The organism is Streptomyces sp. NPDC029044, assembly GCF_040637495.1.
In the GTDB taxonomy this organism is placed as follows: domain Bacteria; phylum Actinomycetota; class Actinomycetes; order Streptomycetales; family Streptomycetaceae; genus Streptomyces.
In genome coordinates this window covers 1-110759 of record NZ_JBEZWN010000021.1, presented here as the reverse complement: position 1 = coordinate 110759, position 110759 = coordinate 1, and the positions used below count along the sequence as shown (strand labels likewise).

The 110759-nt window shown below is 71.4% G+C and carries 97 protein-coding genes, 1 tRNA gene and 2 pseudogenes; 56 read left to right on the top strand and 44 right to left on the bottom strand.

What is annotated here, in order from left to right; translation table 11 throughout:
• Positions 1-656: 656 nt before the first annotated feature.
• Positions 657-2057 (top strand): aminotransferase class V-fold PLP-dependent enzyme, encoded by a 1401-nt coding sequence (locus AB0E85_RS19320; RefSeq protein WP_361928416.1) that lies wholly within the window; start codon positions 657-659, stop codon positions 2055-2057.
• A complete protein-coding gene (locus AB0E85_RS19315; RefSeq protein ID WP_361928413.1) occupies positions 2054-3466 on the top strand; it encodes a SidA/IucD/PvdA family monooxygenase in 1413 nt (470 codons plus the stop codon). The genes AB0E85_RS19320 and AB0E85_RS19315 overlap by 4 nt, the downstream gene beginning before the upstream one ends.
• A gap of 13 nt (positions 3467-3479) precedes the next feature.
• Here AB0E85_RS19315 and AB0E85_RS19310 read toward each other — a convergent pair whose 3' ends face one another.
• Positions 3480-5276 carry a 5'-nucleotidase C-terminal domain-containing protein gene (locus tag AB0E85_RS19310; protein ID WP_361928410.1) on the bottom strand — a complete coding sequence of 599 codons (1797 nt, stop codon included), beginning with the start codon at positions 5274-5276 and terminating at the stop codon, positions 3480-3482.
• A 162-nt stretch (positions 5277-5438) separates the two neighbouring features.
• On the opposite strand from AB0E85_RS19310, the gene AB0E85_RS19305 reads away from it, so the two are divergent.
• Both AB0E85_RS19305 and pyk read left to right on the top strand, forming a co-directional pair.
• A complete protein-coding gene (locus tag AB0E85_RS19305; RefSeq protein WP_361928408.1) occupies positions 5439-6155 on the top strand; it encodes an SIMPL domain-containing protein in 717 nt (238 codons plus the stop codon).
• Positions 6156-6332: 177 nt separating this feature from the next.
• Positions 6333-7754 carry a pyruvate kinase gene (gene pyk, locus AB0E85_RS19300; RefSeq protein ID WP_361928405.1) on the top strand — a complete coding sequence of 474 codons (1422 nt, stop codon included), beginning with the start codon at positions 6333-6335 and terminating at the stop codon, positions 7752-7754.
• A 4-nt stretch (positions 7755-7758) separates the two neighbouring features.
• Here pyk and AB0E85_RS19295 read toward each other — a convergent pair whose 3' ends face one another.
• Entirely contained in the window at positions 7759-8547 is a 789-nt protein-coding gene (locus AB0E85_RS19295; RefSeq protein WP_361928402.1) for a helix-turn-helix domain-containing protein, read from the bottom strand.
• 87 nt (positions 8548-8634) lie between these two features.
• Positions 8635-8718 (bottom strand) — tRNA-Leu (locus AB0E85_RS19290).
• A gap of 97 nt (positions 8719-8815) precedes the next feature.
• Here AB0E85_RS19290 and AB0E85_RS19285 point away from each other — a divergent pair.
• Positions 8816-9472: a response regulator gene (locus tag AB0E85_RS19285; protein ID WP_107458554.1), complete on the top strand. Its 657-nt coding sequence runs from the start codon at positions 8816-8818 to the stop codon at positions 9470-9472.
• 57 nt (positions 9473-9529) lie between these two features.
• Here AB0E85_RS19285 and AB0E85_RS19280 read toward each other — a convergent pair whose 3' ends face one another.
• The 8 genes from AB0E85_RS19280 to AB0E85_RS19245 form a co-directional block, all read right to left on the bottom strand.
• Positions 9530-10246, bottom strand: a complete 717-nt coding sequence (locus AB0E85_RS19280; RefSeq protein ID WP_161366577.1) for an ABC transporter ATP-binding protein — start codon at positions 10244-10246, stop codon at positions 9530-9532.
• Entirely contained in the window at positions 10243-11115 is an 873-nt protein-coding gene (locus AB0E85_RS19275; protein ID WP_033310609.1) for an ABC transporter ATP-binding protein, read from the bottom strand. The genes AB0E85_RS19280 and AB0E85_RS19275 overlap by 4 nt, the downstream gene beginning before the upstream one ends.
• Before the next feature lie 5 nt (positions 11116-11120).
• Positions 11121-12935 (bottom strand): branched-chain amino acid ABC transporter permease, encoded by a 1815-nt coding sequence (locus AB0E85_RS19270; protein WP_361928397.1) that lies wholly within the window; start codon positions 12933-12935, stop codon positions 11121-11123.
• A gap of 4 nt (positions 12936-12939) precedes the next feature.
• Positions 12940-13869 (bottom strand): branched-chain amino acid ABC transporter permease, encoded by a 930-nt coding sequence (locus AB0E85_RS19265; protein ID WP_033310613.1) that lies wholly within the window; start codon positions 13867-13869, stop codon positions 12940-12942.
• Positions 13870-14012: 143 nt separating this feature from the next.
• Positions 14013-15242 carry a branched-chain amino acid ABC transporter substrate-binding protein gene (locus tag AB0E85_RS19260; RefSeq protein ID WP_361928431.1) on the bottom strand — a complete coding sequence of 410 codons (1230 nt, stop codon included), beginning with the start codon at positions 15240-15242 and terminating at the stop codon, positions 14013-14015.
• 792 nt (positions 15243-16034) lie between these two features.
• Positions 16035-16907, bottom strand: a complete 873-nt coding sequence (locus AB0E85_RS19255) for a trypsin-like serine protease (RefSeq protein WP_361928394.1) — start codon at positions 16905-16907, stop codon at positions 16035-16037.
• A 119-nt stretch (positions 16908-17026) separates the two neighbouring features.
• Positions 17027-17515: a hotdog fold thioesterase gene (locus tag AB0E85_RS19250; RefSeq protein WP_361928391.1), complete on the bottom strand. Its 489-nt coding sequence runs from the start codon at positions 17513-17515 to the stop codon at positions 17027-17029.
• Positions 17516-17571: 56 nt separating this feature from the next.
• A complete protein-coding gene (locus tag AB0E85_RS19245) occupies positions 17572-19851 on the bottom strand; it encodes an FdhF/YdeP family oxidoreductase (RefSeq protein ID WP_361928388.1) in 2280 nt (759 codons plus the stop codon).
• Between the two features lie 185 nt (positions 19852-20036).
• On the opposite strand from AB0E85_RS19245, the gene polA reads away from it, so the two are divergent.
• Together polA and AB0E85_RS19235 are read left to right on the top strand one after the other, a co-directional pair.
• Positions 20037-22763 (top strand): DNA polymerase I, encoded by a 2727-nt coding sequence (polA, locus tag AB0E85_RS19240; RefSeq protein WP_361928386.1) that lies wholly within the window; start codon positions 20037-20039, stop codon positions 22761-22763.
• 732 nt (positions 22764-23495) lie between these two features.
• Entirely contained in the window at positions 23496-24113 is a 618-nt protein-coding gene (locus AB0E85_RS19235) for a hypothetical protein (protein ID WP_361928383.1), read from the top strand.
• Here AB0E85_RS19235 and AB0E85_RS19230 read toward each other — a convergent pair.
• Positions 24031-24888, bottom strand: coding sequence for a DUF4184 family protein (locus tag AB0E85_RS19230; RefSeq protein ID WP_361928380.1), 858 nt, complete (start codon positions 24886-24888; stop codon positions 24031-24033). The two genes, AB0E85_RS19235 and AB0E85_RS19230, sit on opposite strands and share 83 nt — an antisense overlap.
• Before the next feature lie 342 nt (positions 24889-25230).
• On the opposite strand from AB0E85_RS19230, the gene AB0E85_RS19225 reads away from it, so the two are divergent.
• From AB0E85_RS19225 to AB0E85_RS19215, 3 genes are all read left to right on the top strand, one after another.
• Positions 25231-26988: a lytic transglycosylase domain-containing protein gene (locus AB0E85_RS19225; protein ID WP_361928377.1), complete on the top strand. Its 1758-nt coding sequence runs from the start codon at positions 25231-25233 to the stop codon at positions 26986-26988.
• 150 nt (positions 26989-27138) lie between these two features.
• Positions 27139-27273: an SPW_0924 family protein gene (locus AB0E85_RS19220; protein ID WP_107308296.1), complete on the top strand. Its 135-nt coding sequence runs from the start codon at positions 27139-27141 to the stop codon at positions 27271-27273.
• Between the two features lie 25 nt (positions 27274-27298).
• Positions 27299-28291, top strand: coding sequence for a DUF3068 domain-containing protein (locus tag AB0E85_RS19215; RefSeq protein WP_361928374.1), 993 nt, complete (start codon positions 27299-27301; stop codon positions 28289-28291).
• On the opposite strand, the gene hrpB is transcribed toward AB0E85_RS19215, so the two are convergent.
• Positions 28281-30821: an ATP-dependent helicase HrpB gene (hrpB, locus tag AB0E85_RS19210; protein WP_361928371.1), complete on the bottom strand. Its 2541-nt coding sequence runs from the start codon at positions 30819-30821 to the stop codon at positions 28281-28283. The genes AB0E85_RS19215 and hrpB overlap by 11 nt on opposite strands.
• Before the next feature lie 44 nt (positions 30822-30865).
• Positions 30866-31717: a class I SAM-dependent methyltransferase gene (locus AB0E85_RS19205; RefSeq protein ID WP_361928428.1), complete on the bottom strand. Its 852-nt coding sequence runs from the start codon at positions 31715-31717 to the stop codon at positions 30866-30868.
• A gap of 362 nt (positions 31718-32079) precedes the next feature.
• On the opposite strand from AB0E85_RS19205, the gene rpsA reads away from it, so the two are divergent.
• From rpsA to AB0E85_RS19185, 4 genes are all read left to right on the top strand, one after another.
• A complete protein-coding gene (rpsA, locus tag AB0E85_RS19200; RefSeq protein ID WP_361928368.1) occupies positions 32080-33576 on the top strand; it encodes a 30S ribosomal protein S1 in 1497 nt (498 codons plus the stop codon).
• Positions 33577-33808: 232 nt separating this feature from the next.
• Positions 33809-34747, top strand: a complete 939-nt coding sequence (locus AB0E85_RS19195; RefSeq protein ID WP_361928365.1) for a PAC2 family protein — start codon at positions 33809-33811, stop codon at positions 34745-34747.
• A gap of 55 nt (positions 34748-34802) precedes the next feature.
• Positions 34803-35423: a dephospho-CoA kinase gene (coaE, locus tag AB0E85_RS19190; protein WP_361928363.1), complete on the top strand. Its 621-nt coding sequence runs from the start codon at positions 34803-34805 to the stop codon at positions 35421-35423.
• Between the two features lie 50 nt (positions 35424-35473).
• Positions 35474-35854 carry a tetratricopeptide repeat protein gene (locus AB0E85_RS19185; protein WP_033310634.1) on the top strand — a complete coding sequence of 127 codons (381 nt, stop codon included), beginning with the start codon at positions 35474-35476 and terminating at the stop codon, positions 35852-35854.
• Positions 35855-35870: 16 nt separating this feature from the next.
• On the opposite strand, the gene AB0E85_RS19180 is transcribed toward AB0E85_RS19185, so the two are convergent.
• Positions 35871-36134 carry a DUF6343 family protein gene (locus AB0E85_RS19180; protein WP_361928360.1) on the bottom strand — a complete coding sequence of 88 codons (264 nt, stop codon included), beginning with the start codon at positions 36132-36134 and terminating at the stop codon, positions 35871-35873.
• A 333-nt stretch (positions 36135-36467) separates the two neighbouring features.
• On the opposite strand from AB0E85_RS19180, the gene AB0E85_RS19175 reads away from it, so the two are divergent.
• Together AB0E85_RS19175 and AB0E85_RS19170 are read left to right on the top strand one after the other, a co-directional pair.
• Positions 36468-37148 (top strand): class I SAM-dependent methyltransferase, encoded by a 681-nt coding sequence (locus tag AB0E85_RS19175; protein WP_361928357.1) that lies wholly within the window; start codon positions 36468-36470, stop codon positions 37146-37148.
• 242 nt (positions 37149-37390) lie between these two features.
• Positions 37391-37852 (top strand): DoxX family protein, encoded by a 462-nt coding sequence (locus AB0E85_RS19170; protein WP_361928354.1) that lies wholly within the window; start codon positions 37391-37393, stop codon positions 37850-37852.
• 102 nt (positions 37853-37954) lie between these two features.
• On the opposite strand, the gene AB0E85_RS19165 is transcribed toward AB0E85_RS19170, so the two are convergent.
• Positions 37955-38569, bottom strand: coding sequence for an RNA-binding S4 domain-containing protein (locus tag AB0E85_RS19165; protein WP_361928351.1), 615 nt, complete (start codon positions 38567-38569; stop codon positions 37955-37957).
• A 122-nt stretch (positions 38570-38691) separates the two neighbouring features.
• On the opposite strand from AB0E85_RS19165, the pseudogene AB0E85_RS19160 reads away from it, so the two are divergent.
• From AB0E85_RS19160 to AB0E85_RS19145, 4 genes and pseudogenes are all read left to right on the top strand, one after another.
• Positions 38692-39267: pseudogene (locus AB0E85_RS19160) on the top strand (helix-turn-helix domain-containing protein); the annotation flags it as partial.
• Positions 39268-39560: 293 nt separating this feature from the next.
• Positions 39561-40862: an MFS transporter gene (locus AB0E85_RS19155; RefSeq protein WP_361928425.1), complete on the top strand. Its 1302-nt coding sequence runs from the start codon at positions 39561-39563 to the stop codon at positions 40860-40862.
• Positions 40863-40948: 86 nt separating this feature from the next.
• The gene (locus tag AB0E85_RS19150; protein WP_361928348.1) at positions 40949-41653 is read left to right on the top strand and encodes a uracil-DNA glycosylase; all 705 of its coding nucleotides are present in this window, start codon (positions 40949-40951) and stop codon (positions 41651-41653) included.
• An 82-nt stretch (positions 41654-41735) separates the two neighbouring features.
• Positions 41736-41921 (top strand): annotated as a pseudogene (locus AB0E85_RS19145) (IS630 family transposase); the annotation flags it as partial.
• Between the two features lie 192 nt (positions 41922-42113).
• Here AB0E85_RS19145 and AB0E85_RS19140 read toward each other — a convergent pair.
• Together AB0E85_RS19140 and AB0E85_RS19135 are read right to left on the bottom strand one after the other, a co-directional pair.
• Positions 42114-42626: a hypothetical protein gene (locus AB0E85_RS19140; protein WP_361928422.1), complete on the bottom strand. Its 513-nt coding sequence runs from the start codon at positions 42624-42626 to the stop codon at positions 42114-42116.
• A gap of 183 nt (positions 42627-42809) precedes the next feature.
• Entirely contained in the window at positions 42810-43463 is a 654-nt protein-coding gene (locus AB0E85_RS19135; RefSeq protein ID WP_107458578.1) for a GntR family transcriptional regulator, read from the bottom strand.
• 175 nt (positions 43464-43638) lie between these two features.
• Between AB0E85_RS19135 and AB0E85_RS19130 the strand changes: the two genes are divergently transcribed.
• The gene (locus AB0E85_RS19130; protein WP_361928344.1) at positions 43639-45090 is read left to right on the top strand and encodes an NCS1 family nucleobase:cation symporter-1; all 1452 of its coding nucleotides are present in this window, start codon (positions 43639-43641) and stop codon (positions 45088-45090) included.
• Positions 45091-45095: 5 nt separating this feature from the next.
• Complete coding sequence (locus AB0E85_RS19125; RefSeq protein ID WP_361928341.1) at positions 45096-45818, top strand: aspartate/glutamate racemase family protein; 723 nt, start codon at positions 45096-45098, stop codon at positions 45816-45818.
• A 1-nt stretch (position 45819) separates the two neighbouring features.
• On the opposite strand, the gene AB0E85_RS19120 is transcribed toward AB0E85_RS19125, so the two are convergent.
• Both AB0E85_RS19120 and AB0E85_RS19115 read right to left on the bottom strand, forming a co-directional pair.
• Positions 45820-46425, bottom strand: coding sequence for a gamma carbonic anhydrase family protein (locus AB0E85_RS19120; RefSeq protein ID WP_361928338.1), 606 nt, complete (start codon positions 46423-46425; stop codon positions 45820-45822).
• A gap of 12 nt (positions 46426-46437) precedes the next feature.
• Positions 46438-46839 (bottom strand): RidA family protein, encoded by a 402-nt coding sequence (locus tag AB0E85_RS19115; protein ID WP_361928335.1) that lies wholly within the window; start codon positions 46837-46839, stop codon positions 46438-46440.
• 237 nt (positions 46840-47076) lie between these two features.
• On the opposite strand from AB0E85_RS19115, the gene AB0E85_RS19110 reads away from it, so the two are divergent.
• A complete protein-coding gene (locus AB0E85_RS19110; protein ID WP_361928331.1) occupies positions 47077-47856 on the top strand; it encodes a nucleotidyltransferase domain-containing protein in 780 nt (259 codons plus the stop codon).
• Here AB0E85_RS19110 and AB0E85_RS19105 read toward each other — a convergent pair.
• Positions 47843-48799 carry an expansin EXLX1 family cellulose-binding protein gene (locus AB0E85_RS19105; protein ID WP_361928328.1) on the bottom strand — a complete coding sequence of 319 codons (957 nt, stop codon included), beginning with the start codon at positions 48797-48799 and terminating at the stop codon, positions 47843-47845. The genes AB0E85_RS19110 and AB0E85_RS19105 overlap by 14 nt on opposite strands.
• A gap of 268 nt (positions 48800-49067) precedes the next feature.
• On the opposite strand from AB0E85_RS19105, the gene AB0E85_RS19100 reads away from it, so the two are divergent.
• The gene (locus AB0E85_RS19100) at positions 49068-50969 is read left to right on the top strand and encodes an FUSC family protein (RefSeq protein WP_361928325.1); all 1902 of its coding nucleotides are present in this window, start codon (positions 49068-49070) and stop codon (positions 50967-50969) included.
• A 372-nt stretch (positions 50970-51341) separates the two neighbouring features.
• Here AB0E85_RS19100 and AB0E85_RS19095 read toward each other — a convergent pair whose 3' ends face one another.
• Complete coding sequence (locus tag AB0E85_RS19095) at positions 51342-52295, bottom strand: endonuclease/exonuclease/phosphatase family protein (RefSeq protein ID WP_361928323.1); 954 nt, start codon at positions 52293-52295, stop codon at positions 51342-51344.
• A gap of 134 nt (positions 52296-52429) precedes the next feature.
• Here AB0E85_RS19095 and AB0E85_RS19090 point away from each other — a divergent pair, with 134 nt between their 5' ends.
• Together AB0E85_RS19090 and AB0E85_RS19085 are read left to right on the top strand one after the other, a co-directional pair.
• Positions 52430-53794, top strand: a complete 1365-nt coding sequence (locus tag AB0E85_RS19090; RefSeq protein ID WP_361928320.1) for an amidohydrolase — start codon at positions 52430-52432, stop codon at positions 53792-53794.
• A gap of 232 nt (positions 53795-54026) precedes the next feature.
• Positions 54027-54209 (top strand): hypothetical protein, encoded by a 183-nt coding sequence (locus AB0E85_RS19085; protein WP_010039591.1) that lies wholly within the window; start codon positions 54027-54029, stop codon positions 54207-54209.
• A gap of 9 nt (positions 54210-54218) precedes the next feature.
• Here the strand turns inward: AB0E85_RS19085 and AB0E85_RS19080 are convergent, their stop codons facing one another.
• From AB0E85_RS19080 to AB0E85_RS19070, 3 genes are all read right to left on the bottom strand, one after another.
• On the bottom strand, positions 54219-56174 hold the full coding sequence (locus tag AB0E85_RS19080; protein WP_361928316.1) for an ABC transporter ATP-binding protein: 1956 nt from the start codon (positions 56172-56174) through the stop codon (positions 54219-54221).
• 234 nt (positions 56175-56408) lie between these two features.
• On the bottom strand, positions 56409-56843 hold the full coding sequence (locus AB0E85_RS19075) for a hypothetical protein (RefSeq protein ID WP_361928313.1): 435 nt from the start codon (positions 56841-56843) through the stop codon (positions 56409-56411).
• On the bottom strand, positions 56840-57499 hold the full coding sequence (locus AB0E85_RS19070; RefSeq protein ID WP_361928310.1) for an ATP-binding protein: 660 nt from the start codon (positions 57497-57499) through the stop codon (positions 56840-56842). The genes AB0E85_RS19075 and AB0E85_RS19070 overlap by 4 nt, the downstream gene beginning before the upstream one ends.
• 240 nt (positions 57500-57739) lie before the next feature.
• Here AB0E85_RS19070 and AB0E85_RS19065 point away from each other — a divergent pair, with 240 nt between their 5' ends.
• The 3 genes from AB0E85_RS19065 to AB0E85_RS19055 all read left to right on the top strand — a co-directional run bounded on the left by AB0E85_RS19065 (position 57740) and on the right by AB0E85_RS19055 (position 59751).
• Complete coding sequence (locus AB0E85_RS19065; protein WP_107458593.1) at positions 57740-58600, top strand: helix-turn-helix transcriptional regulator; 861 nt, start codon at positions 57740-57742, stop codon at positions 58598-58600.
• Positions 58601-58855, top strand: a complete 255-nt coding sequence (locus AB0E85_RS19060) for a DUF397 domain-containing protein (protein WP_033310663.1) — start codon at positions 58601-58603, stop codon at positions 58853-58855.
• 80 nt (positions 58856-58935) lie between these two features.
• The gene (locus tag AB0E85_RS19055; RefSeq protein WP_361928306.1) at positions 58936-59751 is read left to right on the top strand and encodes an SAM-dependent methyltransferase; all 816 of its coding nucleotides are present in this window, start codon (positions 58936-58938) and stop codon (positions 59749-59751) included.
• Positions 59752-59774: 23 nt separating this feature from the next.
• Here AB0E85_RS19055 and AB0E85_RS19050 read toward each other — a convergent pair whose 3' ends face one another.
• On the bottom strand, positions 59775-61187 hold the full coding sequence (locus AB0E85_RS19050; protein WP_361928303.1) for a PLP-dependent aminotransferase family protein: 1413 nt from the start codon (positions 61185-61187) through the stop codon (positions 59775-59777).
• Between the two features lie 47 nt (positions 61188-61234).
• Between AB0E85_RS19050 and AB0E85_RS19045 the strand changes: the two genes are divergently transcribed.
• On the top strand, positions 61235-61720 hold the full coding sequence (locus tag AB0E85_RS19045) for a carboxymuconolactone decarboxylase family protein (RefSeq protein WP_361928300.1): 486 nt from the start codon (positions 61235-61237) through the stop codon (positions 61718-61720).
• A 99-nt stretch (positions 61721-61819) separates the two neighbouring features.
• Here AB0E85_RS19045 and AB0E85_RS19040 read toward each other — a convergent pair whose 3' ends face one another.
• The 3 genes from AB0E85_RS19040 to AB0E85_RS19030 form a co-directional block, all read right to left on the bottom strand.
• Positions 61820-63310, bottom strand: a complete 1491-nt coding sequence (locus AB0E85_RS19040; protein WP_361928299.1) for a glutamate synthase subunit beta — start codon at positions 63308-63310, stop codon at positions 61820-61822.
• A 134-nt stretch (positions 63311-63444) separates the two neighbouring features.
• Positions 63445-63924: an anthrone oxygenase family protein gene (locus tag AB0E85_RS19035; RefSeq protein ID WP_361928297.1), complete on the bottom strand. Its 480-nt coding sequence runs from the start codon at positions 63922-63924 to the stop codon at positions 63445-63447.
• A gap of 176 nt (positions 63925-64100) precedes the next feature.
• Positions 64101-64799: a DUF2293 domain-containing protein gene (locus AB0E85_RS19030; protein WP_361928294.1), complete on the bottom strand. Its 699-nt coding sequence runs from the start codon at positions 64797-64799 to the stop codon at positions 64101-64103.
• A gap of 171 nt (positions 64800-64970) precedes the next feature.
• On the opposite strand from AB0E85_RS19030, the gene AB0E85_RS19025 reads away from it, so the two are divergent.
• Both AB0E85_RS19025 and AB0E85_RS19020 read left to right on the top strand, forming a co-directional pair.
• Positions 64971-65612, top strand: a complete 642-nt coding sequence (locus AB0E85_RS19025; RefSeq protein WP_361928291.1) for a uridine kinase — start codon at positions 64971-64973, stop codon at positions 65610-65612.
• 170 nt (positions 65613-65782) lie between these two features.
• Positions 65783-66211, top strand: coding sequence for a CBS domain-containing protein (locus tag AB0E85_RS19020; protein WP_361928288.1), 429 nt, complete (start codon positions 65783-65785; stop codon positions 66209-66211).
• A 53-nt stretch (positions 66212-66264) separates the two neighbouring features.
• Here AB0E85_RS19020 and AB0E85_RS19015 read toward each other — a convergent pair whose 3' ends face one another.
• Entirely contained in the window at positions 66265-67392 is a 1128-nt protein-coding gene (locus AB0E85_RS19015; protein ID WP_361928285.1) for a magnesium and cobalt transport protein CorA, read from the bottom strand.
• Positions 67393-67621: 229 nt separating this feature from the next.
• On the opposite strand from AB0E85_RS19015, the gene AB0E85_RS19010 reads away from it, so the two are divergent.
• Positions 67622-68413: a methyltransferase gene (locus tag AB0E85_RS19010; RefSeq protein WP_361928282.1), complete on the top strand. Its 792-nt coding sequence runs from the start codon at positions 67622-67624 to the stop codon at positions 68411-68413.
• A gap of 20 nt (positions 68414-68433) precedes the next feature.
• On the opposite strand, the gene AB0E85_RS19005 is transcribed toward AB0E85_RS19010, so the two are convergent.
• Both AB0E85_RS19005 and AB0E85_RS19000 read right to left on the bottom strand, forming a co-directional pair.
• Positions 68434-69369 carry a sugar kinase gene (locus tag AB0E85_RS19005; protein WP_361928419.1) on the bottom strand — a complete coding sequence of 312 codons (936 nt, stop codon included), beginning with the start codon at positions 69367-69369 and terminating at the stop codon, positions 68434-68436.
• A 221-nt stretch (positions 69370-69590) separates the two neighbouring features.
• The gene (locus AB0E85_RS19000; protein WP_361928279.1) at positions 69591-70499 is read right to left on the bottom strand and encodes a pseudouridine-5'-phosphate glycosidase; all 909 of its coding nucleotides are present in this window, start codon (positions 70497-70499) and stop codon (positions 69591-69593) included.
• Positions 70500-70608: 109 nt separating this feature from the next.
• Between AB0E85_RS19000 and AB0E85_RS18995 the strand changes: the two genes are divergently transcribed.
• Positions 70609-71037 carry a VOC family protein gene (locus AB0E85_RS18995; protein ID WP_361928276.1) on the top strand — a complete coding sequence of 143 codons (429 nt, stop codon included), beginning with the start codon at positions 70609-70611 and terminating at the stop codon, positions 71035-71037.
• 139 nt (positions 71038-71176) lie between these two features.
• Here the strand turns inward: AB0E85_RS18995 and AB0E85_RS18990 are convergent, their stop codons facing one another.
• Complete coding sequence (locus AB0E85_RS18990) at positions 71177-71731, bottom strand: methylated-DNA--[protein]-cysteine S-methyltransferase (RefSeq protein ID WP_361928273.1); 555 nt, start codon at positions 71729-71731, stop codon at positions 71177-71179.
• A 54-nt stretch (positions 71732-71785) separates the two neighbouring features.
• The gene (locus AB0E85_RS18985; protein WP_361928270.1) at positions 71786-72658 is read right to left on the bottom strand and encodes a glycerophosphodiester phosphodiesterase family protein; all 873 of its coding nucleotides are present in this window, start codon (positions 72656-72658) and stop codon (positions 71786-71788) included.
• Between the two features lie 289 nt (positions 72659-72947).
• Here AB0E85_RS18985 and AB0E85_RS18980 point away from each other — a divergent pair, with 289 nt between their 5' ends.
• From AB0E85_RS18980 to AB0E85_RS18950, 7 genes are all read left to right on the top strand, one after another.
• Positions 72948-73814 carry an MHYT domain-containing protein gene (locus tag AB0E85_RS18980; protein ID WP_361928267.1) on the top strand — a complete coding sequence of 289 codons (867 nt, stop codon included), beginning with the start codon at positions 72948-72950 and terminating at the stop codon, positions 73812-73814.
• 40 nt (positions 73815-73854) lie between these two features.
• Entirely contained in the window at positions 73855-76005 is a 2151-nt protein-coding gene (gene uvrB / locus AB0E85_RS18975; RefSeq protein WP_361928264.1) for an excinuclease ABC subunit UvrB, read from the top strand.
• A gap of 139 nt (positions 76006-76144) precedes the next feature.
• Positions 76145-76723, top strand: coding sequence for a TerD family protein (locus AB0E85_RS18970; protein WP_107458608.1), 579 nt, complete (start codon positions 76145-76147; stop codon positions 76721-76723).
• Between the two features lie 76 nt (positions 76724-76799).
• The gene (locus tag AB0E85_RS18965) at positions 76800-78818 is read left to right on the top strand and encodes a TerD family protein (protein WP_361928260.1); all 2019 of its coding nucleotides are present in this window, start codon (positions 76800-76802) and stop codon (positions 78816-78818) included.
• A 223-nt stretch (positions 78819-79041) separates the two neighbouring features.
• Positions 79042-80043, top strand: a complete 1002-nt coding sequence (locus AB0E85_RS18960) for a TerC family protein (protein WP_361928257.1) — start codon at positions 79042-79044, stop codon at positions 80041-80043.
• Between the two features lie 147 nt (positions 80044-80190).
• Complete coding sequence (locus AB0E85_RS18955; protein ID WP_361928254.1) at positions 80191-80484, top strand: hypothetical protein; 294 nt, start codon at positions 80191-80193, stop codon at positions 80482-80484.
• A gap of 72 nt (positions 80485-80556) precedes the next feature.
• Positions 80557-81657, top strand: coding sequence for an ionic transporter y4hA (locus tag AB0E85_RS18950; protein WP_361928251.1), 1101 nt, complete (start codon positions 80557-80559; stop codon positions 81655-81657).
• An 87-nt stretch (positions 81658-81744) separates the two neighbouring features.
• Here the strand turns inward: AB0E85_RS18950 and AB0E85_RS18945 are convergent, their stop codons facing one another.
• Both AB0E85_RS18945 and AB0E85_RS18940 read right to left on the bottom strand, forming a co-directional pair.
• Complete coding sequence (locus AB0E85_RS18945; protein WP_361928248.1) at positions 81745-83019, bottom strand: MFS transporter; 1275 nt, start codon at positions 83017-83019, stop codon at positions 81745-81747.
• A 94-nt stretch (positions 83020-83113) separates the two neighbouring features.
• A complete protein-coding gene (locus AB0E85_RS18940; protein ID WP_361928245.1) occupies positions 83114-84169 on the bottom strand; it encodes a S66 peptidase family protein in 1056 nt (351 codons plus the stop codon).
• 190 nt (positions 84170-84359) lie between these two features.
• On the opposite strand from AB0E85_RS18940, the gene aroQ reads away from it, so the two are divergent.
• Positions 84360-84833: a type II 3-dehydroquinate dehydratase gene (gene aroQ / locus AB0E85_RS18935; RefSeq protein WP_361928242.1), complete on the top strand. Its 474-nt coding sequence runs from the start codon at positions 84360-84362 to the stop codon at positions 84831-84833.
• Positions 84834-84944: 111 nt separating this feature from the next.
• On the opposite strand, the gene AB0E85_RS18930 is transcribed toward aroQ, so the two are convergent.
• The 3 genes from AB0E85_RS18930 to AB0E85_RS18920 all read right to left on the bottom strand — a co-directional run bounded on the left by AB0E85_RS18930 (position 84945) and on the right by AB0E85_RS18920 (position 87191).
• Positions 84945-85598, bottom strand: a complete 654-nt coding sequence (locus AB0E85_RS18930; protein WP_361928239.1) for an ATP-binding cassette domain-containing protein — start codon at positions 85596-85598, stop codon at positions 84945-84947.
• A 234-nt stretch (positions 85599-85832) separates the two neighbouring features.
• Entirely contained in the window at positions 85833-86489 is a 657-nt protein-coding gene (locus AB0E85_RS18925; RefSeq protein ID WP_361928236.1) for an MBL fold metallo-hydrolase, read from the bottom strand.
• Positions 86490-86498: 9 nt separating this feature from the next.
• The gene (locus AB0E85_RS18920; RefSeq protein ID WP_361928233.1) at positions 86499-87191 is read right to left on the bottom strand and encodes a maleylpyruvate isomerase family mycothiol-dependent enzyme; all 693 of its coding nucleotides are present in this window, start codon (positions 87189-87191) and stop codon (positions 86499-86501) included.
• Between the two features lie 222 nt (positions 87192-87413).
• Between AB0E85_RS18920 and uvrA the strand changes: the two genes are divergently transcribed.
• Positions 87414-90458, top strand: coding sequence for an excinuclease ABC subunit UvrA (gene uvrA, locus AB0E85_RS18915; protein ID WP_361928230.1), 3045 nt, complete (start codon positions 87414-87416; stop codon positions 90456-90458).
• A gap of 68 nt (positions 90459-90526) precedes the next feature.
• On the opposite strand, the gene AB0E85_RS18910 is transcribed toward uvrA, so the two are convergent.
• Complete coding sequence (locus AB0E85_RS18910) at positions 90527-91078, bottom strand: YceI family protein (protein ID WP_361928228.1); 552 nt, start codon at positions 91076-91078, stop codon at positions 90527-90529.
• Positions 91079-91180: 102 nt separating this feature from the next.
• On the opposite strand from AB0E85_RS18910, the gene AB0E85_RS18905 reads away from it, so the two are divergent.
• Positions 91181-92050: a helix-turn-helix domain-containing protein gene (locus tag AB0E85_RS18905; protein ID WP_361928226.1), complete on the top strand. Its 870-nt coding sequence runs from the start codon at positions 91181-91183 to the stop codon at positions 92048-92050.
• Positions 92051-92096: 46 nt separating this feature from the next.
• Here AB0E85_RS18905 and AB0E85_RS18900 read toward each other — a convergent pair whose 3' ends face one another.
• The 4 genes from AB0E85_RS18900 to AB0E85_RS18885 form a co-directional block, all read right to left on the bottom strand.
• Positions 92097-93005: a carbohydrate kinase gene (locus tag AB0E85_RS18900; RefSeq protein ID WP_361928223.1), complete on the bottom strand. Its 909-nt coding sequence runs from the start codon at positions 93003-93005 to the stop codon at positions 92097-92099.
• On the bottom strand, positions 93002-94045 hold the full coding sequence (locus AB0E85_RS18895; RefSeq protein WP_361928220.1) for a LacI family DNA-binding transcriptional regulator: 1044 nt from the start codon (positions 94043-94045) through the stop codon (positions 93002-93004). The genes AB0E85_RS18900 and AB0E85_RS18895 overlap by 4 nt, the downstream gene beginning before the upstream one ends.
• Positions 94046-94169: 124 nt before the next feature.
• On the bottom strand, positions 94170-95117 hold the full coding sequence (locus tag AB0E85_RS18890; RefSeq protein ID WP_361928217.1) for a hypothetical protein: 948 nt from the start codon (positions 95115-95117) through the stop codon (positions 94170-94172).
• A 260-nt stretch (positions 95118-95377) separates the two neighbouring features.
• Complete coding sequence (locus AB0E85_RS18885) at positions 95378-95539, bottom strand: hypothetical protein (RefSeq protein ID WP_167345916.1); 162 nt, start codon at positions 95537-95539, stop codon at positions 95378-95380.
• Positions 95540-95793: 254 nt separating this feature from the next.
• On the opposite strand from AB0E85_RS18885, the gene uvrC reads away from it, so the two are divergent.
• From uvrC to pgi, 12 genes are all read left to right on the top strand, one after another.
• On the top strand, positions 95794-97869 hold the full coding sequence (gene uvrC, locus AB0E85_RS18880) for an excinuclease ABC subunit UvrC (RefSeq protein ID WP_361928214.1): 2076 nt from the start codon (positions 95794-95796) through the stop codon (positions 97867-97869).
• On the top strand, positions 97866-98825 hold the full coding sequence (rapZ, locus tag AB0E85_RS18875) for an RNase adapter RapZ (RefSeq protein WP_184845048.1): 960 nt from the start codon (positions 97866-97868) through the stop codon (positions 98823-98825). Before uvrC ends, rapZ begins: the two co-directional genes overlap by 4 nt.
• The gene (gene yvcK / locus AB0E85_RS18870; protein ID WP_361928211.1) at positions 98822-99898 is read left to right on the top strand and encodes a uridine diphosphate-N-acetylglucosamine-binding protein YvcK; all 1077 of its coding nucleotides are present in this window, start codon (positions 98822-98824) and stop codon (positions 99896-99898) included. The genes rapZ and yvcK overlap by 4 nt, the downstream gene beginning before the upstream one ends.
• On the top strand, positions 99889-100878 hold the full coding sequence (gene whiA, locus AB0E85_RS18865; RefSeq protein ID WP_361928208.1) for a DNA-binding protein WhiA: 990 nt from the start codon (positions 99889-99891) through the stop codon (positions 100876-100878). Before yvcK ends, whiA begins: the two co-directional genes overlap by 10 nt.
• 151 nt (positions 100879-101029) lie before the next feature.
• Positions 101030-103981: a M14 family zinc carboxypeptidase gene (locus AB0E85_RS18860; protein WP_361928205.1), complete on the top strand. Its 2952-nt coding sequence runs from the start codon at positions 101030-101032 to the stop codon at positions 103979-103981.
• 227 nt (positions 103982-104208) lie between these two features.
• The gene (gene gap, locus AB0E85_RS18855; RefSeq protein ID WP_053671195.1) at positions 104209-105216 is read left to right on the top strand and encodes a type I glyceraldehyde-3-phosphate dehydrogenase; all 1008 of its coding nucleotides are present in this window, start codon (positions 104209-104211) and stop codon (positions 105214-105216) included.
• Between the two features lie 143 nt (positions 105217-105359).
• On the top strand, positions 105360-106571 hold the full coding sequence (locus AB0E85_RS18850) for a phosphoglycerate kinase (RefSeq protein ID WP_361928202.1): 1212 nt from the start codon (positions 105360-105362) through the stop codon (positions 106569-106571).
• Between the two features lie 6 nt (positions 106572-106577).
• Positions 106578-107354 carry a triose-phosphate isomerase gene (tpiA, locus tag AB0E85_RS18845; protein ID WP_033310745.1) on the top strand — a complete coding sequence of 259 codons (777 nt, stop codon included), beginning with the start codon at positions 106578-106580 and terminating at the stop codon, positions 107352-107354.
• Positions 107355-107448: 94 nt separating this feature from the next.
• Positions 107449-107685, top strand: coding sequence for a preprotein translocase subunit SecG (secG, locus tag AB0E85_RS18840; protein ID WP_094052663.1), 237 nt, complete (start codon positions 107449-107451; stop codon positions 107683-107685).
• 208 nt (positions 107686-107893) lie between these two features.
• Positions 107894-108229: an RNA polymerase-binding protein RbpA gene (locus AB0E85_RS18835; protein WP_010352468.1), complete on the top strand. Its 336-nt coding sequence runs from the start codon at positions 107894-107896 to the stop codon at positions 108227-108229.
• Between the two features lie 123 nt (positions 108230-108352).
• Entirely contained in the window at positions 108353-109621 is a 1269-nt protein-coding gene (locus AB0E85_RS18830) for an MFS transporter (protein WP_361928199.1), read from the top strand.
• Positions 109622-109695: 74 nt separating this feature from the next.
• The coding region (gene pgi, locus AB0E85_RS18825; protein WP_361928196.1) for a glucose-6-phosphate isomerase at positions 109696-110759 on the top strand (1064 nt) is incomplete at its 3' end.

Below are 110759 nucleotides of genomic sequence, written 5' to 3'. Positions count from 1 at the left end.
CCTGCCCCGAGGCGCCCACGCCCGGATGCCGGCCCTGCCCCGAGGCGCCCACGCCCGGATGCCGGCCCTGCCCCGAGGCGCCCACGCCCGGAAGCCGGCCCCGCCCCGAGGCGCCCACGGACGGGTTCGAGAACTGGCACCCCTGCCCGGAAGGCCGGCCCCGCCCCGAGGCGCCCGCGGCCGGATGCCGGCCCCGCCCCGAGGCGCCCGCGGCGGATGCCAGCCCTGCCCCGAGGCGCCCACGGCCGGAAGCCGGCCCTGCCCGGAGGTGCCCACGGAGGGGTTCGAGAACTGGCACCCGTGCCCGGAAGCCGGCCCTGCCCCGAGGCGCCCGTGCCCGGAAGCCGGCCCTGCCCCGAGGCGCCCACGCCCGGATGCCAGCCCTGCCCCGAGGCGCCCGCGCCCGGATGCCGGCCCTGCCCCGAAGCGCCCACGGAGAGGTTCGAGAACTGGCAACTGTGCCCGGATGCCGGCCCCGCCCCGAGGTGCCCACGGACGGGTTCGAGAACTGGCACCCGCGCCCGGAAGCCGGCCCCGCCCCGAAGCCTCCACGGACGGGTTCGAGAACTGGCACCCGTGCACAGAGGTACCTCCACCCGGGTTGGATCGTTGGGCTGTCCGGGCGCGCCGCACACCCGCGCCCGGGAGGTCAGTCCATGAGCACGCCGCCCCTCGCATCCGGCCCCGACGGCCCGCACGCCCTGCGGCCCTTGCTCCACACCGTGCTCCACGCGCTGGACACCGGCGCCCGGGCCCGCGGCGGACCGCTGCCCGCGGGCGGCCCGGAGCAGGTCGCGGCGCGGCTGCGCGACACCGTGGGAGACGTCCTCCCCGACCGGGGCGACCCGCACGCCCTCCGCACCCTGGTCCACGCCTTCGCCCGGACCGCCGCCGACCCCGCCCACCCCCTGTGCGCCGCCCACCTCCACTGCCCCCCGCTCGCCGTGGCCACCGCGGCCGACCTCGCGGCCTCCGCCCTCAACCCCTCCCTGGACTCCTGGGACCAGGCCCCGGGAGCGTCGGAACTGGAAAGACTCATCACCGCGGCCCTGGCCCGCGAGATCCACGGAAACGGCACACCGGCCACCCCCGACTCCCTCATCACCACCGGCGGCACCGAAGCCAACCAGCTCGCCCTGCTCCTCGCCCGGGAAACCCACGGAGCGACCGTCCGGCTCGTCTGCGGGGCCAACGCCCACCACTCCCTGCCCCGCGCCGCCTGGCTGCTCGGCCTGCCGCAGCCCGTCGTCGTACCCACCCCGCACGGCACACTCGATCCCGACGCACTCGACCAAGCCCTCACCGGCCTGAACGGCCCGCTGCTCGTCGCCGCCACCGCCGGCACCACCGACGCCGGCCTCATCGACCCACTGCCCGAGATCGCCGCCCGCTGCACGGCCCACGGCGCCCGGCTGCACGTCGACGCCGCCTACGGCGCGGGCCTCCTCTTCAGCGACCGGCACCGCACCCGCCTCACCGGACTCGACACCGCCGACACCGTCACCCTCGACCTGCACAAACTCGGCTGGCAACCCGTCGCCGCAGGCCTCCTCGCCGTCCGCGACGCCCGCGACCTCACCGCCCTGCGGCAACGCGCCGACTACCTCAACGCCGACGACGACACCGAGGCCGGCCTGCCCGACCTGCTCGGCCGCTCCCTCAGGACCACCCGCCGCCCCGACGTCCTCAAACTCGCCGTCACCTTCAAGACCCTCGGACGCCACGGGCTCGGCGCACTCGTCGACCGGGTCTGCACCCACGCCCGCGCGTTCGCCGCCCTCGTCGACGCACACCCCGGCTTCGAACTGCACGCCCCACCCGTCATCAGCACCGTGCTGTTCCGTCCCACCGGCGCCACCGACACCACCGTGGCCGCCGTACGCCGCGCGCTGCTCACCGACGGCTCCGCCGTCCTCGGCCGGGCCCGCCTCGACGGCCGGCTCTGGCTCAAGGCCACCCTCCTCAACCCCGCCACCGGGCCCGACGACCTGGCCGCCCTGCTGCACCTCGCGGCAGCGAGCCGAGCCACCCTCGAGGAAGGACACACCCCCCGATGAACCCCGCCCCGGCCCCCGAACCCGACGCCCCCCGCGACCTCGTCGGCATCGGCATCGGCCCCGCCAACCTCTCCCTCGCCGCGCTCGCCCACCCCCTCGGCGGCCTCGACACCGTCTTCTACGACCAGCACCACACCTTCGGCTGGCACCCCGGCCTGCTCATCGAAGGCGCCACCATCCAGGTCCCGTTCCTCGCCGACCTGGTCTCCCTCACCGACCCCACCAGCCCCTGGACCTTCCTCAACTACCTCAGGTCACGCGAACGGCTCTTCCCCTTCTACTTCGCCGAGCGCTTCCACATCCAGCGCGCCGAATACGACGCCTACTGCCGCTGGGTCAGCGAGAACCTCCCCGGACTCCACTTCGGCCACCAGATCGACGCCGTCCGCTGGAACCCCGAACGCGACCTCTTCGAGGTCGACTTCACCCAACTCGACACCGACGGAGAAGCCGAGGCACTCGGCCGCACATACGCGCGCAACGTCGTCCTCGGCATCGGCACCGAACCCTACGTCCCCGACCCCCTCAAACCCCTCGTCGAGGCCCCCGGCGTGCCCGTCGTGCACGCCGCCGACTACCTCGACCACCGTGCAGCCCTCCTCGCCGCCGAGCACGTCACCGTCGTCGGCATCGGACAGTCCGGCGCCGAGATCTTCCTCGACCTGCTCCGCAACAGGCCCGCCGGACGCGAGAAACTGCACTGGCTGGGCCGCACCGAGGCCTTCGCCCCCATGGAGTACTCCAAGCTCGGCCTGGAACACTTCACCCCCGACCACACCCGCTACTTCCACGCCCTGCCCGAATCCACCCGCGACCGGCTCGTCGAGGGCCAGTGGCAGCTGCACCAGGGCATCGACGCCGCCACCATCGCCGCCGTCCACGACGAGCTCTACCGCCGCACCCTGCACGGCGGCTGGCCCGACGCCGTCCTCACCCCCGGCGTCCGCGTCCGCACCGCCGGCCGGGTCGCCACGACCAAAGTCGAACTGCACCTGGAACACACCCTCCAGGACAGCCGCTCCCGCCTCACCACCGACGCCGTCGTCCTGGCCACCGGCTACCGCGAACGCCCCCTCGACCGGATCCTCGCCGGCCTCGACCCCTACATGCGCCGCGACAACCAGGAACGCCCCCGCATCGACGAGGACTACCGGCTCGTCCTCGACCCGTCCGTCACCGGCACGGTGTACGTCCAGAACGCCGAAACCCACACCCACGGCGTCGGCGCCCCGGACCTCGGACTCACCGCCTGGCGCAGCGCGATCATCCTCAACTCCCTGACGGGCGAGGAGGCCTACGCACTCCCCGCCCGCACCGCCTTCACCACCTTCGGCCTCACCCAGCGGGCCCACGTACCGCCGCCCCGAGAGGCACCGGCACTGACCCCGCTCGTCGACGACCGGAGGTGACCGGGCGCGCACCTCAGAAGACGGGCGTGCCCTCCCGCGTGAGCTTCCAGTCCACCGCCGCGAAGGCGGCCGGGTCGATCGACCCCTTCGCCTTCACCCAGGCGATCATGGTGTTGCGGATCTCGTCAGAGTTCGACCACAGCAACGGGGTCGCGGCGACATGCGGGAAGTTCCCGCCGCCGTTGGCCCGGTAGTTGTTCACCGCGAACACGAACTTCGCGTCGTCCGCCAGCGGCTGCCCCTCGAACCGCACATTCGTCACCCGCGAACCGGCCGGCTTCGCGATGTCGATCTCGTACGACAGACCGCTCACCACGTCGTAGTTGTAGTCCGGCGTGCCGTTCGCGTTCGTCAGCTTCGCCGGATCCACCGCGGCACCCGGCGCGGTCTGCACGAAGTAGTTCGCCGAGAACTCCAGGTACGCCTTCATCTGCGCACCCGTCATCAGACGCGCCTCCAGCGTGTTCTCGAACACGTACAGGCCCGCCACGTCCCGGATCGTCACCTCGCCCGCCGGTATCCGGGCGGACCGCGAGAAGCACGCGGCCTGCGACAGCACCGGCAGCGAGGCGTACTCCGTGGCCGCCAGCGCCTGCTTCACCGTGTCCGCCTGGATGTGGTTGATCAGGTCGATGATCGGCACGTCCTTGTACGGCGCCTCGGCCGACGTCATCTCCGCCGCGTTCGTGCCGATCACCTGGTTGACGTACGCCACGACCTTCTCGTGCTCGTCGGAGAGCAGCTTCGTGATCTTCGGGTCCTCCTCCACCGTGTTGGAGTTCAGGACCTTCGCGCCCACCTTCTCGACCTTCCAGCAGCCCTTCTCCCAGACCAGCTCGAAGTCGAACAGCGTCAGCCGCTGCCCCCACTTCAGCGGCTCCGACAGCACCACCTTCTTGCCGGTCTTCTTGTTCGTGACGAAGTACTCCGGGATCTCCGTGTGCGCGTGCCCGACGAGGATCGCGTCGATGCCCGGCACCTGCTCCGCCACCAGACCCGCCGCGTTCTCGATGTACGGCAGCTGGTCACCGTAGGACGACGTCCCCGACGAACCGCTGTGCGCCGACACGATGACCACGTCCGCGCCCATCGACCGCAGCTTCGGCACCCACTTCGCCGCCTGCTCCTCCAGACCCGGGAACGTCATCTTGCCCTGCACGTTCGCCTTGTCCCAGATCGCGATGCCCGGGTTGGTCAGCCCCAGCACCGCCACCTTCACGTCCCGCCCGTGCGGCGTGCGCAAACGGTGCATGCTGTACGGCGCGAACGCCGGCCGCAGCGTCTTCGCATCCAGCGCGTTCGCCCCCAGCAGCGGGAACCGGCACTGCTGCTCGAACTTCCGCAGCACCGGAATGCCGTAGTTGAACTCGTGGTTGCCGAGCGCCGCCGCGTCATACTCCATGGCGTTCATCGCCTGCGCCATCGGGTGCACCGGGCCGCCCTCGGCCGTGATCGGGTCGACCTTGGCGTAGTAGTACGACAGCTGCGTGCCCTGGATGGTGTCGCCCGCGTCGATGAGCAGCGTGTTGCGACGGCCCTTCTCCGCACGGACCCGGTTCACGAGCGTCGAGACCTTCGCGAGGCCCACGTCGTTGTGGTCCTTGTCGTCGAACTCCTTGTCCGTGAAGTAGTCCCAGTTGAAGACGTTGCCGTGCAGGTCCGTCGTCCCCAGCACGGTGAACGCGTACCGCTTGGCACCCCGCTTCGCCTCGGCCGCCTGCGCACCCGGCGCCGAGACCGCACCGGCCAGCGCCACCCCCGCCCCGGTCACGGCGGACTTCTCCAGGAACTTCCGGCGGTTCAACGGCATGTCTGGCTCCCCTGCGGAATCTGTGAACGACGCGCGTAGATAACGCGCGTAGATTCTGACCCGTCCATGACCGGCCGCAACAGACCCGGCAGGTTGCGATCTGATGACTCGGCCTCCGCATCCCCGGCCGCCAACCAGCCCAGACATGACAGAGTGGGGCGTATGACCGCGGCCACCCCAGACGCCTCCCAGCCCGCCGTCCCCTACGGCACACCCGAGGCCCCCCGCATCGCCGTCCGCGGCGAGGCCCGCCTCGAAGTCGACCCCGAGATCGCCCGCATCGGCATCACCGTCGCCGCCCGCGGCCGCGACCGCCGCTCCGCCCTCGACGACCTCACCCGCCGCAACGCCGGCGTCCTCGACCTCGTCAAGACCTACGGCGACGCCGTCGAACGCGTGGAGACCGGCGCCTTCTCCATCACGCCCGAACTCACCAAACACGGCCGCGGCGAACGCGTCCGCACCTACCACGGCAGCGTCCGCGTCACCGCCGAACTCACCGACTTCACCGCCCTCGGCGAACTCACCACCCGCCTGGCCGACCTCGACCTCACCCGCGTCGACGGCCCCTGGTGGGCCCTGCGCCCCGACTCACCCGCCCACCGCGAAGCCCGCAAGAAGGCCGTGCGCGAAGCCGTCCAACGCGCCCGCGAATACGCCGACGCCCTCGGCACCACCCTCTCCGCCCTCGTCGAACTCGCCGACATCGGCGCCGAGAGCGCCCCGCCGGCCTACCCCCAGGCCCCGGGCCGCATGCGCTCCGCGGCCTACGCCGGCACCGCCGAGGACACCCCCGCCCCCCTCGACCTCGAACCGCAACGGCAGCGCGTCCACGCCCAGATCAACGTCCGCTTCACCATGGTGCCGCCGCAGCTATAAGCCCCCGGGCAGGCCCCCAGGGTGGATATCCGAAAACACGAACGACATTCCTCCCCGGTGCTCATCGGAGCGCCCTGCCGCACAATTCAACACTTGTCAATAGCGCTTGATGCAAAGTCTGTTGGGTGGTCACATCCACCCCATTCCCTACCGGTCGGTAACTCATAAGCTCGTGCCATGCGCCGAGCCAAAATCGTCTGCACCCTGGGACCCGCCACCGACTCGTACGACCAGATCAAAGCCCTGGTCGACGCCGGAATGGACGTAGCCCGCTTCAACCTCAGCCACGGCAGCCACGCCGAACACGAGGAGCGCTACCAACGGGTCCGCAAAGCCGCAGACGAGACCGGACGCAGCGTCGGCCTCCTCGCCGACCTTCAAGGCCCGAAAATCAGACTCGGCCGCTTCACCGAAGGCCCCGTACTCCTCGAACGCGGCGACACCTTCACCATCACCGTCGAAGACGGCGTCGAAGGCGACGGCCAGATCTGCGGAACCACCTACGCCGGCCTCGCCGCCGACGTCACCACCGGCGAACGCATCCTCGTCGACGACGGCAAGGTCTGCCTCAAGGTGACCTCGGTGGACGGCCCCAGGGTCCACACCACCGTCCTCGAAGGCGGCGTGATCTCCGACCACAAAGGCCTCAACCTCCCCGGCGTCGCCGTCTCCGTCCCCGCCCTCTCCAAAAAGGACGAAGACGACCTCCGCTGGGCCCTGCGCACCGGCTTCGACGTCATCGCCCTCTCCTTCGTCCGCACCGGCCGCGACATCCAGGACGTCCACCGCATCATGGACGAAGAAGGCCGCCGCCTCCCCGTCATCGCCAAAGTCGAAAAACCACAGGCCGTCGAAAACATCGACGACATCGTCGCCGCCTTCGACGGCATCATGGTCGCCCGCGGAGACCTCGGCGTCGAAATGCCCCTGGAACAGGTGCCGATCGTCCAGAAGCGCGCCATCAAACTGGCCAAGCGCAATGCCAAACCCGTCATCGTCGCCACCCAGATGCTCGACTCGATGATCGACAACGCCCGCCCCACCCGCGCCGAAGCCTCCGACGTCGCCAACGCCGTCATCGACGGCACCGACGCCGTCATGCTCTCCGGGGAGACCAGCGTCGGCAAACACCCCATCGACACCGTCCGCACGATGGCCCGCATCGTCGAAGCGGCGGAGGAGGACATCCTGGCGAAGGGCCTCCCGCCCCTGACCGAACGCAACAAGCCCCGCACCCAGGGCGGCGCGGTCGCCCGCGCGGCCGCGGAGATCGGCGACTTCCTCGGCGCCACATTCCTCGTCGCCTTCACCCAGTCCGGCGACACCGCCCGCCGCCTCTCCCGCTACCGCTCCCCGATCCCCCTCCTCGCCTTCACCCCCGACCAGGCCACCCGCTCACAACTCGCCCTCACCTGGGGCGTGGAGACGTATCTCGGCCCGTGCGTGGACTCCACGGACGCGATGATCGACCAGGTCGACGAACTGCTGCTGCGTTACGGCCGCTGCCGCCCGGGCGACACGGTCGTCATCACGGCGGGCTCCCCACCCGGCGTCTCCGGCTCGACGAACATGGTCCGCGTCCACCACATCGCGGAGTAGTCGGTCAGTACTTGGGCCCGACGTGGGCGTCCATGAGAGCGACGGAGGCTTTTCGGGCGACGGAGATGTTGAACGGGTTGCCGTTACGGGCGCAGCGCGTCCACTCGACGCCGAGCTTGTCCAGGGTGTCGGTGTAGAGCCGCCGGATGTCATCGGAGACGTTGGTGAAGAAGTACCGGGGATACTCGTAGCGCTTGCGCTCGCCGGCCACCATCCGGGTCGTCCAGTTGGTGATCCGGCAGCCGTCGGAGTGGATGAGCCCCCGGACGAATTCCCATGGATGGGCGTCGACGATGCTTTGCTGCCAGGATTCGAGGGCGATCCGGCGTTCGTGCTTCCTGCCCGGGCCGTGCTGGGGGAAGAGGCAATGGAGGTGCTTCGAGTAGACCTTCACGTTGCGGCAGCCGGTCTTGCGGACACGGCAGACGGAATTGTCGGGGAAGACCGCTTGCATGGCCTGCTCACAGTCGTTCATGAGCCCCGGCCATGACTCGGCGCAGGTGATCATGAGGTTGGGAACGCGGTGCTCCGAGTAGTGACTGATGTGGCCGTCGCCGAGGTAGAGGCCGAGCAGATAGGAATACGCGGGCTCGTCGAGATCCCTTCCGTCGCAGCGGGGACACTTCGGGTCGTGCCTGCTGGGGCTCTCGCCGCGTCGTGCCAGATCCAGATGCTTCCAATAGCCGATAGTCCCCATCGGCACCTGGAGGGTACGGGCGACATCCGCGTTCTTCGCGCCCGAGCGCAGCAGAGTGAGGGCCTTCTGTCGTACGTCAGTGCCATGACCGTTCATATGGCCACTGTGAGTCACACACTGTGACCATGTGCAGCAAAGAGCGGAGGATCACGCGAACGCGATCCTCCGCTTGCTTACCGGAAGTGCCGGGTGCGGGACTCGAACCCGCACGTCCTCTCGGACAGATGTGTTTGAGACATCAGCGTCTGCCTGTTCCGCCAACCCGGCGACAGCACTGATCGGGAGTGTACCCGGTAAGTGCTGCCGACTTCAGCTAGGTACGCTCTTGGGAGCAGTACCGGCCTGCCCCTACCAAGGAGCCCACGTGAGTGCCCCCGAGTCGCCCCAGCCTGTTGACGTGCCTGAAGAGGACAAGTCGCACGTGCCTCCGATGACGACGCGGGTCGTCATCGCCGAGGACGAGGCGCTGATCCGGCTCGATCTCAAAGAGATGCTGGAGGAGGAGGGGTACACCGTCGTCGGTGAGGCCGGGGACGGTGAGCAGGCGGTGGAGCTGGCCCGTGAGCACCGGCCGGACCTCGTCATCCTGGACGTGAAGATGCCGAAGCTGGACGGTATCTCCGCGGCGGAGAAGATCGCGGAGGAGAGCATCGCGCCGGTGCTGATGCTGACCGCGTTCTCGCAGCGGGATCTGGTGGAGCGCGCTCGGGACGCGGGCGCTATGGCGTATCTCGTGAAGCCGTTCAGCAAGACGGACGTCGTGCCGGCGATCGAGATGGCCGTCTCGCGGTTCACGGAGCTGAAGGAGCTGGAGAAGGAGGTCGCCGACCTCACGCTCCGGCTGGAGACGCGCAAGCTGGTGGACCGGGCGAAGTCGATTCTCCAGACGGAGTACGGGTTGTCGGAGCCGGCTGCTTTCCGGTGGATTCAGAAGACGTCGATGGATCGTCGGATGTCGATGCAGCAGGTGGCGGAGGCGGTCATTCAGGACGCCGACGAGAAGAAGGCCGGCAAGGGCTGATCTTCGCGCATGAATGAGGCCCGCGTCCCGTCAGGGGGCGCGGGCCTCATTCGTGTGTCAGTCCTCGCCGAGGTAGGCCTTGCGTACCGACTCGTCGTGGAGCAGGTCCTGTCCGGTTCCGGAGAGGACGATGTTACCGACCTCCATGACGTGGCCCTGGTCCGCCAGGGACAGCGCGGCCTGGGCGTTCTGTTCGACGAGGAGGATCGTCGTGCCCTGGGACTTGAGCTCCGAGATGGTCGCCATGATCTTCTGCATCATGATCGGGGAGAGGCCCATGGAGGGCTCGTCGAGCATGAGCAGCTTGGGCTGGGACATGAGGGCCCTGCCCATGGCGAGCATCTGCTGTTCGCCGCCGGAGAGGGTTCCCGCGGCCTGCTTGCGGCGTTCCCCGAGGATGGGGAAGAGGTCGTAGGCGCGCTGGATGTCCTTCTCGATGCCTTCTTTGTCCTTGCGGAGGAACGCTCCGAGCTGGAGGTTCTCCGCGATGGTGAGGCGGGGGAAGATGTGCCGGCCTTCGGGGGAGTGGGCCAGGCCGAGGGCGACGATCTTGTGGGCGGGGACCCCGCTGAGGGGCTTGCCGTCGAAGAGGATCTTCCCGGACGTCGGCTTCAGCAGGCCCGAGAGGGTGCGCAGGGTGGTCGTCTTGCCGGCGCCGTTGGTGCCGATGAGGGTGACGACCTGGCCGGCGTCGACGCTGAAGGAGATGCCCTTGACGGCTTCGATCTTGCCGTAGGAGACCCGGAGGTCCTCGACTTCGAGGAGTGCGGTCACTTGGCTTCTCCCTTGGTGCTGCTGGTGGTGCTGGTCGCGTCGGCGGCGGCTTCGGCGGCCTCGACCTCGGCGGCTTCGGCCTCGCCGGGGTCGCCTTCGAATGGCTCTCCGAGGTACGCGGCGATGACGCGCTCGTCGGCCTGGACGATGTCGGAGGTGCCCTCGACGAGCTTTTCGCCCTGGACGAGGACGGCGACGCGGTCGGAGAGGTTGAAGACGAAGCGCATGTCGTGCTCGATGAGGAGGACGGCGATGCCCTTGTCGCGGATGGCGAAGACGAGTTCTTCGGTGGCGCGGGTCTCCTGGGGGTTCATGCCGGCGGTGGGCTCGTCGAGGAGGAGCAGGCCGGGCTCGGAGGCCATGGCGCGTGCGATCTCGAGCTTGCGCTGTTCGCCGTAGGGGAGGTTGCGTGCCAGGTGGTCGCGCTTGTGGGCGAGGCCGATGAACTCCAGGAGTTCCATGGCGCGTTCTTCGCTGTGGCGTTCGGCCTTCTTGAAGCCGGGGCCGCGCAGGAGGGCGGACCAGAGGCCTTCCTTGGTCCGGGTGTGGCGTCCGACGAGGACGTTTTCCAGGACCGTCATGTTGGCGAACAGGCGGATGTTCTGGAAGGTGCGGGCGATGCCGGCCTGGGTGACCAGGTGGGGCTTGGGCGGGAGCACGGTGCCCTTGTAGGAGACGGTGCCCTCGGTGGGGACGTAGAGGCCGGTCAGGCAGTTGAAGAAGGTGGTCTTGCCGGCGCCGTTGGGGCCGATGAGTCCGACGATCTCGCCTGCGTTGACGGTGAAGTCGACGGAGCGTACGGCGGTGAGGCCGCCGAAGCGCATCGTGACGCCGCGTGCTTCGAGTACAGGTGTGGGCTGTGTGGTCATCGTGGTTACGCCCCCGCCTTGGTGACGGCCGGTTCGTCGGTCAGCGTGGTCTGTTTGGGTACGTCGAGTTGGCCGGTCTCGTGGAATTCGAGCTGGCGCCGGCGGTTGGCGATGATGCCTTCGGGGCGGAAGCGCATCAGGAGGATGAGCGCGATGCCGAAGGCGAGGAGTGACTTCTCCTGGAGGAAGACGAGCTTCTCGGGGAGGAGGTAGAGCAGGGCCGCGCCGAGGAGGGGTCCTGCGACCGTGCCCATGCCGCCGAGGACGACCGCGGCCAGGAGGAACGCGGAGTTGGGCGGGGTGGAGCCGGCGAACTGGTAGGGCGTGGGGACGACGCTGTAGGTGACGTGGGCGCTGACGGTGCCGGCGAGGCCGGCGAGGGCGGCGCCGAGGGCGAAGGCGACGAGTTTGACGCGGAAGCCGTTGATGCCCATGGCGGTGGCGGCGGTCTCGTCCTCGCGGATGGCGATCCAGGAGCGGCCGATGCGGGAGTCCGCTGCACGCGTGTAGACCAGGACGACGATGGCCATGATGAGGACCATCAGGAGGTAGTAGTTGGCGAAGCGGCCGAGGGTGAAGCCGCCGATGTCGTGCGCCTCACCGAAGTTGAAGCCGAGGAGCTTCAGGTCGGGGATGGAGGGGATGCCGTTCGGGCCGTTGGTGACGTCGGGTCCGGACTGGCCGTCCATGTTGTTGACGGCGATGCGGAAGATCTCTCCGAAGCCGAGGGTGACGATGGCGAGGTAGTCGCCGCGCAGTCGCAGGGTCGGGGCGCCGATGAGGACGCCGAAGATCAGCGAGGCGGCGGCGCCGGCCAGGGCGGAGGCCCAGAAGGGCAGGTGGACGCCGGAGATGGTGGAGAACTCGGAGCCGGATACGAGGGCGGCGGTGTAGGCGCCGACGCCGAGGAAGGCGACGTATCCGAGGTCGAGCAGTCCGGCGAGGCCGACGACGATGTTGAGGCCGAGGGCGACGGTCCCGAAGATCAGGATGTTGACGCCGATGTTGGCGTAGTGGTCGTCGGTCTGGGTGAAGGGGAAGGCGATGGCCGCGGCGAAGCCCATGGCGAGGGTGAAGCTGCGGTTGCCGGCGACGAGTGCGGAGAAGCGGTCGAGGAGGCCTGCGGTGTGCAGGGCCCAGACCGCGAAGGTGACGACGAAGAGGTAGCCGACGAAGAGTTCGCCGTACTCGGTGTCGATGCCGTAGGTGAAGACGCCGAGGCCGATGATGGTGACCACGGTGATGACGGCCCGTTGGATCCAGGGCGCGGTGGCCTGGGGGGCGGGGATGCGTTCGGGCTTGGCGAGGTAGGCCTTGACGGCTTCCTTGGTGCCGTCGGTGCCGGTGCGCTCCTGGGGGAGGGCGAAGGCGCCGAGGACGGGCAGCAGGGAGGCCACGGCCGCGATCCAGCCGCCGGGTTCGAGGTTGACGACGCCGCCGAGTTTGACGCTGATGGCGATGACGGTGAACCAGGTGACGGCGAAGCCGCCGAGCGCGGTGAGGGCGAGTGGTGCGTTGTTGCGGGCGGGCAGCAGCCAGCCGAGTCCGCGGATGCCGTAGGAGGCGAGGGCGAACAGGGCGGTGAGGACGCCGGCGGTGAAGGTCAGCCACTGGAGGCCACCGGGGTAGCCGTTGATGGTGAGGTCGCCGGGGAATTCGGCGGTCCAGGTCCAGGCGAGGAACGCGGAGGCGGCGGTGGCGATGCCGCCGGCGAGCAGGAGGCCGCGGGCGGCCGCGGTGGGCAGCGGGATGAGACCGTGCGGTGCGGGCGTCGGGGTGGGGGCGGCGTCCGGCGTCGGGGTCTTGGTCGTCTCGGTCATGTGATCACGCCCTGTCCGCGACGCGCTCGCCGAGCAGGCCCTGTGGCCTGAAGAGGAGCACGAGGATGAGGAGGCAGAAGGCCCAGACGTTGGCCCAGCTCTGGCCGCCGAGCTGCTGCATGCCCGGGATCTCGTCGATGTAGGCGGAGGCGAGGGTTTCGGCGACGCCGAGGACGACGCCGCCGAGCATGGCGCCGTAGATGTTGCCGATGCCGCCGAGGACGGCCGCGGTGAAGGCCTTGAGGCCCATCAGGAAGCCCATGCGGTAGTCGACGTTGCCGTACTTGAGTCCGTAGGCGACGGCGGCGACGGCGGCGAAGAAGCCGCCGATGGCGAAGGCGATGACGATGATGCGGTTGGTGTCGATGCCCATCAGCTGCGCCGTGTCGGGGTCCTGTGCGGTGGCCTGCATGGCGCGGCCGGTGCGGCTGCGGCGCACGAAGAAGGCGAGGGCGGCCATGCAGAGGACGGCGGCGAGGATGAGGAAGATGTCGGCGTCCTTGATGGTGACGGAGCCGATGTCGTGGGTGGCGTCGAGGCCGGGGAAGGCGCGGGCGCGGTCGGCGCCGGGGTAGAAGTTGCGCACGACCTCCTGGAGGGCCAGGGAGAGGCCGATGGCGGTGATGAGCGGTGCCAGGCGTGGTGCTCCGCGCAGTGGTCGGTAGGCGAACCGTTCCGCTCCGACGGCTATGAGGATGGCGACGAGGGCTCCGCCGAGGAGCATGAGGGGTACCGCGAGGGCCATCGAGGTGCCGTCGGGGAGGATGTAGAAGTAGACCGTGAGGGCGCCGAAGGCCCCGGTCATGAAGATCTCGCCGTGCGCGAAGTTGATGAGCTGGACGATGCCGTACACCATCGTGTAGCCGATGGCGATCAGCCCGTACATCGAGCCTAGGAGCAGCCCGTTGGCCAGCTGCTGCGGCAGGGTGTTCACCGCATGGCCTCCATGTCGCTGGTGGTCGTGTGCACTGGATGCGTGCGTGGTCGCGTGCTGTGTGGGGGTGTGAAAACGGGCCGCGCGGTCGGGGTCCTCCTTCCGCGCGGCCCGTGGGTGAGGCTTGCTGGGGGCCGGTACTTCTACTGCAGGTCGGCGGTGCCGGTGTCGACGGCCTTCCAGGCGCCCTTCTCGACCTGGTAGACGGTCAGCTGCTTGTTGGTGGTGTCGCCGTACTCGTCGAAGGCGATCTTGCCGGTGAGGCCTTCGAAGTCGGACTTCTGGACACCGTCGACGACCTTGGAGCGCAGGTCGTTGATGTCGGTGGGCACCTTGCCGCCGTTGGCGTCGGCCGCGGCCTTGACGGCCTTGATGATGGCGGTGGTGGCGTCGTAGGCGTAGGCGCCGTAGGCGCCGTAGTCGCCCTTGTAACCCTTGTCCTTGTACGTCTGGATGAACGTCTTGGCGGCGGGCAGGGTGTCGGCGGGGACGCCGATGGCGGTGGCGAGGTCGCCCTCGGAGGACTTGCCGGCGGCCTCGATGTAGGTGGTGGCGAACATGCCGTCACCGCCGAACAGCGGGATCTTGACGCCGGCGTCCTTGAGCTGCTTGGTGATCAGCGCGGACTCGTCGTACTGGCCGCCGTAGTAGAGGAGGTCGGCACCGGAGTTCTTGATCTTGGTGACGAGGGAGCCGAAGTCCTTGTCGCCGGTGTTGACGTGGTCGGTGCCGACGACCTTGCCGCCGAGCTTCTTGTACTGCTCGTTGAAGATCTTCGCGAGACCGGCGCCGTAGGTCTGCTTGTCGTCGACGACGAAGGCCTTCTTCTTCTTGAGGCCGTTGTACGCGTAGCCGGCGGCGAAGCTGCCCTGCAGTTCGTCGGTGGTGGCGGTGCGGAAGTACGTCTTGAACGGGCGCTTCTTGTCCGACTGCCAGTTCTTGCCCTGGGTCAGCTCGGGGGCCGTGTTCGCGGGGGAGATCTGGACCATGTTGGCCGAGGCGAACACCTGCTGCATCGTCTGGGCGACGCCGGAGTTCAGCGGGCCGACCGCGCCGACGGCGGTCTTGTCGCCGACGATGTTGGTGGCGTTGGTCTGGCCGGTGGCGGGCTGCGCCTTGTCGTCCAGGGCCTTGAGCTTGAACTTCACGCCCGGGACCCAGTTGTTCTTGTTGGCGTCGTCGATGGCTATCTGGGCGCCGTACTGGATGCCGAGGCCGGTGGTGGAGTTCTCACCGGAGAGGGGGGCGTCGACGCCGATGGTCAGCGTGGTGCTGCTCCCGTTGTCTCCGCCCTTGTCACCGCTGTCGTCTCGGGAGCCGCAGGCGGTGAGAGTCAGAGCTCCGGTCGTGAGAACGGAGGTAAGAATCACCAAGGAACGCTGTCGCACAATCAGTCCTTTCACAGGCAGGCCCCGCCCTGGTCGGGGGGTGAGTGCCGCGCTGGTACCGAACTCCCGATGGAGGCGGTGACTGGCCGTGACTCTAAGCCCGGGGTAAGGGCAGGGTCAGCGGCGCGGGCTGGCTTGTGACTTTCTTGTTATGACGGGGTGGATGCCCGGTCTCGGCCGCGGACCCTCTCGGCGGGTTTGGTGGATTTTCGCCGAGGTCCGCATTCTGAGAACCCGCACTTCCGGTTGGCCGTGGCTGAGATCGTGCGGTTGCCGGAATGCGTGCGTGGCCAACAAGATCGGAAAGGTTTCCGGGAGTGAGCCCGGCTGAAGGCGAAACCGCGGCGTTGTATTGCGCGCGCGTTACGGAGCGTCACAGCAGGAATTGCGTGCTCTATACACGGGAAACTCCCGAGTCATCGGAATCGGCGATTTTCCACGGGATGCGGCAGGTCGCTCGCCGCGCGGTGGCCGGCGGCAGGGCGGCCGCCATCGCCCTGCACCGCCGCCGGGCCGGGAGCGCGCGCGTCGCCGCGCGGACGGTGCCGTGGCGGCTGGGGCCGAACTCGCCCGTCGACGCTGGGGGTTGAGTGACTCGGTGGCCTACTGCGGTGCCCGGAGCGGGAGATGGAGGGCCGCCCGTGTCCGGCCGGCCCTCCCGGTTGCGTCACGGTCGCCCCGCCGGCCCGCGGCGTACGCGGAGCGGCGGGGCGGTGGGCGGTGGGCGGTGTCGTGCGGCCGGTGGCGACCGGTGCCGCCGCAGGCCTCCGGCGTGGGCTACGGCAGCTTCACGAACGGCGAGAGGAAGGCGCGGGCGCCGGGTGTGTCCAGGCGGTACGTCACGTTGGTCGCGTAGCAGGGGCTGTCGCCGGTGACGGTGGTGGCAGCGAGGATGCTTCTGCCGCCGATGGTGGCGAAGTTGGGGCCGCCCGAGTCGCCGTAGCAGGCACCTCCGTTGCCCTGGGGCGCGGTCATCGCGAGCCGGGCCCAGGAGTCGTTGAGGGCATTGAAGGTGACGGGTGCCTTCATCCGGACCCCGCCACCGGGGTGGGTCTGGCCGCCGGGGCCGTTGGCGGCCTCCTGGGTGCCGTATCCGGCGACGAGCCAGTCGGTGGCGTTCAGGCCCTGCGGGCCGAGCTTGCCGAGCTGGCCGGCGGTGGGCAGGGTGGCCGGGGTGAAGCTCCAGCGGGCCTTGACCTCGGCGGCGGGCAGCTGGATCACCGCGATGTCGTGGGTGTCGGAGGCGGGGCCCGGGTAGGCGGGGTGGCTGTGGGCGGTGCCCCGGACGGCGACGGCCGCGGCCTGTGCGGCCGGGTCGCCCGGGTACTTCTTCGCCGCCGTGTCGAGCCCGGACTGCACGTCCTGGTCGAGGGAGACGTAGAAGCGCACGTTGTCGGGCCAGTCCGAGGTGCAGTGCGCGGCAGTCAGGAAGGTGTCCGCGTCGATCATGGTGCCGGAGCAGACCCAGTCGGCCCGGTCGGGGGTGGCGGGGTCGCCGTCGTCGTCCCAGGTGGCCACGAGCGCCCCGACCTCGGTGCGTTCGGGGGCGGGTGCGGCGTTGTAGGAGTTGATGGCGGAGGACGGCAGCGCGGTGGCGAGCACGGTGGCGCAGGCCGCCGCGGTGACGGAGAGGACGCGTACGGAGGTCAAGAGAAACCCTTCTGCGGGTGGGACGGGTCTTCTCCTGTGGGGGGAGCGCCAGTGAAGTGCCCGCGGGGCGGTCGCGACAAGAGCGCGCCCGCCCCTCCAGGGTTTTCCCTACGTCCGGATCAGCACGCGGAGCGGATGAGCTCCTCGTCGCCCGGCCGCACGTCGCGCAGCATGCAGGTCAGCCGGGCGGTGCAGACCCGCTTGTCGTTCTCGTCGGTGATCACGATCTCGTACGTGGCCGTCGAGCGCCCCCGGTGCACGGGCGTGGCCACGCCCGTGACCAGCCCGGAGCGCGCCCCGCGGTGGTGGGTGCAGTTCAGGTCGACGCCCACGGCGATCTTGGAGCTGCCGCCGTGCAGCATCGATCCGATCGAGCCGAGGGTCTCGGCCAGCACCGCGGAGGCCCCGCCGTGCAGCAGTCCGTAGGGCTGGGTGTTGCCCTCCACCGGCATGGTGCCGACCACCCGGTCCGCCGACGCCTCGGAGATCTGGACGCCCATCCGGTTGCCGAGGTGGCCCGCGGAGAACAGGGCCAGGAGGTCCACGCCGAGCGCGGCGTACTCGTCGATGACCTCTTGCGGGAACTTCACATGCTGCTGCTCACCCATCGGGCCCGGCTCCGTTCGTCCTCGTCACTCGGCTGTCTGTTGCACTGAGCGAACGCTCAGTCGGTCGCCGATTGTTCCAGACGCACCACGACGGACTTGCTGGCCGGGGTGTTACTGGTGTCCGCGGTGGCGTCCAGCGGCACCAGCACGTTGGTCTCCGGGTAGTACGCGGCGGCGCAGCCCCGGGCCGTGGGGTAGTGCACGACGCGGAAGCCGGGGGCCCGGCGCTCCACGCCGTCCCTCCACTCGCTCACCAGGTCCACGTACGACCCGTCCGCCACCTTCAGGGCCCGGGCGTCCTCCGGGTTGACCAGGACCACCCGCCGGCCGCCCCGGATGCCCCGGTAGCGGTCGTCGAGGCCGTAGATCGTGGTGTTGTACTGGTCGTGCGAGCGCAGCGTCTGGAGCAGCAGGCGGCCCTCGGGCAGCCGCGGGTACTCCACGGGCGCGGCCGTGAAGTTGGCCTTGCCGGTGGCGGTGGGGAAGCGGCGCTCGTCGCGCGGGGCGTGGGGGAGGGCGAAGCCGCCGGGGCGCGCCACGCGCGCGTTGAAGTCCTCGAAGCCCGGGATCACGCGTGCGATGCGGTCGCGGATCGCCGCGTAGTCCTTCTCGAACTCCTCCCACGGCGTGCGGCTGTCCTCGCCCAGCACGCGGCGGGCCAGGCGGCTGACGATGGCCGGTTCCGACAGCAGGTGCCGGCTCGCGGGCTCCAGGCGGCCCCGGGAGGCGTGCACCATGCCCATCGAGTCCTCGACGGTCACGAACTGCTCGCCGCTGCCCTGCACATCGCGCTCGGTACGCCCGAGCGTCGGGAGGATCAGGGCACGTGCGCCTGTGACCGCGTGCGAGCGGTTCAGCTTCGTCGACACGTGCACGGTCAGCCGGGCGCGGCGCATGGCCGCCTCGGTGACGTCCGTGTCGGGGGACGCCGAGACGAAGTTGCCGCCCATGGCGAAGAACACCTTCGCCTCGCCGTCGCGCAGGGCGCGGATGGCACGCACGACGTCATAGCCGTGCTCGCGCGGGGGCGCGAAGCCGAACTCCTTCTCCAGGGCGTCCAGGAACGCCGGGGCGGGCCGCTCGAAGATGCCCATCGTGCGGTCGCCCTGCACGTTCGAATGCCCGCGCACCGGGCACACACCCGCACCGGGGCGGCCGATGTTGCCGCGCAGCAGCAGGAAGTTGACGACTTCCCGGATCGTGGGGACCGAGTGCTTGTGCTGGGTGAGGCCCATCGCCCAGCACACGATGGTGCGCTGCGAGGCCAGGACCATACGGAGGGCCTTGTCGATGTCCTCCTGAGTGAGGCCGGTCGCCGTGAGCGTCTCGTCGCGGTCGGCGGCACGGGCGGCTTCGGCGAACTCCTCGTAGCCGTGCGTGTGCTCGCGCACGAACGCCTCGTCGACCGCGCCGTCCGTCTCCAGGATCAGCTTGTTCAGCAGGCGGAACAGGGCCTGGTCGCCGCCGATGCGGATCTGCAGGAACAGGTCGGTGAGCGCGGCGCCCTTGATCATGCCCTGCGGTGTCTGCGGGTTCTTGAAGCGCTCCAGGCCCGCCTCGGGCAGCGGGTTGACGCTGATGATCTTCGCGCCGTTGTCCTTGGCCTTCTCCAGCGCGGACAGCATGCGCGGGTGGTTCGTCCCCGGGTTCTGCCCGGCGACGATGATCAGGTCGGCCTGGTGGAGGTCCTCCAGCAGGACACTGCCCTTGCCGATGCCGATCGTCTCCGACAGGGCCGAGCCGGACGACTCGTGGCACATGTTCGAGCAGTCGGGGAGGTTGTTCGTGCCGAACTCGCGGGCGAACAGCTGGTAGAGGAACGCGGCCTCGTTGCTCGTGCGGCCGGACGTGTAGAAGACGGCCTCGTCCGGGGAGGCGAGCGCGGCGATCTCCTCACCGATGATGTCGAAGGCGCGCTCCCAGGTGACCGGCTCGTAGTGCGAGCCGCCCTCGGGCAGGTACATGGGGTGGGTCAGCCGGCCCTGCTGGCCCAGCCAGTAGCCGCTGCGCCCGGCCAGGTCGGCGACCGGGTGGGCGGCGAAGAACTCGGGCGTGACGCGGCGCAGGGTGGCCTCCTCGGCCACGGCCTTCGCGCCGTTCTCGCAGAACTCCGCCTTGTGCCGGTGCTCCGGCTCGGGCCAGGCGCAGCCTGGGCAGTCGAAGCCGTCCTTCTGGTTCACGCTCAGCAGCGTCAGGGCGGTGCGTTTCACACCCATCTGCTGCTGGGCGATCCGCAGCGTGTGGCCGATGGCCGGGAGTCCTGCGGCCGCGCGCTTCGGCCCGGCGACCTGCGGCGCGTCCTGAACCGGATCGCTCTTGGGCGGCTTCGACGCCATCGCACACTCCCCTTCGACTGCGCTGTGAGGTACGTCTCCGATCCTCGCACGTGGTGGTGACAGCGGTTGCGGTCGGGCCGGAGGCGCCGGCGGCGGGGGAGCGGGGTTCCTCGTGGGGGCGCGTCCGGACCCGGCACCCGCGGGGGCGGGACCGACTGTCAGTGGGGCGTGGCAGGATCGGGGGCGTGGCAGAGACAGCATCGAAGACGACCGACCAGACCTCCGGCGGCAGCCGGCCGCGACTGATGCTCATGGACGGGCACTCGCTGGCCTACCGCGCGTTCTTCGCGCTGCCCGCGGAGAACTTCACCACCGCGACGGGCCAGCCGACGAACGCGATCTACGGCTTCGCGTCGATGCTGGCCAACACGCTGCGCGACGAGGCGCCCACGCACTTCGCGGTCGCCTTCGACGTCTCCCGCAAGACCTGGCGCTCCCAGGAGTTCACGGAGTACAAGGCGAACCGCTCCAAGACCCCCGACGAGTTCAAGGGCCAGGTCGAGCTGATCGGCGAGCTGCTGGACGCGATGGGCGTCGCCCGCTTCGCGGTGGACGGCTTCGAGGCGGACGACGTCATCGCCACGCTCGCCACCCAGGCCGAGGCCGAGGGCTTCGAGGTGCTGATCGTCACCGGCGACCGCGACTCCTTCCAGCTGGTCAGCGAGCACACCACGGTGCTGTACCCGACCAAGGGCGTCTCCGAGCTGACCCGTTTCACCCCGGAGAAGGTGTTCGAGAAGTACGCGTTGACGCCCGCGCAGTACCCCGACTTCGCGGCCCTGCGCGGCGACCCCTCCGACAACCTCCCCGGCATCCCCGGCGTCGGCGAGAAGACCGCCGCGAAGTGGATCAACCAGTTCGGCTCCTTCGCCGAGCTCGTCGAGCGCGTGGACGAGGTCAAGGGCAAGGCCGGCCAGAACCTCCGGGACCACCTGGAATCCGTCAAGCTCAACCGCCGGCTCACCGAGCTGGAGCGCCGGGTAGAGCTCCCCAAGGGCGTCACCGACCTGGAGCGCGCGGCCTACGACCGCAAGGCCGTCGCGATGATCCTGGACACCCTGGAGATCAGGAACCCCTCGCTGCGCGAGCGGCTCTTCGCCGTCGACCCCGGCGCCGAGGAGGCCGAGACCACCCCGGTCAGCACCGAAGGCGTGGAGCTGGACGGCGCTGTGCTCTCCACCGGCGAGCTGCCCGCCTGGCTCACCGAGCACGGCACCCAGCCCCTCGGCATCGCCACGGTCGACACCTGGGCGCTCGGCACCGGCTCGGTCGCCGAGGTCGCCCTCGCCGCGCCCGGCGGACCCGCCGCCTGGTTCGACCCCTCCCAGCTGGACGAGGCCGACGAGAGGGCCTTCGCCGCCTGGCTCGCCGACGCCGCCCGGCCCAAGATCCTCCACAACGCCAAGGGCGCCATGCGCGTCTTCGCCGAGCACGGCTGGAGCGTCGAGGGCGTCACCATGGACACGGCGCTCGCCGCGTACCTGGTCAAGCCGGGACGCCGCTCCTTCGACCTGGACGCGCTGTCCCTGGAGTACCTGCACCGCGAGCTGACGCCGGCCGCCGCTGCCGACGGCCAGCTCGCCTTCGGGGCGGACGACGGCGCCGAGGCCGAGGCCCTGATGATCCAGGCCCGTGCCGTCCTCGACCTGGGCCAGGCCTTCGAGGGCCGTCTGGAGGAGGTCGGCGCCGCCGACCTGCTGCGCGACATGGAGCTGCCCACGTCCGCGCTGCTCGCCCGCATGGAGCGGCACGGCATCGCGGCCGACCGGCCCCACCTGGAGGCCATGGAGCAGATGTTCGCCGGCGCCGTCCAGCAGGCGGTCAAGGAGGCCCACGCGGCGGCCGGGCACGAGTTCAACCTGGGCTCGCCCAAGCAGCTCCAGGAAGTCCTCTTCGGTGAGCTGGCCCTGCCCAAGACCAAGCGGACCAAGACCGGCTACACCACGGACGCCGACGCCCTCGCCTGGCTCGCCACGCAGACGGACAACGAGCTGCCGGTGATCATGCTCCGCCACCGCGAGCAGGCCAAGCTCCGCGTGACCGTCGAGGGCCTGATCAAGACGATCGCCGCGGACGGCCGCATCCACACGACGTTCAACCAGACCGTCGCCGCCACCGGCCGCCTGTCCTCCACGGACCCCAACCTCCAGAACATCCCGGTCCGCACCGACGAGGGCCGGGCGATCCGCCGGGGCTTCGTCGTCGGCGAGGGCTTCGAGTCGCTGATGACGGCCGACTACAGCCAGATCGAGCTGCGTGTGATGGCGCACCTCTCCGAGGACGAGGGCCTGATCGAGGCGTTCACCTCCGGCGAGGACCTGCACACCACGGCCGCCTCCCAGGTCTTCGCGGTCGAGCCGACCGCGGTCGACGCCGAGATGCGCCGCAAGATCAAGGCCATGTCGTACGGCCTCGCCTACGGGCTCTCGGCCTTCGGCCTGTCCCAGCAGCTGAACATCGAGGCGGCGGAGGCACGCGCCCTGATGGACGCCTACTTCGAGCGGTTCGGCGGCGTACGGGACTATCTGCGCCGGGCGGTCGACGAGGCCCGGGCCACGGGCTACACGGCGACGCTCTTCGGGCGCCGCCGCTACCTGCCCGACCTCAACAGCGACAACCGCCAGCGCCGCGAGGCCGCCGAGCGGATGGCGCTGAACGCGCCCATCCAGGGCACCGCGGCCGACATCGTCAAGATCGCCATGCTCAAGGTCGACGACGCCCTGAAGGACGCCGGCCTGGCCTCCCGCATGCTCCTCCAGGTCCACGACGAAATCGTGCTGGAGATCGCCCCCGGGGAGCGGGCCGCCGCCGAGGAACTGGTCCGCCGGCAGATGGCCGACGCCGTCGCTCTCCGGGTCCCCCTGGGTGTCTCGGTGGGTGCGGGCCCGGACTGGGAGTCGGCGGCGCACTAGCCGCTGCCCGGCCCGGCGCGCCTTCTCGGGTGGGGTGCGGGGGCGGGGGCGGGGGCGCTGCCCGGGCCGGGCCGTCGGGCTTCCGGCTCGGCAGGGGCGCCCAGGGTCCAGGCCGCGGCACACGGGTTGCCCCGGCTGTGGCTCCCCGGGTGCCGCCCGGTCGCCGCCGGGGTCTGACCGAGCCGGGGCGCCGAGGGTTCAGGCCGCGGCACACGGGTTGCCCCGCCGTGGCTCCCCGGGTGCCGCCCGGTCGCCGCCGGGGTCTGGCCGAGCCGGGGCGCCGCCGGGTGCCGCGCGGTCTCGCCGCCGGGGTCCGGCCGAGCCGGGGTGCCGAGGGTTCAGGTCGCGGCTCACGGGTTGCCCGGGCTGTGGCTCTCCGGGTGCCGCCCGGTCGCCGCCGGGGTCCGACCGAGCCTGGGCGCCGGGGTGCTCCAGCCGTCCGCCGTCCGGCGGAAACCGTCACTCGCGTGGCCCCCGAGAAGGCGCCCGCGCCCCTGGGGGTCACGAAGATGCGGGTGCCGAGGGTTCAGGTCGCGGCACACGGGTTGCCCCGGCTGTGGCTCTCCGGGTGCCGCCCGGCCTCGCCGCCGGGGTCAGACCGAGCCGGGGCGCCGGGGTCCGACCGAGCCGGGGCGCCGGGGTGCTCCAGCCGTCCGCCGTCCCGCGGAAACCGTCACTCGCGTGGCCCCCGAGAAGGCGCCCGCGCCCCTGGGGGTCGCAAAGATGCGGGGCATGGGTATACGCACGCTCCTCCGCCGCACGGCACCAGGCATGGCACTGCCGCCGGCCCCGGCGTTCGAGGCCGCCGCCAGTACGGTTCGCGTCCCCGTCACCTTCACCACGGCCCTGCGCCTCGCGACGGCGGACCTCCGGCAGCGCCTGGCCCCCCGCGGACGGCGACCCACTTCGTCGGCAGACACCGGAGACCTGACCGCCGCTCCGTCCCTCGCGAGTACCGAGGCCCTGGCCGGACTCACCGGCCTGGCTGATGCGGAGACTCTGGCCGCCCTCACCGGCCTCGCCGATGCCGGGACTCTGTCCGCCGTCATCGGCGTCCACGCCGAGTCGGCCGGCCCCGGTCCGTCCGCCGGCGTCGGCCACCTACCCTCCGGGACCCGGCCCTCCGGCACCCCTGGCACCCCGGGCAAACCTTCTCGCCCCTGGGCGAGACTGGCCCGTGACTACCTGACGCTCGTCCTCACCCTGCTCCCACGCCCCCGCCCCGCGCACACCACCATCACCGTGTACATCACGACGGACAGCACGCTCAGCGAGCAGCCGGACGGCTCGGCTCCGTCTCGGCGGCGGGGGCAGGACCGGTGGGGACCGGAACCGGACGCCGCGCCCTGACCCCCACGGCGTAGAGCAGCAGCGCCGGGACGAGTCCCGCGCCGGCGCCGAAGCACACCGTCGGAATGATCTCCCACGGCTTCGCGGCCGAGCCCCAGTACGCCCACCACCGTGACGCCCGCTGCACCGCTCCCGCCAGCGCGAAGCCGCCGATCAGGGCAGCGGCCGCCCACCGGTCCCGTACCGCGAGAACGGGGACCCCGACCGGCTCGCGTACGGGCGTCCGCCGCAGCGCACGCACCACGAACACGGCGATCACGACCGCGGCCACCGCCGAACCGCCGTACTGCAGGTACCAGTACAGCGGCGAGCCCGCCACCTCCCGGCCCAGCACCGGAAACAGCCGCATGCCCCACCGGTCGAGATGCGTGAACGCGTCCCACACCACATGGGTCAGCGCACCGAGCACCGCGGACACGTACCACCGCGCCACCAGCGACGGCCGCACCCGCTCGCGCGGCGCCCCGCACCGCAGCAGGGCCGCCACCCGCCCCTGCCGGGCCCGCGGCAGCAGCGCGACGAGCGGCTCACGCGCCAGCAGCCACAGCCCCACCAGCGCCCAGGCGATGAGCACATCGATCGTGAAGACCCCCGGGAGGGCGTGCGTGACGTCACCGAACTCCATCGCCCCGGACAGCGCACTCGCCGCGTAGTAGGTCATGTCGGGCGCGAAGGAACCCGCCACGAGCACGGCGGGCACCAGCGGACCCCGGCCGGTGCCGTCGGTGCGGACGGCGGGCAGCACGGCTGCCGCATGGCTCAGCGTGAACGGCAACTCGGCTCCCCGCGACGGTCATTGCACCGGGCCGGGACGCCCGGCGGTGAGTGGCCCAGTATGCGGGATGCCGGTCCGCGGACGACGTCACGCGGCACACATGACCAACCGGTGAAAAACGGTCACGAACGGGTGCCCGAGCAAAGGAAGTTGTCGTAGGGTCGCCAGAGTCGCCGCGCGGGGAGTGCGTCGATCACGTGAACGCGGTAAAGAGCAGAGCACGCAAGAGAACAGAGTTGTGGCCGTCGGAGGGCAACCCCTCGGGCGGTTGGATCGTCACAACAGGGCGAACACTGCAGACGTAGACCGGGCGCTCAGGCGTCCACGGGAGGGGTTCACTCTATGGCGGCGCAATTCGGCAGGAGGCTGCGCAAGGGGGCGGCGACCACCGCCGTGGCCGCGGTGGCGGTCGCGGCCCTGTCCGCCTCCCAGGCTCCGGGTGTGAACGACCACGGCAGACAGACCGCCGCCGACGCCACCCCCTCACCCGAAGCGAGTGCCTCCGACGGCAGCGCCACCGGCAACTCGCCCTACTACACGGATCTGCCTCCGCTCAAGAGCCCGAACCCGTCACCGTCCACGGGTCCCGGCCCGGGCGGCACGGGCGTCACGGAAGCCGGCATTCCCGCGACCGTCCTCGACGCCTACAAGAAGGCCGAGACCGCGCTGCGCGAAAAGAAGCCGGGCTGCAACCTCCCCTGGCAACTCCTCGCCGCCATCGGCCGGGTGGAGTCGGGACAGGCTCGCGGCGGCCAGGTCAGGGCCGACGGCACCACCATCAAGCCGATCCTGGGCCCGCAGCTCGACGGCAACGGCTTCGCCCTCATCAAGGACACCGACGACGGCGCGTACGACGGCAACAGCACGTACGACTCGGCCGTCGGCCCCATGCAGTTCATCCCCTCCACCTGGGCGTGGGCCGGCCGCGACGGCAACGCGGACGGCAAGAAGGACCCCAACAACATCTACGACGCCGCGCTCGCCGCCGGCCACTACCTGTGCCGCAACAACTGGGACCTGTCCGACCAGGACGACCTCGACCGTGCGATCCTCAGCTACAACCAGTCGCGGGAGTACCTGAGCCTCGTCATGAGGTGGCTGGAGTACTACCGCAAGGGCACGCACGAGGTCCCGGACGGCACCGGCACGCTGCCCGACAACCGCAGCGACGACGGTGCGGGTGCGAGCCCTACGCCCACCACTCCGGGCACCACCCCTCCCGGCAGCTCGACGCCCGGGCCCGACCGCCCCAAGCCCGGCAAGCCCGGCAAGCCGGGTAAGCCCGGGAAGCCCGGCGGCGGTACGACGACCCCGAAGCCGCCCACCACGCCGCCCGGCACGCCGTCCACGCCGCCCACGACGTCTCCCACGCCCACCGACACGGTGGACCACCTGGAGGACGCCGGCACCGCGAAGCTCACCGCCATGGCGGGCGACGCGTTCAGCAAGCGGATCAGCACCCGCGCCGAGACGGAGGCCGGCAAGGCCGTCGCCAAGGTCAGGGTCCGCTTCACGATCGTCGGCGACACGGACACCACCTTCACCGGCGGTGAGAGCGTGGCCACGGTCGCCACCAACAGCTCCGGCGTGGCCGTGGCGCCCGCCCTCCAGGCGGGGGAGAAGACCGGCGCCGTCACCGTCCGCGCCACCGTCGTGGGCCGTACCGTCCCGGGCCTCGACTACAAGGCCACCGTCACCGAGCGCGCCGCGGACGCCCTCGCCCGCACCGGTGACGCCGCACTGACCTGCGCCCCGGGCGGCGAGTTCGCCGACCAGGTCGAGGTGAAGGCCACGTACAACGGCGCCGTCGCCGACGGTGTCGCGGCCACCGCCACGCTGATCACGTCGGCGGACGACGCGACCGCCAACGACAAGGGCCCCTACTTCAAGGACGCCGACGGCAAGACCGTCCGCAGCCTCACGGGCCTGAAGACGGACGCCAAGGGCCTGCTGAAGCTGCCGAAGCTCTACGCGGACGACACGACCGGCACGTTCCTGCTGCGCATCACCACGGCCGGCGGAGCGGCGCTCACCGTCGAACTGACCGTGGCTGCGGCCGAGACGTCCTCGCCGAGCCCGTCGGCCAGTCCGAGCGCATAGCTCTCAGGTACGACCCGCGACGCCCCTCCTTATGAGGAGGGGCGTCGTTGTGTGTGCAACGTGTTCTCATCTCCGCCGCGCGTTGCTACGGTGCCGAGAAACCTGACGGAGTATCAGTTCTCTCCGTCACGACCCGCGGGGAGGCTCCGTATGCGCGCCCTCATCGCCGCCGCCACCGGTCTCGCCGTCGCGTTCGCCGTGGTCCTGACGCTGACCGCCCTCGGCACCCCCTCGGGCGGGACGTCCCCGAAGCCGCTGCTGACGACCGTGCCCGCACACCCCTGACCGCCTGCCCGGGAGGGAGGCCGAGATGCGCCGCAAGGCCGGCCTGGTCCTGCTCGCCCTCGCCGTGTTCTTCGCGGCCCTGTCCCCGCTGCTGCGCTGGTACGCCTTCCCGCGCCTGGCCAAGGTCCCCGCGAACCAGTACCAGGACATGGTCCTTGAGGCGAAGGACGCCACCCTCCTCGACTACGGCACCATGCGGGCGAAGAAGGTCCCCAAGGTCACCATCGTCCAGACCCTCAAGGGCAACGTGGAGGCCTCCGAGCGGATCGAGGAGTCGGCCGGGCGGGACGTCGTCGTCTGGGACGGCCTGTCCTACGTCGTGGGCCCCGACGGCAAGATGGTCTCCAAGATCCCCGAGCGCTACATCTTCGACGCCCACACCCAGGAACCCGTCCACGCCACCGGCGAAATGGTCGACGGCGACCCGGTGCGCCGCACGGGCATCGAGTTCAAGTGGCCCTTCCTGACGGAGAAACGGGCCTACGAGTACTTCGACGCCCAGGCCCGCATCACCGCGCCCATCACCTACGAGGGCACCCGGGACTTCCGCGGTCTGGAGGTCTACTACTTCGAGCAGACCATCCCCTGGACCAAGGTGAAGATTCCGAAGACCCTGCCCGTCGAGGGCCTCACCCCCGAGGCGGTGGCACGGACCGGCACGACCCGCTGGTACACCACGGTCCGCAAGTTCTGGGTCGAGCCCCTCACCGGTGCGCCCGTGTACGGAGAGGAGATCCACCGGGAGGAACTGCGCGGCGGAGCCCTCCTCGGTGACCGCGACAAGGTGACCGCGTTCGCCGGCCACGTGAAGATGCGCGAGGACTACATCACGCACACCGTCGACCTGGTGAAGTCCCAGCGTCTGCTCATCCTGCTGATGACGTCCTACCTGCCCTGGGGCTCCCTGACCCTCGGTGTCCTCCTGCTGGCCCTCGCGCTGTACCTGGAGGCGCGCGGCCGCCGCCCCTCGGGCCCGGCACCCACGGCGGCCGAGGAACCGTCGTCGGTCAGCGCCTGAGCCGCGCGTTGGTGTGCCGGGTCGGCTCGGCACCCGCCGGGTCCTCGGGCCACGGATGCTTCGGATACCGCCCCCGCAGCTCCGCCCGTACGCCTCGGTAACCGTCGCGCCAGAACGAGGCGAGATCGGCGGTGACGGCGGCCGGGCGCCCGGCCGGGGACAGCAGGTGCACGAGCAGCGGCACGCCGGCGACCCGGGGCGACTCCTGGAGCCCGAACATCTCCTGAAGCTTCACCGCCAGCACAGGCTGCTCGGGCCGGGAGTAGTCGATCCGGATCCTCGAACCGCTCGGCACCGTCATCCGCTCCGGGGCCAGCTCGTCGAGCCGCCCCGCCTCCCCGGAGGCCCAGGGCAGCAGCCGGGCGAGCGCCTGCCCGGCGTCGATCCGCGCCAGATCGGCCCGCCGCCGTGCCCGGCCGAGCTCCGGCTCCAGCCACTCCTCCACGCGCGCGTGCAGCGCGTCGTCGGACACGTCCGGCCAGGGCGCACCGACATGGAGCCGCAGGAACGCCAGCCGCTGCCGCAGGGCATCGGCCTCCGCCGACCACCGCAGCAGTCCGAATCCCTCCCGCCGCAGCCCGTCGAGCAGGGCGTCGCGCACGAGCCCGGGACCGGGGTCCTTCAGTGCCCGTACCGTCAGCTCCACGGCCCCCAGCCGCTCGACCCTCCGCGCGACGACGTCCCCACCGTCCCACCCGACCTCGTCCCGCTCGTCGAGGAGCGCGCCCGCGGCGAGCCGGGCCACGTCCTCGTCCACGACCGCCCCCGACTGCACGCGCGCGTGCCCCCTGCCGACGGGCCGGTCCGCCACGGCGACGGCCACCCACTCCGCCCCGCTCAGCGCACTCCCCGCGCCGGCCTCAGCCCGTGTCCCGGACACCATGAGATACGACCCGCCGTCTGCCCTGGCGACCCGCTCGGGAAAGGCGAGAGCGGCGACGAGACCTGCTTGTCGATCCTCGGAGAGCTTCCCGAGGCCGCCCGTCCCGGCCCGCGGATGCCCGCTGCCGACGGGCGTGCGGGAGACCTCGGCGACGGCGGCCCGCAGCCGCCGGACCTCGGTCCGCCACCGTGAGGAATAGGCGTCACCCCCACGCCGGGCACGACGCAGGGCACCGGCCAGATCGTCGCCGTACTCCCGCGGTGCCTCCTCGCTCAACAGGGCCACGACCTCCGCAGCCCGCTCGGCGCCCGTGAACGGGACGGAGTCGAGCAGTGCCCGCCCCAGCCGGGGATGCACGCCCACCCGGCTCAGCCGGACCCCCCGCTCCGTGGCCCGCCCGGCGGAGTCCACGGCCCCCACCGCCGCCAGGACCTCCCGCGCCGCAGCCATCGCCCCACTCGGCGGCCCGTCCAGCAGCGCCAGACCCGACGCGTCCGGATCCCCCCAGCACGCCACCTGGAGCGCGAACGCCGTCAGGTCGGCCACCTTGATCTCCGGCGACGGAAACCGCGGCAGCCGCGCCTCCTCGGCCTCCGCCCAGCAGCGGTACACCGCCCCCGGCGCCTCACGCCCGGCCCGCCCCGCCCGCTGCCGCCCGGCCGCCTGCGACGCCCGCACCGTCGTCAGCGCGCTCAGCCCGCGCGCGTGGTCCACCCGCGGCTCGCGCGACAGCCCCGAATCCACGACCACGCGTACCCCCGGCACCGTCAGCGACGACTCCGCGACCGACGTCGCCAGCACGACGCGTCGGCGCTCCCCGGGCACCAGCACCGCGTCCTGCACGGCCGCCGGCGCCCGCCCGTGCACCTGGAGCACCTCGACCTCACCGAGCCCCCCGAGCTGCCCGGCGACCCGGGCGATCTCACCCACACCCGGCAGGAAACACAGCACGTCGCCCTCCCGCTCGGCCAGCGCCCGCCGCACCACGGACACCACGTGCGTCAGCAGCGCCGGATCGACCCGCATCCCGTGCGGCGGGCGCACGGGCCGCACCGGCGGCGTCCACACGGCCTCCACCGGATACGCCGTGCCCCGCGCCTCGACCACCGGCGCCCCGCCCAGCAGCCGCGCCCACCCCTGCGCGTCGGTCGTCGCGGAGGCGGCCACCAGCCGCAGCTCCGGACGCAGCGTCTGACGCACGTCCCAGAGGAAGGCCGCCGCCGTGTCCGCGTCCAGGTGCCGCTCGTGGCACTCGTCGAGCACCACCACGTCCGCTCCGGCCAGCTCCTGGTCCCGTTGCAGCCGTTGGACGAGCACACCGGTCGTCACGACCTCCACGCGCGTGTGCCGCCCGACGACCCGTTCCCCGCGCACGGTGTAGCCGACGCTCTCGCCCGGCTTCTCGCCCAGCAGCCACGCCATCCGGCGCGCCGCGGCCCGGGCCGCGATCCGCCGCGGCTCGGCCACGATCACCCGCCGCCCGGGCCCCTCCCCGAGCAGTCCCGCCAGCGCCAGAGGCACCAGCGTCGTCTTGCCGGTGCCGGGCGGCGCCACGAGGACGGCGGTGCCGTGCCCGTCGAGGGCTTCGCGCAGGGCGGGCAGGGCACCGCGCACGGGCAGGGATTCCAGGGCGTCGTAACGGATCACGCTCTCAGTTTCGTACGCGGGAAGACGCGCCACGCGCGCGTGGGTCAATCCCTCCCCAGGCCTTCGGCCGGGGGCGCCCCCGTCTCGCTTCGCTCGCAGACGAAGATCGCCGTCCCCGGGATCAGGTTCCCGCGCAACGGCGACCAGCCGCCCCACTCGGACGTGTTCCACACGGGCCACTCCGGCTCCACCAGGTCGACCAGACGGAAGCCCGACGCCACGACGTCCCGGACACGGTCGCCCAGCGTGCGGTGGTGCTCGACGTAGACGGCCCGGCCCTCGTCGTCCTGCTCGACATAAGGGGTGCGGTCGAAGTAGGAAGCCGACACCGACAGGCCCTCCGGCCCCGGCTCGTCGGGGAAGGCCCAGCGGATCGGATGCGTCACCGAGAAGACGAGCCGGCCCCCGGGCCGCAGCACCCGGCGCACCTCCCGCAGGACCTGGCGCGGATCAGCGACGAAGGGCAGCGCCCCGTACGCCGAGCAGGCCAGGTCGAACGAGCCGTCCGCGAACGGCAGCGCACCGGCGTCGGCGCACACCAGGGGGAAGGAACCGCCGATGCGCAGCGCGTGCTGGAGCTGCCGGTGCGAGATGTCCAGGGCGACCGGACGCGCGCCCTGGGCGGTCAGCCAGCGCGAGCACTGGGCGGCGCCGGCGCCGATCTCCAGCACGTCGCGGCCCTTCAGCCCCTCCGGTGGGCCCAGCAGTTCGGCCTCCACCTCGTCCAGGCCCTCGGGCCCCCAGACGAAGCGGTCGTCGCCGAGGAACGTGCCGTGCTCGACCTGGTACTCGTCCGCGTTGCGGTCCCACCAGCCACGATTGGCCCGGGAGCTTTCGGCGACATCGGCGTCACGCCGGGTGGCCTCGGGTTCGGACGCTTCGGACTCTTGGATGATCGGCTCCCTCGTCGTACTCTTCCGTCCAGCCGGTCCCGGTGGCGTCACAAAGGGGACGTCGTACGGCCCGCGTGGCCTCGGACGACACGACTTGTGCCGGGAATGCGGCGATCCGCCCCGCGTGGGCGGCTTCGCGCATTGACCCTGCCCGGCTGCCCCCGTATGCTACAAGTTGCGCTGCGGGCCTGCGCACCTCAGACGTAGCAGGCTGCGCTCGCATCTGTATGTATGTCCCCTCGGTTGTCGAGGCGCCACCGTTTCTGCGTGGCGCTTCCTTGGCTGTCCGGCTTCTGCAGAGCGAAACGGGCTCCCGGCGTAGCAGTACCTACGACTTCAATGTCCGTACCGGAGCCCTTTCCCACATGACGAGCAGCACCGAGACCACCGCCACCACCCCGCAGGTAGCGGTCAACGACATCGGTAACGAGGAAGCCTTCCTCGCCGCGATCGACGAGACGATCAAGTACTTCAACGACGGCGACATCGTCGACGGCGTCATCGTGAAGGTCGACCGGGACGAGGTCCTGCTCGACATCGGTTACAAGACCGAAGGCGTGATCCCGAGCCGCGAGCTCTCGATCAAGCACGACGTCGACCCCAACGAGGTCGTCGCCGTCGGTGACGAGATCGAAGCCCTTGTTCTCCAGAAGGAGGACAAGGAAGGCCGCCTGATCCTCTCGAAGAAGCGCGCCCAGTACGAGCGTGCCTGGGGCACCATCGAGAAGATCAAGGAAGAGGACGGGATCGTCACCGGTACCGTCATCGAGGTCGTCAAGGGTGGTCTCATCCTCGACATCGGCCTCCGTGGCTTCCTCCCGGCCTCCCTGGTCGAGATGCGCCGCGTCCGCGACCTCCAGCCCTACGTGGGCAAGGAGCTCGAGGCCAAGATCATCGAGCTGGACAAGAACCGCAACAACGTGGTCCTGTCCCGCCGTGCCTGGCTGGAGCAGACCCAGTCCGAGGTCCGCCAGACGTTCCTCACGACCCTCCAGAAGGGTCAGGTCCGTTCCGGCGTCGTCTCCTCGATCGTCAACTTCGGTGCCTTCGTGGACCTGGGTGGCGTCGACGGTCTGGTCCACGTCTCCGAGCTCTCCTGGAAGCACATCGACCACCCGTCCGAGGTTGTCGAGGTCGGCCAGGAAGTCACCGTCGAGGTCCTCGACGTCGACATGGACCGCGAGCGTGTCTCCCTGTCGCTGAAGGCGACCCAGGAAGACCCGTGGCAGCAGTTCGCCCGCACCCACCAGATCGGCCAGGTCGTGCCCGGCAAGGTCACGAAGCTGGTTCCGTTCGGTGCGTTCGTCCGCGTGGACGAGGGCATCGAGGGTCTGGTCCACATCTCCGAGCTGGCCGAGCGCCACGTGGAGATCCCGGAGCAGGTCGTCCAGGTCAACGACGAGATCTTCGTCAAGGTCATCGACATCGACCTCGAGCGCCGTCGCATCAGCCTCTCGCTGAAGCAGGCCAACGAGTCCTTCGGTGCCGACCCGGCCGCGGTCGAGTTCGACCCGACCCTGTACGGCATGGCCGCGTCCTACGACGACCAGGGCAACTACATCTACCCCGAGGGCTTCGACCCCGAGACCAACGACTGGCTCGAGGGCTACGAGACCCAGCGCGAGGCGTGGGAGACGCAGTACGCCGAGGCGCAGCAGCGCTTCGAGCAGCACCAGGCGCAGGTCATCAAGTCCCGCGAGGCGGACGAGAAGGCCGCTGCCGAGGGTGGCGAGGCTGCCGCTCCGGCCGCGTCCGGTGGTGGCGGTTCGTACTCCTCCGAGGGCCCGGACAACTCCGGCGCGCTGGCCTCGGACGAGGCGCTTGCCGCTCTGCGCGAGAAGCTGGCCGGCGGCCAGAGCTGACGTCGGCTTCTAGCTGAGGGCAGTTGAAGGCTTGAGGGACCGTACCTTTCGGGGTGCGGTCCCTCAGTCGTGTCGTCCTCCGTCCGGCTGCGGGCGGTCGGCGGCTGAGCGCGCGGTTCGCGCCGCCCCTGAAGGCCTCCCGCTGCCTGCCAAGATCATGAATCTCCTCCTGCGGGAATGCCCGTGCCCGCAACGGCGTTGTGCAGTGTGAACACGAGGAGGAGCGGTCACTGTGCTTGATCCGCAGGATTTGTACGCCTGGGAGCCGAAGGGGCTGGCCGTCGTCGACATGGCGCTCGCCCAGGAGTCGGCCGGACTTGTCATGCTCTACCACTTCGACGGATACATCGACGCGGGCGAGACGGGCGACCAGATCGTCGACCGCGTGCTCGACTCGCTGCCCCACCAGGTGGTCGCCCGCTTCGACCACGACCGGCTCGTCGACTACCGAGCCCGCCGGCCGCTGCTGACGTTCAAGCGTGACCGCTGGAGCGACTACGAGGACCCCGCCCTCGAGGTGCGGCTCGTCCAGGACGCCACCGGCGCGCCCTTCCTGCTGCTGTCCGGCCCCGAGCCGGACGTGGAGTGGGAGCGCTTCGCCGCCGCGGTGAAACAGATCGTGGAGCGCCTCGGAGTCCGCCTCTCCGTGAACTTCCACGGCATCCCCATGGGCGTCCCGCACACCCGGCCCGTCGGCCTGACCCCGCACGGCAACCGCGCCGACCTCGTCCCGGGCCACCTCAGCCCCTTCGAGGAGGCGCAGGTGCCCGGCAGCGCCGAGTCCCTCATCGAGTACCGCCTGCTCCAGGCCGGGCACGACGTCCTGGGCGTCGCCGCCCACGTCCCGCACTACATCGCCCGCTCCCCCTACCCGGACGCGGCCCTGACGGTGCTGGAGGCCATCACGGCGGCGACCGGACTGGTCCTGCCGGGCATCGCCCACGCCCTGCGCTCGGACGCCCACCGCACCCAGACGGAGATCGACCGGCAGATCCGCGAGGGCGACGAGGACCTCACCGCGCTCATCGACGGCCTGGAGCACCAGTACGACGCCGTCGCCGGCGCCGAGACCCGGGGCAACATGCTCGCCGAGCCCGTGGACATCCCGTCGGCGGACGAGATCGGTCAGGAGTTCGAGAAGTTCCTGGCGGAACGAGAAGGCGACAACTGACCCCGGTGCGGCCCGGGCCGGCCCCCTGTCGGTGGCAGGGCCTAAGCTGCGGGACATGCTGAAGGTGGGCCTGACCGGGGGCATCGGTGCCGGCAAGAGTGAGGTGTCACGGCTGCTCGTCGCATGCGGGGCCGTGCTGATCGACGCGGACCGCATCGCGCGGGAGGTCGTCGCACCGGGGACGCCGGGGCTCGCCTCGGTCGTCGAGGCCTTCGGGGAGGAGATCCTCGCCGCCGACGGCAGCCTGGACCGGCCCCGGCTCGGCGCCATCGTCTTCGCCGACGCGGACCGGCTGGCCACCCTGAACTCGATCGTGCACCCCCTGGTGGGCGCCCGCTCCCGCGAGCTGGAGGAGGCCGCCGCCGAGGACGCGGTCGTGATCCACGACGTCCCGCTCCTCACGGAGAACGGCCTGGCACCGCTGTACGACCTGGTGATCGTCGTCGATGCGGCCCCCGAGACCCAGCTCGACCGGCTCGTCCGGCTGCGCGGCATGACCGAGGAGGACGCCCGGGCGCGGATGGCCGCCCAGGCGACGCGCGAGCAGCGCCGGGAGATCGCGGACATCGTGATCGACAACGACGTCCCGCTGGAGGATCTGGAGCGGCGCGTGAAGGACGTGTGGGCCCAGCTCGTGCGCAGGTCACAGGCGCCCCGGTCGTCTCCCGCGGAATAGCGGCACCCCGTGGGGGCGTTGAAACCGTCCAGTGAGGGAAGGACTCTGCCGTGCCCGAGACCAGCGGTTCGACCGGACGTACTCCGGAGACGCATGTCATCGACTTCCGCGCCGCCGAGCAGCTGCTCGCTGCGCGAGACCCGCGGGGCGCGGTGAAGCTGCTCGACGGGGTCATCGCCACGCACCCGGAGAACACCGCGGCGCGGCTGCTGAGGGCGCGTGCCTTCTTCGCCGCTGCGCAGCTGAGGCCGGCGGAGCTGGAGTTCCAGATCGTCCTGGAGCGGGAGCCGGACAACGCCTTCGCGCACTTCGCGCTCGCCCGGACCTATGAGCGTCAGGGCCGTCCCGACCAGGCGAAACGCCACTTCCGTCTCGCGGCCGCGCTCGATCCGAACCCGGAGTTCCTGAAGGCGGCGAACTTCGACTCGTGAGCCGCCCCCGTCTGCTTCAGGGGCGCTGGTCCGGCGGCTGATAGGGCGGGATGCCGGGGCCCGGCTGGTAGTGCGGGCCCTGCCGGATGCGCCGCAGGACGACGGCCAGGTCGAACGTGACGACCAGCAGCAGCACACCGCAGGCGATGGCCCACCCGTTCCGCCCGGCGAGCGCGAACGCCACCGTGCCGAAAAGCGCCCAGACCAGCCCCCACACGCTCAGCCAGAAGCGCGCCCGCAGGGCACTGCGCGCGGTCCGAGGTTCGCTGCCTGTACGCATCCTTCGATCACCACTCCTGCTTGCAACGTACTCCTCGTGGCGAGGGTTCACCAAGGCCGACAGGGGGAGCCGCCCCTGCTGCCGGGCTTCGACACCCTGCCCGACACTCTGCCTGAGATCGTGCTCGACCTGGCGGTGCCGCACGAGGACATCGACGACCTGGTCGCCCTGCGACGGACACTCACCGCGGACGCCGGGGCCATGAGGCTCCGGCGGTGCCCATCCCGCTCTCAACTCCCCGCCCACGCAATCCCGTTCACTCGGTCGGGTGAAGGTTGCCGTCACGGGAACGGGCGTGCGGATGCGGGCCGTTGGACGGGCATGGAGATGAACATGCGTGAGGGGTACGAGGGGACGGGCCCCGGGGCCATCACCCCGGACGGCTGCGCGGTGGAGCTCTACTCCCGGCTGCCCGTCGGGGACGAACCGGATGTCATCGCCGCCGCCGTCCCCGAGGGCGCGAGCATCCTGGAGCTCGGCAGCGGGGTCGGACGCATGACCCACGCACTGCTGGAGCGCGGATTCACGGTCACGGCAGTGGACGAGTCCGCCCCGATGCTGGAACACGTGCGCGGCGCACGCACGATATGCGGCCCGATCGAGGAGCTGGACCTGGGCGAGACGTTCGACGTGGTGCTGCTCGCGTCGTTCCTCGTGCACACGGGCGACGCCGAGGTGCGGCGCGGCATGCTGCGCACCTGCGCACGCCATGTCGCGAGGGGCGGCTGCGTGCTGATCCAGCGGGAGGGCGAGGACTACCACGAGAACGTGCCGCGCGAGCGCGAGGACCCCAGCGGTTTCACCGTGCGGATCGCCTCGTCGGAACCGGTCGGCGACGGGGTCAACTCGGTGCGTGCGGAATACGAGTTCCCGGACGCGGTCTGGACCCAGACCTTCCGGGCGCGGCCCCTGACCAAGGAGCAGTTCGAGGAGGCCCTCCAGGAGTCGGGCCTGAAGGTGGACCGTTATCTGACAGAGGACCGGATATGGGTGCGGGCTGTGGCGGAGGCCTAGGCGGTGGGGGTGCGCGAGCGCCTGACGGAGGGAGTGGGTCCGGGGCGGCTCCCCACCTGAGGAAGAGACTCGAACGGCTCTGCCCGTGGAGGTGGGGGGCGGAGGTGCCGCGGTGACGGTCTGCGCGGAGGCGCCTCCAGTTGGGTCTCGGCGTCTCGGCGGCGATGAGTTCCTGGCCGATGGCCGGTCTATCTCTCCGACACCGCGACACCACACGGACCGCTTCACCCCAGGAGACCTTCATGTCCGAGACCACCGCTGCCGTCACCGCCGACTCCACCCCGGCCGGCGTCGTCATCGCCGAGTCCGTGACCGCTCGTGGGCGGCGTGCCCGGATCGCCCTGCGCGCTCTACAGGTTCTGCTCGCCCTCTTCTACGCGATCGCCAGCGCCCTGCCCAAGCTGATCGGGCACGCGTCGGCTGCCGAGTCGTTCGAGCGGCTCGGCTGGGGGAGCGCGGGGATGTACACCATCGGCGCGCTCGAACTGGCCGGGGCCGTCGCCCTGTTGATCCCGGTGCTCCAGTCGGCGGCGGCGATGGCGCTGGGCGCGTTGATGGTGGGCGCTTTCGTCGTGCAGATATCCGTCTTCGACGGGCAGTATGCGGCGACGCCGGTGATCCTCATCGTGCCGCTCGCCCTCATCGCGTGGGCGCGGCGGGAGCACAACGCGGATCTGCTCCGGCTGCTGAGCCGGCGGGTGTGACCGCAGGGAGGCGCGTCGCGTACGGCTCCGGCGCTGTCGGGGAGGGGCTGTAGGCCCGTCCCGGGCGCCGGTCCGTGGAGTGGTGCCGATCCCTCGGCCCGCTCACGGCCTCCGTTCGCGTGAGCCGCTGCCGAAGCCCGAGCCGGGGCCGCCGCCCGGACCAGGGCCGAGACCGGGCACGCTGCCGGGGCCCGGCATGCCGCGGAGGCGTTCCATGTCGCGGCGATCGCGCTTCGTCGGCCGGCCCGCGCCGCGGTCGCGGATGCCGGCGGGGGCGACGGCCTCGCGGGGCGGGGGCGGCGGGGAGTTGTCGACGTAGCACTGGGTGGCAACGGGCGCCCCGACCCGCTTGCGGATCAGCCGCGTGACGATGACGACCCGCTCGCGGCCCTCGTGCCGTAGGCGCACCTCGTCACCGACACGGACCCCGTGGGCGGGCTTCACCCGCTCGCCGTTGACGCGCACATGGCCGCCCCGGCAGGCGGTGGCCCCCATGGAACGGGTCTTGACGAGCCGTACGGACCAGATCCAGCTGTCGACGCGGACGGTCGTGCCGGCCTGCGGGCCCGCGGCCTCGGCAGCGGCGATCGCCGCGGCGACCTTCGGGTCCGGGGGCCGGGTCTCGCCGTCCGCCGAACTGCCGGCCGGCGCGGGGGACTCGGCCGCCGGGGCCGCGGTCCCGTCCGTCCTGTCGTGCTGCGCACCCTGAGAAGCCATGCCCCGACCTTAATCCTCCGGGGCGCCCCGCCGGGCGAAATATCGCTCCCCTAACCGGACTCTGCCAAACAAGTTTTGCAAAAACCCTTTTGTTAAGTGGTCCGGCCGCTTAGCCTCCCGGCATGGACAGCGACGAGCACAACCGCGTACTCGATCCCGAGCGGGACGCCGCCGCTCTGAAGGCGCTCACCCACCCCCTGCGGATCCAACTGCTCGGGCTGCTGCGGCAGGACGGGCCCGCCACCGCGAGTGAGCTGGCCGTGCGGACGGGGGAGTCGTCGGCGTCGACCAGCTACCACCTGCGGGTGCTGGCGAAGTACGCGTTCATCGCCGAAGCCGAGCACCGCGACGGGCGGGAGCGGCGCTGGCGGGCGCTGCACACCCTGACGTCCTGGAGCAACGAGTCGATGGAGGCCACCGAGGCGGGCCGGGCCTTCGTGGGCCTGGCACGACGGCGGCAGATCGAGCACCTGGAGAGATCCCTCGCCCGGTACGAGGCGGACCTGGCCGCCGGGCGGCTGGGCCAGGAGTGGGTGGAGCCGTCTGGGATCACCGACCTGATGCCCCGGCTGACGGCCGCGTCGCTCACCGAGCTCTTCGACACCGTCGCCGGGAAGCTGGAGGAACTGACCGCGCGGGACGCGGACGATCCGAGTGCCGAACACGTCGTGTTCGTCGCGGCCGGACTTCCGCTGGCCGGCCACGAACACGCAGGCCAGGAACGCGCAGGCCAGGAACACGCCGACCGTGACCCGGAAGTCCGTGACGGGGAAGTCCGTGACGGGGAAGTCCGTGACGGGGAAGTCCGTGACCGGGAAGTCCGTGACTCGGAAGCCCGCGCGCCTGAAGCCCGCGCGCCTGAAGCCCGCGAGACCGAAGTCCGCAGGCCCGAGGACCACGCGGCCGAGGATCACGCGACCGAAGACCGCGACCCCGGTGCCCTTGACACCACAGCCCCCGACGCCGAAGACCTCACCCCGTGACGCCGCTGATGACCGAGCCGCCCGGGGAGCGGGCCGCTCGCCGCCGGTACGTCACCGTCTGCGCGCTCCTCTGGCTGCCGCCGGGGCTGGGCATGGCCACGATGGTCCTGCTGTTCACCGAGCGCGGCATGTCCCTCGCCGCGGTGGCGGGGCTGTTCGCCGCGCACTCGCTGACCGTGGCCGCGCTGGAGCTGCCTACGGGAGGCCTCTCGGACGTCCTCGGGCGTCGCCCGGTCCTGGCCGCTGCCGGGGTGCTCGGCGTCGTCGCCTTCGTGCTGATCGGCCTCGGCACCTCCGCCTGGCTGCTCACCGCCGGCATGGTGCTCATGGGCGTGGCCCGGGCCCTGGCCAGCGGAACCGCCGAGGCCTGGTACGTCGACACCGTCCAGGCGTGCTCCGGCCCGGACGCCGAGCTGCGCACGGGCCTGGCCCGGGGCGGCTCCGCGACCTCCGCCGCCCTCGCGGCCGGCATCCTGCTCGGCGGCGCCCTGCCCTGGCTGCTCGGTCTGGGGCCCGACCTCGGTGCCCGGCTGAGCGGGGCGACGTCCGGGGCGGTGCTGCCCCTGTCCGTTCCCCTGCTGCTGGGGGCCGCACTGAGGCTCGTGTTCGTCGCGTACGTGCTCACCGCCCTGCGGGAGCCCCCGAGGCCGTCGGCCACCCTGCGTTCGGTGCTGCGCGGCGTCCCGGTCACGGTCGTCGACGGGCTCCGGCTGGGCGGACGGGACGCGCTGGTCCGCCGGATCCTGCTGGGCGCCGCGGCCGCCGGAAGCGCCCTGGCCGCCGTGGAACTGCTCGTACCGGGCCGTGCGACGGCGCTGACCGGTTCGAACGGCTCGGGAGCCATGGTCTATGCCGCCCTGTCCTGCGCGGGTTTCCTCTGCTCCGGTCTCGGCAGCCACCTCGCGCCGCTCACCGCCCGGATCGCGGGCAGCGGCGAACGTGCCGTGCTGGTCAGCCTCGCGGCCGGTGCGGGCGGCCTGCTGCTGCTCGGGGTCACCGCCTCCTCCGTCCACCCGGCGGCCACGACCGTCGCGGTCGCCGGCTTCGGGCTGGTCTACCTCGGTCTCGGCGCGGCGGCCCCGAACGAGAACGACCTGCTGCACCGCCGGGTCGACGGTGCGGGCCGCGCCACCGCCCTGTCCGTCCAGTCCCTCGCCCAGCAACTGGTCGGCGCGCTCACCGGCCTGGCCGTCGGGGTGCTGCGGCCGGGCCCGCTGCCGTGGCTCCTGACGGGCGCCGTGCTGCTGGCCGGGGCTCTGCTCTGGCTGCGCCGAAGCGACGAACGGGCCGTGCAGGTCAGCGGAGTCTGAGGCCCGGCGGCGGGCGCGTTTGTACCGGTCCGTGGGGATCTCGCCCCCGTGACGACTACGACCGCGCCTGCGCCTACGGTGGAGTGATGGACGCCAGCGGACTCACCCTCCTCGACCGGCGCATCACCGACTGCCGGGCCTGCCCGCGGCTGGTCTCCTGGCGTGAGGAGGTGGCCCGCGTCAAGCGAGCCGCCTACGCGGACTGGACGTACTGGGGCCGGCCGGTGCCGGGCTTCGGGCCCGAGGACGCCCGGCTGCTGATCGTGGGACTCGCCCCCGCCGCCCACGGCGGCAACCGCACCGGCCGGATGTTCACCGGTGACCGCTCCGGAGACGTCCTCTACGAGGCGCTGTATGACGTGGGCCTCGCCTCCCGGCCGACCGCCGAGCACGCCCACGACGGCCTGGAACTGTACGGCGTGCGCGTCACCTCGCCCGTGCACTGCGCCCCGCCCGCCAACAAGCCCACCCCCGAGGAGCGGGACACCTGCCGTCCCTGGCTCGTGCAGGAACTGCGGCTGCTGCGCCCGACGCTACGGGCCGTGATCGTACTCGGCGCCTTCGGGTGGCAGGCCGCGCTGCCCGCGTTCGCCGCAGCCGGCTGGTCCGTGCCCCGGCCGCGCCCCGCCTTCTCCCACGGCGCCCGGTACCCCCTCGACGGCCTGGAACTCTTCGGCTGCTTCCACGTCAGCCAGCGCAACACCTTCACCGGCCGGCTCACCCCCGCGATGCTGCGCGAGGTCCTGCGCACGGCCGGGCGAGCGGCGGGTCTGCCCACCGGCGCCCCCTAGTGCTGTGACCGCACAGGTTCGCCGGGGTGGCGGTTGCAGCGGTTGGATGGGCATGGCGTCCGTCCCGACCGCTGGAGGTGTGGTGGCCGAGCCTGTGCGGGTGCGCAGTCTGACCGATCAGGAAGGGCAAAAGCTGCAGCAGATAGTGCGCCGGGGCAGTACCGACTCGGTTCGCTCCCGGCGGGCGATGATGCTGCTGGCGTGTGCGTGTGCGTGTGCCGGCGGGAACCGCGTGCCGGTGATCGCGCAGCTGGTCCAGGCCGACGAGACGGTTGCTATTCCGTCGGCGACGACGCCCTGTGGGGCGTCAACCACCGTCGCAGGGCACCGCCAACAGCCTGGCAGCATTGAAGTCAATCCGTGCCGCGCGGCCCGACAGCGCCCCGATCTACACCGTTTTTTGGGCGCACTTCAGCCCGCGAGGGAAAGCGAGTAGCTGATCTCGAGCACGTGCTACGGGCTATGCCTGTCCCCGTGCCCGGTGCCGCTTTGCGTACGACCAGGTCACCGCGGTCATCAGGGCAGGGATGGCGAACAGCGGGGCGAAGGCGATGCCCCAGACAGTTTGTGCCGTACCGCTCGACATGTATGTCTGGCTCTCGACGGTGAAAGCAACCACGAGTTGCCACAGCGCCACCAGGACCAGGACGCCCGAGGCGGTCCAGGCAAGCGCGGCGAGGGCCCCGGGGCGCAGCGGCCGCCACCGGTCGCTGACGAGCAGCAGCGGAAAGAGAGCCGCCAGCTCGGCAAGGACGGACAGACCGACGACGTAGGCAATGCCCCAGCCCGGGATGTCGAAGACGTCGCGCAGCACCTGGTCGCTGTAGCCCACATAGACACCGGATGCCATGGCGATGCGCCACAGACCCGACGGGACCGCGCACAGCGCGACGGCGTGGGCAGCGCGGCGAGCCCAGACAGGCGCGGGTGCAGCGGTGGGGAGGGGAGCGTCGGCTGTCGTCATGACGTACATGCTGGCTCTGAACATGGCAGCCGCGCGTCGTCCACCACGGCGGGCTGCCTCCGCCCTGCGGAGGAGGGCGCACCCACTGAGGGAGGACCTCAGGATGCTCAACCGCGGGGCAGGTTGGGCTGTCCAACACTCGGTGACGGAGGGGCATCGCGACCAACCCGGCAAACCTTCACGGTCACAGCACTAGGGGGCCTCCTCGCCGAACAGGTGGCGGACCGTGGAGCGGTAGTTGGTCCGCACGTGCGTCAGCGCGTGCGCGCGGGCCCGTTCGGGGTCGCCCGAGGCGATGGCCTCGTACAGCTCGCGGTGCTCCACGAGGAGCTGCGGCCACTCCTCGTTGCGCCGGGTCATCCAGCGCAGCCGGCCCGCGACCGGTTCCAGGGCCTCGGTCAGCAGGCTGTTGCCCGCCATCGCCATGATGCGGTCGTGCAGACGGCTGTTGACGTCGGTGATCACCTCGGCGTCCCCGGCCTCGGTCGCGGTGGCCGCGCGGTCGACGAGTTCCTGGACCTCCGCCAGGTCCTCCGGCGTCGCCCGGGACGCGGCGAGTCCGGCGGCGTAGACCTCCAGGGCTTCCCGCAGCTCGAACAGTTCCTTGACGTCGGTCGGGGTGAGACGGCGTACTACGGTGCGGCGGGGTGTCTCGAAGTGGACGAAGCCCTCGGCGACCAGGGCCCGGATCGCCTCCCGGACCGGTACACGCGAGACCCCGAATCGTTCCGCCAGCTCGCGTTCCACCAGGCGGTCGCCGGGACGGAGGCTGCCCGCGATGATCTCCTGGCGCAGATCGGCCGTGACGCGTTCGCGGACCGCTCCGAGGGGTTCGATCTTCGTCATGCAGCCCATCTTCGTCGACGCGAGGTGTCTTTTACGGGGCGTTAACAAGAGCGACATCGGTCGGAACGGTTGACGGGGAGACCATGACCGCAGTTTGGTATACCAAACACCTCGCAGGGTGCCCCCCGTCCTGCGGTGCAGTCCTCCGTCGTCCCCTTGCTCATGGAGGCCCCCCGTGTCACTCGCCGACCGTGCCGCAGACACCGGCATCCCAGCGTTCGTCCCCGATCCCCGGCTCACCAACGAAGACCTCGCACCCGCCAAGAAGCGCAACTGGAAGGTCTTCGACCTCTTCGCCATGTGGATGTCCGACGTCCACAACCTCGGCAACTACACCTTCGCCGCCGGGCTGCTCTTCCTCGGCATGAACGTCTGGCAGATCTTCACGTCCCTGCTCGTCGGATTCGTGATCATCTACATCGGCATGAACTGGATGGGGAAGATCGGGCAGCGCCACGGCGTGCCCTTCCCGGTGGTCAGCCGGATCGCCTTCGGTATCTGGGGCGCCAACATCCCGGCGCTGATCAGGGCCGTGATCGCCATCATGTGGTACGGCATCCAGACCTACCTCGCCTCCGTCGCCGTCAACGTGATGCTGCTGGCGGCCTGGCCCGGGCTGGAGTCGTGGACGCACAACTCCTTCCTCGGCCTGGACGCGCTCGGCTGGGTCTCCTTCATCGCGCTGTGGCTGGTGCAGGCGGCGATCATCAGCCGGGGCATGGAGTCGGTCCGCAAGTTCCAGGACTTCTGCGGCCCCGCGATCTGGCTCGTGATGATCGCCCTGGCCGTGTGGATCCTCTACAAGGCCGGCTGGACGATCTCGCTCACCTCGACCCCGCACCCGGTCTCCGTCGGCGAGCAGTGGCGCCAGTGGTTCGGCGCGATCGGCCTGGTCCTCGCCACGTACGGCACCCTGATGCTCAACTTCTGCGACTTCTCCCGCTTCGCCCCCGACTACAACTCCGTCAAACGCGGCAACTTCTGGGGCCTGCCGATCAACTCCACGGCCTTCGTGATCGTGTCGGTCATCGTCACCGCGGGCGCCTTCGAGGTCTTCGGCAAGGAGATCACCGACCCCGCCTACCTGGTCGCCGAGATCGGCAACACCTGGGTGCTGGTGCTGGGCGCGCTGACCTTCGCCATCGCCACGATGGGCGTCAACATCGTCGCCAACTTCGTCTCCCCGGCGTACGACCTGGCCAACGTGTGGCCGCAGAAGATCACCTTCAAGATCGGCGGCATGATCAGCACGGTCGCGGCCCTGCTCGTCACCCCCTGGAACCTCTTCTCCAACCCGACCGTCGTGAACTACTTCCTCGGCGGCCTGGGCGCCTTCCTCGGCCCGCTGTTCGGCGTGATCATGGTCGACTACTACTGGGTCAAGCGCGGCCGCGTGAACGTGGACGAGCTGTTCGACGCCTCTCCCGGCGCCCGCTACCACTACCGCAAGGGCTTCAACCCCAAGGCGCTGTGGGCGTTCCTGCCGGCGGCCGGTGTCGCGGCGGTGCTCGCGCTGGTGAAGACCTTCAGCGACGTGGCCCCGTACTCCTGGTTCATCGGCACGGCGATCGCCGCCGGGCTGTACGCCGTCCTGTGCCGTCCCGAGCGCGCCACCGCGGAGGTCTGAGAGACGTGCGAATCGTCGTCACCAACTGCAACACCACGCAGGAGATGACCGAGGAGATCGTACGAGGTGCCCGGACCGCCGCAGGTCCGGGCACCACCGTGACCGGACTGACTCCCGCCTGGGGGCCGGCATCGGCGGAAGGCTGGCTCGACAGCTACCTGTCCGCCGCGGCCGTCCTGGACACGCTGTCGACCTATGACGGAGCGCCGTACGACGCCGTGGTCATGGCCGGATTCGGGGAGCACGGCAGGGAGGGCGTGCGGGAACTGGTGGACGTACCGGTCGTCGACATCACCGAGGCCGCCGCGCACCTCGCCTGCCTGCTGGGCCGCCGTTACGGCGTGGTGACCACGCTGGAGCGTTCGTGCGGCCAGATCGAGGACAGCCTGGAGACGGCGGGCGTGGCGCGGAACTGCGCGGCGATCGTCGGAACGGGCCTGAACGTGCTCGACCTCGGCGACGACGAACGCACCGAGACGGCGTTCCTGGCGGCCGCCGAACGGGCCTGCGCGGCCGGGGCTGAGGTCCTCGTCCTCGGCTGCGCCGGCATGACGGGGCTGCAACGGGCCGTCGGGGAGAAGCTGGGCCTGCCGGTCGTCGACGGGGTCGCCGCGGCGGTCAAACTGGCGGAGTCCCTGGTGGCACTCGGGCTGACCACGAGCCGGGTGGGGAGCTACGCCGAGCCGCTCCCGAAACGGAGGGCGTGGGGCAGGACGTCGAGGCAGTAGCTCAGGCCGGGCCGTCGAGGACGACGTCGTCGTGATGGGCCCCGTAGAACCCCGCCTGCCGGGCCATCACCTCCCGCATCGACGTGCCCCGCGGGATGCCGTACACCGTGCCGGGGAAGTCCAGCGCCTCCTGGATCTGCCAGAGTTCGTCGTGCTCCCCGGGGGCGAAGAGCCGGGCCCGGGGCGCGCCCGCCGCGATCCAGCCGATGGGCAGGACGGTCCCGGGCGGCAGCACGGAGTTGACGTGCAGCACGCTGTGGATCCGCAGCTCCGCACCGGCACCCGCGACCGCCCCAGGGAAGACACAGGCGCCCGTGGCCACGAAGACCTCGTCCTCCAGGGTCCCCCCGTTGACATGGGCGTGCGGGCCGACGAGCACCGCGTCACCGATCACGGCGGGGTGCGCCGACCGCCCCCGCACCAGCGCGTTCTCCATCACGACGACGTCCGACCCGACCCGCACCTCGCCGTCCTCCGCGGTGAGCACGGCCCCGTGCAGCACCCGGCTGCGCTCACCGAGGACGACGGCCCCGCACAGGACGGCCGTCGGGGCGACGTACGCGGACTCGGGGACGACGGGGCGCCGCCCGCGGTGCTCGATCAACATGGCGGTCCTCGCCTACTCGGGAACGACGGCTGTCGCCGTAATCTCCACCAGCTGCCCCGTGTACCCGAGGCACGCCACGCCGATCAGCGTCGAGGAGTGCGGACCCGCACTGAGGCCGGACGCCTCCACCACGCTCCAGACGGCGGACAGTACGGCCGGTTCAGCGCTCACCACGTACACGTCGGTCGCCACGACGTGCGCCAGATCGCTCCCGACGGCGTCCAGTTGCTCCCGCAGGTTGGCGATGACCTGCTCGGCCTGCCGCACCGGATCCCCCGGCCCGACGAGAGTGCCGTCCGGGCCCAGCGGTACGGAACCGGCGAGGAACGCCAGCCGCGTGCCGGCCTCGACGACGGACGCGTGGGAGTAGGTGGGGGGCGGGAAGAGGGCCGGGACGGTGACGCGGCGGATCACGTGAGGTCTCCGATCTGCGGGCGGCGACAGGACAACCCACCGATCATGGGGGCCACGGCACGTGCACGCACCCGTATTTCGGTTCCCGGCGAGGGGACCGTTCCCCTACGCTGCCCCGGAACCGTTCGCCGGGGCCCCTACGCATCCCGGACCCGTCCGCCCGGCCTTCTACGCTTCCCCGGCCCGTCTGCCCAGCCCCCAAGCATCCCGGACCGCCCGTCCGGCCAGGAGACCGCCGTGAGCACCGTCCCGGACCACGCCTTCCTCGACGCCACCGCCGGCCGTCTCTCCGCCCTGCCCGCCGTGGAAGCCGTCGCCCTCGGCGGCTCCCGCGCCCTGGGCACCGAACGGCCCGACAGCGACTGGGACCTGGCCGTCTACTACCGCGGCGCCTTCGACCCGGCCGATCTCCGCGCGGTCGGCTGGGAGGGCGAGGTCTGCGAGATCGGCGCCTGGGGCGGCGGCGTGTTCAACTCCGGCGCCTGGCTGACGATCGAGGGCAGGAGAGTGGACGTCCACTACCGGGACCTGGCCGTCGTCGAACACGAACGGGCCGAGGCGGAACAGGGCCGCTTCCGCGTCGAGCCCCTCATGTTCCACCTGGCCGGCATCCCGACCTACCTCCTCGTCGCCGAACTCGCGATCAACCGGGTCCTGCGGGGCGAACTGCCCTGCCCGGGCGCCTATCCGCCGGCACTGCGCGTCAGCGCCCCGGCGCACTGGCACGGCATGGCCGCGGCCGGCCTCGCCTACGCCAGGGCCGGCCACGCCCCGAAGAACGCCGTCACCCAGGTCGCGGGCGCGATCGCCCTCGCCGCGACCCAGACCGCACACGCGGTGCTGGCGGCGCGCGGGGAGTGGGTCACGAACGACAAGGGGCTGGTGGCCCGGGCAGGACTCCAGGAGGTGGACACCCTCGTGCGGAACCTGACGGACGGCCCGGCCGCGCTCACCCGGGCCGTCACCGACGCGGAGACGCTCCTCGCCCGCGCCGTGCGCGCCGTCACCGGCGGGTGAACTGCACGCGGGTCGGCTGGACGGTGTCCGGGCGGACGGCGAGGCCGTCGACGGTGAGCTGCTCGCCGTAGATGTCGGTGAGCCTGAGGGAGCCGCCGCAGCCGGTGCCGTCGGGGGAGAGGAAGTAGTTGTACTCGGTACGCGTCAGCCGGCTCCAGCCGCCGCCGGTCCTGACTTCGAGCCGGGCCAGCGGATTGCGGTGGCCGAGTGCCTGGATTCCGCACCAGTGGCGGCTGGAGCCGGTCTTGTAGCGGATCGCGACCGTGTCGGACGTGCCGGGGCTCAGTAGGCTCCAGGTGATCGGTATCCGTCCGGCGGACAGGCCGGCGAGCTTCGCGAACGCCTCCTTGCTGAGGTCGAGTTGGCCGGGGGCACAGGGCAGCGGGCACTCGTTGGTGACCCGGACGGTGACGGAGGCGCCGCTCGCGGCGCGGACCTGGATGTACGCCCCGCACGCCTTGGACGTCTCGTAGTCGGTGTGGTTCATCGCCGCGACCATGAGGTCGGGGCTCGGGCCGTACAGGCAGGCGCCGTCACCGTCGGCGGCGTCGTAGTGGGTGGCGACGCCGGTGTAGGTGGTTCCGGGCTGGATCCGCCCCGCCAGGGGCGCGGCGCCGGACGCGGGACGCGGCGCGGGCGACCGGGTGGTGGCGGGCGAGGGCCGCGCCGGCGGAGTGGTCGCGGAGGCCGCGGTGGCCGGGGTGCCCTTCGCAGCCGGGGACGCCGTCGAGGGCTTGGGTGCCGGTGTGGGCCTGTGTGCCGTCGGCGAGGCGCTCGGGCCGGTGGCGGCCGTCCCGGTGGCCGTGCGGACCGTGTCCGGTTCGCCGTCCGGGCGCAGGGCGATCACGAGTGAGACGAGGAGTCCGACGGCTGCCACGGCGACGGTCCAGACGAGAGCCGTGCGCCGTCTGCGGACGGGACGGCGATGGGATGCGGATGCCACGGATGAGTCCTTCGAGTCCTTGCGTGGTTCAGGAGAACGCGCGCTCACGACTCACCAGTGGTCGCCGGGGCCGGAAAGGTTGCCGGTGCTCGTCTCCGGATTGCGTACATTCCGGATTGCGTACATAAAGAACGCCGGTTCCGAGCGGTCCGAGACGTTCCGGAAACCTATCCTCCAGGAACCCCGCCTACCGTGGGCAGCCACACCCCGCCCCGGCCGCCGTCGCCCGAAGGCTCTCCCCTGCCCTCGTCGAGACGACAGGAGCCCCGTGTCCCGCCGCATCGCCCCGCATCTGCCGCCCTGGCTCGCGCACGCCCTGAGCGCACAGCGGGGGCCGGTGCCCTGGAGCGCGGTCACGCGGGGGGCCCTTTCGGCCGGGCCCTTGCTGCTCGTGGCCGTGCAGACCGGCCTGACCTCACTCGGCGTCGTCGCCGCCGTCGCCGCCATGCTGGCCGGGATCAACGACCGGCCCGGGAGCCGGCGCGTCTCGGTCAAGCGGATCGGAGTACCCGCCCTGGGCGGTGCGCTGGGGCTCGTGATCGGCACGTACACCGGGCAGGAGACCGGGTCGGCCGTGCTCACCGTGGTCCTCACCGTCGTCGGGCTGGTCGCCGGAGGGATGAGCGCCATCGGGCCCGTCGCCTCCGCCGTGGGGACGCAGCTGCTGGTCGGCGCGGCGATCGGCGCCGGGATGCCCCTGCCCGAGCCGGGCTGGGAGCGGGCGCTCGCCTATCTCGCCGGGGCGGGATGGCTGCTCGTGCTGCGGCTCGTCCTGCCCACGCCCGGCTCCCTCGCCGGTGACTTCCGCTTCGACGGGGAGCGCACGGCCGTGGCCGGTGTGTACGAGGCCGTCGCCGGACTGCTCGACGCCGTCGGCGGGCCGGACGCCATCCGCCGCCGGGCCGCCCTGACCGCCGCCCTCGACCACGCCCAGGACGCCCTCGCCGGGCCCCGGCTGCGGAGGTACGCCTCCTCCTCCGCCGAGCGGAGGCTGCACGCGCAGTACGCCGCCGCCCTGCCCCTCGCCGAGGCCGCCACCGCGCTGGCCTGGGCCGAGGAGCCGATCGCCGAGCGGGCCTCCGAAGGCCCCCGGCGGCTCGCCGCCGCCGTGCGCGGAAACACCCCCACCGGGCCGCTGCCCGCCCCGTCCCGGTCGGCACCCGCCCTGCGGGCCCTCGACGACGCCCTCCTGCACGCCGCCGAGGTCTTCGACCAGGGCCGGGGCGGTGATCTGCACACCCGTCCCCGCAGTGCAGCGGACCGGTTGCGCGCCGCCTTCGGCAGCGCCGGCCGCGAGTACGGGCTGCGCGTCGCCCTCTGCTTCGGCGCCAGCTCCGCGGTCGCCCAGGCCCTGCACCAGAGCCAGTGGTACGGGCAGCACGAGCACTGGTACTGGCTGCCCGCCACCGCCGTGTTCCTGGTCAAGCCCGACCTGGGGCCGCTGGCCTCGCGGGTGCTGAACCGGGCCGCCGGGACCGTCCTCGGGGCGCTGCTCTTCGCGGGGCTCGCCGCGGTCCTGCCCCGCCCGGAAGGGCTCATCGCGCTCGTCGCCCTCAGCGGCGCCCTGATACCCGTGGCCACCCGCCACTTCGCCGCCCAGACGGCCGTCGCCACCGTCCTGGTCCTCGCGCTCGTCATGGTCGGCGGCGAGCCCCAGGCCTCCGCCGGCCGGATCGGCGAGACGCTGCTGGCCTGCGCGATCGTGCTGATCGTCGGGCACCTGCCGATGCCCGGACAGCGCGGCGGGGGAGTGCGCGCCCGGCTCACGGCGGCGAGCGACGCCGCGCACGCCTACCTCACGCACGTCCTCGACGAGGCCGACGCCCCCCGCATCGGGACCCCGGCCACTCCCTCCGCCCACCGCGCCACCCGCTGGACGCTGCGCCGCGAGGCCTACCGCACCCTGGCCGAGGCCCGCTCGGCCATCTCCCTCTCCGCGCACGAACTGCCCGCTCTCGCCCGGCACACCGAGGGCGCGGACGAGGTCGCCGACCTCCTCGAACGCCTCGTCGACACCACCACCGCCTGCGCGGTGCACCTCGACGACACGGGCCGGCTCGGGCCCCGCCACGAGGAACGCCTCGCGGCCGCACTCACCGAACTCGCCCGCAGGGGAGAGCGGGTGGGGCTGCGGCCGCCGCCCCGGACACCCCTCGCCGGCCGGCGTTGACAACGCTCGTGATCCAAGCAGCCAGGGCCTGGGCTCGCATCACGCCCGCAGACGCGGTGCCCGGCACGCCCACCTGCCGCGTTGTCGTCACTCGCCGACTCCTCCGCGTTCCTTCGCGTTCCTTCGCGTTCCTCCGCGCTCCTCCGCGCTCCGCTGTGCTCGCGCGGGAGGGACCCCCATCGCGTCGAGTCCCTCCTCGGCCTTGCAGCCGCATGCGCCAGGCCCCGCTCACCGGTGCTGATCAGCACCGTCGATGTCCTGCGGCCCGATCCGAACGACAGGCCCCAGCCCCCGCCCGGCCATCGCCGCCGACGCCGGCCTGCCGTTCCCGGGCGCCCTGCCCGCAGCGGGCCCTCCGGCACCGTCGGCCGCTCAGCCGCCGACCCGTACCCACACCGGAGCGTGGTCCGACCCGGGCTCGCCGCGGCGCTGCGCCGGATCGGGGCCGACCGACGGCAGGCCGGGCGGGCCCTCGCCCGGCAGGCCCGTGCCCGCCGCCGTCGTCCGGCGCACCAGGCGGTGGCTCAGCAGCACGTGGTCGATCAGCTCGCGCCGCCCGGAGTTGACCCGGGACCAGCGCTGCCCGGGCGGGATCAGCGGGGCCACGTCCCACAGCCTCGTCGCGTCGCCCCGGTCGGGCCGGTCGTAGCCCGGTGTGCCGATCTCCGAGCCGGGCGGGCCGAGCAGGATCTGCGTGGTCGCCGCCTGCACCTCGTCGTTCAGGTCGCCCAGTATCGCCACGTCCCGCCCCTGCCCGTCACCGGCCAGCAGCTCGTCCGCGAGCGCGCGCAGCGCCGTCGCCTCGGCGGCCCGCCGGTACAGGGCGTAGGCGCCGTAGCGGGCGCGTTCGCCCTCGTCGCGCGGCTGGAACCGGCCGTCCGGGTACGACAGCAGCTTCGACTTCAGATGGCAGACGGCCACCCGCACCGGCGCGTCCCCGCCGTCGATCTCGACGGCCAGGACGCCCCGTCCCGCCTGTCCCGCCGTCAGCCCCGTGTCGTCCGCCTGGACGGGACGCAGTTCCGCCGGGAACGCCCGTGTGTCGGCCACCACCGTCAGCGGCCTACGGCTGAGGAACCCGACCCGTATGCCCCGGCTGTCCGGATGCTCGGACACGGCGACGTGCCAGTCGTCGTCGAGCATCCCGGCCAGGTCCTTCAAGGCCTCGGGGTCGCCGACCTCCTGCACGCCGAGCAGCGTCGGATCGAGCTCCGTGATCACGGCGGCGAGCGCGGCGAGCTTCGCCTCGTACCCGGCCTCGTCCGGCGGGCCGTACGGCCCGCCGGGCCGGTAGAGGTTCTCCAGGTTCCAGGTGCCGAGGAGCATGCCGGGCTCCTTTCAGAAGCCGACAGACGGGGTGGTGAGGCCAGGGTGCGCGCCCGGCCCGCCCCGCGACAGAGCCGTGACGGGATGTGCGGTTCGGCTCATGCCGCCCTACGACGCCGTCGTACGTTGGCGTGATGACGCCTTCTGCCGCGGACGATCCCGCCGAGCTCATCATCAGCGCATGTACGGTCCTCGTGCACGACGATCAAGAGCGGATCGGGTTCGCGCAGGACGCCGCGATCGTCGTGCGGGGCGGGGTCGTCGAAGCCGTCACGACCACCGCGGAGGCCGCGGACCTGCCCGCCGCCGAGCGGATCGACGCGGCCGGCCAGGTCGCCCTGCCCGGCTTGATCAACTGTCACACCCACGCGCCGATGGTCGCGCTGCGCGGGCTCGCCGAGGACCTCCCCACCGAGGAGTGGTTCAACGACGTCGTCTGGCCCGTCGAGTCCAACCTCACCAAGACGGACGTCGAGTTGGGGACGCGGCTCGCCTGCGCCGAGATGATCCGGGCGGGCGTCACCTGCTTCGCCGACCACTACTTCGCCATGGACGCGGTGGCCCGGGTGGTCACGGAATCCGGTATGCGGGCGCTGCTCGGCGAGGCCTTCTTCTCCTCGCAGGGGCCCGAAGGCCGGGAGCGCTCGCTGGAGTTCGCGCTGCGTCACCGCGGAGCGGCCGGCGGCCGGATCACCACCGCGCTCGCACCCCACGCCCCCTACACGGTCGACGACACCGACCTCGCCACCACCGCCGAACTCGCCCGCACGCACGGCCTGCCCGTGCACCTGCACGCCGCCGAGAACCGCGACCAGACCGAGACCAGCCTGGCCCGCCACGGCGTCACCCCGATCGGGGTCCTGGAACGCACCACCCTCCTCCACACGGACCTGCTCCTCGCCCACGGCACCGGCATCGTCGACAGCGACCTGCCCCTACTGGAGCAGGCCGACGGCCGCACGGCCGTCGCCACCGCGCCCCGCGGCTACCTCAAATTCGCCTGGCCGGACACCACACCGGTGCGCGCCCTGCGTGACGTCGGCGTCGACGTCGGACTCGCCACCGACGGCGCCGCCTCCAACAACAGCCTCGACGTGTGGGAGTCCATGGCCCTCACCTCGCTGGTCCAGAAGTCGGCCGAGGGCGACCCGCGCCGGCTGACCTCCCGCCAGGCGCTGCACCACGCCACGCTGCAAAGCGCCCGTGCCGTGGGCCTCGGGGACAGCACCGGCAGCATCGCACCCGGCCGGCGGGCCGACATCGTCCTGGTCGACCTCACCGGGCCGCACACCCAGCCCGTCCACGACCTCGCCGCGACCCTCGTGCACAGCGCGCGCTCCGCCGACGTCCGCACCACGATCGTCGACGGGCGCATCCTGATGCGGGACCGGGAGCTGCTGACGATCGACGTGCCGGCGGTGGTGAGGGAGCTGGACAAGCGCCTGCCCGCACTCGTCGACCGCAGCCACGGCCGGCGCATCCAGCGGTACGACACCTGACGGCACGCCTCCCGGGCACCTGTGGGACGCCTGTGAGAAGTGAGCACACCCCGCATCACGATGAGTGCGACAACTGATACGGAAAGTGAACACATAGGCCAAGAGGCTGAGAAGTTGGTCACACTTGGCGGTGAACGCGTGTCAACTACGTCTCAGTACCGTCACTTCGCGAGCCGTTCACCCCATGGTTGGCGTTTAACTCTACGAGTACAGCGCTACAGGGAGGTGCAGGGTGAACGGGCGAACGGTGCTCGAACGCTTTCCTGCCGGTGGGCCGCGCGGCTCCTGGCCTGCGGAGGAGTTCGCGCAGGCACGGCGCAGCGAAGGCCTGCCCGCCGAGGTCGTCATGGACCTCGCCACGGACATGTTCCTGGTGATCGTGCGCAGCGGCGACGTGGCCGACGCCACCGCCTGACGCGTGCCGTCATCCCGCCTTCGGCGCAGGCACCTTCCTGACCGGTGCGGGTGACGAGGCGAACTGCTCCGCCTGGAGCGCGTACAGCTCGGCGTAGACGCCACCGGTGGCCAGCAGCTCCTCCGGTGTCCCGGACTCCACGAGCCGGCCCTGGTCCAGGACGTGCACCAGATCCGCGTGCCGTACGGACGCCAGCCGGTGCGTGATCAATACGACCGTCTGGCCGCTGTCGGCCAAGGCGCGGATCCGCTCGAAGACCTCCAGTTCGGCCCGGGCGTCCAGGGCCGCCGTCGGCTCGTCCACGATCAGGATGCGGCCCCTGCGGTAGGCCGCCCGGGCGATGCCCAGCCGCTGCCACTGGCCGCCCGACAGTTCGTGACCACCGCTGAAGTTGCGGGCGAGCAGGGTGTCCAGTCCGCGCGGCAGGTCCGCGACCACCGTCTCCGCCCCCGCGTCGGCGACCGCCGCCCCCAGCCGGTCCTCGCACACGGGCACCGAGGAACGCCCCAGGGCGACGTTCACCCGGGCCGTGAACGGCCACCGCTTGAAGTCCTGTGCCACCATCGCGATGCGCTCGGCCAGCCGGTGCCGGTCCGCGGTCGCCGCGTCCACGTCGTCCCACAGGATCCGGCCCTGCTCCGGCCTGTAGAGCCCGGCGAGCAGCTTGACCAGGGTCGTCTTGCCGGAGCCGTTCTCGCCGACCAGAGCCACGATCCGGCCCAGCGGCAGGCTCAGCGTCACGTCGTCGAGAGCGGGGCGGGCCGAGTCGCCCGGGTAGCGGAACGTGACGTTCTCGAAGCGGATCTCCTGCGGGTCCTCCGGCAGCGCCGCACCGCCCGCGGGGATCGCCCACTGGTCCGCCTCGGTGTACAGCCGGTGCAGGTCCCCGACGAAGAGCGCCTCCTCGTGCAGCGCGTTGACCTCCACCACGAGCGTGTCGAGGCTCTGCGAGCCGGTCCGGATGGCGATCACGGCCGTACCCGCGACCGACAGGGCCATCGCCCCCGCCAGCAGCAGCCCGCCCAGCGTCGCGTACGTCGCCACCGTCGCCAGGCCCGTCCACGCCGCCGCAATCAGGCCCGTACGGGCGGCGAGCTTGGCCAGGCGGGCCTGTTCGGCCTCGGCCGTCTCCGACATCGCGCGGAAGTGCCGCAGCAGGAAGGAGCCGACCCCGTGCACCCGGATCTCGGGGGCCGCCTCGGGCTCGATCAGCAGGTTGCCGAGCAGCCGGCCCGCCCGGGCGTGCTGCACCCAGGCGTGGAAGGACTCGTACCGCCGCCGGGCGACGGTCAGCGCGCTCCAGGCGCTCGGCAGGGTCATCGTGACCAGCAGCGGCAGCAGGGCAGGGTGCAGCACGGTCAGCACACCGGCGGCCGCGACCAGCGAGATCATCGCGTTGATCACGCGGGTTCCGTAGGAGATCATCCGGCGGGCCGAGGCGGCGCCGTACTGCGCGGTGTCCAGCAGCTTGTGGAAGGCGTGGTCCTCGATCGCGGCGAGCTCGACGGCCGCGGCCCGCTCCAGGTACCGCTCGGTCGCCACCCGCTCGACCTTGGGCTCCAGCCGGCCGGTGGCGTAGGTGCTCGCGGCCCGCAGCAGAGCCGCGAGGAACATCACGACGGCCACCGTGACCAGGGCGGGGACGGCCCCGCGCAGCCGGTCGCCGATCTCCCCGCCGCCCATCAGCCGGGCCAGCACCGTGTTCACCGCGAGCAGGCTCACCGCCTGCGCCACGCCCCGGCCGGCCTCGGCGGCCAGCACGATCCGCGCCGCGCCCCGGTCGGCCTGCCGGGCGAGCCGGAGGCTGGACGCGAGCAGGGACGGCAGCCGGGTGATCATGGCGCGGAAGTTCAGCTCCAGGAACGCGTCGGCGTGCTGGTTCCAGCCCATGTCGTAGCGCAGCGGGCCGCCGAACAGCAGCCGCTCCGACTCGGACACCTCCGGCGCGGTCCGCTTCTTCCCCACCGTCGACCGACCTCCCCGCCTCGTGCCCCGCCCGTGAGCGGCCCACTATCGCGGGGCGGAACCCGCCCCGGGCAGGGCGCAGCCCGGGGCGCCGGATGCGCGCGGGCGCACGACCCGGCCGGGAGGAGGTGCGGGGCGGCGCGGGGGTGCGGGGTGGTGCGGGGGTGGTGATGTGCGGGCCGGCGTGCGAAGGCCGGTCGTTCGCCGGAGGGGGCCGGGCCGGTCAGGCCCCGCTCACGCGCTGACCGGGCGCGACCAGGACGGGGCCGTCCCCGTCGCGCGGCACAGTGCCAGGTAGAGGGGGATGGGCGGGCTGTACGGAAGCGTGCCGTCCGGGCGGTGGATCAGGTCGGGGACCTCCAGCAGGTCCGGGACGACCGCGCCGGTGACGTACCGCGCCGGGGCGGGCCACTCCAGGGCGTGGTCGGAGTCGGACGGCACCAGCCACCACCAGTGCGTCCCGTCCGCGTAGACGCAGCCCACCCGGGGCAGCCTGGGCGTGATCAGCGGGCCGATGTGGGCGGGGACCGCGACCGCGTCGCAGCCGAGCGGGGCGGTCATGCCGTCGGGCACGGGCAGCCGCAGGGCCGGGCCGGACGTCCGCAGCCCGCGCCGGACGCGCACCAGCGTGTCCAGGTTCAGCATGCCGCCTGCCCGTGCGGGACTCATGCGTTCCCCCGCTCTCGGCGGCGCTCCTGCGCGGGAACCTCGGGGGCGCTCCGCGTGTGTGCCTGGTGAGTCCCGTTCCCGTCGTCCGGATCGTCGGACGGGCCGCGCTTGGGCCGGGTGCCCCAGCCCAGGTCGCCCCGAGGTCCGTCCGGCTCGGGCGGGGCGTCCGCCGTACGCGGCAGCTCCGCCCAGACCAGCAGCCCGGGTCCGTTCTCCTGGGCGCCCCAGGAGTGGCAGAGGGCGTCGACGAGGAGCAGTCCCCTCCCGTGCTCCTCCTCGGGCCGGGTCCGGCTCGCGGCGTGCGGCTGGCCGGGGGCGCAGCCCTCGTCCCGTACGGCTATCCGCACCAGGTCGTCACCGTCGTGCAGCTCGCACACTATGTGGGTGCTCGCCGTGTGCACGATGGCGTTGGTGACCAGCTCGGAGACGACCAGAGCCGCGCTGTCGCACGTGTCCTCGCACACCGACCAGCCGGTCAGCCGGGCCCGCGTCAGGCGTCTGGCCTGGGCGGGAGAACCCGAATGTGCGGCCAGCTCGAAACGGAACCGGCGCCCGGCAGCGGCCCCGAGGGAGGCCTCTTCCGTGGCGGCGCCAAGCCCGGGAGGGCCTGCGGCGGCGTCTGTTCCTAAGGGCGCGGACGGAATCACGCTTGCCACTATCGCCCCGCCGTGAACACTTGGCAAGTGTCACTCTGAAAATTGCAGAGTGCTGTGTGACGGTCTGAATGGCCGTGGCACACTGCTCGCAACAGCACCCCGCGCGGCGCCAGTTGAGATCTCGAAGATTCGTTCGAAATGTTGTTCGGATCAGCTCTTCGAAAGGTCCTCGAATGGCGCCGCCGGGCTGTCAGCGTTCCTTTGTGCCCGGCTCGTCAGAACTCTTCGTGGAGGTGGAGCGTGAGTGAACCGCGGTCCGCACCGACGGTCGGTCAGGTCGTGCTCGGCCGACGCCTGTTGGACCTGCGGGAACGCGCGGGCATGAAGCGCGAGGAGGCCGCGCGCATCCTCCGCGTCGCCCCCGCCACGGTCCGCCGTATGGAGATGGCCGAGGTCGCGCTCAAAATCCCGTATCTGCAACTGCTCCTCAAGGCCTACGGCATCTCCGACGAGGAGGCCGAGGCCTTCGTCCAGCTGGCCGAGGAAGCCAACCGGCCCGGCTGGTGGCAGCGTTTCCACGACATCCTGCCGGGCTGGTTCTCGATGTACGTGAGCCTGGAGGGCGCGGCGAGCGTCATCCGCAGCTACGAGCCCCACTTCGTCCCCGGGCTGCTCCAGACCGAGGACTACGCGCGCGGGGTGCTCCGGTCGGGCGCCATCGGCCAGACCCGGCCCGAGGACATCGAACGCCATGTCGCCCTGCGCATGCAGCGCCAGGACCTGCTCACCCGCGAGGACGCGCCCCGGCTGTGGGTCGTGATGGACGAGACCGCGCTGCGTCGCCCGGCCGGCGGCCCGGAGGTGATGCGCGCCCAGATCGACAAGCTGCTCGACGCCACGAAGCTGCCCAACGTGACGCTTCAGATCGCCCCGTTCGCCAATGGGCCGCACCCGGGGACCTACGGGCCGTTCGTGCTGTTCCGATTCGCCATGCCCGAACTGCCGGACATGGTCTACAGCGAGTACCTGACCGGCGCCGTCTATCTCGACGCGCGCACCGAGGTGGCGACCCACCTGGAGGTCATGGACCGCATGGCGGCGCAAGCCGCCACGGCACATCGCACGAAGGAGATCCTCCGGGACCTCCGCAAGGAGCTGTGAATGGATCGCATCAAGCCGCGCAAACACGTCTACAACGGCATGCCCGCGCGTGACTTGGGCAGCGAAGGCTGGCACAAACCGTGGAGCGGCGGAAACGGAGGCAACTGCCTGGAGGCGATGAAGCTCGCCGACGGCCGGATCGCCCTCCGGCAGTCCACCGACCCCGACGGCCCCGCCCTGATCTACACCACCGACGAGATGACGGCCTTCATCGAGGGGGCGAAGTCGGGGGAGGCGGACTTCCTGCTGTCCTGATGCGCACGTGCCGTCGTCTGTCCTCAACTTTCCTCATCTGGTGCTGAATTGACCACACCCTGCGCCTTACGGAGTGCCTCATGACCGGGCAGGACCACCCCATGTCGGCCGTCCAGATCGACACGACCAGACCCCATCCGGCGCGGATGTACGACTGGTACCTCGGCGGCAAGGACAACTACCCGGTCGACGAGGAGATGGGCCGGCAGATGCTCACCCTCGACCCCAGAGTGCCGGTGATGGCCCGGGTCAACCGCGCCTTCATGCACCGCGCCACCCGCTGGCTGGCGGGCAGCGGCGTGCGGCAGTTCCTGGACATCGGCACCGGCATCCCGACCGAGCCCAACCTCCACCAGGTCGCCCAGGAGACGGTGCCCGGCGCCCGGGTCGTCTACTGCGACAACGACCCCATCGTCCTGGCCCACGCGGCGGCCCTGCTGCGTGGCACGGACGAGGGCGCGACGGAATACCTCCAGGCCGACGTGCGTGACCCGGACGCCATCCTGGAGGGTGCGCGGAAGGTCCTGGACCTCACCCGGCCCGTAGCGCTGTCGCTCGTCGCGCTGCTGCACTTCGTCCCCGACGAGGACGGCGCCCACGACCTGGTCCGGCGGCTGCTCGCCGAACTGCCCTCCGGCAGCTACCTGGTGATGACCCACGCGACCGCCGACTTCACCCCCGAGGAGTCGAAGGCGGCCACCGAGAAGCTGCGCGCCGCCGGCGTCACCCTGGCCCTGCGCTCCCGCGAGGAGTTCACCCGCTTCTTCGCCGGCCTCGACCTCGTCGAGCCCGGCGTCGAGGTGCCCCACCGCTGGCACCCCGAGCTGGGCGAGCCCGTGCCCGGGCAGGACGACGGGGTGATCCCGGGGTACGGGGCCGTGGGGCGCAAGCCGTAGCACTCACGAAGTCCCCGGGCCGGTCACGGTGGTGGCAGCGCACCGCACAGCGCCTCCAGGGCCGGCCCGTAGGCGTGCTCGGAGGGGGTCGCGTACCCCACGACGAGCCCGTCACCGGCCGGCATGTCCGTCTCCGGGTGCCGGAACGCGGCGAGGCCGTCGAGGGCGATGCCCTGCCAGGCTGCCGCCTTGACCGTGGACGCCTCGGTGCCGGGCGGCAGCCGCAGCACGGCGTGCAGCCCGGCCGCGATGCCGGTGGCCTCGATGTGCGGCGCGTGCTCGGCGAGGGCCGCGACGAGCCGGTCCCTGCGGCCGCGGTAGCGCTGCCGCATCCGGCGTACGTGCCGGTCGTACGAGCCCGAAGCGATGAAGTCCGCGAGGCTCAACTGGTCGAGGACACTCGCCCACGCCTCGCGCTCGCCCTTGGCGGCCAGGACGGCGTCCACGTATCGCTCCGGGAGCACCATCCAGCCCAACCGCACCGCCGGCGACAGGCTCTTGCTGACCGAACCGATGTGGATCACGCGCTCGGGGTCGAGCCCCTGGACGGCACCGACCGGCTTGCGGTCGTAGCGGAACTCCCCGTCGTAGTCGTCCTCCAGGACCAGCCCGTCCCGGGCGCGTGCCCAGTCGATCACGGCGGCCCGGCGTGTGGGGTGCAGCGGACCGCCCGTCGGGAACTGGTGGGCCGGCGTGAGCAGCACGGCCCGCTCGCGCGCCAGCCGGTCGATCAGCGCGCCGTGTTCGTCGAGGGGGAGCGGTACCGTCCGCACCCCGGCCGCGGCCAGGACCTGCCGATGGAACCCGAGCCCGTACGCCTCCACCGCCAGGGGGCCGCGCAGGACGCCGCCGCCGAACAGCAGCCGCAGCGCGTGCGCGAAGCCGGAGCAGATCACGATCCGGCCCGGCTCGGTCCGCACGCCACGTGCGCGTGCCAGGTACTCCGTGAGCGCCTGCCGCAGTTCCGGGCGGCCGGCGGGGTCGCCCGGGCCGAACACCTCGTTGGGCGCCCGCTGCACGGCCCGCCGGTAGGAGGCCAGCCAGGCGGTGCGCGGGAACGCCGAGACGTCCGGCGTGCCCTGCGTCAGATCGTGCCGCGGGCCGTGCGCGCGGGGCGGTGACTTCTTGGGCACGCGAGCGGCGGGCCGCAGCGGCTCGGCGCGCTCCGCGACCCGGGTGCCGGAGCCCTGCCGGGCGGTGAGCCAGCCCTCCGCGACGAGCTCCGCGTACGCGTCCGCCACCGTGTTGCGGGCGACGCCGAGGTCCGCCGCGAGCGAGCGGTACGGCGGCAGTCGCGTGCCCGGGGCGAGCCGCCCGCTGCGCACGGCCTCCCGCAGGGCCCGGATCAGCGCCGCCCGCCGGCCGCCCGGCCCGGTCAGCTCCAGATGCAGGTCGGACCCGATCCGCTCCGCGGAATTGACCCACGATGTCCCCATGGGAATGCACCCTACAGCGGGTCTTTCCGGCTCGTAGGTTGTAGGCCATGACGACGACAACGAACCCGAAGAGCACCCACCCGACGTCCGCCCGGCTGGAGTTCGGCGCGTCGGCCCCGAAGGCCTTCCGGGCCCTCATCGCCTTCGACGCCGCCGCCCGCGAGGGCATCGACCCGGCCCTCGTCGAGCTGATCCAGATCCGCTCCTCGCACCTCAACCACTGCGCGTACTGCCTGCACATGCACACGGGCGACGCCCGCAGGGCCGGCGAGAGCGAGGACCGGCTGCACATGGTCGCCGTGTGGCGCGAGGCCCGTCATTTCTTCACCGAGCGGGAGCAGGCGGCCCTCGCCCTCACGGACGCGGTGACCCTCATCGCCGACTCCGGCGTCCCGGACGACGTGTACGCGCGGGCCGCCGCACTGTTCGACGAGCGTGAGCTGGCCCAGGTGCTCGCCCTGATCTGCACGATCAACACATGGAACCGGGTGGCGCTGTCGACGGGGAAGGTCGCCGGGACCGACGAGAGGTGACGTCCGTGGGGGGCCCTGCGGTAGGGAGCTACACCGTCATGGGCCGGTCGTACGGCCCGAGACGAGGGGGTGACCTTCGTGGGGCCCGGCGGTAGGGAGCTACACCGTCATGGGCCGGTCGTACGGCCCGATCGGCGCCGGCAGCCGCGCACTGCCCGTCAGATGACGGTCGACGGCCGCCGCCACCGCCCGCCCCTCGGCGATCGCCCACACGATGAGCGACTGCCCCCGGGCCGCGTCCCCCGCGGCGAACACCCCGGGCACGTTCGTGGCGAACCCGGAGTCCCGCGCGATCGTCCCGCGCGGCTCCATCTCCAGCCCCAGCTGGTCGACGAGACCGTCCTCCCGGTCGGGCCCGGTGAAGCCGAGGGCGAGCAGCACGAGGTCGGCGGGGAGCGTCCGCCCGGTGCCGTCCACCGGACGGCGCCGCGCGTCCACCTCGACCAGGTGCAGCGAGCGCACCCGCCCCTGCGCGTCGCCGTCGAAGCGCAGTGTGGACGCCGCGAACAGCCGCGCATCCGCGTCCGCGACCGGGGCGGTCCGCAGGTCACGAGCCTCTTCATGGGCGGCGGACAGCCGGTAGATCCGCATCGGGTACGTCGGCCAGGGCTCGGTGTCCTCGTCGCGCTCCGCGTCCGGCAGCGCGTAGATGTCCAGCTGGGTGACGGAGGCCGCGCCCTCCCGGACGGCCGTGCCCAGACAGTCCGCTCCCGTGTCGCCGCCGCCGACGATGACGACGTGCTTCCCGGCCGCCGACAACGGGGACGTCTCCAGATCACCCTCGCACACCCGGTTGGCCGGCGGCAGGTACTCCATCGCCTGGTGAATACCCGTCAGTTCCCGTCCCGGAACCGGGAGTTCGCGCCATGCCGTTGCCCCCGTGGCCAGCACCACGGCGTCGTAGCGGGTGCGCAGCTCGTCGGCCCCGATGTCCCGCCCGACCGATGTCGACGTCCGGAACTTCGTCCCCTCGGCCCGCATCTGCTCCAGCCGCCGCTCCAGATGGTGCTTCTCCATCTTGAACGCCGGAATGCCGTACCGCATCAGCCCGCCCGGCCGGTCGTCCCTCTCGTACACGGCGACCGTGTGCCCGGCCCGCGTCAGCTGCTGCGCCGCGGCCAGCCCGGTCGGGCCCGAACCGATCACCGCGACCGTCTTGCCGGACAGCCGCTCCGGCGGCCTCGGCGGCGCGAACCCCTCCTCCCAGGCCCGGTCGGCGATCGCGCACTCGACGTTCTTGATGGTGACGGCCGGCTGGTTGATCGCCAGCACACATCCCGCCTCGCACGGCGCGGGGCACAGCCGGCCGGTGAACTCGGGGAAGTTGTTCGTGGCGTGCAGCCGGTCGGCGGCCGCGCGCCAGTCCTCCCTGGACACCAGGTCGTTCCACTCGGGGATCAGATTGCCCAGCGGACAGGCGTCGTGGCAGAAGGGGATGCCGCAGTCCATGCAACGGTCGGCCTGCTTGCTGATGATCGGCAGCAGCGCCCCGGGGACGTAGACCTCGTCCCAGTCCCGCGCCCGTTCCTCGACCGGCCGGCGCGGCCACTCCTGGCGGGGCGTGGTCAGGAAACCCTTGGGATCGGCCATGGCCGTCTTCCTTGCGTGCGCGTGGGGCGGGCCGTGCGTCGTCGGGCGGAGCTCGTCCCACTCGGCGACGGCACTCTTTTCGCCACGATACGTCCGCCTCCGGGCCGGTGCCCGTCCGCCGCGGGGCAGGGGCGTCAGGTGAGCGCCAGCACGTACGCCAGCGCCGCCCCGGCCGAGGCCACCGTGCGGACGTGGTTCCACAGCGTCCACTCACGCAGGTACACCGGCCAGTACGCCGCGGCCTCCGGAGTGCCCGGCTCCAGCTCGGCCAGGGCGTCGTTGCGCGGCACGTTCGCGACCATGGTCAGCCCGAACGACCCGAACAGGTACAGCGCGCTGCCCACCAGCAGCTCCACCGTCCCCTCGTCCGGCCACAGCACGAACGTCACCACGGCGATCACCGCGCACAGCACGGCCGAACCGAGGAACACGATCATGAAGGGCGGAGTCACCGCCGCCACGTTGACCGCCCTCATCGCCGCGACCCCCTGCGCCGGCGGCAGCATGCCCAGGCCCCGCATCACGAAGGTCGAGAACCCGCAGAACACCCCGGCCACCAGGCCGGTCCCGAGCACACCCAGCACCGTCAGCACGAAATACGGTCCGTCGATCACGTCTGTCTCCCGCCGTCCCGCCGGGATCCCGCCCGGCACCCTTCCTCGCCACCAGTGAATTCCCGCACGAGCGCCGTGACCATGGCCGAACGGCGCGGCGCCATAAGCGAACGTCCAGGAGCCCTCGAACGGCCGTGCCGACCCCATGACGGCACGCCCCCGGGGCCGCTCGTCCGTCACCCCGTGGACCCGAGCCCGGCCCCGGTCCACCCCCGCAGCACTGTCGCCACCGCCGCCGCGATCCGCCGCCGCGCCTCATGCCTGGGCACTCCGCTCATCAGCAGCCGGTCGTACGGCGTGTCCAGATGCCGTACCGACGCCACGACCGCCGAGGTCACCGCGCCCTCGGTCAGCGCGCGCCCCGCCGCGCTGCGGCCCACCCGCCCGCTGCCCCGCTCCGAGGCGTGCAGGGCGATGGCCCGCGCCCGTGCGGCCGGGCACCCTGGAAACAGCCGGAGTATCTCCGCCGCGAACGCCTGCGCGAACAGGGCGTCCTGAGCCGCCCGTCGCCGCGCGTCCCGCACCCGGCGCCGCCGTCGTGCCTCGGCGTCCGCGAGGCACCGCTGCTCGGCCCGCCCGAGCGCCGCCTCCTCGACCAGGACTCCCTGGCGTTCGTACCGGCTCTTGCGCCGGTTGAACCGCACGACCACCGCCGACAGCGCGCTCTCCTCCCGCGATCTGAGCGTCAGCGCGGTGTCGCCGCTCGGCAGGAACACCAGATGCCCGAGGTCGGCGCAGTCGAGGCAGCGCGGAGCGCCGTCCTCAAGGGCGAGCAGCGGCAGCGGTCCTCGGCGGCACTCGGCGCAGTAGCGCCGCTTGAGGGGCTGGAAGACGAGAAGTCCGGTGAGAGACAGGAGCGTCGTGCGGGGGACCATAAGAGGTTCATTCCCCCTTACGGCGGCCCGAACTACGCACCTCGCCGCAGACCCTGGCGATCCGGTCGTCACCCCGCCCGGACACCGGGCCCGCCGGGGCCCGGTCCTGGATACTGCCCGGTGCACCGCCAGGCCAGCGGGCGGGACGCCGCCTGCCCTGTCTGACGCATCATGGGCCGTGTGCGACTCGAAGCGATCACCTGGGAACGGCTCGGCGACCAGCTCGCCGAGCGCCTGCTCGACCTGAAGCCCGCCGACAGCGGTCCCTGGCCGCGCATCGCCGTCGACGGGGCCCCCGCCGCCCGCCCGGGAGACCTCGCCCACCGGATCGGTGAGGCGCTGCGCGTACGCGGCCGCTCCTCGCTCGTCGTGGGCACGGAGGGCTTTCTGCGCCCCGCCTCCGTACGGCTCGAATACGGTCACCAGGACGTCGAGGCCTACTACGACGGCTGGTACGACACCGGCGCCCTGTGGCGCGAGGTGTTCGGCCCGCTCGAAGCCGACGGCGACGGCCGCGTCCTGCCCGACCTGTGGGACCCGGCCGCCGACCGCGCCACCCGCAGTCCCTACGTCGAACTCCCGCCCGGCGGTGTGCTGTTGCTGCACGGGCCCTTCCTCCTTCGGCACTGGTTCCCCTTCGATCTGAGCGTCCACCTCCTCCTCTCCCCGGGCGCCCTACGCCGCCGCACCCCCGAGGCCGAGCACTGGACCCTTCCAGCCTTCGAGCGCTACGAGCACGAGACGGACCCGGTGGGGACTGCCGACGTCCTGGTGCGGGCCGACGATCCGCACCGCCCGGCGTGGAGCGGCTGAGCCCAGGCCTCGATGCCCGGGCCCGGCGGCTGAGACCCGGGCGGACCACCGTGCGGACTCCCGTGCGGCCTTCCGTGTGCGGGCATCCGGCGGCCCGGCGAGAATGAGGGGCGCCGGGACTCGCGGTGCCTCCCGCGCCGCGCCGGCCGTCCGGCACCGGGAGGTACTCCATGACCACCGCCGGAGACATCATGCACCGCGGCGCCCAGTGGATCCCCGCCCACGAAACCCTCAACCGCGCCGCCCAGCTCATGCGCGAACTGAACGTCGGCGCCCTGCCCATCAGCGACGAGAACGAGCGGCTCTGCGGCATCCTCACCGACCGCGACATCGTCGTGGGCTGCGTCGCCATGGGCCACGACCCCGCCCGGGTCACCGCGGGCGACATGGCCAAGGGAACGCCCCGCTGGATCGACGCGGACGCCGATGTCGGCGAGGTGCTGCGCGAGATGCGGGAGCACCGGATCCGCAGACTGCCCGTGATCCGGGACAAGCGCCTGGTCGGCATGATCAGCGAAGCCGACCTGGCCCGGCATCTCGCGAAGGACCAGATCGCCTCCTGGGCGCAGAGCGTCTACGCCACGACCGCCATGCACTGACCTCGCGGATCACCCCAGCGGCGCCGGAGCCCCTTCGCGGGTCGCTCCCGCGCTCAGAGCCAGCCGCTGCGCCGGAACCCCCGGTACAGGGCAAGACACGCGACGGATATCACGCCGATCACCATGCCGTAGCCGTACCGCCAGTGCAGCTCCGGCATGTGGTCGAAGTTCATGCCGTAGACCCCGCAGACCATCGTCGGCACGGCGACGATCGCGGCCCACGCCGTGATCTTCCGCATGTCCTCGTTCTGCGCGACCGTGACCTGTGCGAGGTGTGCCTGGAGGATGGAGTTGAGCAGTTCGTCGAAGGCGGCGATCTGTTCCTTCGCCCGCAGCAGATGGTCCGAGACGTCACGGAAGTACGCCTGTATCTCCGGGTCGACCGCCCGGATAGGCCGCGTGGCGAGATCCTCCAGCGGCCGGCTGAGCGGCACCACCGCCCGCTTCAGCTCCAGCAGTTCACGCTTGAGCTGATAGATGCGCCCCGGGTCGGTCCGCGCGCCGGACTCCGAGAACACGTCCGTCTCGACCTGGTCGATGTCCCCCTGCACGGAGTCCGTGACCGTCAGGTAGTCGTCGACCACGTGGTCCGCGATCGCGTGCAGCACCGCCGAGGGGCCCTTGGCGAGCTGGCCGGGATCGGATTCCAGCTCCTCGCGCAGCGGGCCGAGCGAACCGTGCCGGCCGTGCCGCACCGTGATCACGAAGTCTGCGCCGACGAACAGCATGATCTCGCCGGTGTTGACCACCTCGCTGGTGGCCGTCAGTTCCTCGTGCTCGACGTAGCAGACCGTCTTGAACACCGCGAAGAGCGTCTCGCCGTAGCGCTCCAGCTTGGGGCGCTGGTGCGCCTCGATCGCGTCCTCGACGGCCAGCGGGTGCAGGTCGAAGAGTTCGGCGATGCCCGCGAACTCCTGGTCGGTGGGCTCGTGCAGACCGAGCCAGACGAAACCCTCGCGGCTCTTGCGCACCCGCTGCACGGTGTCCACCAGATCGCCGCGCGCCGGGGTGCGGACGCCCTCCCGGTACGTCACGCAGTTCACCACCGAGGAGCCCAGCGGGGACCTGGCCGGGTGACTCAGGTCGACGCGCGGGCGCCGCCGGGCCAGCCGAGCCACCTTGCGGAGGCCGCCGACGCCGCCGAGGCTCGTGACCTTCCGCAGATTCCCTGCCATGGACATCCCGATCTCCTTGCGTGGAACTCTCGCGCCGTTCCTGCGCCTTGCCGCGCCAGTCTGTCAGGCCTGCGTGAGCTGCGGGTAAGCCTGTGGAAACGACTCGTTCCGCTTGGTTCCCGGCTGTGGACGGACGACGCTTCCGGGCTCGCGGCCCCGTTGCATCTGGCCAAAGGGACTCCATGCCGGAGCGTCAACGAGTACGGATAAGTCGGACAACTGGGATGATCGAGGCATGACGCGAACCGACGGGTACCTCCTCGACAACCGGCAGACCGAGGCGGCAGAACACTTCAGCGCCTTCGCCGCTCTCTTCGATCCCACGACGTTCCGGCACCTCGAAGCGCTCGGCATCGGATCCGGCTGGCGGTGCTGGGAGGTCGGCGCCGGAACCACCGTCGTGTCCTGGCTGGCGAAGAAGGTCGGCCCGACCGGCCGCGTCGTCGCGACCGACACCGACACCTCACGCCTCGCCTCCGCAGCCCGGCCCCCCGTCGAGGTGAGAGCCCACGAACTCGGCGCCCAGGAGCCGCCGGGGGAGGGGTTCGACCTGGTGCACGCCCGCCTCGCCCTCGTCCAGGTGACCGACAGGGAACGGGCGTTGCGGTCCATGGTCAAGGCGCTGCGCCCCGGCGGCCGCCTCCTTGTCGAGGACGCCGACCCCGCCCTTCAGCCGCTGCTCTGCCCCGACGAGTACGGCCCCGAACAACAGCTCGCGAACCGGCTGCGGCAGGGCTTCCGCAGTCTGCTCGCCGATCGCGGCACCGACCTGCCGTGCGGCCGCGACCTGCCCCGGCTGCTCCGGGCCGCCGGACTGACCCGGGTGCAGGCCGACGCCTACTTCCCCCTCACCTCGCCGGCCTGCGCGGCCCTGGAGTCCGTCACGATCCGGCAGATCCGCGACCGGCTCGTCACCGCGGGCCTCGCCACGGACCAGGAGATCGACCGGCACCTCGGGAACGTCACGTCCGGTGCGCTCGATCTGACGACTGCGCCGATGATCTCGGCGTGGGGGCGGAAGCAGTAGCGGAGGAGCTACAGGAGTGGTCAGCCGGGCCGGGGCGGTCTGCCGCCCACCCGCTCCACCGCTCGCGCGCCCGCGCGGCAGCCCTCCGCCGCGGCGTCCTCGGGCCCGGCACCCGCGAGCAGGGCGGCGAGGAACGCGCCGGTGAAGGCGTCACCGGCACCGGTCGTGTCCCGTGGCGTCGCCGGTGCGGCCGGAACGCGGGCGCGTACCTCCCCCGAGCGGGCCACGACCGCTCCCTCGTGCCCCTGCTTGGCGACGACCAGCGGCACGCGCAGGCTCAGCGCGGCCGCCGCCTCGCCCACGTCCCCCAGCCCGGTCAGCAGGCACGCCTCGTCCCGGCTGGGCAGCAGTACGTCCACGCCCTCGACGAGCGCCAGGAAGCGCTCGGCGCCCAGCTCCGCCAGGAACCCAGCCGAAGCCGGGTCGAGACTCACCGGCACTCCACGCGCGCGTGCGGCTCTCAGGGCCACCGTCACCAGAGCCCGGCTCGACCCGGAGAACAGGAGGTAGCCCGACAGGTGCAGCCGGGCCACGCCGTCGAGCAGCGCGTCCGACCAGTCGGAGGGCCCGAGCCGCAACGACGCGCCGCTGTCGGTGAGGAACGTCCGCTCCGCCGCGGCGCCCCCGTCGACCATGCAGATCACCGTGCCGGTGGGCGCCAGCGGGTCGACGACGAGGTGCGGCCGCACCCCCTGGACGGCCAGCTCCCGCTCGTGCCAGGCAGCCGCATCCGTCCCGACCCGCCCGAGCAGCCGTACGTCCGCCGCACCCCGGTGGGATGCCCAGCACGCCACGTTGGCGCCCGCACCGCCCGCCACCGTCCGGATCGACGCAGTCGTGTCCGTGCCGGCCGCGAGCGGCCCCGCGTGCCGCGCGACGACATCCGTGATGACGTCCCCGACCACCAGCAATCCTCGGCCCGGCGCCGCGCCCGTACCCATGGAGCCGGTACCCATGGAGCCGGTACCCATGGAGCCGGTACCCATGGAGCCGGTACCCGCGGTGTCCGTACCTGCGCTGTCCGTTCCCGCGGTGTCCGTACCTGCGCTGTCCGTTCCCGCGGTGTCCGTTCCCGCGCTGTCCGTACCCGCGCTGTCCGTTCCCGCGGAGTCCGTGCTCGCGGAGTTCGCAGCCCCTGAGCTCGTTCCCCCTCCCCGCCCGGTCCCGCCGTCCGGCGTCATAGCCGGGACCAGGCCGCCGCGATCCGCGCCGCCAGGCGTACGTTGCCGCGGACCGCGGCCAGGTTGGCGCTCAGGGAGGCGCCGTCCGTGTGCCGCACCAGATGGTCGAGCAGGAAGGGCGTGACCGCCTGGCCGGTGACCCCCTGCTCCTCGCAGGCGTGCAGCGCGTCCGCGAGGACGCGTGCGTGCAGGTCCGGATCGAGCTGCTCCTCCTCGGGGACGGGATGGGCGACGATCAGTGCCGACTCCGGTCCGCCGAGTGCGTCCTGGGCCGCCATGACGCCCGCCACCTGCTCCGGCGTCCCCAGCGTCCAGTCCACCGGATGCCCCGAGTCGGACAGGTAGAAGCCGGGGAACCGGTCCGTGCCGTAGCCGGCCACCCCGACACCCAGCGTCTCCAGCCGCTGAAGGGTCGCCGGCACGTCCAGGATCGACTTCACCCCGGCGCACACCACCGTGATGCGCGTGCGAGCCAGCAGCCCCAGGTCGGCCGACTCGTCCTGCGTCACCGTCCACTCCCGGTGCACCCCGCCGAGCCCACCCGTCGCGAAGACCCGCACGCCCGCCCGTGCCGCCAGCAGCGCGGTCGCCGACACCGTGGTCGCCCCGCTCGCCCCCGACGCCACCGCGAGGGGCAGGTCGCGGTGTCCGAGTTTGCGGATTCCGTCCTCGTTCGCGACGCGTTCCAGCTGCTCCTTGTCCAGGCCCACATGAGGACGTCCGTCCAGCACGGCGATCGTGGCGGGCACCGCGCCCTCCTGCCGCACGGCCGTCTCCAGCTCCAGCGCGACCTGGAGGTTGCGCGGCCGCGGTAGCCCGTGGGCGATGATCGTGGACTCCAGGGCCACGACAGGCCGGCGCGCGTCGATCGCCTCCCGCACTTCCTCGGACACCATCAGCACCACGCGCCTGCCTCCTGCCGGTCGGTCAGTCGTTCCCCTCCCTCATCTCTGGCGGGCGGCGCGCCGGGCCAAACCCTTGCGGGCCGACGGCGTCGTCGCGAGCCTGGAGTGCATGACGGATCACATACCGCGTCTAGACCACGTCGTCCTCTGGGTGCGCGACCCGCTCGCCGCCGTCGGCTTCTACGAGAAGGCCGTCGGCTTGGAGGGCGTCAGGCTCGCGGAGTTCGCTGCGGGTGAGGTGCCGTTCCCGTCCGTGCGGGTCAACGACGAGACCATCCTCGACCTCATGCCGCTGAGCTTCGCGGAGCGTATGAGGATGCTGCCCGGGTCCGCCGACAGCGCGGGGCACCCGGTCAACCACGTCTGCCTGTCACTGCCGGGCGGCGACTTCGACGCCCTCCTGAGCCGGCTGGCGGAATACTCCGTACCGATGTCCGACCTCGCGCACGGCGCCTTCGGAGCCCGGGGCAAGGCCACCCGCAGCTTCTACTTCCGCGATCCGGACGGCAACGTCTTCGAAGCGAGGCACTACGACTGATCAGACCCGGCACCACGACTGACCAGGCCGGGCACTACGACTGCCAGGCCGGCTCAGGCCCGGCACCACGACTGACCAGGCAGGGCACCATGACGGCCCCGGCCCGGCGCGGCGACCGACCGGGCCGTGGGTCGCCGCATCAGAAGAGCGGCTCGGGAAGCACCCCTTCCAGGGCGAGCAGCCTCCGCTTCGTCTCCAGGCCGCCGCCGAAGCCGCCGATGCCGCCACCGCTCTCGACGACCCGGTGACAGGGCACCACCACCGGCAGCGGATTGGCGCCCATGGCCATGCCCACGGCCTGGGCGGCGCCCGGCTGACCGACCCGCCCGGCCAGGTCGCCGTACCCGACGACCGAGCCGTACGGGACGCCCGCGGCCAGTTCGCGCAGGACCTCGCGGTTGAAGCCGGAGATCAGCGACCAGTCGAGCGGCAGGTCGAAGTCGCGCCGTTCACCCGCGAAGTACGCCTCGACCTGGCGTATCGCCTCGGCGAGCAGTGGGGAGCCGGGCGCCTCGACGGGCTCGGCGCCCAGCCGCGACGCCAGCCGCTCGACCGCCCGGTCCCGCACCGCGTCCGTGGCGTGGAACACGACGTTGACCAGGCCTTCCCGGCTCGCGGCCAGCAGCAACGGTCCGATCCCGCTCTCGACGACCGCCCACACCACCCGCGGCTCGACCTGCCCTTGGCTGTCCATGCGCCCCACAGTAGGACCCGCCACTGACAACACGGCCACGCCCGGACCGGAGGATCAGCCACCCACGGCCTTCCGCACCACATCCGGCCTGTTGGTGATGACCCCGTCGACCCCGTACCCGGCGATCCGCCGGGCCGTCCTGGCGTCGTCGATCGTCCAGGCGAAGACCTCCAGCCGGCGGCCGTGCGGTCCGTCGAACGCCTGCACCGAGGACACGTAGGCCGGGGAGAGCGAGCTGTACGAGGGGTTGATCTGGTCGGCGAACTCGGCGACGTCGAGCAGGTCCGACACCGGCGGCGTCCCCAGGAGGCCCGTCTTCACGCCGGGCTTCAGCTCGTGCACGGTCCGCACGCTGTCCGCGCTGAAGCTCTGCACGATCAGCCGGCCCGCCAGATGCGACCGGTCGAGCCAGCCCTCGTTGCTGAGGACCTTCAGCGTCTGCCGCTCGATGCCGGGATACAGCTCCGGGTTCTTGATCTCCAGGAGAAGCTTCTGGTGATGCCGCTCCAAGCGGTGCACGAACTGCTCCAGCGTCGGCACGCGCGCGCCCGCGTACGCGGGTCCGAACCAGCTGCCCGCGTCCAGCCGGGCGATCTCCGCGGCGGTGAAGTCCTTCACCTTCCAGGGAGCACGGCCGGGAAAGACCTCCTCGGCGTCCGTGGTGCGCCGCAGGTTGTCGTCGTGGAGGACGACCAGCTCCCCGTCCCTGGTCCGCTGCACGTCGTTCTCCACCCAGCGGATGCCCAGTTCCGCCGCTCTGTCCACGGCGGCCAGGGTGTTCTCGGGCGCGTACGCGGAGGCACCCCGATGGGCGATGACCAGCGGCGGCGTGCTGTTTCCCGCGGCCCGCGCGGGGGAGGCGGGGAACAGCAGTGCGGCGGTCCCCAGGAGTGCGGTGGTGGAGGCGGCAACAGCGCGCGCGTGCATGCGTACTCCTCGCGACGAGCGATCGGCGACATCACAGACAGCACAACTGTGACAGCAGAGGGTCAACGCGAGAGGGGTACAGGATGACCACACGTTGAACGGAGATCACCCAACTCCGCTCACTGGTACCGCACAACTGCGGCAGGGGCGTGTTTCTTTGCCGGAAAGTCGTTCGACCATTCCGGTGGGGGTCATACTCTCTGCGTCAACCCTGACCGCTCGTGCGGTCCTGGGAGGGGGCGCACATCGGGAATTCCGGGACGTACACGGGCGGGAAGGGCAGCCGCGCATGCAGGGCACGATCGACGGATTCAGCTATGGCCTGGTCACACCCCTCGTGGCCTACTTCATGGCCTGCCTCGGCGGTGCTCTGGGCTTGCGCTGCACCACCAGATCGATGCTCGTCTCCCACTCCTGGCGCCCCGGCTGGCTCGCGCTCGGCTCCGCCGCCATCGGCTCCGGCATATGGACCATGCACTTCGTCGCCATGATGGGATTCACGGTCCGCGGGACCCCCATCCACTACGACAAGGCGATGACCTTCGCGAGCCTGGCCGTCGCGATCGTCATGGTGGGTGTCGGGATCTTCATCGTCGGCTACAAGGGAGCCCGCGGTACGGCCCTGTTCACCGGCGGCACCATCACGGGCCTCGGCATCGCGTCTATGCACTACCTCGGCATGGCCAGCATGAGCCTGGACGGGAAGCTGGAGTACAACACCGTCACCGTCGGCATCTCCGTCGCCATCGCCATGGGCGCGGCCACCGCCGCCCTGTGGGCCGCCGGCCAGGTCAGGGGCTTCCTGTGGAGCGTGGGAGCCAGCCTCGTCATGGGCCTCGCCGTCAGCGGCATGCACTACACCGGCATGGCCGCCCTCAGCGTCCATCTGCACGGAACGGCCGAACCCGCTTCGGGAGAGTCGCCCGCGGCCCTGCTCGCACCCATGCTGATCGGCCCGCTCGCCTTCCTGCTCCTCGCGGGCGTCGTGGTGATGTTCGACCCGCTGATGGTCATGGGGAAACCCACCGTCGCCCCGGTCGAGCAGAAGCCCGGCATCCCCGCCCACACCCACGTCCGTCACTCCGCCCACCGCCTGCGGTTCCGTCCCCGCCGCACCGTGGAGCACCGGGGGTCCCGCACCCCGCAGAACCGCTGATCAGAGCCCGTTGTCAGTGCGGGGTCGTACGGTGGATCCCATGCGGCCCGTTTCAAAGATCGAACGCACGGTGGCGCCCTTCGAGGTCGTCAGCCCCTACCAGCCCAACGGCGACCAGCCGACGGCCATCGCCGACCTCGCCCGGCGCGTCCAGGCGGGCGAGAAGGACGTGGTGCTGCTCGGCGCGACCGGCACCGGCAAGTCCGCCACCACCGCGTGGATGATCGAGAAGCTCCAGCGCCCCACGCTCGTGATGGCGCCGAACAAGACGCTGGCCGCCCAGCTGGCGAACGAGTTCCGCGAGCTGCTCCCGAACAACGCCGTCGAATACTTCGTCTCGTACTACGACTACTACCAGCCCGAGGCGTACGTCCCGCAGTCGGACACCTACATCGAGAAGGACTCCTCGATCAACGAGGAGGTCGAGCGCCTGCGCCACTCCGCGACCAACTCGCTGCTCACCCGCCGCGACGTCGTCGTCGTCGCCTCGGTCTCCTGCATCTACGGCCTCGGCACCCCGCAGGAGTACGTGGACCGCATGGTCCCCCTCCGCGTCGGCGAGGAGATCGACCGCGACGAGCTGCTGCGCCGCTTCGTGGACATCCAGTACACGCGCAACGACATGGCCTTCACCCGCGGCACCTTCCGCGTCCGCGGCGACACCATCGAGATCTTCCCGGTCTACGAGGAGCTGGCCGTCCGCATCGAGATGTTCGGCGACGAGATCGAGGCGCTGTCCACCCTGCACCCGCTCACCGGCGAGATCATCAGTGACGACGAGCACCTCTACGTCTTCCCGGCGTCCCACTACGTCGCCGGCCCCGAGCGCCTGGAGCGGGCCGTCAACGACATCGAGAAGGAGCTGGCCGAGCGTCTGACCGAGCTGGAGAAGCAGGGCAAGCTGCTGGAGGCCCAGCGCCTGCGCATGCGGACCACGTACGACATCGAGATGCTCCGCCAGATCGGCAGCTGCTCCGGCGTCGAGAACTACTCGATGCACTTCGACGGCCGCTCGCCCGGCTCCCCGCCCAACACCCTGCTGGACTACTTCCCCGACGACTTCCTCCTCGTCATCGACGAGTCCCATGTCACCGTCCCGCAGATCGGCGCCATGTACGAGGGCGACGCCTCCCGCAAGCGCACCCTCGTCGATCACGGCTTCCGGCTGCCCTCCGCCCTGGACAACCGCCCCTTGAAGTGGGAGGAGTTCCAGGAGCGCATCGGCCAGACGGTGTATCTGTCGGCCACCCCCGGAAACTACGAGCTGTCCCGTTCGGACGGCTTCGTCGAGCAGATCATCCGCCCCACCGGCCTCGTCGACCCCGAGGTCGTCGTCAAGCCCACCGAGGGCCAGATCGACGACCTGGTGCACGAGATCCGGCAGCGCACCGAGAAGGACGAGCGCGTCCTGGTCACCACGCTCACCAAGAAGATGGCCGAGGACCTGACGGACTACTTCCTGGAGCTGGGCATCCAGGTGCGCTACCTGCACAGCGACGTCGACACCCTGCGCCGCGTCGAACTGCTGCGTGAACTGCGCGCCGGCGAGTACGACGTACTGGTCGGCATCAACCTCCTGCGCGAGGGCCTCGACCTGCCCGAGGTGTCCCTGGTGGCGATCCTGGACGCCGACAAGGAGGGCTTCCTGCGCTCCGGCACCTCCCTGATCCAGACCATCGGCCGCGCCGCGCGCAACGTGTCAGGCCAGGTCCACATGTACGCCGACAAGATCACCCCGGCGATGGAGAAGGCCATCGACGAGACCAACCGGCGCCGCGAGAAGCAGATCGCGTACAACACGGAGCGGGGCATCGACCCGCAGCCGCTGCGCAAGAAGATCAACGACATCGTCGCCCAGATCGCCCGCGAGGACATCGACACCGAGCAGCTGCTCGGCTCTGGCTACCGCAAGGCGAAGAAGGACGGCGGAGGGACCAAGGCACCCGTGCCGTCCCTCGGCAAGGCGGCCGGGGCGGCCAAGTCCGCCAAGGGCAAGGGCAAGGGCAGGGCCGAGGAGACGGTGCCGACCGACCGCCCCGCGGCCGAGCTGGCCGGGCAGATCGAGGAGCTCACCGCGCGGATGCGGGCGGCCGCCGCGGAGCTCCAGTTCGAGATCGCGGCGCGGCTGCGCGACGAGGTCTCCGAGATGAAGAAGGAACTGCGCCAGATGAAGGAGGCGGGCCTGGCCTGACAACGTGCCGCGTACGCGCAGTGTTGCAAGACCGACACAAAGTGCGGAGCGGGGTACGTCGCTGTCAGTGCCCCTGCGTAGGGTTCTGGTCAACCGCGACCACGCGGCAACAGGGGACGTTCGAGAGGGGAATCAGCGCGTGACCGTCAACATGACCAAGGGTCAGGCCATCAGTCTGCAGAAGAACGACGGTGGCAGTCTGACCGCGGTTCGCATGGGTCTCGGCTGGCAGGCGGCTCCCCGGCGCGGCCTGTTCGGCTCGCGCACGCGGGAGATCGACCTCGACGCCTCCGCCGTCCTGTTCGCGGACAAGCAGCCGGTCGACGTCGTCTTCTTCCGCCACCTGGTGAGCGACGACGGTTCGGTGCGCCACACCGGCGACAACCTCGTCGGCGGTGTCGGCCAGGGCGGCGACGACGAGGCGATCCTCGTCGACCTCGCGCGGGTCCCGGTCCACATCGACCAGATCGTCTTCACCGTCAACTCCTTCACCGGCCAGACCTTCCAGGAGGTGCAGAACGCGTTCTGCCGCCTGGTCGACGAGACCAACGGCCAGGAGCTCGCCCGCTACACGCTCGCCGGCGGCGGCCAGTACACCGCCCAGATCATGGCCAAGGTCCACCGCACGGGCCAGGGCTGGTCGATGACGGCCCTGGGCAACCCGGCCAACGGCCGCACCTTCCAGGACCTGATGCCGGCGATCCTGCCGGTGCTCTGAGCGCATCCGGGCCCGGACCGGCGGGCCCGGACAGCAGTACCCGACTCCACACAACGACACATGGGGGACGAAGGCGATGACGGCCGAGCTGGTGCGGGGGCAGAACCACCCGCTCTCCCAGGCCCGTCTCGAGATCCGGATCTCGGCCGGTACGCCGATCGTGGCCGTGGCCGCGCTCGGTGACGAGAACGGCCGGATCCACGGCGCGGAGTGGGTGGCCCACCCGGGCGCACCGGCCCAGCCGGGTCTCGAGGTCCCCCGGCAGGCCGCCGCCGACCATCGCCTCGCGGTGGATCTGGACGCCGTGCCGGAGGCCGTCCACCGGGTGAGCGTGCTGCTCGCCCTGCCCGTCGGTGGGACGGGGCCGGTCCGTTTCGGCGCGGTGGCGGCCCCCTTCGTCGCCGTCACCGGACTCGACGGCGGCGAGGTCGCCAGCTACACCATCACCGGCCTGGAGGCCGAGTCGGCCGTCGTCGCCCTGGAGCTCTACCGCCGGCAGGGCGCCTGGAAGGTGCGCGCCGTCGGCCAGGGCTACGCGGGAGGCCTCGCCGAACTCCTCACCGACCAGCAGCTGCCGCAGGCCCACCAGCTCGCTGGCAGCATCAACGAGGCGGTGTCCCAGGGCCTGGCCCGCTCGGTGCAGGCGCCCCCGCCGCGCACGGCGGACGGCGACCGCTCCCGGCAGGCGGCGGCTCCGGCCCTCGGCCCGGACCAGGGAGGCACCGCTCCTCAGCCGGGCCCCGTGCCACCGGTGTCGCCGTACGGCGGCCAGACGCCCGGCGGCCCCGGGCAACCCGCACCGCAGCAGCCGACGTATCCCGGCTCCGGCCCGGATCCCGACGCCGTCACCCAGCCGTCCGTGCCCACGGCCGGCGGCCCCATCGACTACAGCCACCCGCGCCGCCGGAACGCCGCTCCGCCCCCGCCTCCGCCGACCGCGCCCCCGGCCGCAGCCGGGCAGCCCGCACAGCCCGTCGCGGGCGACGCGACCGGCTGGTCGATGGAGGAGCGGCTCTACAACCAGGTGTGGGGCATGTTCGAGGACCTGGCCCGCACCACCGCCGCCTACCGCAGCGCCGTCGACTTCGCCGAGTCGCGCATGGACAAGGAGCTGGAGCAGGTCCTCTCCGACCCGCGCAGCCGGATCGGCGGGCAGGGCGACGCCGCCCGCGAAGCGGCCCGGGCCCGGCACGCCCAGCTCGTCGCCCAGGCGCGGGAGGCCCTCGACCGGGACCTCGCCCAGCTCGCCGCCGAGGCCGACGTCGTCGAACCGGCACTGCCACCGGCGTACGCCCGCTGGGACAACCCGGCGTGGCACGCCTACCGGGTGCCGATGGAGATCCCCATGGCCCTGCGCCTGGGCGACCTCCACCTCCCCGAGGCCGACCGGATCCGCATCCCGATGCTGGTCCGGCTGCCGCTGGAGCGCGGCCTGTGGATCGACAGCGGACCCGCCGGATCGTCCGACGGTTCGTTCACCGACTCCCACGCCATGAGCCGTCTCGCCATGGAGACGGCGGTCGCGCACGCGGCCCGGCTGCTCGCCGTCTACCCGGCGGGCGAGTTCACCGTCCACGTCATCGACCCGGCCGGCTCGGGGGCACAGCCGCTGGCGCCCCTGGTACAGACTGGGGTGCTCGCGGCCCCGCCCGCCCTCGGCGCCGCCGGGGTGGCGGACGTGCTGGGCCGGCTCACCCAGCGGGTCGACCTGGTGCAGATGGCGGTCCGCGGTGGCGCCGCCGACTCCCTCCCGCCCGGTTTCGACACTTCCCAGCAGCTCCTGATCGTCAACGACTTCCCGCACGGTTTCGACGACCGTGCCGTCAACCAGCTGCGCTACCTCGCCGACGAGGGCCCCGCCTTCGGCGTCCACCTGATGATGGTGGCCGACCGTGAGCAGTCCTCCGGGTACGGGCCTTTGCTCGACCCGCTGTGGCGTTCCCTGCTGCGACTCACGCCGGTGGCCGACGATCACCTCGCCGACCCGTGGGTCGGTCACGCCTGGACGTACGAGCCGTCGCTCGTGCCGCCCGGCAGCCAGGTCCTCCAGCAGGTGCTCTCTCAGGTGGCCACCGCCCGTACCAAGTTCACGTAAAGCTCCCTGACCAGGGGATTTGGTCTTTCTTTTGCCAAGTGCTTTACCTGTTCTTGGTGATTGGGGTACTGTTGACGGCACGGAGGGGAGTACTCCCTGTCTGCTGCGGCGTACCCGTCAATACGGATCAGGCCAGATCCCGGGGCGTCGGCCCATCTCTGGGTGGAAGAGACCTCCGGCAGCGACGACGCTGACATTTGCCGTTACGACTGCCGGAGGCGCAGTGGATGTTTCCATGACCCTATGGGTCCTGACGATCGTGGGCCTCGCGGCCCTCATCGCGGTCGACTTCTTCATCGGCCGCAAGCCGCACGACGTTTCGATCAAGGAAGCCGGGATCTGGACGATCGTCTGGATCGTCCTGGCCGCGCTCTTCGGCTTCGGCCTGCTCCTGTTCGCCGGTGGCCAGCCCGCCGGTGAGTTCTTCGCCGGCTTCATCACCGAGAAGTCACTCAGCGTCGACAACCTCTTCGTCTTCGTCCTGATCATGGCGAAGTTCGCGGTGCCGTCGCAGTACCAGCAGCGTGTCCTGCTGATCGGTGTCCTCATCGCCCTGGTCCTGCGAGCGATCTTCATCGCCGCCGGTGCGGCGATCCTCGCCAGCTTCGCCTGGGTGTTCTACATCTTCGGCGCGTTCCTCATCTACACCGCCTGGAAGCTCATCCAGGAGGCCCGTGCCGACGAGGAGGACGAGGAGTTCGAGGAGAACAAGCTCCTCAAGGCCGCCGAGCGCCGCTTCGGCGTGGCAGACCGGTACCACGGCACCAAGCTGTGGATCGAGGAGAACGGCAAGCGGGTCATGACCCCGATGCTGGTCGTGATGCTGGCCATCGGCACCACCGACGTGCTCTTCGCCCTGGACTCCATCCCCGCGATCTTCGGCCTGACGCAGGACCCGTACATCGTCTTCACGGCCAACGCGTTCGCCCTGATGGGTCTGCGCCAGCTGTACTTCCTCATCGGCGGCCTGCTCAAGAAGCTGGTCCACCTCAGCTACGGACTGTCCATCATCCTGGGCTTCATCGGCGTGAAGCTGGTGCTGCACGCGCTGCACGAGTCCGGCGTGCACGTCCCCGAGATCAGCATTCCGGTCTCGCTCGGCGTGATCTGTGCCGTCCTGATCGTCACCACGATCACCAGCCTGCGCGCTTCCAAGAAGCAGGAGGCGGCCGAGGCGGCGCAGGGCAAGAGCGACGACGCCACCAAGGACAGCATCGACGTCTGACCTCGTCCGGTCGCATCGGATCAAGGAGAATCATGCTCAGGGGCGGTGCTCGGCGAATTGCCGACCACCGCTCCTGGTGCTTGCTTGGTCCTGGGCGCGTTCCCTCTCCGGGGAACGCGGAGGCCGGTTGGAGGCACCGTGAAATTCGTGCAGATCATCGACTTCGAGACCGACCGCCTGGTAGAGATGCAGCAGGTGATCGAGGAAGCCGGGCAGCGCTCAGCCGGCCGGACGGGCGGTCCCACCCGCAGCATGCTCCTGAAGGACCGGGACAGGCCCAACCGCTATCTCGCGGTCATCGAGTTCGCATCGTTCGAGGAGGCCATGCGTAACAGTGACGATCCCGAAACCAGCCGGATGGCGGAGCGACTGGACGCCCTCTCCCTCAACGGGCGGGTGTTCACCAACTGCGACCTCGTGGACGCGCGTGACCTCGAGTAGCCCCGCGGCACCGGTTCAGGGACGTCGCGCGACCGCGGTGCGGCGCCCCTCCACGTCTGCGACGATCACGGCATGACCGCTCGGAGCAGGCCGCTCACGGCTCAGTGGACGACTCTGGTTCCCCTGCTCGCGGCCGTGCTGCTGGTCTTCACCTGGGGGCGTGACCTGCCGGCGGGAATCGTCGTGCTGGTGACGCTGGTCCTCGCGGGCGCCGTCCTGGCCGCAGTGCACCACGCCGAAGTGGTGGCCCACCGGGTCGGTGAACCGTTCGGCTCCCTCGTGCTCGCCGTCGCCGTCACGATCATCGAGGTCGCCCTCATCGTGACGCTGATGATCGACGGCGGGGACAAGAGCGCGACGCTGGCCAGGGACACGGTCTTCGCAGCCGTCATGATCACGTGCAACGGCATCGTCGGCCTGTGCCTGCTGGTCGCCTCACTGCGGCACGGCACAGCCGTCTTCAACCCCGAAGGCACCGGCGCCGCACTCGCGACCGTCGCGACTCTCGCCACCCTCAGCCTGGTCCTGCCGACCTTCACCACCAGCAAGCCGGGGCCGGAATTCTCCACCGTCCAGCTGACCTTCGCGGCACTCTCCTCGCTCATCCTGTACGGCCTGTTCGTCACCACGCAGACCCGGCGGCACCGGGACTACTTCCTGCCGATCACCCGCCACGGGGAGGTGATCACCGAAGAGGAGCACGCCGAGGCACCGAGCGCCCGTACCGCCCTGGTCAGTCTCGGGCTGCTGGGTCTCGCCCTGATCGGTGTGGTCGGCCTGGCCAAGGGGGTCTCGCCGACGATCGAGTCCGGGGTGGAGGCGGCCGGACTGCCCCAGGCCGTGGTCGGCGTGGTCATCGCGCTGCTGGTGCTGCTCCCGGAGACCATCGCCGCGTTGCGCTCCGCCCGTCGGGACCGGGTACAGACCAGTCTCAACCTCGCCCTCGGCTCGGCCATGGCCAGCATCGGCCTGACCATCCCCGCCGTCGCCCTCGCCTCGGTATGGCTCTCCGGCCCGCTGGTCCTCGGCCTGGGCGCCACTCACATGGTGCTGCTCGCCCTGACCGTGGTCGTCGCCTCGCTGACCGTGGTGCCGGGCCGGGCCACACCGCTCCAGGGCGGGGTTCACCTGGTGCTGTTCGCGGCGTACCTGGAGCTGGCGATCAACCCGTAGGCGCGCACATGCCCACACGGCGGCTATGTGCAGCCGGGCGACACCAGCACCCAGCCGCCAGGGCATCAGCGCCCACCCCACCTCGGCTCACCCCGCGGGAGCCTCCGCAGCCGCACCCACCCGCACCGGGCGCGTCTCCGGCAGCAACGCGAAGCACCCGAGGCTCAGCAGCGCGATCGCCGTCAGATACGCGGCCACGCCCCACGGCACCCGCCCGCCCTGCTCGGCCAGGGCCGTCGCCACGATCGGTGTGAGCGCCCCTCCCACGACCCCGCCGAGGTTGTAACCGACGGCGGCACCCGTGCAGCGCACCCGCGGCTCGTACAGCTCCGGCAGATACGCGGCGATCACGGCGAACATGGTGATGAACGCGAGCATCGCCCCCAGGAAGCCGAGGAACATCGGCAGCGGCGCCCCCGTGGCGAGCAGGGCGACCATGGGGAACATCCACAGAGCGGCGGCCGCGCACCCGGCCAGGCACAGCGGCCGCCGGCCGTAGCGGTCCCCGAGCAGCGCCATCAACGGGGTGAGCGCACCCTTCACGAGCACCGCGCCCATGATGCAGGTCAGCATGACGCTGCGGCTCACGCCGAGTTGCTCCGTCCCGTAGGCGAGGGACCAGGTCGTCACCGCGTAGAAGATCGCGTAGCCGATCGCGAGTCCTCCGCCGGTCAGCAGGAGGAGCCGCCAGTGGTTGCGGACGACCTCGGCGAGCGGCACGCGTGCGTGGTCGTCGATCCGGAGGAAAGAGGGACTCTCCGTGAGGGACGACCGCAGCCACAGCCCTACGACGGCCAGCACCCCCGCCGCCCAGAACGGCACCCGCCACCCCCACGCGGCGAACTGCGCCTCCGTCAGCGTCGAGGACAGCCCCAGCACCACCCCGTTGGCGAGCAGGAACCCCAGGGCGGGCCCGACCTGCGGGAAGCTCGACCACAGGGCGCGCCGTTCGGCCGGCGCGTGCTCCACGGCCAGCAGCACCGCCCCGCCCCACTCCCCGCCGAGCCCCAGCCCCTGGAGGAAGCGCAGCACCAGGAGCAGCAGCGGAGCGACCACGCCGATCGAGTCGTACGTCGGCACGCAGCCGACCGCGACCGTGGAGACCCCGGTCAGCAGCAGGGAGGCCACGAGGACCGGCCGCCGTCCGCGCCGGTCCCCGATGTGCCCGAACAGCACCGACCCGAGCGGCCGGGCCACGAAGCCCACCCCGAAGGTGGCGAAGGCGGCCAGTGTCCCGGCCACCGGAGAGAAGGTCGGGAAGAACAGCGGCCCCAGGACCAGGGCCGCCGCGGTTCCGTAGACGAAGAAGTCGTAGAACTCGATGGCCGTACCGGCGAGCGAGGCGGCCGCGAGGCGCGGCATGGAGGGTGTCCCAGCGGGGGGTACGTCGTGCATGCCGCGTCAACTACCCACCGTGATCGCCGGTTACGGGGGCGCGTGGAGGGCTTGGGGGTCCTCAGTAGGTGACCGTGATGCGCCGGGCGGGTCCGTCCACGCGCACGGTGCCGCCGTACGGGATCACCAGCTGCGGATCGGTGTGCCCGAAGTCCACGTCGAAGACGATGGTGGCGTCCGGGGCGTACGTCCGCATGGCGCGCAGAACGGCCTCCCGCTGGTCGGTCGCGTAACGAGCGGCCTCCTGCGGGGTGTTGGGCTGCTCGAAGGACCATGTCTTCGGCCGGCCCACCAGCAGGGCCGGGAAGCGCCCCAGCAACCCGCGTTCGCCCATGCACCGCAGGGTGGTGAAGACCTCGCTGGAGCTCGGCATGCCCTCCGAGGTCTCCAGGAGCAGCACGCCGCCGTCGTACTCGGACAGGTCGCGCGCGATCTCGCGGTCGGCCATCAGCAGCCAGGCGAGGATCTCCAGACAGCCGCCCCAACTGCGGCCCTCCGTTACCCGGTCGGGGTTCACCCAGGTCCACCCGGGCCCGGGCCGGGTCTCCGGCTCCGCGTCGAACGTCGCCGGGTCCGCCCAGTCCCGGTCGATGTCACGCCACCGCTCGGCGGGCGTCAACTCGTACGGCCCCGAGGTGAACAGGGCCGCCCGCAGGGACTCGGCGGTCTGCGGGTGCATGGCCCCGGGGCGGCCCAGTTCGCACATCACGCTCCCGCCGTGGAAGCCGACGATGCCGCAGGTGCGCAGGAACGCGAGCAGGTTCGTGTTGTCGCTCATCCCGAAGAACGGCTTCGGGTTGGCGCGGATCAACTCCCGGTCCAGGTAGGGCAGCACGGTGATCTGGTCGTCCCCGCCGATCGACGCGATGACGGCCTTGATCCCCGGGTCGGCGAAGGCGGCGTGGAGGTCGTCGGCCCGCGCCCGGGGCGTGGAGCCCATCGTCCGGGTCGCCGGGTACTCGACCGGCTCCAGCCCGTACTCCTTGCGCAGGCGCTCCAGGCCCAGCTCGTAGGGGAGCGGGAACAGCCCCGGAAGCCCCGAGGAGGGCGAGATCACGGCGATGCGGTCGCCGGGGGACGGCTTGGGGGGATAGGCCGGGCTGCTCGGGCTCGTCATACCGGGAGGCTACGGTCCGGTGTGCCGACGGCGCACCGTGATGGATCCGGCCCGCCCACCGGGACGTATCGGCCGGTGCACGGCGTGATCCGTGCACGCATCGGGACGATGTCCGCCCGCGCACCGTGATAGACCGGCTGTGAGCGGCGGTCCGCCCTGGCCGCCCGACCCTGAACGGACCGGAGGAACCGTGCCCCGCACCCTGGCCCACGCCCCGATCATGATCCTCAACGGGCCCAACCTGAACCTCCTCGGCCAGCGCCAGCCGGAGATCTACGGCTCCGACACCCTCGCCGACGTCGAGGCCCTGTGCGCCAAGGCGGCGGCAGCGCACGGCGGAACCGTCGACTTCCGCCAGTCCAACCACGAGGGCGAGCTGGTCGACTGGATCCACGAGGCGCGGCTGAACCACTGCGGCATCGTGATCAACCCGGGTGCCTACTCGCACACCTCCGTAGCCATCCTGGACGCCCTCAACACCTGCGACGGCCTGCCGGTGCTGGAGGTCCACATCTCCAACATCCACCAGCGCGAGACGTTCCGGCACCACTCGTACGTCTCGCTGCGCGCCGACGGGGTCATCGCGGGCTGCGGCGTACAGGGGTACGTGTTCGGCGTGGAGCGTGTCGCGGCGCTGGCGGGGGCGGGCACGGCGGACGCGTGAGCCGTTGAGGGTAAGGCCCGCCGACCATGGCGGGCGCCCCTTACAGGCCGCGCGGCCGACTAAGAACCCGGCCGACTTACAGCCCGGCCGCCTTACAAGCCCGGCGGCTGCCTACAGCCTCCCCGCCTCCACGATCCGCCGCAGGAAGCGCCACGTGCGCTCCTGCCGCGGATCCCCGAAGACCTGTTCGGCGGTGCCGCATTCCGGCACCACGCCGCCCTCCAGGAAACAGACCTGGTCGGCGACCTCCCGGGCGAAGCCCATCTCGTGGGTGGCCAGCACCATGGTCATGCCCTCGTCCTTCAGACCGCGGACGACGGTGAGCACCTCGCCCACCAGCTCGGGATCGAGGGCGGCGGTGATCTCGTCGAGCAGCAGCAGCCGGGGGCGTACGGCCAGGGCGCGCACGATCGCGACCCGCTGCTGCCGGCCGCCGCTCAGCCGGTCCGGATACGCGTCCGCCTTCCCGCCGAGCCCCAGCCGCTCCAGCAGCTCACGCGCGCGTGCCTCGGCCCGGGGCACACCGTGCACACCGCGCGGGGCGAGCGTGATGTTGTCCAGCACCGACATCGCCCCGTCGTCGATCTCCTCCAGCAGGTTGGCGCACCGCAGCAGGGTGGACTTGCCGGAGCCGGAGGCGCCGATCAGCGCGGTGTCGGTGTGCGGGGCGACCTCCAGGGCTCGTGAACGCGCTCCGCATGCCGCCGCGTTGACATGTGCCGGGGCCGCCGGCCGAGGGCGGGGATCGACAGGCCGGCGGCCCATCCGCCCAGGAGCCGTCATCCTGCGCGGGGCTGCTATCAGTTGACTGCGCAACCAGCTTCGAGGGGAGCGCACGTGCGACACCGGCGTGTGCGAACGATTCACACGGGGCGCGTGCGCGGCTCACCCCTCACCGGGCCGGCGCCCCGCGCGGCCCTTCACCACCCGCCCAGCCGCTCACCACCCCGCCCAGCCGCTCACGGCTCGCCCAGCCGCTCACCGCGCCGGGCGCATGCCTCACCACCCGCGCGCGTGCCACTCCGGCAGGTGCGGGCGCTCCGCGCCCAGGCTCGTGTCGTTGCCGTGCCCCGGGTAGACCCAGGTCTCGTCCGGGAGGGCGTCGAAGATCTTGGTCTCGACGTCGTGGAGGAGACTGGCGAACGCCTTCGGGTCGTCGTGGGTGTTGCCCACGCCACCGGGGAACAGGCAGTCCCCGGTGAAGACATGAGGATGCCCGTGCGGGTCGTCGTAGACGAGGGCGATCGAACCGGGCGTGTGCCCGACCAGGTGGCGCGCGGTGAGTTCCACGCGCCCCACCCGGATGGTGTCGCCGTCGTCGACCGGCTCGTCGGTCCGTACGGGGATGCCCTCGGCGTCCTCCCGGCCCGCGTAGGTGCGGGCGCCGGTCGCCGCCACCACCTCGGCGAGCGCCTGCCAGTGGTCGCCGTGCCGGTGGGTGGTGACGACGGACGCGATGCCGTCCCCACCGATCATCCCGAGCAGCGTGTCCGCCTCGTTCGCGGCGTCGATCAGCAACTGCTCGTCCGTGGCCCGGCAGCGCAGCAGATAGGCGTTGTTGTTCATCGGACCCACCGCGATCTTGGTGATCATCAGGTCCTTGAGCTCGTGCACATCGGCCGGTCCGCCGACCGTCACCTCTCCGCTGTACGTCATGCCGCCAGCCTATAGCGGCGGCAGCGCCGGAAGCGGGCCGCCGTCCGAGGTCAGCGCGGCTCCGTCGCGGCGGCCGGCGAGCCAGCCGAGCAGGTCGGCCGCGGGACCCGTGACGGTCACCTCGGGCCGCTGCGCGTCCTGCTGCCGTCCGGTGCTCCACGCGCGCGTGCCGTCCGTGACGCGGGTGGCCGGTACGCCGGGGTGCCCGGCGAACCGGTCGGCCAGGAAGTCGATCTCCCGCTCGGTGAACTCCGCCGGGAGGTCCTCCAGCTCGTATCCGATCCCCAGGTCCACGTGGTGCAGCTCCACCTCCACCCACCGCCGGAACGGCACCCGGGACGCGGAGTCCGTGACCCCGTTGCGCAGCTCCACCGTGCGCGACCAGTCCGCGGGAGCGTCCCCGGCCTGCTGGAAGCGGGCCGCGCTCTCGCGCAGGTCGGCGAGCTGGACGTCGAGGGCGCGCGGGGCGTCCCGCTCGATGTCGGTGTCCCGGGCCTCGCCGGAGACGTACATGGGGCGCCCTTCGAGCACGTTCACGAGGGCGTCCGCGTTACGCGCCAGGTGGGCCAGGACATGGCCACGGCTCCAGCCGGGCAGCCGTGACGGCTGCGTCACAGACGCGTTGTCCAGCTTGCCGGCTGCGGTCAGCAGCCGCTCCGTCGCGTCCCGTACAGACGCCAGGTCATGAGCGTGATCAATCATGGTGCTGACCCTAGCCCCGCCACTCCTTCGGGTGAAGGTGGTGAAGCAGTGCCGTAAATCGAAAGCACGTGCTATATGGTCGGACGTGGCGTCGGGCATGCTGGAGAGCCGGGGTTTGTTGGCAACCCGTGAATCCGACCGGCGTTGTCAGTGGCTCCCCCTAGTCTGAGAAAGACGGGGGCCCCGCCCCTGTCACTTCTCTCAAGAAAGGTGCGGACCGGCGTGGCCGACCGTCTCATCGTTCGTGGAGCGCGCGAGCACAACCTCAAGAACGTCTCGCTCGACCTCCCGCGCGACTCGCTCATCGTCTTCACGGGCCTGTCGGGGTCGGGCAAGTCCTCGCTGGCCTTCGACACCATCTTCGCGGAGGGACAGCGGCGCTACGTGGAGTCCCTCTCCTCGTACGCCCGGCAGTTCCTCGGCCAGATGGACAAGCCGGACGTCGACTTCATCGAGGGCCTCTCCCCGGCCGTCTCCATCGACCAGAAGTCGACCTCGCGCAACCCGCGCTCCACCGTCGGCACCATCACCGAGGTCTACGACTACCTGCGCCTGCTCTTCGCGCGCATCGGCAAGCCGCACTGCCCCGAGTGCAGCCGCCCGATCTCGCGCCAGTCGCCGCAGGCCATCGTCGACCGGGTCCTGGAGCTGCCGGCGGGCAGCCGCTTCCAGGTGCTGTCGCCGCTCGTGCGCGAGCGCAAGGGCGAGTTCGTCGATCTCTTCTCCGACCTCCAGACCAAGGGCTACTCCCGCGCGCGGGTGGACGGCGAGACGATCCAGCTGTCGAACCCGCCCACGCTGAAGAAGCAGGAGAAGCACACCATCGAGGTGGTCGTCGACCGCCTCACGGTCAAGGACGGCGCCAAGCGCCGCCTCACCGATTCCGTCGAGACCGCCCTCGGCCTGTCCGGCGGCATGGTCGTGCTCGACTTCGTCGACCTCCCCGAGGACGACCCCGAGCGCGAGCGCATGTACTCGGAACACCTGTACTGCCCGTACGACGACCTGTCCTTCGAGGAGCTGGAGCCCCGCTCCTTCTCCTTCAACTCGCCCTTCGGCGCCTGCCCGGACTGCACCGGCATCGGCACGCGCATGGAGGTCGATCCGGAGCTGATCGTCCCGGACCCGGACAAGAGCCTCGACGAGGGTGCCATCCACCCCTGGTCGCACGGCCACACCAAGGACTACTTCGGCCGTCTGATCGGAGCCCTCGCCGACGCCCTGGGCTTCCGCACGGACATCCCCTTCGGCGGCCTGCCGCAGCGCGCCAAGAAGGCCCTGCTCCACGGTCACAAGACCCAGGTCGAGGTCCGCTACCGCAACCGCTACGGGCGCGAGCGCCGCTACACCACGGCCTTCGAGGGCGCCGTCCCCTTCGTCAAGCGCCGGCACAGCGAGGCCGAGAGCGACTCCAGCCGCGAGCGCTTCGAGGGCTACATGCGCGAGGTGCCCTGCCCGACCTGCGAGGGCACGCGCCTGAAGCCGGTCGTCCTCGCGGTCACGGTCATGGGCAAGTCGATCGCCGAGGTCTCCGCGATGTCGATCAGCGACTGCGCGGACTTCCTGGGCGAGCTGAAGCTCACCGCCCGCGACAAGAAGATCGCCGAACGCGTGCTCAAGGAGGTCAACGAGCGGCTGCGGTTCCTGGTCGACGTCGGCCTGGACTACCTCTCGCTGAACCGCGCGGCCGGCACCCTGTCCGGCGGCGAGGCCCAGCGCATCCGCCTGGCCACCCAGATCGGCTCCGGCCTCGTCGGCGTCCTGTACGTCCTCGACGAGCCGTCCATCGGTCTGCACCAGCGCGACAACCACCGTCTGATCGAGACCCTGGTCCGGCTGCGCGACATGGGCAACACGCTCATCGTCGTCGAGCACGACGAGGACACGATCAAGATGGCCGACTGGGTCGTCGACATCGGCCCCGGCGCCGGTGAGCACGGCGGCAAGGTCGTGCACAGCGGCTCCCTGAAGGAGCTGCTCGCCAACGCCGAGTCGCAGACCGGTCAGTACCTGTCCGGCAAGAAGGCCATCCCGCTGCCCGACATCCGCCGCCCCCTGGATCCCTCCCGGCGGCTCACGGTGCACGGCGCCCGGGAGAACAACCTCCAGGACATCGACGTCTCGTTCCCCCTGGGTGTGTTCACCGCCGTCACCGGCGTCTCCGGCTCCGGCAAGTCGACGCTGGTCAACGACATCCTCTACACGCACCTGGCCCGGGAGCTGAACGGCGCGCGGAGCGTCCCCGGGCGGCACACGCGCGTGGACGGCGACGACCTCGTCGACAAGGTCGTGCACGTGGACCAGTCGCCCATCGGCCGCACCCCCCGCTCCAACCCGGCCACGTACACCGGCGTCTTCGACCACATCCGCAAGCTCTTCGCCGAGACCACCGAGGCGAAGGTCCGCGGCTACCAGCCCGGCCGCTTCTCCTTCAACGTCAAGGGCGGCCGCTGCGAGAACTGCTCGGGCGACGGCACCATCAAGATCGAGATGAACTTCCTCCCGGACGTCTACGTCCCGTGCGAGGTCTGCCACGGCGCCCGGTACAACCGGGAGACCCTGGAGGTCCACTACAAGGGCAAGTCCATCGCCGACGTCCTGAACATGCCGATCGAGGAGGCCACGGAGTTCTTCGAGGCGGTCCCCGCGATCTCCCGCCACATGAAGACCCTGAAGGACGTCGGTCTCGGCTACGTCCGGCTCGGCCAGGCCGCGACCACCCTGTCCGGCGGCGAGGCGCAGCGCGTGAAGCTCGCCAGCGAACTGCAGAAGCGCTCCACCGGCCGCACGGTCTACGTCCTGGACGAGCCGACCACCGGTCTTCACTTCGAGGACATCAGCAAGCTGCTGACGGTCCTGTCCGGGCTGGTCGACAAGGGCAACACGGTCATCGTCATCGAGCACAACCTCGACGTGATCAAGACCGCCGACTGGGTCGTCGACATGGGCCCCGAAGGCGGCGCCGGCGGCGGTCTGGTGGTCGCCGAGGGCACGCCCGAGCAGGTGGCCGGCGTCCCGGCCAGCCACACCGGCAAGTTCCTGCGTGAGATCCTCGGCGCCGACCGCATCAGCGACGCGTCCTCGGTGAAGGCCCCGCGCAAGACGACCGCCCGCAAGACGGCGGCGGCCAAGACGGTCGCTGCCAGGACGGCATCGACCCGCACGACCGCCACCAAGACGGTCAACAGCACGGCCGCCAGGAAGACGGCGGCCAAGACCACCAAGGCCGCCGCTGCGAAGAAGGCGACCCGGACCAGCAAGGGCTGAGGTCTCCCGCTCCACGCGCAGTGCCCCACAGGCAACGTCCTGTGGGGCACTGCGCGTTCGGCGTGCGGTCAGGCGCTCTTCGGCTCCACGAACTGCATGTCGAGCTGGATCTTGACCACTTCGCCGAGCAGGCCGGGCGCGAAGTCCAGCCCGAAGTCGCCGCGCCGGATCTCGCCCGTCGCCTCGAACCCGGCGTGCCGGCTGCCGTCCATGGGCACGTCGACCAGCCCGCCGAACTCCACGGCGAGCGTCACCGGGCGGGTCACGTCGCCGATGGTCAGCTCACCCTCCATGGTCCAGTCCTCACCCCCGCCCGACACCCTCGTCGAGCGGTACGTCATCGTGGGGCGCTTCGCCACGTCCAGCAGGTCGGAAGCCCGCACATGCGCGTCCCGGTCGGCGTTGCCGGTGTTGACCGAGGCCAGGTCGACGGTCGCGGAGACCCGCACGTCCTCGATGCGCTCACCGACGAACAGCTCGGCCTCCAGCCGCTCGAAGCGCCCCCGCACCTTGGCGATGCCCAGGTGCCGGATGGTGAAGTTCACGGAGGAGTGGAACGGGTCGAGGGCCCACTGACCGGAGGCCAGCGGCAGGGCGGTGGTGGCGGTGTCATTCGTCATGCCCTTCACCCTGAGGGCCGCGTGGCACCGAAGGGAGACCGGCCGGAGCCTGGTAGTGACGGGGCCACCCTCCGCGCCCCCGGGCGCTGTACGTTCGTTCGGGTGAGCGACAACGAGTTGGGCACGTTCCTGCGCACCTGGCGCGAAGCCGTCACCCCGGCCGAGGCGGGCCTGCCCTCGGGCCCCCGGCGCCGCACCCCGGGCCTGAGACGTGCCGAACTGGCCACGCTCGCCGGCGTCAGCGTCGAGTACCTCACCCGGCTGGAACAGGGCCGTGACCGCAATCCGTCCGCCCAGGTGCTCGGCGCCCTGGCCGACGCCCTGAACCTCTCCCTCACCGACCGGATGCTGCTGCGCCGCCTGACCAAGGAGGCGGACGGCGGCGACCCCCTGGTCTGCGCGGCGGCCCCGTCACTCAGCCGAGCGGCGCGCCCCACCGTACGGGCCGTGCTGGACCGCCTGGAGCCGACTCCCGCACTGGTGATCAACTGGATCGGCGACGTCCTCGCCCACACGGCCGGGTACGAGCGGCTGGCCGGCCCCCTCGGCATGCTGGACGACGAGCGGCCCAACCTGCTCCGGTACCTGTTCACCGACGAGCGGGCGCGCAGCGCCTACCGCGCATGGGACCGGGTGGCCGACGACCTCGTCGCCCGGCTCCGGCACGGCGTCCCCCTGAGGGACCCGTACCTCGCCGAGCTCGCCGACGAGCTGACCGTGACGGCGGGCGCGGACTTCACCGACCGGTTCGCCGATCTGACCCTGGCGCCGCGGCGGACCGGCTCCCAGCACATCGAACACCCGGAGGCCGGTTCCCTGCGGCTGCTGCAAGAGACGCTCGCGCTTCCCGACGAGGGGCAGCGGCTCGTCATCCACCTGCCCGCGGACGACGCCACGGCCGCCGCTCTGGACCGGCTCAACGGCCGCCGTCCGGGTGCCCTGCGGGCGGTGGCGATGGGGGAGACCGGCTGAAGGCACCTCTTCCTGCCCCGGCCGCCGGAGGGCCCGCCCGTCCGGGTCAGCCCTCCAGCTCGTGCGCGTACGGCGGCTCCGCCCCGGCCCGCGAGCAGGTGATCGCCGCCGCGCGGGCCGCGAAGCCCAGCAGTTCCGTCCAGCCGCCGGGGCCCAGTCCGGCCAGCGCCCGGGCGCTGAGGGCGTCGCGTTCGGCGAGCCCGTGCAGTAGCGCCGCGTTGACCGTGTCACCCGCGCCGATCGTGTCCACGACGTCCACGCGTTCGCCCGGCACCGTGTACTCGCCCCCGTCGGCGGTGTAGGCGGTCAGGCCCTCTCCGCCCCGGGTGATCACCACCGCCTGCGGGCCGGCCGTCAGCCACTCCCGGGGCGTGCCCCCGAGCCACTCGGCGTCCTCCGCGGACAGTTTCAGCAGCGACACCGACGGCAGCCAGCTCTTGAACCGCGCCCGGTAGGCATCCGCGTCGGGGATCAGCCCGGCTCTGATGTTCGGGTCCAGCGCGGTGAACACGCCCTGCGCGGCCGCCCGCCGCATCAGCTCCTCGTACGCGCTCGCCCCCGGCTCCAGCACCAGCGAACAGGTGCCGAACGACACAGCGCGGGTGCCGGAGGGCAGCGCGGAGGGCGCCTCGAACAGCCGGTCCGCCGTCCCGTCGACGTAGAAGGAGTACGCCGCCGAGCCGTCCGCGCCGACCGTGGCGACGGCGAGGGTGGTCGGCTCGGTGCCGCGCTGCACCGAGGACACGCCGACCCCGGTTGCGCGCAGCCGGTCCAGCAGCGCCTCTCCGAAGGCGTCGGACGACACCCGGGAGCAGAAGGCGGCGGGGGAGCCGAGGCGGCCCAGCGCCACGGCCGTGTTGAACGGGCCGCCGCCGAGCGCCGGCCGCAGGGCCGCCAGGGCACCCGTGCCCTGCGGTACCAGGTCGATCAGGGCTTCACCGGCGACGACGATCACGACGGGGTTCCTTCCTCGGACGGGCTGGGGCAGCCGCACGACGTGCGGTGGACGAAGGCACAGGGCAGGCGCACGGTCCGGGCGGGCCGCTCCGGCTCGGCGAGACGCTCCAGGAGCACGTGGACGGCCCGGGCACCGATGTCCCGGCCGGGCTGGGCGATCGCGGTGAGACGGGGCGAGAACAGGTCCGCCCAGGCGAAGTCGTCGAAGCAGCACAGGGCGATGTCGTCCGGCACGGACAGGCCTCGTGCGCCCAGGGCTCGCAGCACCCCGATGGTCATGGCGTTGTTGCCCGTGACCAGAGCGGTGGGCGGCACGCCCAGGGACAGCAGGGCCTCGGTGGCCTGCTCGGCACCGGCGGACTCCGAATCGCCGTGCATCAGCAGCCGCCCGTCGTACGAGAGGCCCGCGAACGCGAGACCGCTGCGGTAGCCGGAGATCCGCTCGCTCGTGGTGCTGAGCCCCGGCCGCCCCGCCACCAGCCCGATGCGCCGGTGACCGAGCCCGGCGAGATGGGTGACCAGCCGGGACGTCGGTTCGGCGTTGTCGGCGCACACCTGGTCGAAGCGCGGACCGCTGTCCGTGGCGGGCCCGTCCACCAGCCGGTCCAGGAACACGGCCGGTACGTCGTGCCGCCCCAGATAGGCGAGCAGCCCGCGCGGATCGGCCGAGGGCGCGACGATCACGCCGTCCACCCGGCGCTCGTGCAGCAGCTGGACGACCTTGCGCTCGTGCTCCGGGTCGTCGTGCGGATCGGCGATCAGCAGGCTGTAGCCGGCCTCCAGCGCGGCGGCCTCGACGCCCTGGAGGATCTCCGTGAAGTACGGGTTGCTGATCGCCGAGACCGCGAGCCCGATGGACCGGGTACGGGCCGTCACCAGGGAACGGGCCAGGGTGTTCGTGGTGTACCCGAGCTCCTCCACGGCGTCCAGGACCGCCTGGCGGGTGTGCGGCAGCACCGGCCGGGTGCCGTTGAGCACGTGCGAGACCGTCGCCACGGAGACACCGGCGCTCCGCGCGACGTCGGCCATGGTCGGCATGGGCGCTCCCTCCTCCGCTTCCGGCGGGAAGGTATCGCATAAAGCGCCGGACGTAAACGTTTGCGCAATCGCTTACGTGCGACCCGGCCGCCCACTCGGAGAGGCACTCCGCGGGGCCGTCCCGCTATTCCCAGGCCCAGCCGATCCCCAGGAACCCCACCCGCACCCGTGGCTCGACCAGATGGACCGACCGGTGCCGGCCGCTCAGCGCCAGGTCCTGGCATCCGCTGCGGGGCGCCGCCGCCGAGTGCTGGGCGAAGCGGTGGCAGCGCACCGGCAGGGCCGCCGCGTCGAAGCACACCTGGAGGGCGTACTGGCCGCCGGGGGAGTCGAAGCCGCGCACGTACTCGTGTGACGCCTCCGCCGTGCCGTCCTCGACGCCGTAGCGGAACAGGAAGGTGTCCCCGGCCCGCAGCCGGGTGTCGAAGAGCAGTTCGGCCGCGAGCACTCCGGTGTCGCGGTGCCAACGGACGCGTCCGGTACGGCAGTTCTCCAGCGCGTGTACCCGCATGCGTTCGGGCGCGGCTCCCCGGTCGCCGTGGTGGACGGCCACGAACCGGTCGATGCCGTCCCGGTGGGCGCGCACGATGTGGTGCGCCTCGCGCTCCGCCAGCTCGCGCCGCGCCCCGATCCGGAGCCGTTCGTGGTGGCCGAGTGCGTGCAGGCCGCCGTCCGGCGGGCAGTCCAGCTCGGCCAGCAACTGGTCCAGCACACCCGAGGCCTCGACGAGGGAGCGGTAGGAACGGGCGGCGGGCCGTAGCCCGGACGGGCCCTCTGCGGAGTCGGCGAGCAGCCGGATCAGGGACTCCTCGGGAAGCTCCAGGATCTCCTCCAGCGCGCGTACGGCCCGCAGCGACTCGGGGCGCTGCGGACGCCTGGCCCCCTGCTGCCAGTAACTCAGGCTCGTGACGCCGACTTTCACCCCGTGGCGGGACAGATGGTGCTGCACGCGCTGAAGCGGCAGCCCGCGGGCTGCGATCGCGGCCCGCAGGGCGACGTGGAAGGGGCCGCCTCGCAGGGCCGAGTCCAGTTCCGCGGTGGCGACGTCCGCGTGCTGTGGGGCGTACGGCATGCAGGGGCCTCTCTGTGAGTCGGCGACGGCTGGTCAGACCGTCCGCACGGGCCGCCCGGGTGCCGTCCCGCCGGCGCGGGGCAGGTCTTCACATGCGTACGCCGTCGTTCAGGGCCCCGAGTTCCCCCGCATTGAAGCGTGTTGACCTGGTCCCGACAACACCTGATGCCGGACAGTGACGTACGCGCACCCGCCGACGCCGTCCGGACATGCGAACGCCCGGGGCGCGCGCCCCGGGCGTCCGTAGTGGAGGTGTGCTTCTAGGAGCGGTCGCTTCCGCCCTGTTCCCGCAGCGCCAGGCGCTTGGCGCGCGTGATGTCGGGATCACGCGGGTCCAGGGCGTCGCGCAGCGCCAACGGCTCGTCCGTGTACCGGCGGGCACGGACCGCCCGCCGGGTTTTCTCGATCCGCATCTGCTTCATGTGCGCAGCCCTCCGACCCGTGGCCCGTCCGCTCCGCACCGGGAACGACGGTCCGCACCGACAACCTGTGCCTGCACCGGGACGGACTCCGTCCGCCGGACGTCGCCGTGTCCCGTGGGTGAGCCCCATTCCCGCTCCCGGGGGGCCGTAACCCCGGGGCGGGACATGCCGTTGGAAACTGCCTGCCCGCCGGGGCCGTGATCGTGACCCGCGGCCGCGCCGGACTGTCGGTGCTCGCCAGTAGGGTGTGAGACATGGCCGACCCCTCCAGCTACCGCCCCAAACCGGGTGAGATCCCCGACTCGCCGGGGGTCTACAGGTTCCGTGACGAGCACCGTCGGGTGATCTACGTCGGAAAGGCGAAAAGCCTGCGCCAGCGCCTGGCGAACTACTTCCAGGACCTGGCGGGCCTGCACCCGCGCACCCGCTCCATGGTCACCACGGCCGCGTCCGTGGAGTGGACGGTCGTGTCCACGGAGGTCGAGGCGCTCCAGCTGGAGTACTCGTGGATCAAGGAGTACGACCCCCGCTTCAACGTCAAGTACCGCGACGACAAGAGCTACCCGTACCTCGCGGTGACGATGAACGAGGAGTACCCGCGCGTGCAGGTGATGCGCGGTCACAAGAAGAAGGGCGTCCGCTACTTCGGGCCCTACGCGCACGCGTGGGCGATCCGCGACACGGTCGACCTGCTGCTGCGCGTCTTCCCCGTGCGCACGTGTTCGGCCGGTGTCTTCAAGAACGCCGCCCGCACCGGCCGCCCCTGCCTCCTCGGCTACATCGGCAAGTGCTCGGCACCCTGCGTCGACCGGGTCTCCGCCGACGAGCACCGCGAACTGGCCGACGAGTTCTGCGACTTCATGACCGGCCGGACGAACACCTACATCCGCCGTCTGGAGAAGCAGATGGCGGAAGCGGCCGACGACATGGAGTACGAGCGGGCGGCCCGGCTGCGCGACGACATCGGCGCCCTGAAGAAGGCCATGGAGAAGAACGCGGTCGTGCTGGCCGACGCGACCGACGCCGACCTGATCGCGGTCGCGGAGGACGAGCTGGAGGCGGCCGTCCAGATCTTCCACGTGCGCGGCGGACGCGTCCGCGGCCAGCGCGGCTGGGTCACCGACAAGGTGGAGGAGATCACCACCGGCGCCCTCGTCGAGCACGCCCTGCAGCAGCTGTACGGGGAGGAGACGGGTGACGCCGTACCCAAGGAGGTCCTGGTCCCGGCCCTGCCCGACCCGGTGGAGCCCGTCCAGGAGTGGCTGGCCGGGCGGCGCGGCTCCGGTGTCTCCCTGCGCATCCCGCAGCGCGGCGACAAGAAGGCCCTCATGGAGACCGTGCAGCGCAACGCCCAGCAGGCGCTCGTGCTGCACAAGACCAAGCGCGCCTCCGACCTGACCACGCGCTCGCGCGCCCTGGAGGAGATCGCCGACGCCCTCGACCTGGACAGCGCTCCGCTCCGGATCGAGTGCTACGACATCTCCCACCTCCAAGGGGACGACGTCGTGGCCTCCATGGTCGTCTTCGAGGACGGACTCGCCCGCAAGAGCGAGTACCGCCGCTTCCAGATCAAGGGCTTCGCCGGGCAGGACGACGTCCGCTCGATGCACGAGGTGATCACCCGCCGCTTCCGGCGCTATCTCGCCGAGAAGGAGAAGACGGGCGAGTGGACCGACGGGGAGAACGCCGGGGCCCCTGAGATCGACGGGAACGGCGAGATCGTCGGGACCGGCGTCACCGAGGACGACGGCCGCCCCAAGAAGTTCGCCTACCCGCCCCAGCTCGTGGTCGTCGACGGTGGCGCCCCGCAGGTCGCGGCCGCCCGGCGCGCCATGGACGAGCTCGGCATCGACGACATCGCCGTGTGCGGCCTCGCCAAGCGCCTGGAGGAGGTCTGGCTGCCCGGCGACGACGACCCGGTGGTCCTGCCCCGCACCAGCGAAGGCCTGTACCTGCTCCAGCGCGTCCGTGACGAGGCCCACAGGTTCGCCATCAGCTACCAGCGCGCCAAGCGGTCCAAGCGCTTCCGCTCCAGCCCCCTGGACGACGTCCCCGGCCTCGGGGACACCCGCAAGCAGGCACTTCTGAAGCACTTCGGTTCGTTGAAGAAACTGCGATCCGCCACCATCGACCAGATCTGCGAGGTCCCGGGCATAGGCCGCAAGACGGCCGAGACGATCGCGGTGGCCCTCGCCCGCTCGGCCCCGGCCGCACCCGCCGTCAACACGGCGACTGGAGAGATCATGGAGGAGGAACCCGGCACCATGGGTTCCAGTGGGGAACCCGTGACGACGGGAGCCCCGGACGAACGACGGGGGCAGGAGACATGAATGTGAACGAGCACGACAGCCGCACAGAGCACGCCGGAGACGGAGCACAGGTGAGTACGGGCACGCCCAACGAGAAGACGCCGGTCCCGGACGCGGCCATCCCCGAGCTGGTGATCATCTCCGGCATGTCCGGAGCCGGGCGCTCCACGGCGGCGAAGTGCCTGGAGGACCTCGGCTGGTTCGTCGTCGACAACCTGCCGCCCGCCCTGATCCCCACCATGGTGGAACTCGGCGCCCGCTCCCAGGGCAACGTGGCGCGGATCGCCGTCGTCGTCGATGTCCGCGGCCGCCGCTTCTTCGACAACCTCCGCGAGTCCCTCGCCGATCTGGAGGCGAAGAACGTCACACGGCGGATCGTCTTCCTGGAGTCCTCCGACGAGGCCCTGGTCCGCCGCTTCGAGTCGGTGCGCCGCCCGCACCCCCTCCAGGGCGACGGCCGCATCGTCGACGGCATCGCCGCCGAACGCGAGCTGCTGCGCGAGCTGCGCGGCGACGCCGACCTGGTGATCGACACCTCCAGCCTCAATGTGCACGAGCTGCGCGCCAAGATGGACGCCCAGTTCGCCGGCGAGGAGGAGCCGGAGCTGCGGGCCACGGTCATGTCGTTCGGCTACAAGTACGGCCTCCCCGTCGACGCCGACCTCGTCGTCGACTGCCGCTTCCTGCCCAACCCGCACTGGGTCCCGGAGCTGCGCCCGTACACCGGCCTCAACGACGAGGTCTCCGGGTACGTCTTCAACCAGCCCGGCGCCAAGGAGTTCCTCGACCGCTACACGGAGCTCCTCCAGCTCGTCGCCACCGGCTACCGCCGCGAGGGCAAGCGCTACGTGACCATCGCCGTGGGCTGCACGGGCGGCAAGCACCGCTCGGTCGCCATGTCGGAGAAGCTGGCCGCCCGGCTCGCCGCCGAGGGCGTGGAGACGGTGGTCGTACACCGGGACATGGGACGCGAATGACACCACGTACACCGCGGCTGAGCCGGCTGCGCCGGGTGGTGCCCGACGGCAACGGCGGAAAGGGCGGGCGGCCCGCCGAGGCCCGGGGCGGCAGAGCGCGCCGCCGCGGCACCCAGCCCAAGGTCGTCGCCCTCGGCGGCGGCATGGGCCTGTCCGCCTCGCTCGCCGCGCTGCGCCGGATCACCGGCGACCTCACCGCCGTCGTCACCGTGGCCGACGACGGCGGCTCCAGCGGTCGCCTGCGCGACGAGCTCGGCGTGCTGCCGCCCGGCGACCTGCGCAAGGCGCTGGCCGCGCTGTGCGGTGACGACGACTGGGGCCAGACCTGGGCCCGGGTCATCCAGCACCGCTTCCAGTCCCACGGCGACCTGCACGAACACGCGGTCGGCAACCTGCTGATCGTCGCCCTGTGGGAACAGCTCGGCGACCACGTGCAGGCCCTCGACCTGGTCGGACGGCTGCTGGGCGCCCAGGGGCGCGTGCTGCCGATGTCCGCCGTGCCGCTGGAGCTCCAAGCCCTGGTCAAGGGCCACGACCCGGCGCGCCCGGAAGAGGTCGACACGGTCCGCGGCCAGGCGACCGTCGCCCTCACCCCGGGCGAGGTGCAGTCCGTGCACCTCGTGCCGAACGACCCGCCGGCCGTGCCCGAGGCGGTCGAGGCCGTCCTGGACGCGGACTGGGTGGTGCTCGGCCCCGGCTCCTGGTTCTCCTCGGTCATCCCGCACCTGCTCGTGCCCGAGCTGCTGGACGCGCTCAGCCAGACGAAGGCCCGCCGGGTACTCTCCCTGAACCTCGCGCCGCAGCCCGGAGAAACCGACGGCTTCTCCCCGCAGCGTCATTTGGAGGTTTTGGGACGACACGCCCCTAAACTCGCCCTGGACGTGGTGCTGGCCGACGAGGCCGCCGTGCCCGACCGCGACTCCCTGACCGATGCCGCCAAGCGGTTCGGGGCCGCGGTCGAGCTGGCGCCGGTGGCCAGACCCGACGGGACCCCGAGGCACGACCCGGAGCTGTTGGCCGCCGCGTACGACCGTATTTTTCGGATGCATGGAAGGATCGGCCCATGGCGATGACGGCAGCGGTGAAGGACGAGATCTCCCGGCTCCCCGTCACCCGGACCTGCTGCAGAAAGGCGGAGGTCTCCGCCATCCTGCGGTTCGCCGGCGGCCTCCACCTGGTGAGCGGTCGGATCGTGATCGAGGCGGAGCTGGACACGGCGATGGCGGCCCGCCGCCTCAAGCGGGACGTCCTGGAGATCTTCGGCCACAGCTCCGAACTGATCGTGATGGCTCCGGGCGGGCTGCGCCGCGGCTCGCGCTACGTCGTACGGGTGGTGGCGGGCGGCGACCAGCTCGCGCGCCAGACCGGCCTGGTCGACGGGCGCGGCCGCCCGATCCGCGGCCTGCCGCCGCAGGTGGTCTCGGGGGCCACCTGCGACGCCGAGGCCGCCTGGCGTGGCGCCTTCCTGGCGCACGGCTCGCTCACCGAGCCCGGCCGCTCCTCCTCCCTGGAGGTGACGTGCCCGGGGCCCGAGGCCGCGCTCGCCCTGGTCGGCGCCGCCCGCCGGCTGTCGATCGCCGCGAAGGCCCGCGAGGTGCGCGGGGTGGACCGGGTCGTCGTCCGGGACGGTGACGCGATCGGCGCCCTGCTGACGCGCCTCGGCGCGCACGAGTCGGTGCTGGCCTGGGAGGAGCGCCGGATGCGCCGCGAGGTGCGCGCCACGGCGAACCGGCTCGCCAACTTCGACGACGCCAACCTTCGGCGCTCCGCCCGCGCGGCCGTCGCCGCGGGCGCCCGGGTGCAGCGCGCCCTGGAGATCCTCGCCGACGACGTGCCCGAGCACCTGGCCGCCGCGGGCCGGCTGCGCATGGAGCACAAGCAGGCCTCCCTGGAGGAGCTGGGCGCGCTCGCCGACCCGCCGCTGACCAAGGACGCGGTCGCCGGCCGGATCCGCCGCCTGCTGGCCATGGCCGACAAGCGCGCCTCCGACCTCGGCATCCCGGGCACGGAGGCGAACCTCAGCGAGGAGCTGGCCGACAACCTGGTGGGCTGATCCCACACGACGTCAAGAAGCCGGTGCCGGAGCCCACTTGGGTGACCGGCACCGGCTTCTGCGTGTCGCTGAGGCACCCTTGACTCGATCATGGTCTGTCATGAGCCTGGCATCTGTTCGCCGCTGTGGCGGACCCACGCTAGGGGAGTTCATGAGACGAAGAGCGAGATCGATCCTCGCTGTCGGCGCGCTCCTGATCGGCGGAGCGAGCTTCGCACCCATCGCCCAGGCAGAGCCGGGCAGTCCGGCCTCGACCGACCCGGACGAGGTCAAGGTGTTCCGCGCCGAGGTCACCCGGCAGCAGGTACCCCTGCTGCTGGCCGCCGGCCAGGACGGCCACGAACTGAGCGAGCGGGTACCCGAGAAGGGCACCGCGACCGTCGAGGCCTACCTGACGGACCAGCAGGCGAAGAAGCTGGAGAAACAGGGCGTCGGCCTCACCGAGCACAAGGTCTCCGCCCGGGCCGAGGCCCGCGTCGAGGACGCCGCCGAGGGCGTGTTCCGCCCGTACAGCGGCAAGGGCGGCCTGCGGGAGGAACTCCTGCGGACCGCGCAGGAGAACCCGGACCTCACCAAGGTCGTCTCCATCGGCAGGACCATCAAGGGCCAGGACATCCTCGCGCTGAAGCTCACCAAGGGCGCGAAGAAGACGAAGGACGGCTCCAAGCCCTCCGTCCTCTACATGTCCAACCAGCACGCGCGCGAGTGGATCACGCCGGAGATGACCCGGCGCCTGATGCACCACTACCTGGACAACTACAAGAAGGACCGGCGCGTCAAGAAGATCGTCGACTCCACCGAACTGTGGTTCCTGCTGTCGGCCAACCCCGACGGCTACGACTACACCTTCGCCGACCCCGCCAACCGCCAGTGGCGCAAGAACCTGCGGGACGTCAACGGCGACGGCACCATCTCCACCGGCGACGGCGTCGACCTCAACCGCAACTTCGCCTACAAGTGGGGCTACGACGACGAGGGCTCGTCCCCCAACCCCACCAGCCAGACCTACCGCGGCGCCGGCCCGGCCTCCGAGCCGGAGACCAAGGCCCTGGACGCCTTCCAGAAGCGGATCGGCTTCACCTACGGCATCAACTACCACTCCGCCGCCGAACTCCTCCTCTACGGGGTCGGCTGGCAGGTGGCCACCCACACGCCGGACGACGTCGTGTACAAGGCGCTCGCCGGTACGCCCGACAACTCCGCGATCCCCGGCTACCACCCGCAGCTCTCCTCCGAGCTGTACACCACCAACGGCGAGGCGGACGGCCACGCGGCGAACGTCAACGGCCTGGCGATGTTCACCCCCGAGATGTCGACCTGCCAGACCGCCTCGAACCTCGACCCGAACGACCCGTGGAAGGCGGCCGACTGCCAGTCGGTCTTCACCTTCCCGGACGACGAGAAGCTGATCCAGCAGGAGTACGCCAAGAACGTCCCGTTCGCGCTCTCCGTCGCCGAGTCCGCCGCCCGTCCGGACCGGCCGTCGTCGTCGGTCGGCCTGAACGCCGCCGACTTCACCCCGGCCGCGTTCGGCACGTCGTACTCCCGCGGCGCCGACCAGGAGGTCTCCGTCGTCGTACGGAAGTCCGTGCGCGACAAGGAGCTCAAGTACCGCGTCAACGGCGGCCGCACCGAGGACATGGCGCTCAAGCCCTGGAAGGGCGGCGAGACCTACGGCGGTGATGACAACCTCTACTTCGACGAGTACCGGGCGAAGGTCAAGGACGGGGACCCGGGCGACCGGGTCGAGGTGTGGTTCACCGGCGAGGCGAAGAACGGCAAGAAGCTCTCCAGCGAGCGCTTCACCTACACCGTCGCCGAGCGGCCCCGGGCGAACACCCTCGTCGTCGCCGAGGAGGGCGCTGCCGCCACCCAGGCACAGACGTACGTGGACGCGCTCAAGGCGAGCGGCCGCAAGGCGGTCGTCTGGGACGTCGCCGAGCACGGCGCGCCGGACGCGCTGGGCGTGCTGAGCCACTTCGACACCGTCGTCCACTACACGGGCGCGAACGTCCCGGGGGTCGCCACCCAGCTCCAGCTGCGGGCCTTCCTCAACGAGGGCGGCCGGCTGATCGAGGCCGGTGAGCAGGCCGGCGGCAACGTCGATCTCGGCGGCGCGCTGTCGAACGACTTCAGCCAGTACTACCTGGGCGCCTACACCCGCACCGCCACCCCGGGCGCCACCGGCTTCACCGGCTCCGGCGAGCTGGGCGGCGTCACCAGCCCGCTGGGCGCGGCACTCGGCAACCCACTGGACAAGGCCGGCACCTACAGCGTCACCTCCGACGAACTGGGGACCGACGTCTTCCCGCAGTTCGCGAGCAAGGGCGCCGGGCAGTTCGCCGGCACGGTCAACCCCTACGGTCCCTACGCGGGCTCGTCGATGGCCGCCGCCGTCCACACCAACGACGCCTACAAGCGCCTCACGCGCACCGTCGACCTCACCGGCACCACCGCGTCCGAGCGGCCGGCCCTGCGCACCCAGCTCCTCTGGGACACCGAGTCCGGCTACGACCACGCCATCGTCGAGGCCCGCACCGCGGGCGCCGACGACTGGACGACCCTCCCCGAGACGGGCGGCGCCACCGGAACGGCCGTTCCGGCGGAGTGCCAGGCCGGGTACTACGTCAACGAGCACCCCTGGCTGAAGCACTACCTCACCGTGGCGGACGACGGCTGCACCGCGACCGGTACCACCGGCGCCTGGAACAGCCTCACCGGCACCTCCAACGGCTGGCAGCAGGTGAACTTCGACCTGAGCGCCTACGCCGGCAAGACGGTCGAGATCTCGATCGGCTACGTCACCGACCCGGGCAGCGGCGGACGCGGCGTCCTCGCCGACGACGCCTCGCTCGTCGTCGGCGGCACGGCGAAGGAGACCGAGGGCTTCGAGACATCGCTCGGCGCCTGGAAGGTCACCGGACCGCCCGAGGGCAGCCCGGCCGTCCTCAAGGACTGGGCCCGCACCGGCGCCCTGTTCCAGACGTACGGCGCGGTCACCACGGACGACACCGTGCTGCTGGGCTTCGGCCTGGAGCACGTCACCGCGGCGGCCGACCGGACGGCACTGATGAGAAAGGCGCTCGCCTCCCTGGACGGGTGACATCCCTGGTCAACGGGGAACTCGTGCGCTAGCGAAATCGAGTGATTGTGCTCGCGGCCGTGGGCGGTCCGTACCCCTACTGGCGGGTACGGACCGCCCTGCCGTGTATGAGGCATCTGGATGTCACCACCGCCGCTTCAGGGAGGTAGGGTCGTAGGCGGTCGGGGACATCCCAAACAGAGCTCGCCGGCACTTCATGGCCGGCGTACCAACGAGGAGATCGGTTCGTGACGATCCGCGTAGGCATCAACGGCTTCGGCCGCATCGGTCGTAACTACTTCCGCGCGCTGCTGGAGCAGGGTGCAGACATCGAGATCGTGGCTGTCAACGACCTGGGTGACACCGCGACCACCGCCCACCTGCTGAAGTACGACACGATCCTGGGCCGCCTCAAGCAGGAGGTCACCCACACCGCCGACACGATCACGGTCGACGGCAAGACCATCAAGGTCCTGGCCGAGCGCAACCCCGCCGACATCCCGTGGGGCGAGCTGGGCGTCGACATCGTCATCGAGTCGACGGGCATCTTCACCAAGAAGGCCGACGCCGAGAAGCACCTCGCCGGTGGCGCGAAGAAGGTCCTCATCTCGGCTCCGGCCAAGGACGAGGACGTCACCATCGTGATGGGCGTCAACCAGGACAAGTACGACCCGGCGAACCACCACGTCATCTCCAACGCCTCCTGCACCACCAACTGTGTGGCGCCGATGGCGAAGGTCCTCGACGAGAACTTCGGCATCGTCAAGGGCCTGATGACGACGGTGCACGCGTACACCAACGACCAGCGCATCCTGGACTTCCCGCACAAGGACCTGCGTCGCGCGCGTGCCGCCGCCGAGAACATCATTCCGACCACCACGGGTGCCGCCAAGGCCACCGCACTGGTGCTGCCGCAGCTCAAGGGCAAGCTGGACGGCATCGCCATGCGCGTCCCGGTCCCGACCGGCTCGGTCACCGACCTCGTCCTGGAGCTGGGCCGCGAGGTCACCAAGGAAGAGGTCAACGCCGCCTTCCAGAAGGCGGCCGAGGGCGAGCTGAAGGGCATCCTCGAGTACACCGAGGACCCGATCGTCTCCTCCGACATCGTGAACGCGCCGGCGTCCTGCACCTTCGACTCCTCCCTGACCATGGTCCAGGAGGGCAAGAACGTGAAGGTCATCGGCTGGTACGACAACGAGTGGGGCTACTCCAACCGCCTCGTGGACCTTACGGTCTTCGTCGGCAACCAGCTCTGATCAACCCAGCAGGCACGTCCATGTGAGAGCAGGGCTCGGGCGGCGCGAGGACGCGCCGTCCGAGCCCTGACTCACGTACAGATCAGAGCTGTTCGATCACGAGCGCTTCCGAGCGATCACGAGCTCTTTCAGGAGTCCCCTTCATGAAGACGATCGACGAACTCCTCTCCGAGGGAGTTGCGGGCAAGCGGGTCTTCGTCCGCGCCGACCTGAACGTGCCGCTGGACGGCACGCGCATCACCGACGACGGCCGCATCCGCGCCGTGCTGCCCACGGTCAAGGCCCTCGCCGACGCCGGTGCCCGGGTCGTCGTCGCTTCCCACCTGGGCCGCCCCAAGGGCGCCCCGGACCCGGCCTTCTCCCTCGCCCCGGCCGCCGCGCGCCTCGGGGAACTCCTCGGGGCGGACGTCGCCTTCGCGACCGACACGGTCGGCGAGTCCGCCCGGACCACCGTCGCCGGCCTCGCCGACGGCCGGGTCGCGGTCGTGGAGAACCTGCGCTTCAACGCCGGCGAGACCAGCAAGGACGACGCCGAGCGCGGCGCCTTCGCCGACCGGCTCGCCGCTCTCGCGGACGTCTACGTCGGTGACGGTTTCGGCGCGGTGCACCGCAAGCACGCCTCCGTCTTCGACCTCCCGGCCCGGCTGCCGCACTACGCCGGCTACCTCATCGCCACCGAGGTCGGCGTCCTGAAGAAGCTCACCGACGACGTCAAGCGGCCCTACGCCGTCGTCCTGGGCGGCGCCAAGGTCTCCGACAAGCTCGCCGTCATCGACCAGCTCCTCGGCAAGGCCGACCGTCTGCTCATCGGCGGTGGCATGGTCTTCACCTTCCTCAAGGCCAAGGGCCACGAGATCGGCTCGTCCCTGGTCCAGGAGGACCAGCTCCCGGTCGTCCGCGAGTACATCGAGCGCGCCGAGAAGAACGGCGTCGAGCTGGTCCTGCCCGTGGACGTCGTGGTCGCGCCGGAGTTCCCGGACCTCAAGACCAAGGCCCCGGCCAATCCCAGCACGGTCGCCGCGGACGCCATGCCGGCCGGCCAGATGGGTCTGGACATCGGACCCGAGTCCCGCAAGCTGTACGCCTCGAAGATCGCCGACGCCGCCACCGTCTTCTGGAACGGCCCCATGGGCGTCTTCGAGCACCCCGATTTCGCCGAGGGCACCAAGGCGGTCGCCCAGGCTCTCCTCGACTCCCAGGCCTTCACGGTGGTCGGTGGTGGCGACTCCGCCGCCGCCGTCCGCATCCTGGGCTTCGACGAGAACGCATTCGGCCACATCTCGACCGGTGGCGGCGCCTCCCTCGAATACCTCGAGGGCAAGACGCTCCCCGGCCTCGCCGCACTGGAGGACTGACCCTTTATGAGCACGCGCACGCCGCTGATGGCGGGCAACTGGAAGATGAACCTCAACCACCTCGAGGCCATCGCGCACGTCCAGAAGCTCGCCTTCGCCCTGGCCGACAAGGACTACGAGGCCGTCGAGGTCGCCGTCCTGCCGCCCTTCACCGACCTGCGCTCCGTGCAGACTCTGGTCGACGGCGACAAGCTCAAGATCAAGTACGGCGCCCAGGACATCTCGGCGCACGACAGCGGTGCCTTCACCGGCGAGATCTCCGGCCCGATGCTGGCCAAGCTGAAGTGCACGTACGTCGCCATCGGCCACAGTGAGCGCCGCCAGTACCACGCCGAGACCGACGAGCTGGTGAACGCCAAGGTCAAGGCCGCCTACAAGCACGGTCTGACCCCGATCCTGTGCGTCGGTGAGGAGCTGGAGGTCCGCGAGGCGGGCAACCACGTCTCCCACACCCTCGCCCAGGTCGAGGGCGGTCTGAAGGACCTCCCCGCCGAGCAGGCCGAGACCGTCGTGATCGCCTACGAGCCCGTCTGGGCCATCGGCACCGGCAAGGTCTGCGGCGCCGAGGACGCCCAGGAGGTCTGCGCGGCGATCCGCGGCAAGATCGCCGAGCTGTACTCGCAGGACCTGGCCGACAAGGTCCGCATCCAGTACGGCGGCTCGGTCAAGGCCGGCAACGTCGCGGAGATCATGGCCCAGGCCGACATCGACGGCGCCCTGGTCGGCGGCGCGTCGCTGGACGCCGACGAGTTCGTCAAGATCGTGCGCTTCCGCGACCAGTGAGTATGCGGTAGCGGCGATCCGTCGTACCCTTGCGGGGTCCAGCGCTGTGCTGGGCCCCGCGTCGTCATCCGAATCCGAGGAAGTTGGTCCAGCCGTGGTTTTGGGGTTCTCGATCGCCCTGATCGTCTTCAGCCTGCTGCTGATGCTGCTGGTGCTGATGCACAAGGGGAAGGGCGGCGGCCTCTCCGACATGTTCGGCGGCGGCATGCAGTCCTCCGTCGGCGGCTCCTCGGTCGCCGAGCGCAACCTCGACCGGATCACCGTCGTGATCGGTCTGCTGTGGTTCGCGTGCATCGTCGTGCTCGGCATCCTGATGAAGGTGAACAACTGACCGAGCCGCGGTCCGCACGGAACTTGCACGTAAGGCCCCATGTTCGGTACGCGCAGCACAGCGCGGCCTATCATGGGGCTTGCGTCTAGGTGTGAGGGTTGTAACTCCAATCACTGGACGCGCGTTGGGCCTTACGTAGACTGAGGCGCTCGCAGCGAAGCGGAACGCCGACTCGCTTCGCGGCACCATCACGCAGGGAGTTACGACCGTGGCAAGTGGCAACGCGATCCGGGGAAGCCGGGTCGGGGCGGGGCCGATGGGCGAGGCCGAGCGCGGCGAGTCCGCGCCGCGGCTGCGCATCTCCTTCTGGTGCTCCAACGGACACGAGACCCAGCCGAGCTTCGCCAGCGACGCGCAGGTGCCCGATACCTGGGACTGTCCCCGCTGCGGCTTTCCGGCAGGCCAGGACCGGGACAACCCCCCGGCCCCGCCGCGCACCGAGCCCTACAAGACGCACCTGGCGTACGTGCGTGAGCGGCGCAGCGATGCCGACGGCGAGGCCATCCTCGCCGAGGCGCTCGCCAAACTGCGGGGCGAGATCTAGAAGTCGAGACCGGCCGGGCACCAGCAGGTGCCCGGCCGGAGCTGCCTCCCCGCCTGCACCGCCGACCGATTGTCAGTGGTGCCCTCTACGGTTTGTGCATCGGACGAACCATGAGGGGGAGCGGTGGCGACGGTCGAGGTGGGGAGCAGCGCTCCGCCCGCATGGCGCGGAGGCTTCGGACGGCTGTGGAGCGCCGCCGTGCTGTCCAGCTTCGGCGACGCGCTGCGGACAGCGGCGCTGCCCCTGCTGGCCGTCACCCTGACCGACGATCCGCTGCTCATCGCCTCCGTCACGGCCTGCGGCTATCTGCCCTGGATCGTCTTCGGCCTGCTCGGCGGGGCCGTCGCCGACCGGGTCGACCAGCGGCGGGCCATGTGGATGGTCGACGCCTTACGCGGGCTGCTGGTCGCCGCCTTCGCGGTCGCCGTCGCGCTCGGCCACGCCTCGATCGGTCTGCTGATCGTGCTGGCCTTGGCACTGACCACCCTCCAGACCCTCTTCGACAACGCGGCGACCGCGCTGCTGCCCGCCCTGGTCGACCGGGACGGGCTGGGCAGCGCCAACGCCCGGCTGATGACCGGCCAGCGCATCGCCGGCGGCCTGCTCGGCGGGCCCGTCGTGCCGCTGCTGCTGGCGGCCGGGGTGGCGGTGCCGTTCGCGGCGGACGCGGTGACCTTCCTGGTGGCCGCCGCGTTGATCGCCACGCTCCCGGTCGCCGCGCCGGACCGCGAGCCGAGGCCGGCGGGCAGCACCCTGCGGCGGGAGATCGCCGAGGGACTGCGCGTCCTGACCCGCGACAAGGCCCTGCGCGGACTGTGCACCGCCACCGCCCTGTGCAACATCGGCATGGGCGCCCTCATCGCCACCCTCGTGATCCTGGTGACCGGCTGGCTCGACGCGGGCAACGCCGGGTACGCGGTGGCGACGACCGCCTACACCGTCGGCAGCCTGGCCGGGGGAGCGGCCGGCGGCCGGCTCGTCGCCCGCTTCGGACGGATGCGCCTGGTGCTCGTCGCCGGGACGGCGCAGACCGCAGCCCTCCTCGTCATGGGCTCGGTGCGCAGCATGGTCGCGCTGGGGGCCGCCCTGGCCGTCCTCGGGTTCATGGGCATGGTGTGGAACGTCAACACCACGACGCTGATGCAGCAGCGCAGCCCCGCCGAGCTGCTGGGCCGGGTGAGCTCCGCCTTCCGCACGCTCGCGATCGCGGGCACACCCCTGGGCGCGCTGCTGGGCGGAGCCGTCGCCGGCGCCTGGGGGGAGAACACCCCGGCGCTGCTCGCGGCCGCCTTCTTCGTCCTGTCCGTCATCGCGCTGATACCCGCGCGCCGGTCGGACGTACCTGTTGTTGCGCCGGACGACGGCGCGACGACAGGCCACGGCAACCGCTGATCAATTAGGTTGGACCGGCAGCGGGGCAGGTACGCGGCAGCACAGGCAGGCAAGGAAGAAGGCTGAAGTCCGAGATGAACGCAGACGGCCGTACCAGGCTCAACCAGACGCCCGAGTGGACGGCACTGACCAAGCACCGCGAGGAGTTGGGGCACATCCGGCTGCGCGAGCTGTTCGCCGCCGACCCCGGCCGCGGCAGCGCGTACACCCTTCGGGTGGGAGACCTGTACGTCGACTACTCCAAGCACCTCGTCACCGACGACACCCTGCGGCTGCTGCGCGAACTGGCCGCCGCCACCGATGTCTTCGGGCTCCGGGACGCCATGTTCCGCGGTGAGAAGATCAACACGACCGAGGACCGGGCCGTTCTGCACACCGCGCTGCGCGCCCCGCGGGACGCGGTGATCGAGGTCGACGGCGAGAACGTCGTGCCCGATGTGCACGCCGTGCTCGACAAGATGGCGGACTTCGCGGACCGGGTGCGCTCCGGCGAGTGGACCGGCCACACCGGCAAGCCGATCCGCAACGTCGTCAACATCGGCATCGGCGGCTCCGACCTCGGCCCGGCGATGGCCTACGAGGCGCTGCGGGCCTTCACCGACCGCTCGCTGACGGTGCGTTTCGTGTCGAACGTGGACGGCTCCGACCTGCACGAGGCGGTACGGGACCTGGACCCGGCTCAGACGCTGTTCGTCATCGCCTCCAAGACCTTCACCACGATCGAGACGGTCACCAACGCCACGTCCGCGCGCTCCTGGCTGCTGGACGCGCTCGCCGAGGAGGCCGCCGTCGCCCGGCACTTCGTGGCGCTGTCGACGAACGCGGAGAACGTCGCCGAGTTCGGCATCGACACGGCCAACATGTTCGAGTTCTGGGACTGGGTCGGCGGCCGCTACTCGTACGACTCCGCGATCGGCCTGTCCCTGATGATCGCGATCGGCCCGGACCGCTTCCGGGAGATGCTCGACGGCTTCCGCATCGTCGACGAGCACTTCCGGACGGCGCCCGCCGAGTCCAACGTGCCGCTGCTGCTGGGTCTGCTGGGCATCTGGTACGGCAACTTCCACGACGCCCAGTCGCACGCGGTCCTGCCCTACAGCCACTACCTGTCCAAGTTCACCGCCTACCTCCAGCAGCT

Coding starts and splice junctions, on each gene's coding strand:
- AB0E85_RS19030 (WP_361928294.1), bottom strand. CDS start 64,799: ATGGTCCCCCGCACGACGCTCCTGTCTCTCACCGGACTTCTCGTCTTC.
- rpsA (WP_361928368.1), top strand. CDS start 32,080: ATGACGAGCAGCACCGAGACCACCGCCACCACCCCGCAGGTAGCGGTC.
- AB0E85_RS18920 (WP_361928233.1), bottom strand. CDS start 87,191: ATGATTGATCACGCTCATGACCTGGCGTCTGTACGGGACGCGACGGAG.
- AB0E85_RS19220 (WP_107308296.1), top strand. CDS start 27,139: ATGCGCGCCCTCATCGCCGCCGCCACCGGTCTCGCCGTCGCGTTCGCC.
- AB0E85_RS18990 (WP_361928273.1), bottom strand. CDS start 71,731: ATGGACAGCCAAGGGCAGGTCGAGCCGCGGGTGGTGTGGGCGGTCGTC.
- AB0E85_RS19135 (WP_107458578.1), bottom strand. CDS start 43,463: ATGACGAAGATCGAACCCCTCGGAGCGGTCCGCGAACGCGTCACGGCC.
- AB0E85_RS18940 (WP_361928245.1), bottom strand. CDS start 84,169: ATGACGAGCCCGAGCAGCCCGGCCTATCCCCCCAAGCCGTCCCCCGGC.
- AB0E85_RS19095 (WP_361928323.1), bottom strand. CDS start 52,295: ATGCTCCTCGGCACCTGGAACCTGGAGAACCTCTACCGGCCCGGCGGG.
- AB0E85_RS19020 (WP_361928288.1), top strand. CDS start 65,783: ATGACCACCGCCGGAGACATCATGCACCGCGGCGCCCAGTGGATCCCC.
- AB0E85_RS18985 (WP_361928270.1), bottom strand. CDS start 72,658: ATGCACGCGCGCGCTGTTGCCGCCTCCACCACCGCACTCCTGGGGACC.
- AB0E85_RS19140 (WP_361928422.1), bottom strand. CDS start 42,626: ATGTACGTCATGACGACAGCCGACGCTCCCCTCCCCACCGCTGCACCC.
- AB0E85_RS19060 (WP_033310663.1), top strand. CDS start 58,601: ATGGATCGCATCAAGCCGCGCAAACACGTCTACAACGGCATGCCCGCG.
- AB0E85_RS19170 (WP_361928354.1), top strand. CDS start 37,391: ATGTCCGAGACCACCGCTGCCGTCACCGCCGACTCCACCCCGGCCGGC.
- AB0E85_RS18930 (WP_361928239.1), bottom strand. CDS start 85,598: ATGGGCCGCCGGCCTGTCGATCCCCGCCCTCGGCCGGCGGCCCCGGCA.
- AB0E85_RS19305 (WP_361928408.1), top strand. CDS start 5,439: ATGACCGCGGCCACCCCAGACGCCTCCCAGCCCGCCGTCCCCTACGGC.
- AB0E85_RS19150 (WP_361928348.1), top strand. CDS start 40,949: ATGGACGCCAGCGGACTCACCCTCCTCGACCGGCGCATCACCGACTGC.
- uvrB (WP_361928264.1), top strand. CDS start 73,855: ATGCGGCCCGTTTCAAAGATCGAACGCACGGTGGCGCCCTTCGAGGTC.
- AB0E85_RS19075 (WP_361928313.1), bottom strand. CDS start 56,843: ATGAGTCCCGCACGGGCAGGCGGCATGCTGAACCTGGACACGCTGGTG.
- AB0E85_RS19045 (WP_361928300.1), top strand. CDS start 61,235: ATGACGACGACAACGAACCCGAAGAGCACCCACCCGACGTCCGCCCGG.
- coaE (WP_361928363.1), top strand. CDS start 34,803: ATGCTGAAGGTGGGCCTGACCGGGGGCATCGGTGCCGGCAAGAGTGAG.
- AB0E85_RS19005 (WP_361928419.1), bottom strand. CDS start 69,369: ATGGGTACCGGCTCCATGGGTACGGGCGCGGCGCCGGGCCGAGGATTG.
- AB0E85_RS18895 (WP_361928220.1), bottom strand. CDS start 94,045: ATGCCGACCATGGCCGACGTCGCGCGGAGCGCCGGTGTCTCCGTGGCG.
- AB0E85_RS19215 (WP_361928374.1), top strand. CDS start 27,299: ATGCGCCGCAAGGCCGGCCTGGTCCTGCTCGCCCTCGCCGTGTTCTTC.
- AB0E85_RS18885 (WP_167345916.1), bottom strand. CDS start 95,539: ATGAAGCAGATGCGGATCGAGAAAACCCGGCGGGCGGTCCGTGCCCGC.
- AB0E85_RS19310 (WP_361928410.1), bottom strand. CDS start 5,276: ATGCCGTTGAACCGCCGGAAGTTCCTGGAGAAGTCCGCCGTGACCGGG.
- AB0E85_RS19155 (WP_361928425.1), top strand. CDS start 39,561: ATGACCGAGCCGCCCGGGGAGCGGGCCGCTCGCCGCCGGTACGTCACC.
- AB0E85_RS18995 (WP_361928276.1), top strand. CDS start 70,609: ATGACGGATCACATACCGCGTCTAGACCACGTCGTCCTCTGGGTGCGC.
- AB0E85_RS18910 (WP_361928228.1), bottom strand. CDS start 91,078: ATGACGAATGACACCGCCACCACCGCCCTGCCGCTGGCCTCCGGTCAG.
- AB0E85_RS19010 (WP_361928282.1), top strand. CDS start 67,622: ATGACGCGAACCGACGGGTACCTCCTCGACAACCGGCAGACCGAGGCG.
- uvrC (WP_361928214.1), top strand. CDS start 95,794: ATGGCCGACCCCTCCAGCTACCGCCCCAAACCGGGTGAGATCCCCGAC.
- tpiA (WP_033310745.1), top strand. CDS start 106,578: ATGAGCACGCGCACGCCGCTGATGGCGGGCAACTGGAAGATGAACCTC.
- AB0E85_RS19235 (WP_361928383.1), top strand. CDS start 23,496: ATGGGTATACGCACGCTCCTCCGCCGCACGGCACCAGGCATGGCACTG.
- AB0E85_RS19015 (WP_361928285.1), bottom strand. CDS start 67,392: ATGTCCATGGCAGGGAATCTGCGGAAGGTCACGAGCCTCGGCGGCGTC.
- pyk (WP_361928405.1), top strand. CDS start 6,333: ATGCGCCGAGCCAAAATCGTCTGCACCCTGGGACCCGCCACCGACTCG.
- AB0E85_RS18980 (WP_361928267.1), top strand. CDS start 72,948: ATGCAGGGCACGATCGACGGATTCAGCTATGGCCTGGTCACACCCCTC.
- AB0E85_RS19320 (WP_361928416.1), top strand. CDS start 657: ATGAGCACGCCGCCCCTCGCATCCGGCCCCGACGGCCCGCACGCCCTG.
- AB0E85_RS19050 (WP_361928303.1), bottom strand. CDS start 61,187: ATGGGGACATCGTGGGTCAATTCCGCGGAGCGGATCGGGTCCGACCTG.
- AB0E85_RS19040 (WP_361928299.1), bottom strand. CDS start 63,310: ATGGCCGATCCCAAGGGTTTCCTGACCACGCCCCGCCAGGAGTGGCCG.
- AB0E85_RS19275 (WP_033310609.1), bottom strand. CDS start 11,115: ATGACCACACAGCCCACACCTGTACTCGAAGCACGCGGCGTCACGATG.
- AB0E85_RS19225 (WP_361928377.1), top strand. CDS start 25,231: ATGGCGGCGCAATTCGGCAGGAGGCTGCGCAAGGGGGCGGCGACCACC.
- whiA (WP_361928208.1), top strand. CDS start 99,889: ATGGCGATGACGGCAGCGGTGAAGGACGAGATCTCCCGGCTCCCCGTC.
- AB0E85_RS19025 (WP_361928291.1), top strand. CDS start 64,971: ATGGGCCGTGTGCGACTCGAAGCGATCACCTGGGAACGGCTCGGCGAC.
- AB0E85_RS19180 (WP_361928360.1), bottom strand. CDS start 36,134: ATGCGTACAGGCAGCGAACCTCGGACCGCGCGCAGTGCCCTGCGGGCG.
- AB0E85_RS19295 (WP_361928402.1), bottom strand. CDS start 8,547: ATGAACGGTCATGGCACTGACGTACGACAGAAGGCCCTCACTCTGCTG.
- AB0E85_RS18945 (WP_361928248.1), bottom strand. CDS start 83,019: ATGCCGCGCCTCGCGGCCGCCTCGCTCGCCGGTACGGCCATCGAGTTC.
- AB0E85_RS19120 (WP_361928338.1), bottom strand. CDS start 46,425: ATGTTGATCGAGCACCGCGGGCGGCGCCCCGTCGTCCCCGAGTCCGCG.
- AB0E85_RS19250 (WP_361928391.1), bottom strand. CDS start 17,515: ATGGGTGAGCAGCAGCATGTGAAGTTCCCGCAAGAGGTCATCGACGAG.
- AB0E85_RS19315 (WP_361928413.1), top strand. CDS start 2,054: ATGAACCCCGCCCCGGCCCCCGAACCCGACGCCCCCCGCGACCTCGTC.
- AB0E85_RS19165 (WP_361928351.1), bottom strand. CDS start 38,569: ATGGCTTCTCAGGGTGCGCAGCACGACAGGACGGACGGGACCGCGGCC.
- AB0E85_RS19175 (WP_361928357.1), top strand. CDS start 36,468: ATGCGTGAGGGGTACGAGGGGACGGGCCCCGGGGCCATCACCCCGGAC.
- AB0E85_RS18965 (WP_361928260.1), top strand. CDS start 76,800: ATGACGGCCGAGCTGGTGCGGGGGCAGAACCACCCGCTCTCCCAGGCC.
- AB0E85_RS19090 (WP_361928320.1), top strand. CDS start 52,430: ATGACGCCTTCTGCCGCGGACGATCCCGCCGAGCTCATCATCAGCGCA.
- AB0E85_RS18850 (WP_361928202.1), top strand. CDS start 105,360: ATGAAGACGATCGACGAACTCCTCTCCGAGGGAGTTGCGGGCAAGCGG.
- AB0E85_RS19245 (WP_361928388.1), bottom strand. CDS start 19,851: ATGGCGTCGAAGCCGCCCAAGAGCGATCCGGTTCAGGACGCGCCGCAG.
- rapZ (WP_184845048.1), top strand. CDS start 97,866: ATGAATGTGAACGAGCACGACAGCCGCACAGAGCACGCCGGAGACGGA.
- AB0E85_RS18925 (WP_361928236.1), bottom strand. CDS start 86,489: ATGACGTACAGCGGAGAGGTGACGGTCGGCGGACCGGCCGATGTGCAC.
- AB0E85_RS18890 (WP_361928217.1), bottom strand. CDS start 95,117: ATGCCGTACGCCCCACAGCACGCGGACGTCGCCACCGCGGAACTGGAC.
- AB0E85_RS19055 (WP_361928306.1), top strand. CDS start 58,936: ATGACCGGGCAGGACCACCCCATGTCGGCCGTCCAGATCGACACGACC.
- yvcK (WP_361928211.1), top strand. CDS start 98,822: ATGACACCACGTACACCGCGGCTGAGCCGGCTGCGCCGGGTGGTGCCC.
- AB0E85_RS19270 (WP_361928397.1), bottom strand. CDS start 12,935: ATGACCGAGACGACCAAGACCCCGACGCCGGACGCCGCCCCCACCCCG.
- AB0E85_RS18860 (WP_361928205.1), top strand. CDS start 101,030: ATGAGACGAAGAGCGAGATCGATCCTCGCTGTCGGCGCGCTCCTGATC.
- AB0E85_RS18950 (WP_361928251.1), top strand. CDS start 80,557: ATGACCGCTCGGAGCAGGCCGCTCACGGCTCAGTGGACGACTCTGGTT.